We start from the raw sequence: 114,643 nt of genomic DNA, 5'->3' as shown, positions 1-114,643 counted from the left end.
AAGAGCAGGGCGTAACCGATCTGGCCGGCCGCGCCGGTGACGGTGACGTTCACGGGAGTGCGAGTCATGGCGTTCTCCGTAGGACAGCTGGCGGTGGGGCGTCCCGGCCCCGGGCGTTTGATCGATCTCTTGGTATCAAGAGATCCATCCAGCGGTCAGGCTATCGCGCCCGCGGTGCCCGGCACCCCCGGGTCGGTGTGGCCCGGCCCACAGGGCCACCGTCGGAGCAGCCGGGCAGCCGCCCGGGGCGGGCTCACGGGCGGCTGCCCGGGCCGGACACGCGGACATGAAGAGGCGGCCGCCTGTCCGGGAGAGGGGGGACGAAGGCGACCGCCGTTCGGGGATACCGTTGCCGGACTCCCGTGGGGGTACTTCTCGCGTGCCCGCCTCCGCGCGGGCCATGCCTGCCGCGGACGGACTTTCTTCAGCGGACTCCCGGCGCCGCCGCCCGCATGCTCCGACCCGCTCCCCCGCACGCTCCGGCGCCGCTCCCCGCACGCTCCGGCACCGCTGCCCGCGGAGGGCGCCGCCTCCCGTGGGCTGCCGCACCGCTCCCGGCGGGCCCGAGGCGCCGCTCCCCGCGGGTTGCCGCACCGCTCGCCGCGGGCTTCGCCGTCGCCCTTCCGGGGCTCCGCCGTCGCTGTCCCGGCGACCCGTGGGTTACTCCGTGCAGCCCTTCTGGCCGCCGGCCGGCGTCACGCACGCCTTGGCCTCGGCCGCGGACTTCACGGCCACCATCGGGGTGTACGCGACGGTGTCGGCGGCCCCGGTGACCGTGCCCGTCTGCCGGTTCGCCCCGTCGGCGCTCACCTCGACCTCGGCGCCCTGAGTGGCCTGTGTGACACGGGCCCACGCGGCGCCGCAGGTCTCGCTGTAACGGACCTCCACGGCCGCGCCGCCGACCGTGGCGGTCGCTGCGGTGGTCACCAGGTCGCCGCCGCAGCCCATGGTCTCCGGGTCCTTCCCGGTGCACGCGTCGCCGCTGCACTTCACGCCCGGAGGCAGGGCGGCGTCGGTGGTCACGGTGGGGGACGGGGAGGGCTTGGCGCCCTCGTTCCCCTTGCCCCCCTCCTCGTTCATGACGAAGAAGGCTCCCGCGATCACCACCAGCGCGCCGACGACACCCGCGACGAACATGGTCGTCCGCCTGCCACCGCCCCCGGAGGAGTTGCCCCGGGCGCGGGAGCCGCCGCTCGGCGGCGCACCGTGCGGGTCGGCGGGACCGTGGCCGTGGGAAGCGGCCGGGACCGGAGGCGTCGCGGGCCCCTCGGCGTCCCCGTGTCCGGTCCGCGTGCCGAGCCTCGCCGTGCGGTCGCCGGTCGGAGCCGGACCCCGGTACCCGGCGAGCCCCCAGGAGTTGCCGTCGGTCGCGCCGCCGGAGGACGGGACGGAGGGAGCGCCGCCGCGGACGGGGCCGACGGCCGAGTCGGGGCTGTCGGCGGCGGTCGGCTGGGCGGGCACCGAGGGCGGCAGCGTGGGCGACACACCGGCCGGCCCGGCGATGCCGGGCGTGACCGCGCCGCCGCCGTGGCGGCCGGTGCGGCTGCCCCGGCCGCTCCTGCCGCCGGCGCCGGACTTGGCCGCGGGCGTGCCCAGCTCCCCGAGCGCGGCGCGCGCCTGGGAGATGCGGATGGCCTCCATGGTCATGTCATGGCGCATCTCCGAGCGGCTCCAGGCGCGCTCGGCCAGCTCCCACATGGTGGTCAGGTGCATCGGGTTGGTGCCCGTCACCTCGGCCAGGGCGATGATGGCGCCCTTCGGCGCCAGGAGCCGGCCGTTCAGGTACCGCTCCCAGGACGTCTTGCTGTAGCCCGTGGCGTCGGCCACCGACGCGATGCTCAGGTCGTTGCGGTCCACGAGCCGGCGCAGCTGACTCGTGAACTCCTTGATCTGCGGATCGAGTTCCTCCGGCAAGGCCTTCCAACGAGGCATTGCTTCCCCCTCTTCCCCCCGGTGACGTGCTGTTCGTTCCCCCGCTCGGTCCTCGCGCGCGGCGTCCCGCACGGAGTCCCCGTTCTGGCTACCCACAGGGATGCGCCCGGTCAGGATCGCAGTTCCCGGGGTGGGGGCGCACAGGAGCACAGAGGCCGCGAGCATGCACCGTCGCACGCCCAACGGTTCGTGGTCCAGTGTCCCACCGGCGTTCCCGTGCCCGGAACCGAACCCGGTTTTTCACGGCTCGCGTGACGGAGTAGCGGAACGGTCACTTCCGTGCCACAGCGCCCTGACAGGCGTTGAACAGGGCGTTCGCGGTGCAGGAAGGTTGTTCCGGACGGCGGCCCGTCCTCTCACGGGGGTGAGGACGGGCCGCCGTTCCGGTCACCCGGCCGCTAGCTGACGGTGAAGTGGAGGGTGTCCTTGAGGAAGGGGATCTCCAGCACCGGCTTCGGCTGGGCCATCAGCGCCAGCAGGGCGATGGACAGGCCCAGAACGCCGTAGGTGGCGATGTCCGTGAAGCGCGAGCGCACGGCGAGCATGCCGACGTCCGGCACCGTCCAGCGGAGCGCGGCGCCCAGGAGCAGCGCGGCGCCCACGAGGAACGTCCCCCAGCGGAACACGTCCAGCGCGGTCAGCAGAAGCCCCAGGCCGACCAGCAGCACCACGGTGAGCACGGGCCACTGCCGGGCGGGCGCCGGCGCGTCGCCGCCCGCGGCCCGGCCGCCGCCCTCGGGACGCGCGGTGTCGCGGGTGAAGAGCGGGAACCGCCGAGTGGTCCGGCGCGGCCTGCCCGCCGCGTCCGGCGCGCTGACCGGGTCGCGGACGGTCAGCTCGTCTCCGGTGCCGTCGGGCCCGAGGGAGCCGTCGGAGCCGGCCGACTCGTCGGGGGCGGGGGCGGGGGCGGGTGCCCCGCCCGCGTCGGGGTCCTTGGCCGCCTCGGGGGGTTCCCGGTGCTCCGGGTTCTCCGAGCGCTTGGCGCCGATGTCCTCAGCCGGCACTGCGCTCCGCCGCCTCCACCACGTTCACGAGCAGCTGGGCCCGGGTCATGGGGCCGACGCCGCCGGGGTTCGGGGAGATCCAGGCGGCGACCTCGGCCACGCCGGGGTGGACGTCGCCCACGATCTTGCCCTCCGCGTTGCGCGAGACGCCGACGTCGAGCACGGCGGCGCCCGGCTTCACGTCCTCGGGGCGGATCAGGTGCGGGGAACCGGCCGCCGCCACGACGATGTCCGCGCGCTTGAGGTGGGCGGCGAGATCCCGGGTGCCGGTGTGGCACTGGGTCACGGTGGCGTTCTCGCTGCGCCGGGTCAGCAGCAGCGGCATCGGCCGGCCGATGGTGACGCCGCGGCCCACGACCACGACCTCGGCGCCCTTGATCTCCACGCCGTAGCGGCGCAGCAGGGTGAGGATGCCGTTGGGGGTGCAGGGCAGCGGGGCCGGCTCGTTCAGGACGAGACGCCCGAGGTTCATCGGGTGCAGGCCGTCCGCGTCCTTGTCCGGGTCCATCAGTTCCAGGATGCGGTTCTCGTCGATGCCCTTGGGCAGCGGCAGCTGGACGATGTAGCCGGTGCAGGCCGGGTCGTCGTTCAGCTCGCGGACGACCGCCTCGATCTCCTCCTGCGTCGCCGTGGCCGGCAGCTCGCGCTGGATGGACGCGATGCCCACCTGGGCGCAGTCGCGGTGCTTGCCGGCGACGTACTTCTGGCTGCCGGGATCGTCGCCGACCAGGACGGTGCCGAGGCCGGGCGTGACGCCCCTCTCCTTCAGCGCCGCCACGCGGGCGGTCAGTTCGGACTTGATCGCGGCTGCGGTGGCCTTGCCATCGAGAATCTGGGCGGTCATGCCCCCATCCTCGCGGATGACCGGCCCCGGGTTCCAATCCGGCCGCCGCGCGGACGGCGCGGGAGGCGTCCGCGCCGATTCGCTCCCGACCGGCGTTGTTGCACTTGCACAACACCTTGCGGCCGGACTGGACAAGCGAGAGACCGGTCGAGAACGATTGGGGGGCACAGTGCCGCGGGGCCGTACCGGGGGGACGAACCGCTATCACGTACCTCCTCCGAATCGCGCCGCGCGTCGTCCCCGCACGTGACAGCGACGGAGGAAGTCCCGCCATGAGTTTCGGCGATCCGAACAACCCCTACGGTGCGCCGCAGGGCCAGCAGCCGGGCTACGGCAACCAGCCGCCCCAGGGCCAACCCGGTTACGGCTACCCGCAGGGGCAGCAGCCCGGTTACGGCTACCCGTCGGCGCCGCCCGTGCAGCAGCCCTACGGCGGTGGTGCCCCCACCACCATGCCCGGCACCGTCAGCGCCGCCCGCGTCATGCTGTGGGTGATCGTCGGCCTCCAGGTGATCGGCACCGTCCTGTTCGCCTTCTCGGCCGTGGCGGTCGACCAGGCCAAGGACGACCCGGCGTTCGAGGAACTCGCGGACTACCCGACCGGTGCCCTGTGGGGCATCGCGGTGCTCGCGCTGGTCTGGGGCGTCTGGGCGACCTTCCTGGCGGCGAAGTTCAAGTCCGGCGGCAACGGCCTGCGCGTGACCGCCCTGGTGTTCGGCATCCTCACGGCGGTCGTCGCCGTCTACCCGTTCACCGTCTTCGGCATCATCCACCTGGTGCTCGGCATCCTCATCGCCGTCTTCGTCGGCAACTCCAACGGCGCCGCCTGGTTCAAGCGCCCGCGCTACTGACGTACCACGCGACCGACGCACCGCGGGACGCTTTCGCGCCAATCCCGCCCCAGGGCCGTGTCTCACCCGTACGAGGGGGACACGGCCCTGGTGCGTCGCCCTAATCTGACGTGGGTAGCCGTCAGGCACGGGGAGACGCACCTTGTACAGCATCATCGTGGTACCTCCGCCGACCACGGAGGACGCAACCACCCGCACCCAGTTCCGGCTCGCGCCCGGTGAACGCCTGCCGTTCGGGCGCTCGGTGTCCGAGGGCGGCCTGCTGATCGGGCACGACGGGGTGTCCCGCAGAGCCGGCGAGATCGCCGCCCACGGCACCTTCTGGACCCTGAGCAACCTCTCCGCCCACCAGACCTACGTGGTGGAGAACCCGGAGGGCGCCGGCGAGCACATCAAGGTGGCGCCGGGCCGGCTGGACGCGCCCGTGCCCTTCGAGTTCTCCCGGATCGTGCTGCCCGCGGCGGGCGACCTGCTGCCGCTGGAGGTCTGGGCGCCGCGCCACGACTATCTGCGCGCCGGGGACGGCACCGACGGCGAACCGACCGCCCCGGCCTTCTCCGTCGACCGCACCAAGCGCTACTTCGCGGTGCTGGCCGCCCTGTGCGAGCCGCGGCTGCGCGGGGCGCCGCACGCGCCGCTGCCGACGGTCGAGCAGGTCGTCGAGCGGCTGCGGCCGCTCTGGCCCGCCGCGTCGCGCACGTCCGTGCAGTGGAACATCGACTACCTGGCGGTGAAGCTGCGGCTGAAGCCGGGCCCGGAGACGGCGGAGCCGGGTGCCCGGCTCAACGGCAAGAAGGAGTCCCTGGTCTCCATGGCGCTCCGCTTCGATCTGGTGCGGGAGGACGACCTCGTGGTCCTGAGCGCGCCGCCGCGCCGGGTGCCGCGGTGACCGAGGCGTACGCGGTCCCGGTGCCGAAGGGGTACCGGGTCGGCTGCTGGGAGGTGCGGGCACCGATCGCGACGGGCGCCTTCGGCAGCGTGTACGAGGCCCGCCGGGTCGGCGGCGACGGCGGGCTGCCGCGCACGGCGGCCCTGAAGTTCCTGCCCACCGGCACCGGCACGCCCCGCCAGCTGTCCCACCTGCGGGAACTCGTGGAGCGCGAGGTCGAGTTGCACCGCAGGCTGCGGCGGCCCCGGCTGGTGCGGATGTACGAGACCCTGGTCGTCGACGATCCCGCCACCCCCGCTCTCGACGGTGCCACCGTCCTGGTCCTGGAGAAGGCGGCGGGCTCCCTGTCCGCCCGGCTGTCCGCCTCGCCCCGTCCGCCCGGCGGGGCCGCGCTGGTCGCCCAGGTCTGCGAGGGCCTGGCCCAGCTGCACCGTGCCGGGTGGGTGCACGGGGACCTGAAACCGGCCAACGTGCTGCTGATGGAGGACGGTTCGGTCCGGCTCGCCGACTTCAACATGGCCGCCGAGCTGGAGGGCACCCACGCCTACACGCCCGCCTTCTCCACCCCCGACTACACCCCGCCGGAACTGCTCTGGTCGGAGGTCGGCGAGCGCGGCCGGCGCATCCGGCCCTCGGCCGACGTCTGGGCCTTCGGCGTCCTCGCCCATCTGGTGCTCACCGGCTCCTTCCCGCTGCCCGGCGGCACCCCGACCGCCCGCCGCGACGCCGCGCTCGCCTACGCGCGCGGCACCGAGGAGCTGCGCCTGTCGCCCGGGCTGCCCGGGGCGTGGCGGGAGATCGTGGCCGCCTGCCTGACCCGTACGCACGCCGAACGCATCGGCACCGACGCCCTGTTGCGCCGGGTGACGGCGGCCTGCGGCACGGGCGGCGGCAGGTCCGTGCCGCCGCGCCGGGTCCGCCCGCGGCGGGCCGTGCTCGCGGTGGCGGCCGGGGCCGTGGCCGCGGCGGCGCTCGGTTACGGCGTGACCGTCCTCGGCGACGGCGACGGCGGTCCCGCGCCGGGGCTCTCGGGCGCCGGGGCCGGCGCGTCGAACGTGTCCGCCGCCTCCTACGGCGCCGGTGAACTGCGCACCGACAAGGGCGTGCCCGCGGCCTACCGGCTGCTGATCGTCGAGACGGCGCACGATTGCGATCGCAAGGAGGTCAGTCCGCCTCTGATCGCCGCCATGCTCAAGGTGGAGAGCGACTTCGACCCGGACCTCTCCGACCCCGCCAAGGACGAGTACGGCATCGCCCGCTGGACCCCGAAGGTGCTGCGCTGGTGGATGAACGAGGACGGCACCCCCGGTGAAACCGTCCCCGAACCCCCGTTCCCGCCGGCCGAGTCCATCCCGGCGATGGGCCGCTATCTGTGCTGGATCACCCCCCGCCTGGACGCCGGCCTGCCCGGCGACCGCCGGGTGCTGATCGCCGTGGCCTACCGGACGTCGTACGACAAGGTGAACGACGCGGGCGGAGTTCCCCCGAAGTACCGCGACTACGCCGACCGCGTCGCCCACCACCTCAAGGAGTACACGCCACCGGGCCGGAGGTGACCCTGAGAGTTGCGAGGTACCGCCCGGCGGGCGCCGGGGGCACGGTGTGAGCACACCGCCTCGGCGGTACACACCGACGTTCATGGGGGAACACAGTGAACATCATCAAGCCCGCCGCGCTGCTCCTCGCGGCCACCGCCCTGGTCGCCGGCTCCACGGCCGCCGCCACCGCCGGCGACTCCCCGGACGGCACCCGGGTGACCGGCCTCCAGCAGAAGGCCGACCAGGTGCTGGCCGACCGGCACCAGCCCCTGCGCGTGTCGGCCGACGCGGTCGAGTACGAGGGCCTCACCGTCACCGACGCGCCCCGGACCAAGGGCGCCCAGGCCCTGGCCTGCGACTACGGCCACCTGTGCATGCTCGTCAACGGCACCAAGTTCGACTTCTACAAGTGCCAGACGTGGGAGCTGTCGAACTGGACCGGCGACGGCCCGTTCACCAACAACCAGACGCCCGGCACGGTCGCCAAGTTCTACAACCAGGACCGCAGCGTCCGCTGGACGTCCACGGCGTACGAGGCGGGCACGGCCACCTGGGACCCGATCTGGTACCTGCGCCCCTGCTGATCCGCCCCACCGGAGCCGGCAGGACCACGGCCCCCGGTTCCCTCCGCGGAGGGAACCGGGGGCCGCTTGCGCGTCCGCGCACCCCTCAGTGGAAGAAGTGCCGCGTCCCCGTGAAGTACATCGTCACGCCGGCCTTCTTCGCCGCCTCGACGACCAGCTCGTCACGGACCGAGCCGCCGGGCTGGACCACGGCCTTCACCCCGGCCGCGGTGAGGATCTCCAGGCCGTCCGGGAAGGGGAAGAACGCGTCGGAGGCGGCGTAGGCGCCCTGGGCGCGCTCGGCGCCCGCCCGCTCCACCGCGAGCTTCGCGGAGTCGACGCGGTTGACCTGGCCCATGCCGACGCCGACCGAGGCGCCGTCCTTGGCGAGGAGGATCGCGTTGGACTTGACGGCGCGGCACGCCTTCCAGGCGAAGGCCAGCTCGGCCAGCTCCGCCTCGGACAGGGCCTCGCCGGTCGCGAGGGTCCAGGTCGCCGGGTCGTCGCCCTCGGCCTGGAGGCGGTCGGTGACCTGGAGGAGGGCGCCGCCGTCGATCGGCTTGACCTCGACCGGGGCGGCGGGGGCCTCGGGGGCGCGCAGCACGCGGATGTTCTTCTTCTTGGTGAGGGCTTCGAGGGCGCCGTCCTCGTAGTCCGGCGCGACGATGACCTCGGTGAAGATCTCGGCGACCTGCTCGGCCATCTCCTTGGAGACCGGGCGGTTGACCGCGATCACGCCGCCGAACGCGGAGAGCGGGTCGCAGGCGTGCGCCTTGCGGTGCGCCTCGGCGACGTCCGCGCCGACCGCGATGCCGCACGGGTTGGCGTGCTTGATGATCGCGACGCAGGGCTCGTCGTGGTCGTACGCGGCACGGCGGGCGGCGTCCGTGTCCGTGTAGTTGTTGTACGACATCTCCTTGCCGTGCAGCTGCTCGGCCTGGGCGAGGCCGCCGCCCTCGGGCGAGGTGTAGAGCGCGGCGGGCTGGTGCGGGTTCTCGCCGTAGCGCAGGGTGTGGGCGCGCTCGTAGGTGGCGCCGAGGAAGTCGGGGAACGAGGAGTCGTCCACGGGGGCGTACTCGCTAGCGAACCAGGAGGCGACGGCCACGTCGTACGCGGCGGTGTGCTGGAAGGCCTCGGCGGCCAGCCGCTTGCGGGCTGCGAGGTCGAAGCCGCCGTCCTTGACCGCGGAGAGCACGTCGGCGTACCGGGCGGGGCTGGTGACGACCGCGACGGAGGGGTGGTTCTTGGCGGCGGCGCGGACCATGGACGGGCCGCCGATGTCGATCTGCTCGACGCACTCGTCGGGGGTGGCGCCCGAGGCGACGGTCTCCCGGAACGGGTAGAGGTTGACCACGACCAGGTCGAACGGCGCCACGCCCAGCTCGTCGAGCTGCTGCCGGTGGCTGTCCAGGCGCAGGTCGGCGAGGATGCCGGCGTGCACCTTGGGGTGCAGGGTCTTGACCCGGCCGTCCAGGCACTCGGGGAAGCCGGTCAGCTCCTCGACCTTGGTGACGGGGACACCGGCGGCGGAGATGCGGCCGGCCGTGGAGCCGGTGGAGACGAGTTCGACGCCGGCCTCGTGGAGCCCGCGGGCGAGGTCCTCGAGCCCGGTCTTGTCGTAGACGCTGACGAGCGCGCGACGGATGGCCCGCTTGTTGCTCTCGGCGGTGGCGGTCACTGGATAACTACCTTTCGTCCCTCAATGCGATAGCCGTTGCGGGCGAGCCGCCCCACGACATCGACGAGCAGCCTTCGCTCGACTTCCTTGATGCGCTCGTGCAGAGCGCTCTCGTCGTCCTCGTCCCGGACCTCCACCACGCCCTGCGCGATGATCGGCCCGGTGTCGACGCCGTCGTCGACGAAGTGGACGGTGCAGCCGGTGACCCTGGCGCCGTACGCGAGCGCGTCCCGCACACCGTGGGCCCCCGGGAAGCTGGGGAGGAGCGCGGGGTGGGTGTTGACGAACCGCCCGCCGAACCGCGCCAGGAACTCCTTCCCCACGATCTTCATGAACCCGGCCGAGACGACGAGGTCCGGCTCGTGGGCGGCGACCGCCTCGGCGAGCGCCGCGTCCCACGCGTCGCGGGTCCCGTAGTCCTTGACCTTCGTCACGAAGGTCGGCAGCCCGGCGCGCTCGGCGCGCGCGAGCCCTTCGATGCCCTCGCGGTCGGCGCCGACCGCGACGACCTCGGCCCCGTAGGCCTCGACGCCGGTGGCGGCGATCTCGTCCAGGAGCGCCTGCAGGTTGGTGCCGGAACCGGAGACCAGCACGACGAGGCGCTTGGCTCGCTGGGCCACGGGCTTGGCGGCCACGGTGGGGGCCTTTCTCGGGGGAGCGGGGTCTTCACGGCCGTACGTTCTGTACGTTCATCCGTTTGTGCGGTCGTACGAATGCTTCGCGCCCCGGGATACGGGGAAGTCTACGAAGCGGCCGACCGTCAGCAACGATACCGGCACTCCGGACGGCCCCCTCGGGACGGGGGCGTGGCCGGAAGGTAGCGTCTGCGTGGAGCCGGACGGGAACGTGGCCCGCGCGTCACGCGTTCACCGGTCGGGCCCACTTGTTCGCCCGTTCCTTACCGCCAAGATCGCCAAGGGGAAGACGCTCACTTGATGCCGGACCGCAGCCTGCGACTGCTCACGCTCCCCCAGCAGTCGGCGCAGCCAGGGGAGCGCAGCACCGTGTTGCTGCGGGAGCGTCCCTCCTCACCGCCCGACACCCCCTCGGACCGCGGGGACGGGAGCGGACGGGGCGGCGCCGCCGGTTCCTCCGGCGGCTCCGACGGGTCCGGCACCTCCTCGGCCCCCTCCGACCAGGACAATCCGTTCGCGCCGCCGCCGGAGGGCACGCCCGACCGCCCCTGGCAGCCGCGGCACCCGTCGGGCGACGGTGACGGCCGGGGCTCCTCCGGACCTCAGGGCGGCGGCCACTCCCCGTGGGGCGGCCAGTGGAGCGACCGGCAGCCCGGTCGCTCGTCCGGCGGCTTCGGCGAGCGTCCCGGCGGCTCCGGTTCCGGACCCGAGGGTCCGGGCGGCGCTCCGGGTCCGCGCTGGGACCCGACGGACCCGGCCCAGCGACGCGCCCGGTACGCCTTGCTGAGCGGCATGTGGGCCCTGTTCTTCGCCCTCTTCACCTGGCCGTACGTGGCGCTGCTGCTGGGCGCCCTGGCCCTGTACTGGGGCATCAGCTCCCTGGGCGCCAAGCCCCGCGCCGCCGCCTCCGACGCGGACACCCCGGCCCGGCCGGCCGATCCGACCGCCCGTCCGCAGCGGACCGCGGCGATCAGCGGCCTGGTCACGTCGTCGCTGGCCATCCTGCTGGTGGCCGCCTCCTTCGGCGCCCAGCTGGTCTACAGCGACTACTACACCTGCCGCAACGACGCCCTCACCAACGAGGCGAAGCAATCCTGCGACCGTCACCTGCCGGAGCAGCTGCGGGACGTGCTGGGCACGGAGGGCTGAGACCGCCCCCGGCCGGCCGGGGCGCGCTTCGGTGCCGCCCCGGCCTACCCCCCGCTCACGGCGTCCGCGGCGGCTCCGCCGGAGCGTCGACCGGCAGAAGATCGTACGGCGAGTCGACACCGGCGCCACTGCCGCCGACACCACCACCGCCCCCGCCGCCGTCCCCGTCGTACAGCCCGAACGGCACGGGGTCCTCGTCCGCCCGCTCCTCCCCCGCTCCCCCGCTCCGCGCACGCCGCCCCGTGAACGGCAACGGCATCCAACCCCACCGACGTCCGGCCCGGCCTTCGTCCACCGCCCCCGGCGCCTCCGGTGCCTCCGTCCCCGTCGCTGCCCGCGCCTCCGCGGCAGACCCCCGCCCCCGCCACGCCCGCACCACCACCGCGACGGGCACCGCCACCGCCCCGATCCAGCCCAGCACCGCGCCCCCGACCTGCCACCACACCGGCCCGAACCGGGCAAGGGCGGCACTGCCGAGCGGCCCGCCCGCCAGCGCGGCCAGCAGGGCGACGAGCAGCGCGCACAGCACGGCGGCCACGACCGCGGCGCCGACGGTCCGCCGCCACGACCACACACCGGCGCCCTCGCCACCCGCCGGCACTCCCCGCGGGCCCGGCACCCGCTCCCGTCCCGCACCCGCCGTCGCCGCCCGCGCCGTGAACCACCCGACCACGCCTCCCGCCACCAGCGGCACCGCCCCGGACGCCCAGTGCAGCGGCGTACCGGGACCCGGGTCCGGCACCGCCGCCAGCAGCGGGAACGGCGGCAGCAGCGGTGCCGGCGCGGAGGCGAGCGGGTCCACGACGTGCCCGGTACCGAGCACGAAACCCGGGCCGAGGGCGTACGCCGCCGCCCACACCGCCGCGTTCGGCACCAGCGTCAGACACAGCAGCAGTACGGCGAACCGCCCCGCCCATCCCTCGGTCAGCCGCAGGTACGCCTCCTGCGCGGCGGCCGCGTGCCACACGAGCGAGACCGCGAGCAGCAGCGCACCACCTCCGACGAGCACCGCCGCACCGGCGCCCGCCGCGCGCGTGGCGGCGCCCAGGCGCGCGTCCGGCTCCACGATCAGCTCCCGCAGCGTGCGGGGCAGTACGCGCAGCGCCCGGCCCACCGGGCCGCCCGGACGGCCGAACGCCGTCCACACACCCGCGCCCGCCGCGCCCATGGTGACCAGGGGCAGGCACACCGCCGCCCACCCCCAGGAGGGCCGCAGCGCGCCGCCGGCCGAGTACAGCACGACGGGCGTGGCGACGGCCAGGTAGCCGAGCACGACACCCGACCAGGCGTTGCGCGCGGAGACGGGCGGCGGCCCGGCGTCCCGGAGGCCGCCGCCCCCGCCCACACGCACACCGACCCCCGGCTTCGCACCGCCTCCCACGGCCACACCCACCCCGTCCCCGGGGTCCGTGGCGTCCCGGGCCGCGCGGTGCAGCAGCCACACCGGCAGCAGGAGCAGGAGCAGCGGGGTGACGCCCACCGGCGCTGGGGTGCCGGAGAGCGTGTCGGCGCGCACCAGTTCGGCACCGTGCGCCAGCACCCAGAGCGCCGCGGCGACGTGCAGCGCGCCGCCGGGCCCGCTGTCGGGGTAGGGCGAGCTGACCCAAAGCACCGTCACCAGCACGGCGCAGGAGGCCAGTCCGAGCCCCGCCGCGAACGCGCCGCCCAGGAGACCGGCGGCCAGTCCCGGCGAGCGGTCGCGCCACCGGGTGCGCAGCAGGGAGAGCGGGGCAGGGCGGGCGGTCGTCTGCATCACGTCCGCCATGCTCCCAACGACACGCGCTTTCCCGGCGTAACAGGCGAAGCTCCGCTGTGTCGCTCAATATATGTTTATGTACTTTTTCGTACGAAGGGGCACCCTGTGACACGGAGCCCCGCATCCCCGCTCCCTCCCCCCAAGGCACGCCGACGCCTGCGTGAGTCCGCCGCGCTGACGCAGGCTCAGCTCGCGGCCCGGGTGGGTGTCACCCGCGACACGGTCCGTGCGTGGGAGTCCGGCCGCGGCACGCCGCGCGGCCGCAAACGGGAGGCGTACGCGAAGCTGCTGAACACGCTGGCCGAGGAGGCGGCGGCGCGGCGGGCGAGGCCGTCCCTCACGCCGGAACCCGAGACGGCACAGTCTCCGGTGCCCGTCTACGTGGCCGTGGGGCCCGGGACGCCGGGCACCGCCGACCGGGCCCCCGACAGCCTCGTCCTGCCCGCCGAGCCACTGGAGGAACGAGGCCGGCGGGAACAGGACGAGCCCACGGAACAAGAGGCATCGGCAGGAGAGGAACGACCGGAGGGAGCAGAGGGGGCAGAGGGAGCGGAGAGGGCTGAGGGATCGCGGGAACGGGGTGAGCCCGCGGGGCGGGGGGAGTCGGCAGGGCGGGGGGAGACGCCCCGGCGGGACGCGCCGTCGGAGCAGTCGGAGCGGCGGCCGGAGGCGGCGGAGCACCCGGACGCACCCACGCGACCGCACTCCGGACCGTCGGCCGGGGAGGCGGCGTCCGCACCGGGCGCCCTGACCCCCGCTCAGGCCTTCGACGCCCTGTACGAGTTCGGCGCCCCGGCCCTCGTCCGGCAGACCTACCTGCTCACCGGCCGCCGCGAGCTGGCCCGTGAGTCGGTGGAGCGGGCCTACCAGATCGCCTGGGAGAACTGGCCCGAGGTGGCCCGCGACCCGGACCCCGCGGGCTGGGTGCGGGCGGCGGCGTACGAGTACGCGCTCTCGCCCTGGCACCGCTTCCGGCTGCGCCACCGGCACCCCGAACCGCCGCCCGCCGACCCCGGCGACCGGACCCTGCTGAACACCCTGCTCAGACTCCCGCCGCCGCACCGCCGCACCCTCCTGCTGTACGACGGTGTGGGGCTGGACCTGCCCGAGACGGCGGCGGAGACGGAGGCGAGCACCCCCGCGGCGGCGAACCGGCTGATGCGGGCCCGTGAGGCCCTCGCCGACCGGCTGCCCGAACTGGCCGACCCGCAGGTGCTGCACCGGAGGCTGGCCGAGCTGGCCTCCGCGGAACGGCTGCGGGCCGCCCGACCGCCGACGGTGCGCCTGGGCAGCGAACGCAGGGCGCGCCACCTGACCCGGGCGGCGATCGCCTTCACGGTCGCCCTCATCGGGACGACGGCCCTGACCCTGCGCACCGCGCCGACGCACTACGAACCGCCCGTCTCCCCGGGCGAGACGGTGCGCGGGGTGCCGCCCAGGGTGGCGCCGGGATCGCTGTCGGACGAGCAGTTGGAGCTGCGGCAGAAGCTGCGGGACCAGATGCAGGACGGCCCGGAGCGGCTGACTCCGCTGGCCGAGTGAGACCGGTTTCGGCCCGGACGGTGCCGTCGTACGGGCGGGCCAGGACCGGACGACGCCACCGCCGTAAGCCACCGCCGTAAGCCGAGTGGGCCCGCTCCCTGACGGGAGCGGGCCCACTCGGTGTGGTGCTGTGCGCCGTGCGCTCGGCGCGTGTGCGGGCGCTCAGCCGGCCAGGATCTCCCGGGCCAGCTTCGCCGTCTCGGTCGGCGTCTTGCCGACCTTGACGCCGGCGGCCTCCAGGGCCTCCTTCTTCGCCTGGGCGGTGCCGGACGAACCGGAGACGATGGCGCCGGCGTGGCCCATGGTCTTGCCCTCGGGCGCGGTGAAGCCCGCGACGTAGCCGACGACCGGCTTGGTCACGTTGGCCTTGATGAAGTCGGCCGCGCGCTCCTCGGCGTCGCCGCCGATCTCGCCGATCATGACGATCAGGTCGGTCTCGGGGTCGGCCTCGAACGCGGCGAGCGCGTCGATGTGCGTGGTGCCGATGATCGGGTCGCCACCGATGCCGACGGCGGTCGAGAAGCCGATGTCGCGCAGCTCGTACATCATCTGGTACGTCAGCGTGCCGGACTTCGAGACCAGGCCGATGCGGCCCGGCTTGGTGATGTCGCCCGGGATGATGCCGACGTTGGACTGGCCCGGGGTGATGATGCCGGGGCAGTTCGGGCCGATGATGCGGGTCTTGTTGCCCTTCTTGCCCGCGTAGGCCCAGAAGGCGGCCGAGTCGTGCACGGCGATGCCCTCGGTGATCACGACGGCCAGCGGGATCTCGGCGTCGATGGCCTCGACGACGGCGTCCTTGGTGAACTTCTCCGGCACGAAGATGACGGAGACGTTGGCGCCGGTCTTCTCGATGGCCTCCTTGACGGTGCCGAAGACCGGTACCTCGGTGCCGTCGAAGTCCACGGACTGACCCGCCTTGCGCGGGTTCACGCCGCCCACGACGTTGGTGCCGTCGCCGAGCATGAGCTTGGTGTGCTTCATGCCGGTGGCGCCGGTCATGCCCTGGACGATGACCTTGCTGTCCTTGTTGAGCCAGATAGCCATGGTGTGTTGGTGTCCTCGTCCTGAGTGCTTACTTGGCGGCGTGGGCCAGCTCGGCGGCCTTGTCGGCCGCGCCGTCCATGGTGTCGACGCGCTGGACCAGCGGGTGGTTGGCGTCGGTGAGGATCTTGCGGCCCAGCTCGGCGTTGTTGCCGTCGAGGCGGACGACGAGCGGCTTCTCGACCTTCTCGCCGCGGTCCTCGAGGAGCTTCAGCGCCTGGACGATGCCGTTGGCGACCTCGTCGCAGGCGGTGATGCCGCCGAACACGTTGACGAACACGGAGCGGACGTCCGGGTCGCCGAGGATGATCTCCAGGCCGTTCGCCATGACCTGGGCGGAGGCACCGCCACCGATGTCCAGGAAGTTGGCGGGCTTGACGTTGCCGTGCTTCTCACCGGCGTACGCGACGACGTCGAGGGTGCTCATGACGAGACCCGCGCCGTTGCCGATGATGCCGACCTCGCCGTCGAGCTTGACGTAGTTGAGGTTCTTCTCCTTGGCGGCGGCCTCGAGCGGGTTGGCCGCGGCCTTGTCGTGGAGAGCCTCGAAGTCGGGGTGACGGAACTCGGCGTTGTCGTCCAGCGACACCTTGCCGTCGAGGGCGATGACGTCGCCGGAGGCGACCTTGGCCAGCGGGTTGACCTCGACCAGGAGGGCGTCCTCCTTGATGAAGGTGTCCCACAGCTTGACCAGGATGTCGGCGACCTTGTCGGCGACCTCGGCCGGGAACTTCGCGGCCTCGACGATCTCGCGCGCCTTCTCGGGCGTCACACCGTCGATCGCGTCGATCGGGGTCTTGGCGACGGCCTCCGGACGGGTGGCCGCCACCTCCTCGATCTCCACGCCGCCCTCGACGGAGGCGATGGAGAGGAAGGTGCGGTTGGCACGGTCGAGGAGGAAGGAGACGTAGTACTCCTCGACGATCTCGGGGGCGGTCTCGGCGATCATCACCTTGTGGACCGTGTGGCCCTTGATGTCCATCCCGAGGATGTCCGTCGCGCGGGCGACGGCCTCGTCCGCCGAGGCGGCCAGCTTCACGCCACCGGCCTTGCCGCGGCCACCGACCTTCACCTGGGCCTTGACGACGGACTTGCCGCCCAGACGCTCGGTGATCTCGCGCGCCGCCTCAGGCGTGTCGATGACTTCACCGGCCAGCACCGGTACATCGTGCTTGGCGAAGAGGTCCCTCGCCTGGTACTCGAACAGGTCCACGCGCTTCCGTCCCTATCAGTGATCTCGCGGTTCGTTGGATGCGTGGGCGTGCCGCGAAGGGCAACGTGACGTCCGCCGTGAGTCACAAGGGAGGCGCACACGGTGTCCGAGCGCGCGGCATGTCCGTCTCGCAGGTTATCGCCGCTTGCGGGGGGTCTCTAAATCGTGAGTCACACCTGAGCGGTGATGCCTGTCACATGATGCCGCGCTCACTGGCACGCGGTGCCGGGTGTGAGGGGGCACGGAGACGACGGCGGGGCTCCGGTGAGCGTCCCGCGAGCACCCGGTCGGCGAGGGAGGGCCCCACCGGGCTGGGGTTGACCCGGTGGGGCCCGTGGAACGCCCCGGAGGCCCGCACGGAGGCGGGCGTCCGGGGTGCGGGCGGCCGGTCCCCACCCCAATGGGGACCGGCCGGCCCGGTCCGCGGAGTGGCGGCCGGACGGGGACCGACGGCTTTCGGCCCGGCCGTCCGGGGCCGCGCGCTCCGCGAAGCCCGTGGTTCGCAACCGGTACCCGGCCCGGGTCCGTGGCTCGAGGACCCGGGCCGGGTGCCGGTGTCAGACGCCGTAGGGGTTGCCCAGCGCGCCGTAGGCGCCGTCCTGGACGTCCAGGACGTCCTGGGCGTAGGAGGGGGTGACGGAGCGGGCGAGGTGCTCCGCGCCGGTGACCGCGTTGTCCGCCGCCCGGGTCTCCTGGACGGTGCCGGTCAGGTCCCGCGCGAAGGGGGCGGTCTGCCCCGTGACGCCGTGCGCGAAGGGGGCCGCCTCGGCGGCGACGCCGTACGCCAGCGTCGTCGTGCTGTCGCCGACGCCGCCGGCGACCGGCCGCACCGTGTCGGTCACGGCCTCGACGACCGGCCGCACGGCTCCGTCGACGCCCTCGGCGAACGCCCCGACGTGTCCGGTCACGCCCTGCGCGAGCGGCGGCACGGTCCCGACGACCCCGTCCGCGAAGGGACGCACGTCGCCCACGACGCCGTCGGCCAGCGCGCCCGCGTCCCGGACGGCCTGTCCGGCGACGGGCACGGCGCCGTCCACGGCGGTGTTCGCGACCGGCGGCAGAACGGCGTCCCGAGTGTCGCCGGTGGCCTCACCGGCGAGCCCGGCGGCGTACGGCCGGGCGTCCGCGACGGCTGCCTCCACGATCGGCACGGCTCCGGACACGGCCTGCCCGGCGACGGGCGGGGTGACCGCGTCGGTCGTCTCCCGCACGGACTCCTGTGCGGACTCCTGTACGGCGGTCCCGGTCCGGTCGAGGTCCGGGGCGAAGGCGGAGAGGGGGCCGAAGAGGTAGTCGATGTCGCCGGTGGTCGCCTCCGTCACGGGGGCCGCGTCCGGGACCGGGGCGGTGTCGAGGGCCGGGACGACGTCGGTGTCGGAGGCGGAGGCGGGGTCCGTGACCGAGGCCGCGACGGAGGCCGGGGCCACGTCCGTCGCGAGGCCGGCGTCGGCGACCGTGGCGGTGACGGCGGTGGTGGCAGCGGTGTCGGCCACGGTGACGGCGGGGGCGGCGGCCGTGTCGGTCACGACGTCGGGGACGGACACCGGGGCGGCGGGCAGTTCGTCGGCACTGGCCACGGCGGAGCCCAGTGCCCAGGCGCCGGTGACGCCGGCGGTGATGACCAGGGAACGGCGGATGTTCTTGTTCATGGGTACGTCAGGTCCTTCGATGAGCTTGAAGCTGGGGACATTTCCGGTTTCCGGGCGCCTGGCCGGTGTCGCGCCACCGCGGTCGCCGCTGCGGGCGGACCGTGCACCGGTGACGCGGAACGGCGGCCGGCGCGGTCCGTCCGGAGACTCGTCCGCTACGTCGTCGGAGGACGTGGACGTGGACGTGGAGTGTCCCGGACGGCGGGCAGACCTCTCCGCCCCCGCACGGCGGGTCTGCGGCGGAGGGAGGAACGGCCCTAGGCGGGAGAGACGGGAATGTCCCGGTACCGGTCCCGCGTCCCCGCCGCCTCGGCGCGCGCGAGGGCGCCGGGGACGAGTCGGAACGCGATCCGGTGATGCGGGGTGACCGCGTGTGCGTCACCGTGCCGCGGGGTGCCGTGATCGGCGCCGGCTCCGGTGCCCAGCGAGCCGTCCGGGTCACCGGTGGGTGCCTGGCGGGCGGGGTCCGGGGTGGCCGCGGCGGGCGCGGGCGCGGTGCGGTCGACGGCTACGTGTGTCGTCGACCGTGTGCCGGACGCGCCGGGCAGCGGACCGTAGGCGACGGTCGCCGGGCCCGTGGCCGCCCGGGTGCGGTCTGCTTCGGGGGTGGCTCCGGAGGGTGCGGCGCCCGGTGCGGTTTCGGGCGCGGCGGGCAGGGCCGGGTGCGTGCTCGGCGGCGGGGTCTGCGGGAGCGTGCCGGTGGGCACCAGCCGGCCGGGCAGCCCGGTCAGGTCGGAGGGGGACGTCAGCCCGGAGGGGACCGGCAGGCCGGACGGGGCCGTCAGGCCGGGCGAACGGGGCAGGCCGGGCGAACAGGGCAGGGCGGGCGGGTCGGTCAGCGCTTCGAGCGGCGGAACCTCCGCCCGCGCGACCGCCCCGAGCCCGTCCGTCACCTTCTCCACCACGTCGGCGACCGGACGCACGACCCGGGTCTCCACGGGCCGTACGACACCCTCGGCCAGGCCCTCGGCCACGGGACGCAGCCCAAGTCCGGACCCGCCCGCCTCGGCCTCTCGAACGGCCGGGGAGTCCTGACCGCCACGGTCGCCTTCCGGCCCCTGAGGGGAGGCCGACGGTTTCCGGACTGCTGTGGCTGAGGCCGCCGGTTCCTCACGTGAGTGCTCCGGGGCGACGGCGACGACCTGCCCGGTGACGTCCCTCGGAGACGGAACGCCCTCGGCGGCCTGTGCCCGCTCTCCGCAGAGCACCCCCAGCACGAACACTCCGCTCATCAGCAGCATCACGTGCAGCGCACGCCGCCCCGCCGCCGTGCGCACGACGCGCCAGGCGGTCTCGGGCACAACTGCTGACCAGGTCAAGGGGGAGCGATTCCTCCGTGCGGCGGGACGGTTCGCGCGCGACGTCCGGCACACCGGGCCACGCCGGCATCGAACAGCGCATCGAACGGCACATCGATACGACGCGCGATCCTCGCACGGACCTCCGTGGGTCACGCAAGCCTGTCTCCGCCGACGACCAGTCATGTCGGTTTTGACGGAAGGAATCGGACCGCCCGGGTCGACATGTCGTCATCCGGCCTCGGGTATCGGCAGCGCCCGCTTCTCGATCGCCGCCGCCATCACCTCCGGGAACAGCTCGGGCGTGCAGGCGAAGGCCGGCGCGCCCAGCTCGGCGAGTGCCGCCGCGTGCTCACGGTCGTACGCCGGCGCCCCCTCGTCCGACAGGGCCAGCAGCGTCACGAACCGCACCCCGGCCGCCTGCATCGCGGCGACCCGCTTGAGCATCTCGTTCCGTATGCCGCCCTCGTACAGGTCGCTGATCAGCACCACCACCGTCTCCGTGGGCCGGGTGATCTGCGACTGGCAGTACGCCAGCGCGCGGTTGATGTCCGTGCCGCCGCCGAGGCGCGTGCCGAACAGCACGTCGACGGGGTCGTCGAGCCGGTCGGTGAGGTCGGCCACCGCCGTGTCGAAGACGACGAGCCGGGTGCTGATCGACCGCAGGGACGCGAGCACCGCCGCGAACACGGAGGCGTAGACGACGGACGCCGCCATCGAGCCCGACTGGTCGACGCAGAGGACGACGTCCTTCTTCACCCCACGCGACGCGCGGCCGTGGCCGATCAGCCGCTCCGGCACGACCGTCCGGTACTCGGGGAGGTAGTGCTTGAGGTTGGCCGCGATGGTGCGGTCCCAGTCGATGTCGTGGTGGCGGGGCCGGCTGACCCGGGCACCGCGGTCGAGGGCTCCGGTGAGGGTGGCCCGGGTGCGGTCGGCGAGCCGCCGCTCCAGGTCCTCGACCACCTTGCGCACGACGGCGCGCGCGGTCTCCCTGGTCCGGTCCGGCATCGCGTGGTGGAGGGAGAGGAGCGTGCCGACGAGGTGCACGTCCGCCTCCACGGCCTCGAGCATCTCCGGCTCCAGCAGGAGTGTGGCCAGGCCCAGCCGGTCGATCGCGTCCCGCTGCATGACCTGGACGACGGACGAGGGGAAGTAGGTCCGGATGTCACCGAGCCAGCGGGCCACGGCCGGCGCGGAGGCTCCCAGTCCCCCGGCCCGCTCCCGTCCCGTCCGCGGTGCCGCCCCCTTGCCGTAGAGCGCGGTCAGTGCCCCGTCCATCGCGGCGTCGGGTCCGGAGAGGGCGCAGCCGGTGCCGTCGGCCTGGTCGCCGCCGAGCACCAGTCGCCACCGCCGCAGCCGCTCCTGCGCCGCCTCGGCGTCCACGGGCTTCGTCGTCATGCGTCCACTCCCACCGGGTCGTCGGCTTCCGCACGCGCGGGCAGGCCGAGGAGCAGCCCGATCACCGGCAGCACCGCGTCGGCCCGCCCGGCGTCGAGATCGGTCGCGAATCCGGGTGTGCGGGGCCCGGCGGCCGCACGCTCCCGCCCTTCGGGCCCACGCCTGATCAACTCGCCGATGCCGCGGCGGGCTCCCGGCTCGTACGCCGAGAACGTGCGCCGCAACAGCGGCAGTACGTCCGTGAACGCCTCCGCCGGTACCCCGGTCAGCCAGGCGTCGACCAGGGCGAGCAGCCGTTCGTCGTGCAGGAGCAGCAGGCCGCCGCCCGGACCACCGCCGAGGAAGCCCTCGATCCAGGCCGCGGCGTCCGCCGGCCGTGTCCCCGGGGACAGCACCAGCCCCATCAGTCGCGCCGCCTCGTCCGGCGCGAGCGCGCCGTCGTCCAGCAGCAGCCGAACGGCACGCCCCCGGATCACCCCGGGCACCGTGTCCCGCCCGCACAGCACCCGCAGCACGCCCCGCCAACGGCCGCGCAGGTCGCTCCGGCCGGCACCGAGACGGTGACCGGAAGCGTCGCCGAGCAGCCCCACCGCGCCGTGTACGGCGTCCACGTGCCGCCGCATCTCCTCGGCCGCGTCGGCGTCCAGGGCGGCGCAGGCCGGGGGGAGGCCGACGAAGACGCGTTCGGCGAGGCCCGCGGCGACCCCGGCCAGCGCGTCGGCGCCCGTGCCGCGCACATCGCCGTAGCGCAGCGCGCGGACGAGGGCGGGAAGGGCCTGGGCGAGGTGGCCGACGTCCGTGTCGAGCGCCGCGCGGTCGGCGAGTATCCGCGTCACCGGGTGGAGCGCGTCCGGCAACTCGGCCAGCAGGCAGCGCTCGGCGAGCGCGGTGACCTCGGCGAGGGTCCGGGCGGCGACGGCGTCCGCCTCCGCCTTGGCGGTCGCGGCGGCGAGCACCGTCGTGCCCCACACCCCGGCTTCGGCGACCCGCACCGACAGCTCCGGCTCCCACCGCAGCCGCCACGTCTCGCGGAACGTCCCCGTGCTGCCCCGTGAGACGGCGGGCTCCCCCCAGCCGATCCCGAGCAACCGCAAGCGGTGCAGCAGTCTGCTCCGGCCCGCGTCGGTCTCCTTGCGCAGGTCCAGCTCCAGCTCCCGCTCCGCCGCCTCCGGCTTCAGCCGCAACCGCCGCTGCGCCCTGGTGAGGTCCCGCTGCAACGGCACCGCGGGCGCCCCGGCGGGCACCCGGCCCAGTACGTCGCCCACGACCAGCCGGTCGCGCACCAGGGCCAGGGGGACGTCGGAGCCCTCGCACATCACCGCCCGTACGGCCTCCGTCGTCTCGCTCAGCCCCGGCAGCGGACGGCCGCGCAGCGCCGCGAGGGTCTCCGCCAGCCGCACCGCCTCGATGACGTGCGCCGAGGAGACGAGCCGGCCCTCCGCCCGCAGCAGCTCGGCCACCCTGGTCAGCCACCGCTCCACGGGCCGGTCCGGCGCGCTGAACAAGTGTCCGTACCACCCCGGTGACTCGATACCCGCTCCGTACCCGCCGGCCCGGGACAGCCTGCGGTGGGTCCAGGGCACCCAGGTCATGTCCACCTTGATCCGGGGCAGCCCCTTCACGAGCGCCCGGTCGGCGCTGACGGCGGCCCTGCGGCGGAGCGCCGGCACGTGCCAGGCCCCGCAGACCACGGCGACCCGGTCGCACTCGCGCTCCGCCTCCCGCACCCGGAGCCGCATGTACGCCTCCCGTACGAGGTCCCGGTCGCGCCCGCCGGGCTCCTCGGTCTCCCGCAGCGCCGCCATGGCCTCCTCGAGTGCCGCGAACGGTGCGAGCACGTCCCCCGCCCCCTCGGTGGTGACTCCCCGGTGCTCGACGACGTCCTCCCACCACAGCTCCGGATCGTCGTGGCCGGCCGCCCCGGCGAGCACGGCGAGCGGGTCGTCCCGGACGGCGGCCGAGGCACCGCCGGGCTCGTCCCCCCGGTCCCCCCGGTCCCCCCGGTCCCCCCGGGCTTCCTCCCCCGTGTCCCGCTCGCCCGAGGCCGATTCCCCCGGACCACCCGAGCCCGAATCCCCCGATCCGCCCGGCTCCGTGCGCCCGTCCGGTCCACCCCCTGCCTGCCACGCCAGGGTGTGCGTGGCGGGCAGGTCGATGAAGCGGGCCGGCACGCCGTGCTCCAGGGCCCAGCGGAGCGCCACCCACTCCGGGGAGAACTCGGCCAGCGGCCAGAAGGCCGAGCGGCCGGGTTCGTCCACGGCGTGGGCGAGGAGCGCGACGGGCGGCCGCATGTCCGCGTCCGCGGCCAGTGCGACGAGGGCGTCGGCCTCGGGCGGCCCCTCGATCAGCACGATGCCCGGCCGGACCGCCTCCAGCGCCGCACGGACCGCCCGAGCCGATCCCGGGCCGTGGTGCCGCACCCCCAGCAGAAGGGGCCCGCCGCCGGTCGCCGCCGTCCCGCCGGCCCCCTGGCCTCCGGGTGCGCCCGGTCGTCCGCTCCCGAGGGTGTCAGTACCCGCCACGCCGTCCCCCTCGCCTCCGGGCCCAGGACGAGTCCTCGTCGTCCGTGGGGCCGCCCGGCGCCGCGACGACCGTCCACGTCCCCTCCCACGTCCGCGTGCGGGTCATGCGCTCACCTCCCGGCACGCCCGGTAGAAGTCCGTCCAGCCGTCGCGTTCACGGACGACCGTCTCCAGGTACTCCTGCCAGACGACGCGGTCGGCGGCCGGATCACGGAGGACCGCGCCGAGGACGCCCGCGGCGACGTCGCCGGGCCGCAGCACCCCGTCCCCGAAGTGGGCGGCCAGTGCCAGGCCGTTGGTGACGACGGAGATGGCCTCGGCGGTGGACAGCGTGCCGCTGGGCGACTTCACCTTCGTGCGCCCGTCGCTCGTCAGTCCGTCGCGCAACTCCCGGAAGACGGTGACGACTCGGCGGATCTCGTCGATGCCGCCCGGCGCCGCCGGCAGGTCGAGGGAGCGGCCGATCTGGTCGACACGGCGCGAGACGATCTCGACCTCGGCCTCCGTGGTCTCGGGCAGCGGCAGCACCACCGTGTTGAAACGCCGGCGCAGGGCGCTGGAGAGGTCGTTGACCCCGCGGTCGCGGTCGTTGGCGGTGGCGATCAGGTTGAACCCCCGGACCGCCTGCACCTCCTGGCCCAACTCCGGTATCGGCAGGGTCTTTTCCGACAGGATCGTGATCAGCGCGTCCTGCACGTCGGCGGGCATACGGGTCAGCTCCTCCACCCGGGCCGTCGTCCCGTCCGCCATGGCCCGCATGACGGGGCTGGGCACCAGGGCGTCGCGGCTGGGGCCGTGGGCCAGGAGCCGCGCGTAGTTCCAGCCGTAGCGGACGGCCTCCTCGGGGGTGCCCGCCGTGCCCTGCACCAGCAGGGTCGAGTCGCCGCTGACGGCCGCGGCCAGGTGCTCGGACATCCAGGTCTTCGCGGTGCCGGGCACGCCGAGCAGGAGCAGGGCACGGTCGGTGGCGAGCGTGCTGACGGCCACCTCGACGATGCGGCGCGGGCCCACGTACTTGGGAGAGATCTCCGTCCCGTCGGGCAGGGTGCCACCGAGCAGATAGGTGGCGACCGCCCACGGCGACAGCTTCCAGCGGGGCGGACGCGGTCGGTCGTCCTGCGCGGCCAGCGCGGCCAGCTCGGCCGCGAACGCCTCCTCGGCGTGCGGCCGCAAGGCGTCCGCGCCGGACACCGGGCGCGACGCGCCCCCGTCCCGGCTCGGGTCGACGGTCGTCGTCGCCACGGACACAGGCATGGCTGATTCCCCCTCCAGCTCGGCCGGTTCGATCTGCCGTCCACGGTGCACCACGCCACTGACAATCGCTCTGACCTGCGGAAATGAACGACCGGACTCGATTGTCAGTGGTGGGATCTACCTTCGATGGCATGACTCAGCAGGGGGTGCGCTGGACCGCGGACCAGGTGCTGGCACTGGCACCTGACGCGGCCTCACGCGAAGCGGCCGGCAGGCTCGCCACAGCCGGTCCGTGGTCGGAGGTGGGGAGCACCGACGGGGGGACGGTGTGGGGAGTGTGCCGAGGCGGTGGCGGTGGCGGCGGACCGTACCGGACGGTCGTCGACGTCGCGGACGCGTCCGGGCCCGCGTGCACGTGTGGTTGCCCCAGCCTCAGGTGTCCGTGCAAGCACGCGCTCGGACTGTTGCTGCTGTGGGCGGGCGGAGACGGCGCGGTCCCGGAGGGCGAACCGCCGGCCTGGGCGGAGCGGTGGGTCACCCGACGACGGGAGGACGCGGAGGCGGAGACGGCGGCCGGGGCGGACACCTCTGAGACGGAGGCGGCCGGGACGGAGGCGGTTGAGACGGAGACCGCTGAGACGGGGGCGGCCGGGGCGGAGGCGGCGACCGGGACGGCGGGGGACCCGTCCGGCTCCGTCCCGCGCACCCGTGATCCGGTGGCCGCCCGGCGCCGCGCGGAGCGGCGGGCCGAGCGGATCACCGCGGGCGCGACGGAGCTGGAGCAACGGCTGGCCGACCTGCTGCGCGGCGGCCTGGCCGAGGTGGAGCAGACGGGATACGCGTGGTGGGAGGAGACGGCGGCCCGGATGGTCGACGCCCAGGCCCCGGGCCTCGCCTCGCGTGTACGGGAACTGGGTTCCACAGCGTCCTCGGGACCCGACTGGCCGGTCCGGCTGCTGGAGGAGTGCGCACTGCTCCACCTGCTCGACCAGGGCTGGCTGCGGCGCGACCGGCTGCCGGAGGACCTGGCGGCGACGGTCCGCACCCGCGTCGGCCTGCCGGCGACGGCGGACGGTCCGGCGGTCCGGGACCAATGGCTGATCCTCGCCCAGTACGACAGCGTGGACGCCCGGCTGACGACCCGTCGCGTCTGGCTGTACGGCACGGAGACGGGCCGCACCGCGCTGCTCCTCTCCTACGGCGCCGCGGGCCGGGCCCCGGAGCTGACGCTGCCCGTCGGACTGAGTCTGGACGCGGAGCTGTCGACGTATCCGGGGGGCGGCCGGCGGCGAGCGGCACTGGGCAAACGGTTCGCGCCGCCCGCGCCCGTGGAGATACGGCCGAAGGGCGTCACGCCATCCCAGGCGCTCGCCCGTTACGGCAGGGCCCTGCGTGACGATCCCTGGCTGGAGTCCGTGCCGGTGACGCTGGAACAGGTCGTCCCGGTGCCGGACGGCGACTCCTGGCAACTGGCGGACGCGTCCGGGGAAACGGCGCTGCCGCTCACCCCGGCCTTCGGCAACCGAGCGGGCCTGTGGCGCCTCGTCGCCCTGTCCGGCGGAGTGCCCGTCCAGGTCTTCGGCGAGTGCGGCCACCGGGGGTTCACGCCCCTGACCGCCTGGTCGGCCGGACCGGGACAGGCCGTGTCCCTGACCTGACCCCACGCGACGGAACCGGAGGGAAACCGCATGACCAGGACACCCGCCACCGAGCCGATCACCGTGCCGCCCGAGTCGGGACTCTGGGACGACCTCGTCACCTCCGCGCTGCTCGGGACGGACCGGCGTACTCCCCCGGTGGGCGCGCACGGAAGGCACGCACCGGCGGCGCTGCTGGACGCCGCGGCCGCCGAGACCGTCCGCAGACGCGCCGGGCTCCGCCCGGCTCCCGCCGCCCGGCTCCCGGAACCGGCTCCGGAGGACCCCCGCCCGCCCCTGCCCACCGCGGCCGCCCACCGGCTCACGACCCTGCTCACCGACCGGCCCGGCACGGCGGGCGGGCGTCGGGGCACCGCGCCCGACCTGATGGAGCTGCTGCCCCAGTGGCTGGCCGCGGCCAACGCCCATGGGTACGCGGCGCCGCCCCAGATGGTCCCGGCCCTGCTGGACGCGGCACGGGGACGTACGGACCTGCGTCCGGCGGCGCTGGCCTTCGCCGGTCCGCGCGCCCTGTGGCTGGCCCGTCTCAACCCGGACTGGCGGTTCGCCCTGCGCGCGACGCCGGGCGGCGGGAGCGCGGCGCCCGGCCCGGACGAGACGGAGCGGGTGCGGCGGCTGTGGGACGAGGGCCTGTTCGCCGAGCGGGTGGCGCTGCTGACGTCGCTGCGCGCCCGGGACCCGGGGGCAGCCCGCGCGCTGCTGACCTCGACGTGGGCGACGGAGCGGGCCGAGGACCGGCTGATGTTCCTCGACTCGTTGCGGACGGGACTGGAGCCGGCGGACGAGCCCTTCCTCGAACAGGCGTTGACCGACCGCAGCCGCAACGTACGGGCGACCGCCGCGGAGTTGCTGTCGGCTCTGCCGGAATCGGCGCTCGCCGCACGGATGGCGGCGCGTGCGGCGACCTGCGTGTCCCTCGACCGCGCGTCGGACCCACCGGTGATCACCGTGGAGGCACCGCACGAGTGCGACGCGGCCATGGAGCGGGACGGCGTCGCGCCCCACCCGCCCTCCGGACGTGGTGAACGCGCATGGTGGCTGGGCCAGTTGGTGGAAGCCGCTCCGCTCGGCACCTGGCCGGCCCGGCTCGGCGGCCGGACACCCGAGGAGATCGTCGCCCTGCCCGTGGCGGACGACTGGCACGCGGACCTGCAAGCGGCGTGGTGCCGGGCCGCCGTGCGGCAACGGGACGCCGCGTGGGCGAGGGCGCTGCTGGGACCGCCCACGGCGCCCGAGGCCGGCGGGCCGGGGGCGGTCTCCCTGGCCGAACGGGCCAAACTCCTCGGCACGCTGCGCGCCGTCGAACGGGCCGAGTGGGTGGCCGGGTTCATCGCGACGCACGGCCTGTCGGAGGCCTTCCAGCTGCTCGGGATGTGCGCCGTGCCGTGGGCCCCGCCGCTCGGGCGTGCGGTGGTCGACGCGCTCAACATCGCCCGGGACGCCGGGAGCTACCCATGGAGCTTCAGCGGGGTCATGGGGCTGGCCGAGCGCTGCCTAGACCCCTCGGAGGCGGGACGCCTGGACGGCCTGCTGGCGATACCGGACGAACCGGAGGACGCGTCACCGGGGGCCGGCGGTTACTGGGCGGAGGCGTTCCAACGGCTCGTGACGACCCTGCGGCTGCGTGCGGCGATGACCGAGGAGCTGGAAGCGGTGTAGCGGACGGTCACGATGCGGTCGCCGTGCGGACCCAGCGGGCTCGCGCTCGGGCCGGTACGCGGACCGGACCGGACCGCGGCACTCCACTGCCGCGGCGCCGCATCGCTCCACCGGCCCGTCGCACCGCGCACCTCAGCGCGCCGTCGTCCCCCGGGCCCGTCGCTGCCCGCTCCGTGGGGCGGTCGGCTACGCCCCCGCCGGCTCGCGCACGTTCGCCCGCACCCAGTCCACGATCGACGCCGTCGTCGCGCCCGGGGTGAAGATCTCCGCGACGCCCTTCTCCTTCAGCGGGGCGATGTCCGCCTCGGGGATGATGCCGCCGCCGAAGACCAGGATGTCCGCCGCGTCCCGCTCCTTGAGCAGTTCGATCACGGCGGCGAAGAGCGTGTTGTGGGCACCGGAGAGGATGGACAGCCCGATCGCGTCGGCGTCCTCCTGGATCGCGGTGTCCACGATCTGCTCCGGTGTCTGATGGAGCCCGGTGTAGATGACCTCCATACCGGCGTCGCGCAGCGCCCGCGCGATCACCTTGGCCCCGCGATCGTGGCCGTCGAGCCCCGGCTTGGCCACCACCACGCGGATCGGACCGGCTGCCACACCCATCACTGCCTCCATGAAGCGACTACATCCATCCGTACCGACAAGTACCGCACATGTCACCGGCGCGGACACCCCGCACCACGTCGTCCGGGGAAGTGAACGAACGTTATCGCCAGCATCCCGCAACCGGCAGTTTCGCGGTGGATACAGAGGGGGAAATCACACGGTGGGACACGTCCGCCACGCACCGTTCCCGGGGCGCGGCGGCCACACGCGTACGGAGAGCCGCAGCGGGGCAGGGCCGGGACGGCAGCAGGACCTCGTCGTCGTATCACCGACACCACAGGACTCACCGAGCACGGCAAGCACAGCAAGCCTGTGTGTCACTTTCGGCGCATCCATTCAGGCATACCTCGCAAACATCACCGATCACTGGTGTCGCGCCTCTCCAATGAGGGCACACGGGGGACAGAGGCGTTCCCGCGCGTGCCGACAGGAGGTCGGCCCATGAAGGTCACCACGGCAGCACTGCCCCTTCTCCCGGTCTGTCAGCGTCTCCTGCCCGCCCTGCCGGCACTGCCGGGACTCTCCGGCCTCCCCGGTGTGCCGGGGCTGCCGGGGCTGTCGGGGCTGTCGGGGCTGGCGGCCCTCCCTGGCCGGCTGACCGGTCTCTCCATGAACCTCCTGAAGGCCAGCGCCCTCGAGGTCGCGATCCTCGCCGGGCACCTTCTGCTGTATCCGTCGGGGATCGTGCAGGAGCGCCGCTCCGCCTGCGCCCTCCCGTCCCCGGCGCCGCCCGACGCCGGGACCTCGCCCCCCGCGCCCCGGCTCCCCACGAGCGCCAAGCCCCCCGTCGTCCTGCTGCACGGTTTCATCGACAACCGTTCGGTCTTCCTGCTCCTGCGCCGCAGCCTGGCCCAGCACGGCAGGCAGCAGGTCGAGTCACTGAACTACTCCCCTCTGACCTGCGACATCCGCACCGCGGCCGAGTTGCTCGGCCGGCACATCGAGGAGATCTGTGAGCGGACGGGCAGCGACCGGGTCGACGTCGTCGGGCACAGCCTCGGCGGACTGATCGGGCGGTACTACGTGCAGCGCCTCGGCGGGGACCTGCGCGTCCGGACGCTGGTGACCCTGGGCACCCCGCACGCCGGGACCCGCGTGGTCCCGCTGGCCAACGCGCACCCCATCGTGCGCCAGATGCGCCCCGGCTCGGCGGTCATCGAGGAGCTGACCCGGCCGTCACCCGGTTGCCGTACCCGGTTCGTCAGCTTCTGGAGCGACCTGGACCGCGTGATGGACCCGCTCGAGACGGCCTGTCTGGACCACCCGGACCTGACCGTGCGGAACGTCCGGGTGAGCGGCATCGGGCACCTGGCCCTGCCCGTGCACCCCGCGGTGGCCACCGGCATCCGCGAGGCCCTGGACACCGTGGAACCGGAGGCGGACACCGGGACGGGCGGACGGGCCGGCGGCCTCACGGTCGCCTGAGCCCTCAGCGCCCCGGCCCCCCGAGCGCCCCGCTCCCCCGAACGCCCCGACCGCCCCCTGGGCAGCGAAACCCCGCCGCCACGACCCGGTCATATTCGAACAGCCGTCGAACTCAAAGCCAAACTCGCGTCCGCCGTCCCCCAAAACACGGCCGATTGCCCGTTTCCTGCGCGCGCGAAACCTGACGAAGATTGTCGTGCCCGTATACCGCCGGGTACAGTCGCCGCACTGCTCTGGCAGCCCCTGTTGTCGAGGCGAAAGAGAAGTTGGTGAACGACCGTCACCCGTCGGGGACCATGACCACCCCGGCCTCGGCTTCCGACGCCGACCCGGCGCCCTACGCGTCGTACGGCACAGGGGAGGCCCAGTACGGCGACCTCACCACGTACGGCGGCTACGACTCCACTGGTTTTTCCACCGGAGTCACCGCCACGGCGAGTTTCGACGCGGATCCGCTCTTCGGCAGTCTCCCGGGCCAGAACACCGGCGCCTACGACACCAGCGGCTCCTACGACGCCACCCAGTGGTCCACCGGCAGCGTGCCCACCGTCGGCCACGGTGCCTACGCGGCCCAGCACCACACGGCCCACGACGGCGCGGCGTACGACACCGGCGACTACGACACGACCGCCTGGGCGGCCGAGTACCAGCCGCTCCCCTCCGTGCCGCCGCAGGCGGCGAGCGTCGAGGCCGACGGGCAGTGGGACACGGGCGCCTGGGCACAGCCGGACCAGTCCGGCAACCCCGCCGACCGGACCCAACAGTGGGACTGGGGCACGCAGACCTTCGAGACCGGCACCTTCGAGGCCGGCACCTTCGAGACGGGCGCCTACGAAACCGGCTCGTTCACGACCGGCACCTTCCACGCCGGCACCTTCGACACCGGCGCCTACGACGCCACCCAGTGGAACTCGGCCGGTACGGACGCCTCCGCCGAGGCGTCCGAGACGCCGGACACCCCCGCGGCCGACACCCCGCCCACCGGCGAGAACCCCGGCCCGGACGCCGGCTCACGCGACGACGGGCTGGCCGCCACCGGCGAACTCCCCACCGTCACGGCCCTCCTGGAGGACCAGGAGGAGGTCGTCACCCCGGCCGCACGCGTCCCGGGCGCACGCGCCGCCTCCCGCGGCGGCTCCCGTTCCCGACGGCGCCAGCCCGCCAAGCGCTCGGCGCTGATGACCATCGCGGTGCCGTCGGCCTGCGTGATGAGCGTCGCGGGTGTCGCGGCGGCCACCGTCGGCGGTCTGACCGGCGACGACGGCGCGGAGACCACGGCGTCAGCGGCGGACGCGGGCGCGGGGCAGGCCGCCCCGGTCAAGCCGTCGACCGCCAACAACACGCTGGACACCCAGCTCACCTCTCTCGCCGCCGGCGCCGACGACTTCGCCGACCGGGCCAGCCGGACCCAGGAGCGCATCGACCTCAAGGCCCAGCAGGCCCTGGAGAAGAGGCGGGCGGCGGAGGAGGCGGCCCGCAAGGAGCGGCTGCGCCCCAAGTTCGCGCTCCCGGTCGCCCAGCACGGCCTCAGCGCCTACTACGGCCAGGCCGGCATCAACTGGATGTCCGTGCACAGCGGCATCGACTTCCCCGTGTCCTACGGCACCACGGTGATGGCCGCGACCGACGGCACGGTCCGCACGCAGTACAACACCGCCTACGGCAACATGATGATCGTGACCGCGAAGGACGGCACCGAGACGTGGTACTGCCACCTCTCCAGCTATCAGGTGCCCTCAGGTACGACGGTCAAGGCCGGCGACGCCATCGCGTTCTCCGGCAACTCGGGCAACTCCACCGGACCGCACCTGCACTTCGAGGTGCGCCCCTCGGGCGGCTCGGCCATCGACCCGCTCTCCTGGCTGCGCAGCCACGGCCTGAACCCGGCATAGCGGAGTAACGTCTCAGCACTCCGTTCCGGACGCTGCCCGGTCCGAACCCGGGACCGCACCGTGCCCGGACCGAACCCGGGACCGCACCGTGCCCGGACCGCACCGAGCCCGGGGCCAAACTGAACCCGGGGCCGAACCGTGCCCCGGGCCCTACCGTCCCCGTCGCGCCGTCAGAGCTTCTCCACCGGCGCGTACCGCAGCAGCAGCCGCTTCGGCTTGGTGTCGCCGAAGTCGATCGTCGCTTCCGCGTTGGCCCCGGTGCCCTTGACCCCGACCACCGTGCCGAGCCCGAACTGGTCGTGCGTGACGCGGTCGCCCACCGCCAGCGACACCGTCGGCTGGTCGGCCGCGGACCGGCGGGTGGCGAAGCCCGACGCGCCCGACGCCGACGAGCGGGAACGCGACGACGACAGCGAGGCGGCCACCGCCGAGACCGGTGCGGAGGAGGCGGGCCCGTTGGCCCCGGTGCGCTTCCACTCCAGGTGGGGCGCGGGGATCTCCTCCAGGAAGCGGGAGGGCGGGTTGTACGACGGCTGACCCCAGGCGCTGCGCAGCGTGGACCGGGTCAGGTACAGCCGCTCACGGGCGCGGGTGATGCCGACGTAGGCCAGGCGCCGCTCCTCCTCCAGCTCCTTGGTCTGGCCGAGGGCCCGCATGTGCGGGAAGACGCCGTCCTCCATGCCGGTGAGGAAGACGACCGGGAACTCCAGGCCCTTGGCGGTGTGCAGGGTCATCAGGGTGACGACGCCGTCGCCGTCCTCCTCGTCCGGGATCTGGTCGGAGTCGGCGACCAGGGCGACCTTCTCCAGGAAGTCGGCCAGGGTCCCGGACTCCTCGCCCTCCGCCTGCTCCTGCTCGAACTCCAGGGCGACGGCAGCGAGTTCCTGGAGGTTCTCGATGCGGGTCTCGTCCTGCGGGTCGGTGGAGGACTGCAGCTCCGCGAGGTACCCGGTGCGTTCGAGGATCGCCTCCAGCACGGTGGCCGGTCCGGCGCCGGACTCGACGACGGTGCGCAGGTCCTCCATGAGCGTGTTGAACCGCTTGACCGCGTTGGCGGAGCGCGCGGCCATGCCGTACGCCTCGTCGACGCGCCTGAGCGCCTGCGGGAAGCTGATCTTCTCGCGCTGGGCGAGGGCGTCGATCATCGCCTCGGCGCGGTCGCCGATGCCGCGCTTGGGGACGTTGAGGATGCGGCGCAGCGGCACCGAGTCCTCCGGGTTGGCCAGCACCCGCAGGTAGGCCAGGACGTCCCGGACCTCCTTGCGCTCGTAGAAGCGGACCCCGCCGACGACCTTGTAGGGCAGGCCGACGCGGATGAAGACCTCTTCGAAGACACGGGACTGCGCGTTGGTGCGGTAGAAGACGGCGACGTCGCCGGCCTTCGCCTCGCCCGCGTCCGTGAGGCGGTCTATCTCGTCGGCGACGAACTGGGCCTCGTCGTGCTCGGTGTCGGCGACGTACCCGGTGATCCGCGCGCCGCTGCCCTGGTTGGTCCAGAGGTTCTTGGGGCGACGGGACTCGTTGCGCTCGATGACCGCGTTGGCGGCGCTGAGGATCGTCTGGGTGGAGCGGTAGTTCTGCTCCAGCAGGATCGTGGTCGCGTCCGGGTAGTCCTCCTCGAACTGGAGGATGTTGCGGATGGTGGCGCCGCGGAAGGCGTAGATCGACTGGTCGGCGTCGCCCACCACGCACAGCTCGGCGGGCGGCACCTCGGCCTCGGGCGGCACGTCGACGGGGTGCTCCGACGCCCCGCCGACCAGCTCGCGCACCAGGGCGTACTGGGCGTGGTTGGTGTCCTGGTACTCGTCGACCAGGACGTGCCGGAAGCGGCGGCGGTAGTGCTCGGCGACGTCCGGGAAGGCGCGGAGCAGGTTGACCGTCGTCATGATCAGGTCGTCGAAGTCGAGGGCGTTGGCCTCGCGCAGCCGCGACTGGTAGAGCGCGTACGCCTGGGCGAGGGTCTTCTCGAAGCCGTCGGCGGCCTGGGCGGCGAAGTCCTCCTCGTCGATCAGCTCGTTCTTCAGGTTGCTGATCTTGGCGCTGAAGGACTTGGGCGGGAAGCGCTTGGGGTCCAGGTCGAGGTCGCGGCAGACCAGGGCCATCAGGCGCTTGGAGTCGGCGGCGTCGTAGATCGAGAAGGAGGAGGTGAAGCCGAGCCGCTTCGACTCGCGGCGCAGGATGCGGACGCAGGCGCTGTGGAAGGTCATCACCCACATCGCGTTGGCCCGCGGGCCGACGAGTTGCTCGACGCGCTCCTTCATCTCGCCCGCGGCCTTGTTGGTGAAGGTGATCGCCAGGATCTGGCCGGGGTGGACGCCGCGCTCGGCCAGCAGATGGGCGATGCGGTGGGTGAGCACCCGGGTCTTGCCGGAACCGGCACCGGCCACGATGAGCAGCGGGGAGCCGGAGTGGACGACGGCGGCGCGCTGGTTCTCGTTCAGCCCCTCCAGGAGCGCGGCCGGGTCCAGGGCGGGGCGCGGGGCGCCGTCCCGGTAGTACGCGTCCCGGTCCGGGGGCACGTCGAACTTCCCGCCGAACAGATCGTGCGGGACCGGCTCCGGTCCGTGCTCGTCCTCGGGCGGCGGCGGGGGTTCCTCCTCGTGACCACGGGGGGTCTGGAGGCTCGCCAGGAAGCTGTCGTCAAAGAGGCTGCTCATCGCTCTCCGAGTCTAGGGCGCCGCACCGACAACCGGTCCCCGCCCCGGAAATCGGCCGCGATCACTCCCCCGGGCCCCGCCTCGGACACACGCCGCGACGGTCCGGCACACCAGAGTGACCCTCCCACCGAAGGTCACGAAAATGTATCGGGCATATCACCCACCAACCTTCACAGCCGCCACACGAGTTGGCTACGGTGCGGGCAGGCCGCACGACCCCTTCCGGCGAACCTCGCCGGCCGCGCGGCCTCCGCCGAGTCCGGCGTGCCCGCACGGCACCCGGAGCCGGGGACCCAACCGAGAACCTTGGGGTGAATCGGCACACACCGCCCTCCACGGGGCGGTCGAGCCGTAGGGCAACCCTTCCAGACCCACTCCGCCCGAACCCTCCCCCAGGGCCCGAAAGACCTGGGGGGACCCCCACCGCCAACCCGGTAGGCGGATCTTCGGAAGGAGTCGCCTCCTTGGCGTCGCACCGCAAGCCGCGCCCCACGGGCACGCGCGTCGCAGGCATACGGACCCCCGCCCTCGCCACCGCGGCCCTCACCTCCGTGGCCCTGCTGTCCCAGACGGCCGACGCCACGCCGTCGGACGACGGCAGGCCGAGCCTCGAAGAGGTCGAGAAGAAGGTCGACGACCTCTACCGGCAGGCGGGCTCGGCGACCGAGAAGTACAACGCGGCCAAGGAGAAGACCGCCAAGCAGCGCAAGCGCGTCGACCGCCTCCTCGACGACGTCGCCCAGCGCACCCAGAAGCTCAACGAGGCGCGCGAGGAGCTGGGGTCCTTCGCCTCCGCCCAGTACCGCACGGGGGCCGCGATCCCGGAGACCGCGACCTTCCTGCTCGCGGACTCGCCGCAGGACTACTTCGACCAGAACCAGCTGATGAGCCGGCTCACCGGCCGCCAGAAGGACGCGGTCGACGACTACGTGACCCAGCAGTCCGAGACGATGAAGAAGCGCCGGGAGGCCACCGAGAGCCTCGAGACGCTCACCGAGTCGCAGAAGGACCTGAAGACCGCCAAGGCCACCGTCCAGAAGAAGCTCGCCACCGCCCGCGAGCTGCTCTCGGAGCTGACCGCCGAGGAGAAGGCGCGGCTGGCGGCGATCGAGAAGAAGAAGCAGCAGGAGGCCGCCCGCAAGGCCGCCGAGCTGGCGAAGCAGCAGGAGGCCGCGGAGCGCGAACGGCAGGAGCGGGAGCGGGAGGAGGCCGCCCGGCAGGAGAGCGGCGCCGGGTCGGGGACCGGCACGGACACCGGCACCGGCACGACCGAGCCCTCCGCGCCGGACGCCTCGTACGGCACCAAGGCGGAGAAGGCACTGGCCTTCGCCCGCGCCCAGATCGGCAAGCCGTACGTCTGGGGCGCCACCGGCCCCGGCTCCTACGACTGCTCGGGCCTGACCCAGGCCGCCTGGAAGGCCGCGGACGTGTCCCTGCCGCGCACCACCTACGACCAGGTGAACGCCGGCACGACCGTCTCCGTCTCCCAGGCGCAACCCGGTGACCTGGTCTTCTTCTACGACGACCTCAGCCACGTCGGCCTCTACATCGGCAACGGCATGATGATCCACGCCCCGAAGCCGGGCGCGTACGTCCGTGAGGAGTCGATCTACTACGACGGCGAGGGGTCGATCCACAGCGTGGTGCGCCCGGCCTGACCCGCAAGGCTCTCTAGCATCGGCTGCATGTCATCCGGCGCCTCCCCCACCTCGCCCGCCTCGCCCGCCTCACCCACCTCCCCTTACCCCCTGCGCGCCTGGTGGGCGCAGCGCCCGCCGGCGGCCGGGGCCGCGGTGATGGCGACCGGCATCCTGTCGGTCGGCCTGCATCTCACCGGCCACGAGGTCCTGTCCCGGATCGCCCTGGTCCTGGCCTGCGCCGCCTGGCTGACCCTGGCGGCGAACTTCGTCTATCTGCTGCTGGTCGAGCGCGCGCAGTGGGTGACGCGGGCGGGAACGCCGGGCGCGCTCACCGCCGTGGCCGCCACGACGGTGCTCGGCACCCGCTTCTCGCTGCTCGGCTGGACGACCCTGGCGGCGGCGCTGCTGGCGCTGGCGGCCGTGCTGTGGCCGGGGCTGCTCTTCCTGGTCGTGCAGCACTGGGGGCGCCGGATGCCCGGGGCGGTCTTCCTGGGGTGCGTGGCGACGGAGGGGCTCGCCGTGCTCGGTGCCACGCTTGCGGCGGCCACCTCGACGCCCTGGCTGGCGCACGCGTCCCTGATCCCGTTCTGGTCGGGCATCGTGCTCTACCTGATCGCGCTGTTCCGCTTCGATCTCCGGCAGGTGGCCCGGGGCTCCGGCGACCACTGGGTGGCGGGCGGCGCGCTCGCCATCTCGGCCCTGGCCGGGGCCAAGCTGCTCGCCGCGGCCGGGACGGGCATGTACCTGTGGAACGCGGACGACCAGGCCGTGCTGCACGACGTGACCGTCTTCCTGCTCGTGCTGGACCTGGCCTGGTACGCCGTCCTGCTGGCCGCCGAGATCGCGTGGCCGCGGCTCCGCTACGACGTGCGCCGCTGGTCGACGGTCTTCCCGCTCGGCATGACGGCGGCGGCGACGCTGTCCGTCGCCGCCGCCGTGGAGGTGCCGTGGCTGGACGCGCCCGGTCAGGCCCTGTTGTGGGTGGCGGTGGTCGCGTGGCTGGCGGTCGCGGCGGGGGCGGTCGTCCAGGCGCGGGCCGGGCTGCGGTCGGCGGGCTCGGGCTCGGGCTCGGGAGCCGTCAGGTCCACAGCACGGCGATGAAGACGTTGGCCACGGTCAGCAGGCCCACCAGGCCGAACAGCGGCTTCTCCACCTTCTCGTCGTCGCGCTTCACGTAGACCAGGCCGAGGATCACGATCAGCAGGGCGAGCTTCACGCCGATCTTGATGTTGTCGACGGACTGGTCGTCGGCCTGGTTGAGACCGACCAGGACGACGCCGGTGACCAGCATCGTCAGCGCGCCGTGCAGCATCGCGGGGACGAAACGGGCCGTGCCCTGGCCCATGGCCTTCATCTGGGTCAGGAAGCCTCCCAGGAGCGAGGCGATGCCGATGATGTGCAGACCGACGAAAACGTGGATGAGTACGTCCATGAGGCCGGAGCCTAATCAGGGGTCCGGGCCCCCTGGGACACCGGCCCGGTCCGTCCACGGTCCGCCCGGCCGTGCCCCGGCGTGAGTCCGCGTCCCGTCAGGGGTCCCATAACACCTCCCCGCTCCCTTCCGTCCCTGTTCCGGCGCTTCGGTCATCACCCAGCGTGAAGACGGCGGCCGCAGGACGGGAGTCCGGTCACGTACGGTCACTCGTCGGCCCGGTACCGACAGTTCCGCACAAGCCGTCACCGGCTCGTTACCTTCGCGCCTAGCGTCCTCCCCCAGGCAGGCCCAGCCGTGCCGGACCGAACCGAGTCGCAGGGAAGGACGTGGATCGCAGGTGGGAGCGCACCGCAGACCGCGACAGCGCAGGACGGGCGGCGGGGCGGCCCGTGGGGTGGTCACCGTCACCCTCGCGGGCGCCGCCACCGCGACCGGCCTGGGCGGCACCGGCCACGCCGACCCGGCGCCGACACCGGCCCAGGTCGAGGTCACGGTGGACAAGCTCTACCGTGAGGCCGAGGTCGCCACCGAGAAGTACAACGGCGCGAAGGAGAAGGCGCGGGCCGCCGAGCGGCGTCTGGAGGACCTGCGGGACGAGGCGGCCCGCAAGGAGGACCGGCTGAACTCGGCACGCGAGGCCCTGGGTTCGGTCGCCGCGGCGCAGTACCGGAGCGGGGGCCTCGACCCGGCGCTGCGGCTCGCGCTCTCCTCCGACCCCGACCGCTATCTCGAGGGCGCCGCCCTGGTCGAGCGGGCGGGCAGCCGGCAGCAGGCCGCCGTGGGCCGCTTCCGCAAGGAACTGCGGGAGGTGGAGCAGCTGCGCGGCGCCGCACGCGTCGAGGTCGCGTCGCTGACGTCCCGCCGGGCGGAGCTGAAACGTCACCGCAAGACGATCACCGACAAGCTGGAGGCGGCCCGCCGCCTGCTGTCCCGGCTGACCCGGGAGGAGCGCGCCCGCCTCGCCGAGGACACCGGCGGCGGCACCGCAGACCGTGCCTCCCGCTCCTCCTCCGGCCCCCGCGACGGCCTCCCCGCCACGGGCCGGGCACCCGATTCCCGCGCGGCGGCGGCCATCGCCTACGCCCGCCAGAAACTCGGCAGCCCCTACGTGTGGGGCGCGACCGGGCCCGACGCCTTCGACTGCTCGGGCCTCACCCAGGCCGCCTACCGCGCCGCGGGCGTCTCCCTGCCCCGCACGACCTACGCCCAGATCGACGCCGGCCGCCGCGTCGCCCGTTCCGAACTGCTCCCCGGCGACCTGGTCTTCTTCTACTCCGGCATCAGCCACGTCGGCCTCTACATCGGCGACGGCAAGATGATCCACGCCCCCAACCCCTCGGCCCCGGTGCGCGTGGCGCCCGTGGACCAGATGCCCTTCGCGGGCGCCACGCGGGTGGTGTGACGCCGGAACGGCGGTCAGACCAGCCGCCGGGCCGTCGCCCACCGCGTCAGCTCGTGCCGGTTGGAGAGCTGGAGCTTGCGCAGCACCGCCGAGACATGGGACTCGACCGTCTTCACCGAGATGTACAGCTGCTTGGCGATCTCCTTGTACGCGTAGCCGCGGGCGATCAGGCGCAGCACCTCGCGCTCGCGCTGGGTGAGGCGGTCGAGGTCCTCGTCGACCGGCGGGGCGTCGGTGGAGGCGAAGGCGTCGAGGACGAACCCGGCCAGGCGCGGCGAGAAGACCGCGTCGCCCTCCTGGACGCGGAAGACCGAATCGACCAGATCCGTACCGGTGATCGTCTTGGTCACATAGCCCCGGGCACCGCCCCGGATCACGCCGATCACGTCCTCCGCCGCGTCCGAGACGGAGAGGGCGAGGAAGCGGACGGGCCGCTCGGCGTCGCTCATCAGCGGGGCGCAGCGACGGAGGACCTCCACGCCGCCGCCTCCGGGGAGGTGGACGTCGAGGAGCACCACCTCGGGCCGGGTCGCGGTGATGACCGTGACGGCCTGGTCGACGTCGGCGGCCTCGCCGACGACCTCGACCCCGGTCACCGCGGTCTGGCCGATCTCGGCCTGGACGCCGGTGCGGAACATGCGGTGGTCGTCGACGAGCACCACGCGCACACGGCGCTCCCCCGCGCCCGCCGGCGGTGCGGGCTCCGCCACCTCTCCCGCTCCCGCCGTTCCGTTCGCCTCGGTCGGGTCGCTCATGACGTTTTCTCCGCCCTCTCCATCTCCAGCTCGACCTCCGTGCCGCCGCCCGGCACCGCGCGCAGCCGCGCCGTGCCGCCGTTGCGCTCCATGCGGCCGATGATCGATTCTCTGACGCCCATGCGGTCGGCGGGTATCGAGTCGAGGTCGAAGCCGGGGCCGCGGTCCCTGACGGACACGAAGACCGTCTTGCCCTCGACTTCGGCGTAGACCTGTACGGCGCCGCCCTCGCCACCGTACTTGGCGGCGTTCACCATGGCCTCGCGTCCGGCCTGCATCTGTGCCCCGATCCGCTCGTCGAGCGGGCAGTCGCCGACGACCACCACCTCGATGGGGACGCCGTGCTTGTCCTCCACCTCGGCCGCGTTGCGCCTGACGGCCTCGGCGAGGGTGGTGGGCTCGTCGTCCTCGTCCTTGCCGTTGCCCTCCGGCTTGTACAGCCAGGCACGCAGGTCGCGCTCCTGGGCGCGGGCCAGGCGGCGCACCTCCCCCGCGTTCTCCGCGTTGCGCTGGATCAGGGTCAGGGTGTGCAGCACCGAGTCGTGGACGTGGGCGGCGACCTCGGCCCGCTCCTGGGCGCGGATGCGCATCAGCCGCTCCTCGGACAGGTCCTGGGTCATGCGGACCAGATAGGGGCCGGCCAGGAGCGTGATGCCGACGAGGACGGCGAGCGCCGCCTGGAGCAGCGAACCGAGGTGGGCCGCGGAGCCCTGCAGGACGAAGATGCCGGTGACGCCGGCCGTGACCAGCAGGACGCCCGCCACCGAGCGCAGCAGGGTGACCGTCCGCCGGTGGCGTCCCACCTCGGCCCAGCGGGCCCGGCGGGCGTTGTCCGCCTGGCGCCAGACGAGGGCGACGCCGGCGGCGACGAGGACGGTCGGCCACAGGTACGCCCTGGCCCCGCCGCCGAGGTCGACGTTGCCCACGAAGACCAGGGCCACGACGACCATGAGGAGCAGGGCGACGATCTGGCCCTTGTCCGGCTTGCGGGCGACGAGTCTGCGGCGGCCGTCCGGTGAGGTCTCCGAGGTGACGAGGGACGGCGGCTTCTGGGCGTCGACGCCGCCGACGCCCAGCGGCACGAAGAACCAGAAGGCCGCGTACAGCAGCGCGCCGAGCCCGTCGGCCATGAACAGGCCGACGAAGGCGAACCGCACCCAGATGACGGGCAGCCCGAGATGCCCGGCGAGCCCCCGCGCCACCCCGCCCAGCCAGCGACCGTCGCTGCTGCGGTAGAGCTTGCGCGGCGGCCGCGGTTCGACGAGGGGCGCTGCTGCGGCTTCCGGCATGACACCGATGGTCACACGGTCGTGGGAGCCGCAGCATCAGGGTCGGCCCCTAGAGTCCCCTGATCTTCGGGCGGGGCGCCCGTCGCACGCTCCCCCGGCTCGGCTCAGGGCCGATATCAGGGTCCGACCAGGGTCGAACCGACTGCCGCCACGGCGCCGCGCCCGTCACCATGGACCCATGACAGATCACGAGCACGCCGCGACGGGTCCGGGACCCGGCCCCGGCCCGCGCCCCGAGCGGGGCACCGGGCCGCAAGGTGCCGCGCCCGCCGCGGATGCCACGGGTACCGCCGGCGGCCCGGGCTTCGCCACGGGCGTCATGTCCGGCCCGGGGGCCGCCGCGGACGGTGACGACCCGGGGCCGCCCCACAGGTTCCGGCGCGACCGCCGGTACAAGACCTTCGGTGGCGTCTGCGCCGGTCTCGGGCGGCAGTGCGACATGGACCCGGTGATCTTCCGGATCACTCTCGCGGTGCTCTCCGCGACGGGCGGCATCGGCCTCATTTTCTACGGGTTCGCCTGGCTCTTCGTCCCGTACGACGACGAGGAGGAGAACGAGCTGCGCAAGCTGCTGACCGGCCGCGTCGACGGCCAGGCGCTGGCGGCCGTGCTGTTCGCCCTGGTCGGCTGCGGTGTCTTCCTGACGATGCTCAACAACGGCGGGGTGCTGACCTTCGCCGTGGTGCTGTCCCTCGTCCTCGCCGGCGCCGGGTACTGGTCCCGGCACCGGCGGACGCCCGCCCCCGACCCCCTCGCCGCTCAGGCCGTCGCCGACGCGCCTCCCGAGGCCCAGGCCCCGCCGATCATGTTCACCTGGCCCTCCTGGTGGCGCGGGCCCCTGGACAAGGACGGCAGACACGTCGGCGGCACGGGATATCTGTGGGGCCCGCTCGACTCCGAGGACCGGGACATCGCGGCCGCCGTCAACATCGGCCGCGGTGTCCCCGGCGACCGCGCCCCCGGCGCCGACCGGCGTCCCGCGGCCCCGCGCCCGCGCGGCCCCCGCGGCATCGGCGGCTGGGTCTTCCTGCTCGCCGTGCTCGCGGGGTTCCTCGGCACCCGCCTCACCTGGGACGCGCACCCGCTCGGTACCAGCCTGCAGACGGGCCTGGCCTGCGCGCTCGCCGTCTTCGGCGTCGGCATCGCGGTCAGCGCCTTCCTGGGGCGCACCGGCGCCGGCTCCGTCTTCCTCGCGATCGTCACGGCCGCCCTGCTGGCCGGCTCGGCCGCCCTGCCCAAGGACGTCGGTACCGACTGGGTCCGGACGACCTGGGAGCCCAGGACCGCGGCCGGCGTGCTGGAGCAGTACGAGATCGGAGCCGGCAGCGGCACCCTGGACCTGTCCCGGCTGGACCTGGCCGAGGGACAGACCGTGACCACCAGGGCGGACGTGGGGATGGGCCGGATACGCGTCGTGGTGCCACCGGAGGTCACCGTGCGGCTGAGCGTCGAAGTGGGCGTGGGCGACATCCAGCTGCCCGGCGACGACCAGAAGGACGTGGACGTGGCACCGGGCAAGCACAAGGAGGTCACCCTGGCCCCCACCGCCGGCGGCGGCGAGGACGGCGGCACACTCGACCTCGACCTCCAGGTCGGCGTCGGACAGGCGGAGGTGAGCCGTGCTGCGTCATAGGTTCCAGCCCGGACGGCTGATCGCCGGCCTCTTCCTGGCCGCGACGGGTGCCGTCTACGCGGGTGACGCGGGCGGCCTCTGGGAGACTCCGTGGTTCGTCGCCGTCCCCCTCGTCGTGGGCGGTCTGTGCACCGCGGGGGCGGTCGGCGTCCTGGCCCGGTCCGTGCACCGGCGCCGTGGGACCGCGCGGGCGCACCCGGACGAGCCGCGGGCCGACCTGCCCGGCTGACGGCCACCGTCCCGGCGCGGCACCGTCCCGGCAAGCTGCGGCACCGTCCCGGCAAGCTGTCGAAACCGACAGGAAGAAACCGGCGGAGGGAGGATTGAGCGGAGCCTTCGCGTCGTACGTATGGACGGTGAGGGGGTCTCGGCACGTGCGGGCGAGAGGCGGCTGGCAGTGATGACTCACGGCATGCGGACGGATGCGTACACCTCACGTCCGGGGGACGGCGGAGGCCGGCGGGAGCAGGCCGCCCGCTACGCCCTCCTGCCGCTGCGGATCTTCCTCGGCGTCACCTTCGTCTACGCCGGCCTCGACAAGCTCACCGACAGCGCCTTCATGAAGGACTCGGGCGCCGGCTCCGTCGGCGACATGATGCGGGCGGTCCGCGACTCCTCCGCCGTCCCCGCCCTGGTGGACCTGGCGCTGAAGAGCCCTTCCGGGTTCGGGTACGCCATCGCCCTGGGTGAGCTGGCCGTCGGCATCGGCACGCTGATCGGACTGCTGACGCGACTGGCCGCGCTCGGCGGCGCCCTGATCTCGCTCAGCCTCTGGCTGACCGTCAGCTGGGCCGCCGACCCGTACTACTACGGGAACGACCTCGCCTACCTCATGGCCTGGATCCCCCTCGTCCTGGCCGGCGCCCCGCTGCTGTCCGTGGACGCCGTCCTGCGCTCCCGACGGCACCGGGGGACGGGCGACGGCTACCGCTAGGCCCGCCCGGCGCCCCACTCCGGCGTCCGCGCCGGTCAGTCCGTCACGTCGATCGCGTACCGGTTGGTCTCCACGCCCGCGCTCGTGACCACCTGGACGTCCACCCGGCCCGGCTCCACGTCCGCCGGGACGGGGACGGTGAGCACGTCGTCCGTGGGGTTGCTGAAGCCGCCGGTGACCGGGACCAGGGGCACGTGGACGTTGACCGCGCCGATGCGGACGACCATCCGGGACAGGCGGTCCGCGCGCTGGGCGCCCGGCGGTACGAAGCCGGCGCCGCGGATCTCGATGTCGTCGCCGGTGCGGATCGGCGCGTCCAGGTCGCCCGCCTCACGGGCACGGACCACGGAGAGGATCACCGGCCGCCCGCCCTCCGCGTACTTGCCGGCCACATAGGTCGCCGCCGACACCAGCACCACGACCGCCAGCCCCCACGGCAGGTCGGGCAGCTGGTCCGGGCGCCGGGCCAGTCGCACCGCGGCGAAGACCAGGGCGACGGCGCTGATCACGACGTACTGGATGTCGGCGAAGGTGCCGCGCCCGGCGTCGTCCGTCAGGAGGTCACCGGCGCGCGGCCGGTCCGCCCGCACCTTCTGGAGCCGTTGACCCAGCACCCGCACTCCGACGACCCGCCGCACCAGGACCGCGATGCCGCACACCACGGCGAGCACCGTCACCGCACCGGCCCCGCGGGCGAGTCCGAGCCCGGAGACCAGGTCGTCCCGCCGGTCGGGGCCCGAAGCCAGCGCCAGCTGTCCGGCCAGGACGAGCACCGCGTAGGCCACGAAGAGCACCCAGGCCGCGGCCACCGCCCGGGACGTCGACAGGCGGTTGTCCTCGCCGATCACCGGGGCCAGCGCACCGCCGCGCGCCCGGTGGAACCACGACGCCGCCGTCAGCGCGCCGGCCACCACCAGCGCCGCCGCGAGCCCCGCGGTGCGCGCCGCCGTCCAGCCGCCGCCGACGGCGGTGAGCGCCTGGGCGAGGAGCAGCAGCACGACCGCGGCCCACACCGCGACGGCCGTACGGCGGCCGAGGCCGGCGAGCCACGCCTCGCCCTCGGCACGGCCGCGTTCGGCGACGGCCCGCGCCGACTGGGCCAGCTCCTCCGAGACCCACTGCCGGGAGGCGGAGGCCGAGTGGGCCACCGCGGCCGGCAGCCCTTCCCCGGCCGCGAACGCGTCCCGCCGCGACAGGAACGCCGCCACCGCCCTGCGGTGCCCCTCCCGGGCGCCGTGCGGGCAGTCCCCGCAGGTGCAGCCGCCCGCGTGCGCCGTCTCGCGGGCGCCCGCTCCCGAGCCGCCCGTGTGTCTCGCCTCCTGCACCGCCACGCCCGACGCCCGCCTTCCCCGACCCCTGCGACACCCCGCGTGCACCGCGGTGGAACCCAGCAACGACACCCGCACCACGTCCGCACGACACCGTCCGGGCGGCCACCGCGCCGACCGCGGCACGCGCCCTAAGTCCCGTGGGACGAAAGCGAATTGTGCCGTACCCGCGCCCCTGCGCGCCCGCTGCCCCCGCCCGCACTGCCCGGCGCGGGTGACACGCGCCCCCGCCGTGTTGACCCGGCCGGGCGAACCGGTGCCGAGCCGCGCGCGATACCGGACACAGGGTGTCGCCTTTCGCGTCCACACTCGCCCTATGACCGACAGCACCGCGCCGACCACCCCGACGCCCGGACCTCCGGCTCCCTGGTCCCGCTTCGCCGACGCCGAGCCGGCGCTCGCCGCCACCGTCGAGGCGCGCTTCGGCGCGTACACCCACCATGTCCTCGCCACCCTCCGCAGGGACGGCTCGCCGCGCACCACCGGTCTGGAGGTGCGCTTCCTGGACGGCGAGCTGTGGCTCGGCATGATGCCGGGCTCGGTGAAGGCGCTCGATCTGCGCCGCGACCCGCGCTTCGCGCTCCAGGCGAACCCGGGGGAGGGGACCGGGATGGGCGGCGGGGACGTACGCATCGGCGGTCGGGCGATCGAGGTCGAGGACGCCGCGACGCGGGCCCGGTACGTGAAAGAGGTGGAACCGCCGGAGCCGTTCCACCTCTTCCGAACCGAGCTGACGGAGGTCGTGCGGACCTCCGTGGAGGACGACGCGTATCTCGTCGTCCAGGTCTGGCAGCCCGGGAAACCCCTGCGCACCGTCAAGCGCGCCTAGGGGGTCGCGCGGTCACTCCCACTCGATGGTGCCCGGCGGCTTGGAGGTCACGTCGAGGACGACGCGGTTGACGTCCTTGACCTCGTTGGTGATGCGGGTCGAGATCCTGGAGAGCACGTCGTACGGCAGTCGCGACCAGTCGGCGGTCATGGCGTCCTCGGAGGAGACCGGCCGCAGCACGATCGGGTGGCCGTAGGTGCGGCCGTCGCCCTGGACGCCGACGGAGCGGACGTCCGCGAGCAGCACCACGGGGCACTGCCAGATGTCGCGGTCGAGGCCGGCCGCGGTCAGCTCCTCGCGGGCGATGGCGTCGGCCTCGCGGAGCAGGTCGAGCCGCTCCTTGGTGACCTCGCCGACGATGCGGATGCCGAGACCCGGGCCCGGGAAGGGCTGGCGCTGGACGATCTCGTCCGGCAGGCCCAGCTCCTGGCCGACCATCCGGACCTCGTCCTTGAACAGCTTGCGCAGCGGCTCGATGAGCTTGAACTCGAGGTCCTCGGGGAGCCCGCCGACGTTGTGGTGGGACTTGATGTTGGCGGTGCCGGTGCCGCCGCCGGACTCGACGACGTCCGGGTAGAGGGTGCCCTGGACGAGGAACTCCACGGCCGGGCCCTCATCGGCGATGATCTCGGCCTGGGCCTGCTCGAAGACCCGGATGAACTCCCGGCCGATGATCTTCCGCTTCTCCTCGGGGTCGGAGACCCCGGCCAGCGCCTTCAGGAACCGCTCCTCGGCGTCCACGACCTTCAGCTGCACGCCGGTCGCGGCGACGAAGTCCTTCTCGACCTGCTCGGTCTCGCCCTTGCGCATCAGGCCGTGGTCGACGTAGACGCAGGTCAGCTGGGAGCCGATGGCCTTCTGCACGAGGGCGGCGGCGACGGCGGAGTCCACACCGCCGGACAGGCCGCAGATGGCGCGCTTGTCGCCGACCTGCTCGCGGATGGCCTCGACCTGCTCCTCGATGACGTTGCCCGTGGTCCAGGACGGGGTGAGGCCCGCGCCCCGGTACAGGAAGTGCTCCAGCACCTGCTGCCCGTGCGTGGAGTGCATCACCTCGGGGTGGTACTGGACGCCGTAGAGCTTCTTCTCGTCGTTCTCGAAGGCGGCGACCGGGACGACGTCGGTGGAGCCGGTGACGGCGAAGCCCTCGGGGGCGGCCGAGCAGGCGTCGCCGTGCGACATCCACACGGCCTGCTCGGCGGGGGTGCCCTCGAAGAGGGTGGAGGAGGTCTTGGAGACGTGCAGCTCCGTACGGCCGTACTCACGGGCGCCGGAGTTGTCGACCGTGCCGCCGAGGGTCTGCGCCATCAGCTGGAAGCCGTAGCACATGCCGAAGACCGGGACGCCGGCCTCGAACAGGGAGCGGTCGAGGGTCGGCGCGCCCGGCTCGTACACGGACGAGGGGCCGCCGGAGAGGATGATGGCCGCCGGGTTCTTGGCGAGCATCTCGTCGACCGGCATGGAACTCGGGACGATCTCGCTGTAGACCCGCGCCTCGCGGACACGGCGGGCGATGAGCTGGGCGTACTGCGCGCCGAAGTCGACGACCAGGACGGTGTCGGGGGCGGCGGCAGCGGGAGTCGCTGATGACACGGGGTGCCTTCCGGCGGTCGGGCGGGGGTCTTGTGTACCCGATTCTACCGAGGCGGGCAGGTGACCCGTCCCGGCCGTGGCTCCGGGCAGGGCCCGCTCCCCGGGTCTCACCATGCGAACCGGCTTGGACACGGACCGTCCGCGGGGCATACTGGGCCCATGCTCTCGCACCAGGCGTTCGTCTTTACCTATGGCAACCGGCCCACCGGCTGCCATGGTCGTGCTGCTTGAGCAACTGACAAGCGACTTCCCAGGCGCCCCGGGCCGACAAGGCCCGGGGCGCCTGCCGTTTCCGGGTCCTGCCGCCCCGGGGCACCGCCACCCATCCCGGCGAGGAGACCCCGACATGACCGTCACCACCGCAGACAGCACCCGGACCACCGCGGCCGACACCGGCGCCCGCACCGCCGAGGCCGCCGACGTGATCACCGGCGCCCGGGAGCGCATCGACGCGCTCGACGACCGGATCATCGGGCTGATCCAGGAACGGATGGCCGTCTCCGCCGTCATCCAGGAGGCACGGATCACCTCCGGCGGCCGGCGGGTGAACCTCTCCCGCGAGATGGAGGTCCTCGGCCACTACAGCGAGGCGCTGGGCAAGCCGGGCACGACGCTGGCGATGACGCTGCTGGAGCTGTGCCGGGGGCGGGTCTGACCGCTCCGGCCGGGCGTCGTATCTGAGTTCGGGCCCCTTCTCACCCGTACGGCGCGTGACGCCGCGCGGGACGCTTCGTTGGTCCCGGTGTCCGTGCCAGCCAGGGGCGGGCCCGAAAGAACCACGCGTGGCTCGCTGGGGCGATGAGACGTACGGATCGTGCCGTACGTCGTGGGACCTCGCCCCAGGAAGTGACCGGACGGCAGGGGACAGCAGCCCGGTCACCCAAGAGAACGGCCGGCTCCGGGGACGCCCGGGGTCGGCCGACGGGAACGCCCGGTCCCGGGCCCCCCTCACAACCGCAAGCTCGACCTTCCGCGGCGCGACCCCCGGCGCCGCTCGGAGGCGTCGGCGCCGCCCCGACCCCGGCGCCGTCGCCGGCCCCGAGGGCCCCGCGGCACCTGCGCCGCGGGGCCCTTCACGCGTGTGACACAGACCACATAAGGTTTCTGTGAAATCAGGGGCAACCATTCACAGGCTTCGCTGATCAAACAGGCCGAACCGATCGAGCAGATCGGCCGAAGGGTCCACCGCGCCCACACGCGGAGGCCTCCTCAGAGCCCCGTACCGCCGAAGCGCGGTACGCCTGACTTCACGAGGTCTTCATGAAGCTTCGCCGCGCCATCGTGACCATGGCTGCGACGTCCGTCATCGCCCCGCTGGCACTGCTGTCGGCACCGGCCGCCTTCGCGACCGAGAGCCCTGCGCCGGCGGCGTCCGAGACGACCGGGACGGACACCACCGCCCCGGACGACCAGACGTCTCCCACCGACGAGGAGACGACGCCCTCGGACGGCCAGAGCACGCCGTCCGACGCCGAGAGCACTCCCACCGACGAGGAGAGCACCCCCACCGACACCCCGTCGTCCCCGACCGACGGCGAGAGCACCCCGGGCTCGGAGACGACCAGCCCCGCGCCCTCGCCGTCGACGTCGGCGCCCACCGACGAGCCGACCGAGCCGGAGACCCCCGAGGTCCCGGCCTGCGAGGAGATCGACGCCGACTACGCGGGCGCCAAGGTGTCCGCGGACATCAAGGGCCTGCCCGGCAAGATCGTCGCCGGTGACGGCTACCACCCGTTCGAGCTCGTCGTCACCAACGAGTCGAAGACCGACGTCAAGGAGGTCGCCTTCTACGCCGAGGTGGAGAACTACGAGTTCGAGGACGAGTCGAAGTTCCTCAGCTCGTACGTCGACCTCGAGTTCAAGAACCCGGAGACCGGGAAGTGGGACCGCGTCGGCAACGACGAGTGGGCCGGCGACTACTTCTACTTCATGGAGAAGCTGAAGGCCAAGGCGACCCAGACCGTCGACATGCGCCTCAGCGTCGACGCCAAGGCCCCGACCGGTGACGCCTACTCCTTCGCCTTCGGCGCCTACCTGGACAACGTCGACGGCCAGGAGTGCATCGCCGCGGGCTGGAGCCAGTACGACTTCCAGATCCTGGCGTCCGGCTCCGGCAACCCCGACCCGGGCACCGCCAAGCCCAGCGACAAGGGTGACGACAAGGACGGCAAGATCTCGGTGAAGAAGCCGCAGGGCGACGTCTCGAAGCTGCCCTCCGGCAGCCTCGCCGAGACCGGCTCCAGCTCGGCGCTGCCGACCATCGGCCTCGTCGGCGGCCTGGCGGTCGTCGTCGGTGGCGGCGCGATGTTCGTCGTCCGGCGCCGCAAGGCCGGTGTCCAGGCGTAACGGCTGACCGGCACGGCGTGCCGCACCACGGGGAGGACCTGCGCTCGGAGGGGGGCGCAGGTCCTTCTTGTGCGTGGTGGGGAAGGCCGCCGCCGCGGGGCCTTCCCCCGGGCCGCTACTTCTTGGGCGGCACCGCCGGCATCCCGAGGAACGGCAGCCGCAGCGCGCCGAACGCCTCCGCGGGGACCGCCGGGGACTTGGGCTCGACGGGTGCCAGGCGCCGGTACTCGGTGCCCTGCGCCGGGCGCGGGTCCTCCTCGCCCTTGTTGGGCCAGTACGACATCGCGCGCTCGGCCTGCGCCGTGATGGTCAGGGACGGGTTGACGCCCAGGTTCGCGGAGACCGCGGCGCCGTCGACGACGGAGATGCCGGGGTGGCCGTAGAGCCGGTGGTACGGGTCTATGACGCCGCTCTCGCGGGAGGCGCCGATGGGACAGCCGCCCAGGAAGTGGGCGGTGAGCGGGGTGCCCATCAGTTCCCCGACGTTGGAACCGGCGAAGCCGTTGATCTCGGCGGCGAGCGCGGAGGCGCCCTCGGTGGCGGCCTTGATCTGCTTGGGGTTGGGCGAGCCGTGGCCCTGGCGGGCGGTGAGCAGGCCCTTGCCGACGCCCGTCGGCTTGAGGTGGGTGGTCAGGGAGTTGTCCAGGGACTGCATCACCAGGCCGATGATGGTCCGCTCCGACCACTTGCGGTTGGAGAGCGAACGCAGCACCAGCAGGGGGTGCCTGGCCGCGTGACCCAGGAAGCCCAGGACGCGGGTGGTGCCCGAGGCGGTGGGGCCGGCGTAGGGGACCTGGAGGATGGACAGGCCGCCCATCGAGTTGGAGCCCTTGCCGTAACGGACCGGCTCGATGTGGGTGTTGGGGTCCGGGTGGATCGACGAGGTGATGGCGACACCGCGCGTGAAGTCGGCGCGCGGCTCACCGGTGACCTTGCGGTAGCGCCGGTCGTCGGTCTGGGCGCCGACCAGGGCCTCGGAGTTGGTGCGGGTCAGCTCGCCGAGCCGGTCGGAGAGGTGCGGCAGCTGGCCGTTGGCCTTCATGCGGTGCAGCAGGGTCTGGGTGCCGTAGGTGCCGGCGGCGATGACGACGCGGCGGGCGGTGAAGGTGCGGCCGGCGCCCTTCTTCTTCCGGTCGGTGGGGAGGGTGGCCACCGCGAAGCCGCCCCGGGAGTCCTCGGTGACCGACACGACGGAGGTCATCGGGTGCACGACCGCGCCGGCCTTCTCGGCGAGGTAGAGATAGTTCTCGTTGAGGGTGTTCTTCGCGCCGCGCCGGCAGCCGGTCATGCACTCGCCGCACTCGTTGCAGGCCGTGCGGTCGGGGCCCGCGCCGCCGAAGTACGGGTCGGGTATGCGCTCACCCGGCTCGGCCTTCGCCGTGCCGTCGGCGTCCTGGCCGTCGCCGAAGAAGACGCCGACGGGGGCCATGTGGAAGGTGTCGCCGACCCCCATCCGCTGGGCGGCGGCCTTCAGGTGCACGTCGGACGGGGTCATGGTCGGGTTGAGGCGGACGCCCAGCATGCGCTTGGCCTGGTCGTAGTAGGGCGCCAGCTCGTCCTGCCAGTCGGTGATGTCCCGCCACTGGGGGTCCTCGAAGAAGGGCTTGGGCGGTACGTAGAGGGTGTTGGCGTAGTTGAGGGAGCCGCCGCCGACGCCCGCGCCTGCCAGGACCATGACATTCCCGAGCAGATGGATGCGCTGGATTCCGAACATGCCGAGCTTCGGTGCCCACAGGTAGTTCTTCAGGTCCCAGGAGTTCTTGGGCAGGGACTCGCGGGTGAAGCGGCGGCCGGCCTCCAGGACGCCGACCCGGTAGCCCTTCTCGGTGAGGCGGAGGGCGGAGACCGAGCCTCCGAACCCCGAACCCACGACGACGACGTCGTAGTCGTACCCGTTCTCGTCCCGGGTCTGGACGGACTTCTCCTGCGACACGTGCTCTCCTCGTTGAGAACGGGTACGGGTGACGGCTGCGGCCGGCGGCCGCTCGGGGCTGCCTAGCGGAGCCGGAACGCCTTCATCAGGCGCAGGCTCCGGCTCATGAACGCCGCGTACTTCTCGTCGTCCATGCCGAGCGACGGCGCCATCGGCAGCAGCCGCTGGTGGGCGACGGTCTGGGCCTCGGTGTACTTGAGGATGCCCTCGGAGCCGTGCCGGCGGCCGAGGCCGGAGTCCTTCATGCCGCCCATCGGCGACTGGACGCTGCCGTAGGCGGGCGCGTAGCCCTCGTTGATGTTGACGGTGCCGGTGCGCAGCCGGGCGGCGACCTCGCGGCCGCGCCGGGCGTCCTTCGTCCAGACCGAGGAGTTCAGGCCGTACGGAGTGGAGTTGGCCTGCTCGACCGCCTCGTCCTCGGTCTTGAAGCGGTAGACGGAGACGACCGGACCGAAGGTCTCCTCGGCGCAGACGGTCATGGGCTCCGTGACACCGTCGAGGATGGTGGGCTCGTAGAAGTACGGGCCGATGTCCGGGCGGGCGACCCCGCCGGCGATCAGCTTCGCGCCCCGCTCGACGGCGTCGGCGACATGCGCCTTGACCGTCTCCAACTGCCGCTCCCCCACCAGCGAACCCATGTCGGCGCCGTAGGCCAGGGAGGTACCGAGCCGCATCGCCTTGGTGCGGGCGGCGAAGCGCTCCAGGAAGGCGTCGGCGACCGACTCGTGGACGTAGAGCCGCTCGATGGAGATGCAGAGCTGGCCGGCCGAGGAGAAGCAGGCGCGTACGGCACCCGCCGCGGCCTTCTCGATGTCGGCGTCCTCCAGCACCAGCATGGCGTTCTTGCCGCCGAGTTCGAGGGAGACGCCGACCAGGCGGGCGGCGGCGCCCTGGGCGACCTCGCGGCCGGTGCGGGTCGAGCCGGTGAAGGAGACGTAGTCCGCGTGCTTGACGACCTCGGGGCCGACGACCGGGCCCTCGCCGAGGACGACCTGGAAGACCTCGGCGGGCAGGCCGGCCTCGATGAGCAGGTCACGGGCCCACAGGGCGGTCAGGCAGGTCTCGGTGTCGGGCTTCATGACCACCGCGTTGCCCGCGACGAAGGCGGGGAGCGCGTCGCCGACGGACAGCTCCAGCGGGTAGTTCCACGGGGCGATCTGGCCGACGACGCCGCGCGGGTGGCGCAGCTCGGTGACCTTGGTGAGGGTCGGTACGGCGCCGGTGTGCCGCTTGGCGCGCAGGTAGGCGGGGGCCTTGCGGCCGTAGTGCCGGGCGGCCACCGCGACGGCCTGGACCTCCTCGTGGGCGTGCAGGCGGGCCTTGCCGGTCTCCAGCTGGATGAGGTCGAGCACCTCGGCCTGGCGTTCCAGGACCAGGTCGTGGAAGCGGAGCAGGACGGCGGCGCGCTGCCGAACCGGGGTGCGCGCCCAGACCGCCTGGGCGGCGCGGGCCCGGTCGAAGGCGCCGGCCACGTCCTCGGGCGTCGACTCGGGCAGGTCGGCCAGCTTCTCGCCGGTGAACGGCGTGTGGTTGGCGGTGCGGCCGGACCCGGCCACGCCCTTGGTGAGCTGGGCGACCAGCTCGGGTGTGACCACGTCCGCAGCGGTGCGGGCGCCCGCAGGGCTGGGGGCGAGGGGGTTCGTGCCGGTGATTTCCGGGGCCTGCGCATCCGTCATGAGCCGCAGGGTATGACGCCGCGCGGGCTTTGTGTACCCGTCGGTAATCGGGATTCACCGAGTGCTCACATGACGCCAGTGATCGCTGGCAACAAACCCGCTGATCAGGGCCTTACGTGGAAGGGCCGCACCTGATCACCTGATCACCCCTTTTCGCGGCGGAGCGGTACCGAGGTCGCCGGCCACCGCCGCCAGCCCCCGCGCGACCTCCTCGGCGATCTCGTCGGCGTCCGGCCGGCGGCCGGTGCCCGGCCGCCGCGCGGGGTCCTGGTCCAGCAGCCGCTCGATCAGCGGGCCGAGCGGGCCGGCCGCCGACCGGTCCACGACGGCGGCGTCCAGCAGGACGCCCAGGGACCACAGGTCGGCGGCGGGCCCGGGGCCGGGCAGGGGCTCCGCGCCCGGTTCCGGGCTCCGTCCGTCGGCCGGCGCGCGCCGGCGCGGCGGTCTCGCGTCGCGGCTCCCGGGGACGTGGGCCGTGCCGAAGCCGGTGAGCACGACGCGCCCGTGCGGGCCGAGCAGGACGCTGTCGGGGCGCAGCCCGCGGTGCACGATGCCGACCGCGTGCGCGGCACGCAGCGCGCCCAGGACCGCGAGTCCGATGCGGGCGGCCTCGGGCGCCGCGACCGGTCCGCGCCGCATCACCTCGCGCAGGGACTCGCCGCCGACCCATTCCATGACGATCCAGGGCAGTCCGTCGTCGGCCCCGGCCTCCTCCACGACCACGTCCTGGATGCGGACGGCGGCCGGGTGGTCGACGTGGGCGGCGGCACGGGCCTCCCGGCACAGCCGGTGGGCGGCCCTGCGGAAGGCGTCCTCGCCGGGCTCGCCGGGCGGTCTCGGCCGCTTGACGGCGACCTCGCGGCCGGCGGCCTCGTCGACCGCCCGCCAGACGCGGCCCGATCCGCCGGTGGCGACGCGCTCGACGAGGCGGTACCGCTGCCCGACCAGCCGGTCCTGATCTCCCATCAGGCTTTCCCGACCTCCCAGTTGGCGATCACCGTCCGGGCGATCTCGCGTCCCTCGTCGGCGAAGTAGCCCTTGCGGGGGTAGTCGATCCACAGCCGGTACAGGTCGCCGTTGGCGGCCCGGTAGTAGACGATGTGGAACTCGCGCTCACGCGGCTTCTGCGTGTCCGTGGTCGTGTACGCGATGACGTTCTCGGCGGCCTTCTCGCCCCGGTACTCGGTCTCCTTCGGCTCGCCCACGGGCGCCGGCTTGTCGGCGAAGCCCCAGGAGTACTCCCCGTCCTTGAGCGTGTCCCAGTCCGCCCAGGCACCGGCGATCGCGGTGCCCGGCATGTCCCCGTCCTCGTCCTCGGCCTTGATGTCGCGGTCGACGTGGACGGTCACGGCACCGCTCGGGTCGGCGAACGTCTCGTTGGTGCCGTCCCAGTCGGCGGGGTGCTCCTTCTCCTTCACGAACGAGGCCGGCAGGCCGACGCTCACGCCCGCCTTCGCGCTCAGCTCGTGGGTCTTCCACCCCTCGGGCAGCGGCCCCGCGAAGGGGTCCGCGATCACCAGGTACGCCGCCGCGGCCGCCGCGACGACCGCCGCGCCCAGGGTGATCCACGCGTTGCGGCCCAGCCGCACGGACCACGTGGACGGGGCACCGGACGACCCGGCCGGCCCGTCCGCGACGCCGGCCGGGACCAGCCGGGTGGGCTCCGGCGCGGGCGGCTCGGCGGCGGCGGCCAGCAGGGCACGCGTCCGCGCGGCGTCCGGGCGGCGCGCCGGGTCCTTCTCCAGCAGGCCCGTGATGACCTTGGCCAGCGGTCCCTGCGCGGAGGCGGGCGGCGCGGGCGCGGCGTTGAGCACGGACTGGAGCGTGGCGGGCGTGTTGCTGCGGCGGAACGGCGAGACGCCCTCCGTCGCCGCGTAGAGCACCACGCCCAGCGACCACAGGTCGCTCGCCGGGCCGGGTCGCCGGCCCAGCACCCGCTCCGGGGCGATGTACTCGGGCGAGCCGACGAAGCCGCCGGTGTCGGTCAGGTTGGTCTCGCCCTCGATCTGGGCGATGCCGAAGTCGGTGAGCACGACCCGGTCGTGCCGTCCGAGCAGCACGTTGTCCGGTTTCACGTCCCGGTGCAGGATGCCGGCCGCGTGCGCGGCCTCCAGGGCGCCGAGCACCTCCAGGCCGATGCGGGCCGCCTCGCGCGCGCCCAGCGTGCCCTCCTGCAAGGCGTCGCCCAGCGAGCGCCCGCGGACCAGTTCCATCACGATCCAGGGCTGGTCGTCGACCACCGCCACGTCGTACACGTCGACCACGGCGGGGTGGTCGAGCCGGGCCGCGGCGCGGGCCTCGCGGCGCATCCGCTCGAACGCGTTGGCCCGTTCACGTTCGGGAAGGTGGTCGGGTACGCGGGGCTCCTTGACGGCCACCTCGCGGTCCACGGTCTCGTCGTGCGCCCGCCACACCGTGCCCATGCCGCCGTGCCCGAGCTTGGCGATCAGCCGGTAGCGTCCGGCGATGAGACGCCCGGCGCCCGGGTCCTGCGCCTCCCGTCCGCGGGACGGCGGCGAGGACTGCGGCTGCTCCTGCGTCGGTGCCGGTGGCGCCGCCCGGTCCACCTGTGCCGCCTGCGGCGGTACGACCTGGGTGGGCGTCGCGTAGGGATTTCCGGCCAGGGGCGCGGCGGCGGGCGGGTTCGGCGGTTGCAGGCTGAAACTCGTGGTCTCGTCCGACCCGTTGTGCGATCCCCCGTTGCTGCTCATGGGTTCATGCATATCGCGCGGGGCGCGTCCGCATCCACCACCGGTGCCCGGCAGTCACAGACCCGTGACGCTCCGCCGCCGCTTATCTCCCGTTTGCGGGTGTTGGCGCGGCTCCGGAGGAGGAGGGCGGGGACACGGACGACGGCGCGGTCGGTGACGCCGGCTCGGTCGCGGTCGCCGTCGCCGTCGCGGTCGCGGTCCCCGTCGCCGTCGCCGTCGCGGTCCCCGTCGCCGTCGCCGTCGCCGTCGCCGTCGCGGTCCCCGTCGCCGTCGCCGTCGCGGTCGCCGACCTCGGCGGCGTACCGCCGCCGTCCCCGCCGTCCTCGTCGGAGAGCAGCGCCGCCGCCGTGACGCCCGCGCCCGCCGCAGCGGCGATCAGCAGCACCGCGGCGAGCACGGCCCGGGCCGCGCGCCGGGGTTCGGCCGCTCCGGGCGGCGCGGGCGCCCGGCCCGTGGCGAGGAAGGCGCGCAGCATCCGCTCGGCCTCCGCCGCGTCCAGGCGCCGCCGCGGGTCGCGTTCCAGCAGTCCCTGGACGACCGGGAGGAGCGGCCCGGCCTCGGCCGGCGGGCGGATCTCCTCGGTGACCACGGCGTGCAGCACGCCGCCCAGCGAGTCCCGGTGGAAGGGGGAGGTCCCGGTGAGCACCGCGCACAGCAGCACACCCACCGACCACAGATCGGACTCCGGTCCGGTCCCGGCGCCCGACATCCGCTCCGGGGCGGTGTACTCGGGGGAGCCGACGAAGGAGCCGGTCTCGGTGAGGGTGGTGGCACCGGCGACCTGGGCGACGCCGAAGTCGGTGAGCACGACCCGGCCGTCGTCGGACACCAGGACGTTGGACGGTTTCACGTCCCGGTGCAGGATGCCGGCCGCGTGCGCGGTGCGCAGGGCGTCGAGCAGGGCGATGCCGATACGGGCGGCCTCGGCGGCGTCGAGCGGGCCTCCGCCGAGCACCCGGTCGGCGAGCGAACCGCCGTCGACCAGTTCCATGACCATGTACGCCCGTTCGTCGTCCTCGACGACGTCGTGCACGACGATGACGTGCGGATGGCTGAGCTGGGCGACGGCCCGCGCCTCGCGCAGGGTGCGCTCCCGGCGCCGCCGGGCCTCGGCCGCGGAGAGCGACTCGTCCAGCGGGAGCGCCTTCACGGCCACCTCGCGGCCGAGCAGTTGGTCGGTGGCCCGCCACACGATGCCCATGCCGCCGCGGCCGAGCCGCTCGTGGAGCCGGTAACGGCCCGCGATGACACGCCCGCCCGCCCCCTCGGTCACCATGCGTTCCATCATGCCCCAACGGACGCAGCGGCTCCGGGGTGCCGTGACCCGGGTGGCCGACAACCGACGGGCGTCCGAACGCCGTTGCGACGGCTTTCGGCCACCGCCGCGTCCGTCACCCGGCGCGGGTCAGGCGGTCTTCTCCTGCCAGCTCTGCAGCACCGTGCGGAACCGCTCCCGGGTGGTCTCCCAGTCGCCGGCGGGCCCCGACATGTTGAGGGCGTACTCGACGCCGTCGTGGGACATGTACGTCTGCGACACGGCGCGGCGCGGTCCGGGGAATTCGGTGTCCTTCGCCAGCGCGGTCCAGGTGTACTCCCAGCGGGCGCTGTCGCGGTCGCGGTAGTCGGCGCGCTCCAGGACGACGCGCCGGTAGTCGACCAGCCGCTGGAGCTGCACCTCCAGGTCCAGCTGGTGGGCGTACGGGTCGTTGTAGTCGGGCGCGGTGTCGACGGATATGCGCAGGAGGTGTTCGCCGCCGTCGGGCGTGTAGTCGACCTGTCTCAGGTCGCCGCCGGCGTCGCCGAATTCCGTGCGCTGCCAGTCCTCGGGCAGGGACAGGCCGAAACCCAGCGGGTCGTCGTGTCGGACCCAGCCGTCCGGAACGGAGCCGCCGGTCCCCTCGCCGGCCGTCCCGGAGGCGGAGGCGGAGGGTGAGCGGCTGACGTCCGGGCCGGCCGACGTGTCCTCACCGTTCCGCTGCTGCAGCATCACGGCGGTGCCCGCGCCGATCAGCGCGGCGACGGCGACGACCAGGGCGAAGGTGCGCAGGCGGCGACGGGGCCGGTGCGCGGCGGCGCCCGCCGGCGGGTGTCCCGACGCGGGGCCGCCCGGCGCGGCGGGCGGCCCGGCGTACCCCGTCGGCGCCGGTGCGACCGCCGTCGGGCCGGTGGTCGTCCGGTAGGGCGTCGCGGTGGTCCCGCCCGCCGGCCCGGCGGTCCCCGGCATGGCCGTGGCGGCCTGCGCCGAGGGGCCCGAGTGCCGCGTCGGCACGTACGCCTGTGCCTCCCTGGGCCGACGGCCCTCCGCCGCCTCGGCGAGCATCTGCTCGGCCTCGGTGGGGTCGGGACGCGCGGCCGGGTCCTTGCGCAGCAGGGCGTCGATGACGGGTCCGAGCGCACCGGCGTGCCGGGGCTCGGTCGCCTCCTCCTCGACGACCGCCTGCATGGTGGTCAGCGGTGAGGTGCGGCGGAACGGCGACCTGCCCTCCACCGCCGTGTACAGGGTCGCGCCCAGCGCCCACAGGTCGGAGGCGGGGCCGGGGTCGTGGCCGCGGACGCGTTCGGGGGCCAGGTAGTCGACGGAGCCGACGACCTCGCCGGTCCGTGTGATGGTGGAGTCGCCCTCGATCTGGGCGATCCCGAAGTCGGTGAGCAGGACGCGTCCGTCGTCGGCGAGCAGCACGTTGCCGGGCTTGACGTCGCGGTGCAGGACCCCGGCGGTGTGCGCGGCGCGCAGGGCCCGCAGCACCCACAGCCCTATGCGGGCCGCCTCACGGGGATCGACCCGCTCCTCCTCCTTGACCGCGTCGGCCAGGGAGCGCCCCTCGACCAGCTCCATCACGATCCAGGGCCGGCCGTCGTGTTCCAGCACGTCGTGCACGGTGACGACGGCCGAGTGGTTGATCCGCGCCGCCGCGCGTGCCTCGCCCCGGGTGCGCGCCAGCAGTATCGCCTGGTCGCTCTCGGAGACGTAGAGCGCGGCGGTCAGCTCCTTGATGGCGACGACCCGGTGCAGCACCTCGTCGTGGGCGCGCCACACCCGGCCCATGCCACCGCTGCCGATGGCCTCGCCCAGCCGGTAACGGCCCGCGACGAGCCGGCCCTGCATCTGATTCACGTTGCCCCGCAATGTTCTGGTCAAAGGTCAGACTAGGGACCGGGCACCGCGCGGGGAACGGCTGGGGTGGCATGGAGACAGCTCTGTGACGGTTGTCGCTTCCCGGGACGTCGCTCAACCCCCGCCGGAGGGGCGGGCGCTGAGCGGTCAGCCGGTGTACTGGTAGGTGGACGCGGCCTGTTCGAAGAGCCGGGTCACCTCGTCCCGCTCCGCCGCCGGGCCGCGGACCTGGACCACGTGGTAGCGCCCGTCGATCAGTGTCGCGAGGTTGCGCACGTACAGCTCGCCGTCGGCCCCGGTCCAGGTGAACTGGCCCTCGGCCATGGTCCGTCCGCCGACCTCGATGGACTTCAGGCCGCTGGAGGTGGCCCAGCTGGAGGCCCGGTACGACGCCAGCTCGGGCTCGGTGTCGCGCTGGTAGACCATCGGGTCGTCACCGAACTCGGCCGCACGGTCCCGGCCCGGCACGACGATCAGCTCCAAGTCGCCCTTGCTGTAGACGACCTGCCCGCTGCCGTTGCGGGGCGCGCGGTCCCAGCCCTCGGCGACGGCGACGCGGAACCCCTCGTCGTCCTTGCGCAGGGTGAAGCCGTCGGCGACGGCGGGGTCGTTGCTCTGCGTCTCGGTGGAGCCGGCCGCCGTCTCCGAGGGGCCGGGGTCATCCGTCGGGGCCGTCCGCTCCGGACGGGGGTCGCCGCCGCCGTCCGGGGACCGCTCGGGCGGCGCCTGGCTCGCCTCGCCCGCGGCACCGGTGCGGTCGCCGGCGCCGGTGTCGCCGCTGTCGCTCCTCGGCATGAAGAACATGGCGTACGCGATCGCCGCGGCCAGGGCCAGCAGTATCAGCAGGAGCAGATTGCGGCCGAGGCTGCGGGGTGAACGGGCCGTCTCCCGCCGGTCCCGCTTGTGCCGTCCGTGGTGGGCGGGCAGTGCGGCGCGCCGCCTGCGCACCAGCTCGCCCCGGCGGCGCACGATGGGCAGCCGGCCGGTCTCGGCGGGCGGGGCGGAGACGACGTGCAGGCCGGCCTCCGGCTCCGGCGCCGACCTGACGAGGGAGCGCAGCCAGCCGCTGAGTTCCTCGAAGTCGATGCGCTCGGTGGGGTCCTGACGCAGCAGCGACTCCACGACCGGCCGCAGCGGCCCGCACTCCTCGGCGAACGCCGGTGGCTCCGCGCACACGATCTGCACCAGCTCGGCGGTGGACTCCTCCGGGTAGGGCGCGTGGCCCTGTACGGCGCGGAAGAGCAGGGCGCCCAGGGCCCACAGGTCGGTGGCGGGGCCGATGGGCGCGGCCAGCTGCCAGTTCTCGTGCACCGGTCCGGCCTGTTCCGGCGCCCAGCGTTCGGTCACCGGGCCGACCACGGCCATCCGCGTCTGCCGCGCCCGTTCGGCGGCGAGCGCGGTCGCCGGGCCGCGCGGTGCGGGGCTGCCGGCGGCCGGGGCGTCCCAGTGGCCGGTGGCCGCGGGCGGTGTCTCCCGGCGGGGGGCGGGGGGCAGGGAACGGTCCGCCGCCGGGGCCGGTGCGGCCTGGGCGCCGGCGGGGCGGGGGCCGGTGGGGCGGGGGTCGGCGCCGTGCCAGGAGGCCGTGCGCACACCGTAGGGGTCGGCGATCTGCCCCGGTGGCGCGGCGGACGGCGCGCCCGGCCCGTCCGCTCCGGCGGGCCGGGGGACGGCGGGGGGCGGTGCGTCACCGGCGTACGGCGAGCGCCGGTCGGCTTCGGCGCCGGGAGCGGCTTCCGGGCCGGTGCCCGCGCCGAGGGCGTGGGGGGAGCGGCCGGGGCCGTCGTCGGGCGCCTGGCGGGAGCCCGGCAGCGCCGTGCGCCCGTGCTGTGCCTCCTGGACGCGGGCCGCGGCCCGGGCACCGGCCCGGTAGGCGGCGATGGCGCCGGCGCGCGCGGCGCGGACGTCACCGGCGGTCTCCGGCGGCGCGGGGGTGAGCCCGGGAGGGCCGCCGGGCCCCTGCGGGAGGGGGAGCCCGCCCACGTCCCGGGCCTCGATCGCGGCCCGTCGGGCGGCCTCGGGATCGGTGGTGCCGGGACCGATGAGCCCGGGCCGCGCGCTCTCCGCTGCGGAGTCCGCGCCGCCCACGCCCCGGCCGAAGGTCCCGTCAGGAGCGACCGCTGCGGTCTGGTCCTCCCCGCCCTCCGGGGCCGGCACCGGGTCGTAGCCGCACAGCGCCTCCTCCGCCGCCCCGACCGCGAGGCCGGTCAGCATCACCCGTCCGTCGTCGCAGACCAGCACCGTGCGCGCGGTGATGTTGCGGTGCACCCAGCCGTAGGAGTGCAGGACCCGCAGCGCCAGCAGGATGTCGGAGGCCACCTCGGCCGCCCGGTACGGAGTCAGCGGCTGCTCGGCGAGCAGGGCGGCCAGGGGCCTGGCGGCCACCAGTTCGCTGACGATCCACAGCGAACCGCCCTCGGCGAACACGTCGAAGACCTGGTCGAGGCGCGGATGGTCGGGCACGGCGGCCGCGGCCTGCGCCGCCTCCACGGCACGGCGCACCACCGGGTCGGCGGGCCTGCGGGGACCCCCGCGGGCCGCCGCCGAACGGCCGCCGGGGGGACGGAAGCCGCCGTCACGGGCCGTGAAGCCGTCGGGCAGGCCGTCCGCGTCGAGCACCTCGGCCTCGACGACCTCCGGCAACGGAACCTGCCTGACCAGGACTTCCTGACCGCTGTAGGTGTCGAAGGCCCGGGTCTCGGTGAGTTCGTACTCGTCGGACGGCGGCAGCGGCAGGCGGTAGCGGTCGGCGAGCACCCGTCCCGCATAGTCGTCCACGTCGCCACCCCCGGCAGCCCGTCGGTCAATTCCGTTCGCCCGGCGGGCCGTTCCGGCTGCGTACGGTCCGCAAGCACTCACGATACGTGCCGGAGGCAACCCACAAAGAGGGGATGCCAGATATCGGACCGCTCAAACCCGGCCCGCCCGGTTCAGGACTTGGGCTCGAAGGTCCGCGTCAGCGTCTGCCAGGTGTCCCGGCGCAGGTCGCTGCCCCAGTCCTCGGCCTTGGCGGTGTACATCAGCGCGTAGCCCTGGTGGTCGTCGACGACGAACCCCCGGTCCACGGTGCGGTACTTCGTGCCGCCGTCGCTGTAGGTGAACTCCCAGTCGGCCGCGTTCCAGCCCCGGTAGCCCACCTTCTCTATGCGGATCTTCTCGTACTGGGAGCGGACCATGTACCGCTCCTGGTTCTTCCAGTCGGCGACCGGGTCGTCCTTGGGCGTGGACGTCCAGGCGACGAGCAGCTTCTGCCCGTCCGGGCCGGTGAAGCGGTCCCCCGCCGAGGTCTTGGCCTGGTACTTCCAGCCCTCGGGCAGCCCGATGGAGTAGCCCTGCCCGCCCCGGTGGGTGCTCGCCGCGCCCTCGTCGCCGCCCTTCCCGGCGTCGCCCTGCCCGGCACCGTCCGACCCGGTGTCGCCGGACGCGCTCGCGTCCGAGCCCGGTGCGCCGGCCGACGCCCCGTCCGTGGCCTCGCCGGAGGCGGAGCCGTCGGTGCGGGCCCCGCCCTCGTCGTCCTGCTTGGTGTCCCCACTCGCGGTGGCGGAGGCGACGGCCTTGTCGCCGCTGCCGCCCCCGGCGCCGTTCTCGTCGTCACCGCCGAGGGTGAGGGCGAGTACGGTGCCGAGCACGGCCAGCGCCACGATCACCGCGATGACGACCAGCGTCCGGCGCGGCACCACGTCGGTGAGCGGTGCCCGGGGCGCGGGACGGGGCGGCAGGTCCGGCGGCGGCACGACGGGCCAGCCGGAGCTGCGGGTGCCCGCGGGGGTGTGCGCCGCGCCGGCGGCGGACCCCGCCCCCGGGCGCGCTGCGTGGGCCGCGCCCGGCCCACCGGCCGGCGCCGAGGTGGTGGCGCCCGTCCCGGCGGACCGCGACGCGGCGGCCGGACCGGCGGCGCCCGACGCGGCCCGGCCGGTGCCGCCCTGCTTGGTCCGGGACGCGGCCGCGGCACCGGCCGCGCCCGCCCCGACGGCGGCCTTGCGCACGGAACGCAGCGCTCCGCGCAGCCGCTCCCCGGCCTCCTCGCCGCGCCTGCCCCCGGCGCCCTGCGCGCCCCGGCGGGACCCCTCGTCCGGCTGGGCGGGCAGCGGCACCACCTTGGTGGCGTCGGCCGGCTCGTCCGCCGGGTCCGGGGCGTGGATGACCTTGTTGAGCAGCGCGCGGGCGCCCGCGTCGTCGAGCCGCTGGGCGGGGTCCTTGTTGAGCAGGCCGTAGATGACGTCCCGCAGCGGACCGGCGTTCTTCGGCTCCTCCAGGCTCTCCGTCATCACCGCGGTGAGCGTGGCGATGGCGGAGCCCTTGTCGTAGGGCGGGGTGCCCTCGACCGCCGCGTACAGCAGCCCGCCGAGCGACCACAGGTCGGCGGCCGGGCCGGGCTTGTGGCCGCGGGCGCGCTCCGGGGAGATGTAGGAGGGGGCGCCGACGAGCATGCCGGTGGAGGTGATCGACGGATCGCCCTCGACCTGGGCGATGCCGAAGTCGGTGAGCACGACGCGGCCGTCTTCCGCGATCAGCACGTTGGACGGCTTCACGTCGCGGTGCAGGATGCCCTCGCGGTGCGCCGAGCGCAGCACGTCGAGGATGGCGAGCCCCACCTCGGCGGCGCGCTTCGGCTCCAGCAGGCCGTCCTCACGGATGGCCTCGGCGAGCGACTTGCCCTCGACGAGTTCCATCACGATCCACGGGCGGTCGTCCTCCTCGACGACGTCGTAGACCGTGACGGCGCTGTTGTTGCGGATGCGCGCGATCGCCTTGGCCTCGCGCAGCGTGCGCGTGATCAGGCGCCGCTTCTCCTCCTCGTCGATGTTCCCCGGGAACCGCAGCTCCTTGACGGCGACCGTGCGTCCGAGGGTCTCGTCCTCCGCGCGCCACACCGTCCCCATGCCGCCGCGGCCGAGCACGTCTCCCAGCCGGTACCGCCCGGCGAGGAGACGTGCGCTCTTGTCCGTACGGGATGTCCCCGCCCGCTCCGCCTCCGACATGCGTCCCCTCATGCAACCCGCCCTGACAGAGCCTTCATTGTCCCTCACCCGACAAGTGCTCGACGCCCAGGGTGCCTCTCGGGGCGGCGCGGCTCGGGGGCGGGCGGCCGTGGGGCGGCGGGGCGGGCTGACCTCCTGTCACACCCGCCTCCGCGGCCTCTACCTCGGCACGATGTCGGGGGCGCCCAGCCGGGCCGCGTCGGCCGTCAGGTCGTCGGGCTGGCGCTGCGACTCCCGCTCGGCCTCGACCCGCTTCTCGTAGTGCTGGACCTCCCGTTCGATCTGGTCCTTGTCCCAGCCGAGCACCGGCGCCATCAGCTCGGCGGCCTCGCGCGCGCTGCGGGTGCCCCGGTCGAAGGTCTCGATGGAGATGCGGGTGCGCCGGGTCAGTACGTCGTCCAGGTGGCGGGCGCCCTCGTGCGAGGCGGCGTAGACGATCTCGGCGCGCAGGTAGTCGTCGGCCGCGTCCAGGGGTTCGCCGAGGGAGGGGTCGTCGGCGATCAGCTCCAGCACCTCCTGGGCCATGGCGCCGTACCGGTTCAGCAGGTGCTCCACGCGTACGACGTGCAGGCCGGTGCGCGCGGCGACCCGCGCCCGCGCGTTCCACAGCGCCCGGTAGCCCTCGGCGCCGAGCAGCGGGGTGTCCTCGGTGACGCAGTCGGCGACCCGCAGGTCGAGGCCGTGCACCGCCTCGTCCACGGCGTCCTTGGCCATCACCCGGTACGTCGTGTACTTGCCGCCCGCGACGACCACCAGGCCGGGCACCGGGTGCGCGACGGTGTGCTCGCGCGAGAGCTTGCTGGTGGCGTCGGACTCGCCGGCCAGCAGCGGGCGCAGCCCGGCGTAGACGCCCTCGACGTCGTCGCGCGTGAGCGGTACGTGGAGCACGGAGTTGACGTGCTCCAGGAGGTAGTCGATGTCCGCGCTGGAGGCGGCGGGGTGGGCCTTGTCCAGGTCCCAGTCGGTGTCGGTGGTGCCGATGATCCAGTGCCGGCCCCAGGGGATGACGAACAGCACGGACTTCTCGGTGCGCAGGATCAGTCCGGTGGTGGAGTGGATGCGGTCCTTGGGGACGACGAGGTGGATGCCCTTGGAGGCCCGGACGTGGAACTGGCCGCGTTCGCCCACCATGGACTGGGTGTCGTCGGTCCACACACCGGTCGCGTTCACGACCTGTTTGGCGCGGATCTCGTACTCGCCGCCCGCCTCGACGTCCTGCACGCGCGCTCCGACCACGCGCTCGCCCTCCCGCAGGAAGGAGGTGACCCGGGCGCGGTTGGCGACCTGGGCGCCGTACGAGGCCGCCGTGCGCACCAGCGTCGTCACGAACCGGGCGTCGTCCATCTGGGCGTCGTAGTACTGGAGCGCGCCGACCAGCGCGTCCTTCTTCAAGGCGGGGGCCACGCGCAGGGCGTGACGGCGGCTCAGGTGGCGGTGCATCGGCAGGCCGCGGCCGTGCCCGCGGGCCATCGACATCGCGTCGTAGAGGGCGACGCCCGAGCCGGCGTAGAGCCGCTCCCATCCCTTGTGCTGCAAGGGGTACAGGAAGGGCACGGGCTTCACGAGGTGCGGTGCGAGCCGCTCCAGCAGCAGCCCGCGCTCCTTCAGCGCCTCCCGGACCAGGGCGAAGTCGAGCATCTCCAGATAGCGCAGGCCGCCGTGGATCAGCTTGCTGGACCGGCTGGACGTGCCCGAGGCCCAGTCCCGCGCCTCGACCAGGCCGGTGGACAGGCCGCGCGTCACCGCGTCGAGGGCGGTGCCCGCGCCGACCACGCCGGCGCCCACCACCAGAACGTCCAGCTCGCGCTCGGCCATGGCCGCGAGCGACTCGGCGCGCTGCGCCGGCCCCAGGGTCGCTGTCCTCACTGCTGCCTCCCGCTGTCGGTCGCGTCGGCCGCGTCCGTCGGGTCCGCAGACCCGGCGGGCGAAGCCCGGTTCCTGGTACCCACCATGCCCAGATTCTGTCCGGCTCGCCCGACATCGGCCGTCGCGCGGGCCCAGCCTGTGGACAACCTCCCCGCGGGTCCCCGTCGACACTCACCGAAACCAGGCCGACCAATCCCGCAAATCGGTCATATTTACTCCTAGTCTGACGTTGTGCTCGCCCATCCTGTCCACCGGGCTTGCGCACCTGTCCCGCTTCGGCTACTGGGAAGGACGGCCCACGCCATGCCCGCAGATCTCGCCGTCATCGGACTCGGCCCGTACGGCCTGCCCCTGGCCCAGGCCGCCGTCGCCGCAGGCATCCCCACCCTCGGCTACCGCACCGGGCCCGAGGCCGACCCGCTCACGCCCGCCGAGGTGCGGCGGATGCTCGCGACGGGCTTCCGCACCCCCACCGGCCCGGCCGAGCTGGGCCGGGTCCGCACCGCCGTCATCTGCGCGCCCACCCCGCCCTCCCCGGACGGCGGCCTGGACCTCACCCAGGTGGAGGCCGCCGCCCGCACCCTCGCCGCCCACATGCGCCCGCACACCACGGTCATCCTGGAGTCGCCGGTGCGGCCGGGGACGACGGAGGACTTCCTGCGCCCGCTGCTGGAGCAGGGCTCCGGACTGCGCGCCGGCCGCGACTTCCACCTCGCCTACTCCCCCAGCCGCGTCGACCCCGGCAACCGCGACCACACCCCGGCCAACACGCCCAAGGTCATCGGCGGCCTCACCCCCGCCTGCACCGAGTCGGCCGCCACCTTCTACGGCCGCCTCACCGACAAGGTGGTCCGGGCCCGCGGCCCCCGCGAGGCGGAGACGGTCCAGCTCCTGGAGACCAACTTCCGGCACGTCAACATCGCCCTCGTCAACGAGATGGCCGTGCTCTGCAACGACCTCGGCGTCGACCTGTGGGACGTGCTGCGCTGCGCGGAGACCAAGCCCTTCGGCTTCCAGGCGTTCCGCCCCGGCCCCGGCGTCGGCGGCCACTCCGTCCCCCAGGACCTGACCGGCCGGGCCCCGCACAGCCTGCGCATGGTGGAGCTGGCCCAGCAGGTCAACGCGCAGATGCCCCGGTACGTCGTCCAGCGCGCCGCCGCCCTCCTCAACGAGCACGGCAAGTCGGCGCGCGCCGCCCGGATCCTCCTCCTCGGCGTCACCTACAAGGCCGACCTCGCCGACCAGCAGGCCGCCCCGGCCGAGGAGATCGCGACCCGCCTGATGTCGATGGGCGCCGCCGTCAGCTACCACGACCCGCACATCCCGTCCTGGAACGTCGCCGGCCGGCCCGTCCCCCGCGCCGACTCCCTCTACGAGGCCGCCGCCGACGCCGACCTCACGATCCTCCTCCAGCAGCACCGGACGTACGACCTCCAGGGCCTGTCGGTCAAGGCCCAGCTGCTCCTGGACACGCGGGGAGCGACGCCGACGGGGGCGGCGCACCGGCTCTGACCGGCGCCCGGACACGCCGAGGACCGAGGGCCCGGGACACGCCGAGGGGCCCGGACACACGCGAAGGGGCCCGGAGCGATGCGCTCCGGGCCCCTCGGTACTGCCTACGGGTGATTACCGGCGGTGCTGCGAGTCCGCGACCGTCACCTCGACGCGCTGGAACTCCTTCAGCTCGCTGTAGCCGGTCGTGGCCATCGCGCGGCGCAGGGCGCCGAAGAAGTTCATCGAGCCGTCGGGGGTGTGGGACGGGCCGGTGAGGATCTCCTCGATGGTGCCGACCGTGCCGAGGTCGACCTTCTTGCCGCGGGGCAGCTCCTCGTTGACGGCCTCCATGCCCCAGTGGTTGCCCTTGCCGGGCGCGTCCGTGGCGCGGGCCAGCGGGGAGCCCATCATGACCGAGTCGGCGCCGCAGGCGATGGCCTTGGGCAGGTCGCCGGACCAGCCCACGCCGCCGTCGGCGATGACGTGCACGTACCGGCCGCCGGACTCGTCCATGTAGTCGCGGCGGGCGGCGGCCACGTCGGCGACCGCCGTCGCCATGGGGACCTGGATGCCCAGCACATTGCGCGTGGTGTGCGCGGCGCCGCCGCCGAAGCCGACGAGGACGCCCGCCGCGCCGGTGCGCATCAGGTGCAGGGCGGCGGTGTAGGTGGCGCAGCCGCCGACGATCACCGGGACGTCCAGCTCGTAGATGAACTGCTTCAGGTTCAGCGGCTCGTGCGAGCCGGAGACGTGCTCCGCCGAGACCGTGGTGCCGCGGATGACGAAGATGTCCACGCCCGCGTCCACGACGGCCTTGGAGAACTGGGCGGTGCGCTGCGGGGAGAGCGCGGCGGCGGTGACCACGCCCGAGTCGCGCACCTCCTTGATGCGCTGCCCGATCAGCTCCTCCTTGATGGGAGCCGCGTAGATCTCCTGGAGGCGGCGGGTCGCGGTGTCCGCGTCGAGCCCGACGATCTCGTCGAGCAGCGGCTGCGGGTCCTCGTGCCGGGTCCAGAGCCCTTCCAGGTTCAGGACGCCCAGGCCGCCCAGCTCGCCGATGCGGATGGCGGTGGCCGGGGAGACGACCGAGTCCATGGGAGCGGCCAGGAACGGCAGCTCGAAGCGGTAGGCGTCGATCTGCCAGGCGATCGAGACCTCCTTCGGGTCCCGCGTACGGCGGCTGGGGACGACGGCGATGTCGTCGAAGGCGTACGCCCGGCGGCCGCGCTTGCCGCGCCCGATCTCGATCTCAGTCACGTCTGTGGCCTTTCCCTGATGCGTTGCAGCGCCTTCCAGTATCCCCGACGGGCACGGCGGGGCACCGCAGAGGGCGGCCCCGGATGGTCCGGGACCGCCCTCGGAAGGCGTGGTGACTACTTGCGGCTGTAGTTCGGCGCCTCGACCGTCATCTGGATGTCGTGCGGGTGGCTCTCCTTGAGGCCGGCGGAGGTGATCCGCACGAACCGGCCGTTCTCCTGGAGCTGGGGCACGGTACGGCCGCCGACGTAGAACATCGACTGGCGCAGGCCGCCGACCAGCTGGTGGACGACCGAGGAGAGCGGGCCGCGGTAGGGCACCTGGCCCTCGATGCCCTCGGGGACCAGCTGCTCGTCGGAGGCGACGCCCTCCTGGAAGTAGCGGTCCTTGGAGAACGACTTGCGGTCGCCGCGGGTCTGCATGGCGCCCAGCGAGCCCATGCCGCGGTACGACTTGAACTGCTTGCCGTTGATGAACATCAGCTCGCCCGGCGACTCCTCGCAGCCCGCGAGCAGCGAGCCCAGCATCACCGTGTCGGCGCCGGCGACCAGGGCCTTGGCGATGTCGCCGGAGTACTGGAGGCCGCCGTCGCCGATGACCGGGATGCCGGCCTCCTTGGCGGCGAGCGACGCCTCGTAGATCGCGGTGACCTGCGGGACGCCGATGCCGGCGACGACGCGGGTGGTGCAGATGGAGCCGGGGCCGACGCCGACCTTGATGCCGTCCACGCCGGCGTCGATGAGGGCCTGGGCGCCGTCGCGGGTGGCGATGTTGCCGCCGATGACGTCGACGCCGGAGGAGTTGGACTTGATCTTGGCGACCATGTCGCCGACCAGCCGGGAGTGGCCGTGCGCGGTGTCGACGACGATGAAGTCGACGCCCGCCTCGATCAGCGCCTGGGCGCGCTCGAAGGCGTCACCGGCGACCCCGACCGCGGCGCCGACCAGCAGCCGGCCCTCGCCGTCCTTGGCGGCGTTGGGGTACTTCTCGGCCTTGACGAAGTCCTTGACCGTGATCAGGCCCTTGAGGACGCCGTCGTCGTCGACCAGCGGCAGCTTCTCGATCTTGTGGCGGCGCAGCAGCTCGATGGCGTCCGCCCCGGAGATGCCGACCTTGCCGGTGACCAGCGGCATCGGCGTCATGACCTCGCGCACCTGCCGGGAGCGGTCGGTCTCGAAGGCCATGTCGCGGTTGGTGACGATGCCGAGCAGCTTCTTGTTGCCGTCGGTGACCGGAACGCCGCTGATGCGGAACTTGGCGCACAGCGCGTCGGCCTCGCCGAGGGTGGCGTCCGGGTGGATGGTGATGGGGTCGGCCACCATGCCCGACTCGGAGCGCTTGACCAGGTCGACCTGGTTGGCCTGGTCCTCGATGGACAGGTTGCGGTGGAGGACGCCGACGCCGCCCTGGCGGGCCATCGCGATCGCCATGCGCGACTCGGTGACCTTGTCCATGGCGGCGGACAGCAGCGGGATGTTCACCCGCACGTTCTTGGAGACGTACGAGGCGGTGTCGATCTCGTCGGGTGCCATGTCCGACGGGCCCGGCAGCAGCAGCACGTCGTCGTAGGTCAGCCCGAGCGTCGCGAATTTCTCGGGCACTCCGTCGACGTTGGCAGTCATGACACCTTCCCCAAATGGCCTTGATCGGTGCGGATGTCCATGCTAACGGGAACTGGGGGTGGCTCATTCCACGATCAAGGACCCGTTCGCCCTTCGTAGCTTCGTACGATCCCCGGTGCCGGCCCGGGACAGCGCCCGCCCGCCCCGGCGGCTACTGCTCGGCCAGCGCCCGCAGCCGGCTCAGGGCCCGGTGCTGGGCGACCCGGACGGCTCCGGGTGACATTCCCAACATCTGCCCCGTCTCCTCGGCCGTGAGCCCCACCGCGATGCGGAGCAGGAGCAGCTCGCGCTGGTTCTCCGGCAGGTTGGCCAGCAGTTTCTTGGCCCAGGCGGCGTCGCTGTTGAGCAGCGCGCGCTCCTCCGGGCCGAGGGAGTCGTCGGGGCGCTCGGGCATCTCGTCGGACGGGACGGCCGTCGAGCCGGGGTGCCGCATCGCGGCGCGCTGGAGGTCGGCGACCTTGTGGGCGGCGATGGCGAAGACGAACGCCTCGAAGGGGCGGCCGGTGTCCTTGTAGCGGGGCAGCGCGAGCAGCACCGCGACGCAGACCTCCTGGGCGAGGTCCTCGACGAAGTGCCTCGCGTCGCCGGGCAGGCGGGACAGCCGCGTGCGGCAGTAGCGCAGCGCCAGGGGGTGGACATGGGCGAGCAGGTCGTGCGTGGCCTGCTCGTCCCCGTCGACGGCGCGGTGTACGAGCCCGCCGACCGTCCCTTGGTCAGGGGCCGCCTCGTCGTCACGCATCGGTCCATGGTGCCTTGCGGCCGCCCGATCCGTGGCTCCGTGCCCGTTGTTGTGCACCGAAGCGTTATGAGCAGGTGCGCCGGAACTCATCCCCTGCGCCCTCCCCTTCCGCTCGACCGACTCGTCCCCGAGGAACTCCACACCTCAAGGATGCGTCATCCGCGCCGAAACGAGCAGCGGGCATCCGGCGGGTCGGCTTGTCACCCCCGCCCACCTCGCGATAAGCGGGGATCACCGCGTCCCCGGCGGGTCCTTCCGGACTCCCTCGCACGGGGTGTCCTAGCGGACCAGGCCCCACCGGAAGCCGAGCGCCACCGCGTGTGCCCGGTCCGAGGCGCCGAGCTTCTTGAAGAGCCGCCGGGCGTGGGTCTTGACGGTGTCCTCGGAGAGGAACAGCTCGCGGCCGATCTCCGCGTTGGAGCGGCCGTGGCTCATGCCCTCCAGCACCTGGATCTCCCGCGCGGTGAGGGTGGGCGCGGCGCCCATCTCGGCCGAGCGCAGCCGGCGCGGGGCGAGCCGCCAGGTCGGGTCGGCGAGGGCCTGGGTGACCGTGGCGCGCAGCTCGGCGCGCGAGGCGTCCTTGTGCAGGTAGCCGCGGGCACCGGCGGCGACCGCGAGGGCCACGCCGTCCAGGTCCTCGGCGACGGTGAGCATGATGATGCGCGCGCCGGGGTCGGCGGACAGCAGCCGCCGGACGGTCTCGACGCCGCCCAGACCGGGCATGCGCACGTCCATCAGGATGAGGTCCGAGCGGTCGGCACCCCAGCGGCGGAGGACTTCCTCGCCGTTGGCGGCCGTCGTCACGCGCTCGACGCCGGGCACGGTCGCGACCGCGCGGCGGAGCGCCTCTCGGGCAAGCGGGGAGTCGTCGCAGACGAGGACGGAAGTCATGGCCGTCCTCCGCAGCTGATGCGCGTCACGTTGAGCCTCCAGGCTGGTACGAAATCGTCACCTGTGCGGTCGACCGTCCCGGACGCCCGCCCGAGCACTTGTTCCTTCAACCGCCTCCGCACTCTCAACGACGGTCACTCGAAAGAGTTACGGGGCTGTGTGTCGTCTTCGGCACTCTACGTGAGGGGACGGCCACGCAGCAGACATGCGCCCCGGACCCGCCCCGTTTCATCACATCGCATGCCCCATTCAGCCGCTTTTCTTCCGCTTCGCTGGTGTCTGCGGCTAGATTCGCAATGAGTCATATTTTCATCTCCTTAGATCGTAGTTGTACGGTCGTGGACGCTGAATCCCCGGCATCTACCCATATCGGCTACAAGGGGTCACGCAATGGCAGATTTCTCCCGCCTTCCAGGACCGAACGCGGACCTGTGGGACTGGCAGCTCCTGGCTGCGTGCCGCGGGGTGGACAGCTCGCTCTTCTTCCATCCGGAGGGCGAGCGCGGTGCGGCGCGGAGTGCCCGCGAGAACTCGGCCAAGGAGGTCTGCATGAGGTGCCCGGTCCGCGCGGAGTGCGCGGCGCACGCCCTGGCGGTACGCGAGCCGTACGGCGTGTGGGGCGGACTGACGGAGGACGAGCGCGAGGAGCTCATGGGACGGGCCCGCAACCGCCTGGTGGCGGCGACGGCATCGGCGTCGGCCGGCGGGGAGGCGGCCGCACCTCACTGAAGGAACGTTTCTCTAGGGCACGGGCGCGGAGGTGCGCCCCGCCCTCAACGCGACGCCGGCTGGCGCGCCCCCGCCCGGGCCAGCTCGTCGAGCGTCGCCCTCACGGCCGGCACCTGCGCCAGGTCGGGCAGGGTGAGCGCGACGATCTCGCGCCGCACCGCCGGCTCCAGGGCCACCGTGCGCACGCCCCGGGGCCGTACGGACTCGACGGCGAGCTGGGGCAGCACGGCCACGCCCAGGCCGGCCCCGACCAGGCCGACGACCGCCGGGTAGTCGTCGGTGGCGAAGTCGATACGGGGGGTGAAGCCGGCGCCCTCGCACACCTCGACCAGCTGGCCGCGACAGCGCGGGCAGCCCGCGATCCAGGACTCCCGGGCCAGCTCCCCGATGGCCACGGCCCCCTGGGTGCGGGCGAGCCGGTGCTCCTCCGGCACCAGCGCCACCAGCCGGTCGGTCAGCAGCGGCCGTACGACCAGGTCGTCCCACTCCTCCGCGCCGGCCGCCCCCTCGTAGCGGAAGGCCAGCGCCACGTCGCAGTCGCCCTCGCGCAGCAGCTCGACGGACTTGGGCGGCTCGGCCTCCTCCAGGGAGACCCGGGTGCCGGGGTGCGCGGCGCGCAGGGCGGCCAGTGCCGTCGGTACGAGGGTGGAGCTGCCGCTGGGGAAGGAGACCAGGCGGACCCGTCCGGCACGCAGCCCGGCGATGGCGGCGACCTCCTCCTCGGCTGCGGTCAGCCCCGCGATGATCCCGGCGGCGTGCCGCACCAGTGCCTCGCCGGCCTGGGTGAGCCGCATCTCGCGGCCGGTGCGCACGAGCAGGGGGGTGCCGACGGACGACTCCAGGGCCTTCATCTGCTGGCTGACGGCGGGCTGGGTGCAGCCCAGCTCGCGCCCGGCGGCGGAGAAGGAACCGGTCGATGCCACGGCGCGCAGCACGCGGAGATGACGAGCCTCGATCACACAACCGAGGATAAGCGACCCTTTGACCGGACGCCGAATATTGCGTCGACGCTTTGACGGCCTGCGTCCTACCGTTCGGGCATGAAGCTTCTCTCTGTCAATCTGGGCCGCGCCGCGGCGGTGCCGTACACGGACCACCCCGAGGGGGTCACCGGCATCGACAAGCGGCCGGTCGAAGGGGCCGTTCGGGTGACCGCTCCCGGGTCGAAGGGCACCGGGGCGAGCGGGCTGGCCGGGGACGTGGTGTGCGACACCCGCCATCACGGCGGCACCGACCAGGCGGTCTACGCGGTGGCGCGCGAGGACCTGGACGACTGGGAGCGCGAGCTGGGCCGCCCGCTGCCGAACGGCTCCTTCGGCGAGAATCTCACCACGGCGGGCGTGGACGTCTCCGGCGCCCTGATCGGCGAGCGCTGGCGCATCGGCCCCGGTCTGGTCCTGGAGGTCACCTCCGGCCGCATCCCCTGCCGTACCTTCCAGGGCCATCTGGGTGAGAAGCGGTGGGTGAAGCGGTTCACGGAGAAGGCGGCGCCGGGCGCGTACCTGCGGGTCGTCGAGCCCGGGGAGATACGGGCGGGTGACCCGGTCGAGATCGTCCACCGGCCCGGACACGGGGTGACCGTGGCCCTGCAGTTCCGGGCGGTGACCACCGAGCGGGAGCTGCTGCCCCGGCTGCTCGCGGCGGCCGACGCCCTGCATCCGGAGGCCCTGGCGACGGCCCGGAAGTACGTGGCCCGGCAGCCTTCCTGACCCCGGCTCACCGGGCCTTCCTTCACCGGCCCTTCACGATCGGCGATCACCAGGTGAGCGAAGCGGACGTGCTGGGTCCGGGCCCATAACCTTGCGCCATGACAACGGCATTGATTACGGGATCGACGGCGGGCATCGGCGCGGCGTTCGCGCGGCGGCTGGCGGCCGACGGGCACGACCTGGTGCTGGTGGCCCGGGACACCAAGCGACTGCGCGAACAGGCGACCGAGCTGCACGACCGGCACGGCATCGAGGCGGAGGTGCTGACGGCCGACCTGGCGACGGACGCCGGCATCGACGCGGTGGCCGCCCGGCTGGGCGAACGGAGGAACCCCGTCGACCTGCTGGTCAACAACGCCGGCTTCGGCAACAAGGGCCGCTTCCTCGAGGTCTCCATGGGCGACGAGCTGACCATGCTCAAGGTGCACTGCGAGGCGGTGCTGCGGCTCACCTCGGCGGCGACGGAGACGATGCGGGAGCGGGGCCGCGGCGGCGTCGTCAACGTGGCCTCGGTCGCCGCCTTCGTGCCGCGCGGCACCTACGGCGCCTCCAAGGCGTGGGTCGTGCAGTTCACGCAGGGCGTGGCGAAGGACCTGGCGGGCAGCGGCGTACGCCTGATGGCCCTGTGCCCCGGCTTCGTGCGCACGGAGTTCCACGCGCGGGCCGGCATGGGCACGGACAACATCCCCGGCTGGATGTGGCTCGACGCGGACAAGGTCGTCGCGGCGGCCCTCGCCGACCTCTCCCGAGGCAAGACCCTCTCCATCCCCGACCCCCGCTACAAGACCCTGATGGGCGCGGCGAAGCTGGTCCCCCGTGGCCTGCTGGGCGGCCTCACCTCACGAACGGGGCGCAAGTACGGTCCGCAGTAGGGGGTGCAAGGCTCAGGAGCCCTCCGGCCGGACGCACACGGCGCGCCACCGGTACCCGTCCTGTTCGGCCCGCTCGGCGGTGAACGTGACGGACCGGCCCGGGATCAGCTCACGGAAGCCGTCGGCCTCGACGACCGAGAAGTGCGCCCACACCCTCTCCTCGAGCGCCTCGGCCGCGAGCACGCCCCATCCCTCTTCGCGGTGCCACTCCAGCACGCGTCCGGTGAGTACGTCGTCGGGCGTGGTTCCGGACATCTCCTCGTCCTCTCCTCTCGCGCCGGTCGAATCGCGTCGGTCGAGCCGCGCCGGGCGACAAGCCGGGCGGGCGGACCGGGCCCCGATGTCCCGCCGAACGCACGGTGCCCGGCGCCCCCGCGGGGGCGCCGGGCACCGTCGGCTCGGCTCAGCTCAGCTCAGCGCTCAGTGGGCGTGGCCGTGGCCGTGGCCCGCGGCGGCCGGCTCTTCCTCTTCCTTCTTCTCGACGACCAGGGTCTCGGTCGTCAGGAGGAGGGAGGCGATGGAGGCCGCGTTCTCCAGGGCGGAGCGGGTGACCTTCACCGGGTCGATGACGCCGGCCTTGACCAGGTCGCCGTACTCGCCGGTGGCGGCGTTGAAGCCCTGGCCCTTGTCGAGCTCGGCGACCTTGGAGGTGATGACGTAGCCCTCCAGGCCGGCGTTCTCGGCGATCCAGCGCAGCGGCTCGACGGCGGCGCGGCGGACGACCGCGACACCGGTGGCCTCGTCGCCGGTCTTGCCGAGGTTGCCCTCGAGGACCTTGACGGCGTGGACCAGCGCGGAGCCACCACCGGAGACGATGCCCTCCTCGACCGCGGCGCGGGTCGCGGAGATGGCGTCCTCCAGACGGTGCTTGCGCTCCTTCAGCTCCACCTCGGTGGCGGCGCCGACCTTGATCACGCACACGCCGCCGGCCAGCTTGGCGAGGCGCTCCTGGAGCTTCTCGCGGTCCCAGTCGGAGTCGGTGGACTCGATCTCGGCCTTGATCTGGGCGACGCGGCCCTCGACCTCGTCGCGCTTGCCGGCACCGTCGACGATCGTGGTGTCGTCCTTGGTGACGGTGATGCGGCGGGCGGTGCCGAGCACCTCGAGGCCGACCTGGTCGAGCTTGAGGCCGACCTCCTCGGAGATGACGGTGGCGCCGGTGAGGACGGCCATGTCCTGGAGCATCGCCTTGCGGCGGTCGCCGAAGCCGGGGGCCTTCACCGCGACGGCGTTGAAGGTGCCGCGGATCTTGTTGACGACCAGGGTCGACAGGGCCTCGCCCTCGACGTCCTCGGCGATGATCAGCAGCGGCTTGGAGGAGTTGGTCTGGATGACCTTCTCCAGCAGCGGCAGCAGGTCGGCGATGGAGGAGATCTTGCCCTGGTTGATGAGGATGTACGGGTCCTCGAGGACGGCCTCCATGCGCTCCTGGTCCGTCACGAAGTACGGCGACAGGTAGCCCTTGTCGAAGGCCATGCCCTCGGTGAAGTCCAGCTCCAGACCGAAGGTGTTGGACTCCTCGACGGTGATGACACCGTCCTTGCCGACCTTGTCCATCGCCTCGGCGATCAGCTCGCCGACCTGCTGGTCCTGGGCGGACAGCGCGGCCACGGCGGCGATGTCGGACTTCTCGTCGATCGGGCGGGCGGTGGCGAGGAGGTCCTCGGACACGGCGGCGACGGCCGCGTCGATGCCCTTCTTCAGCAGCGCCGGGGAGGCACCGGCGGCGACGTTCTTCAGACCCTCGCGGACCAGCGCCTGGGCCAGGACGGTGGCGGTGGTGGTGCCGTCACCCGCGATGTCGTTGGTCTTGGTCGCCACCTCCTTCACCAGCTGGGCGCCGAGGTTCTCGTACGGGTCCTCGATCTCGACCTCGCGGGCGATCGTGACACCGTCGTTGGTGATGGTCGGGGCGCCGAACTTCTTGTCGATGACGACGTTGCGGCCCTTCGGACCGATCGTCACCTTCACCGTGTCGGCAAGCTTGTTGACGCCGCGCTCGAGGGCGCGACGGGCGTCCTCGTCGAACTTCAGGATCTTCGCCATGGGAGCGTGAGCCCTCTTCCGGAAATCTTGGGGTTATACGGCAACTGCGCCCCCGACGCCCGGCTTTTTAAGGTCGCGGGAGCCAGGGGCGCAGCTGGAAAGCAAGGTGCTTCGATGAAGTGAAGTGCTACAGGGAAGCGCTGCTTCTACTTCTCGACGATCGCGAGCACGTCGCGGGCCGAGAGGACGAGGTACTCCTCGCCGTTGTACTTCACCTCGGTGCCGCCGTACTTGCTGTAGAGCACGACGTCGCCGACGCTGACGTCGAGCGGAAGACGGTTGCCGTCCTCGAAGCGGCCCGGGCCCACGGCCAGGACGACGCCCTCCTGGGGCTTCTCCTTGGCGGTGTCCGGAATGACCAGGCCCGAAGCCGTGGTCTGCTCGGCGTCGAGCGGCTGGACCACGATGCGGTCCTCGAGCGGCTTGATGGCAACCTTGGAGCTGGCGGTCGTCACGATCCGACCTCCCCCTTCGGAGATCTCACGGGGTTAACTGTCTGAGGTGGCGACCAGGTCGATCCGTCGTCGCGGGTGCCGGACCTGCCCGTCGCTGTGTTGGCACTCTCCTAGGGGGAGTGCCAGACCCGAGACTATGACCGCGATTAGCACTCGGTCAAGCGGAGTGCCAATGCCGACGGCGCGTCGGCGAGGTTTCGGCTGAACGCCGGTCCGCGGAGGCGCCCCGCGCCGGCTCCGGGAGTCACAGGTAGTCCCCCAGCCGCCCCACCCTCAGCCCCTGCTCCTCGATCGTCTCCAGCAGGGTCTCGGTGCGGGCGCTCAGACCGGTGCCCGTGGGGTGGTCGGGATCGACGGCGACGATGTCACCGGGGCGCAGCCGGTGGTCGCCGCGGGTGTAGGTGAGGTCGCCGTCGTCCCCCAGGGCCGCCCGCCACAGGACGACGGCCGTGATGCCGCAGTCGGCGGCGGCGCGCAGGGTGGCGGTGTCGTACGTGCCGTAGGGCGGGCGGAGCAGATGGGCCCGGACGCCGAAGCGGGACTTGAGTTTGGTCTGCTGGCCGCAGATCTCGGCGCGCTGGCCCGCGTAGGGCAGGCCCCGCAGCGAGCGGTGGTCGAGTGTGTGGTTCTGGATGCTCGCGCCGACCGCGCGCAGCCGGGCGAAGTGCCCGTAGGCCGGTCCGGCGACCGTGTCGGTGAGGAAGAGGGTGGCCGGGATGCGGTGTTCGCGGACGAGGTCGGCGAAGTGCGGGTCGCGTTCGGCGCTGTCGTCGAAGGTGAGGAAGACGACCGGGTCGGTGGTGCGGACGTGGTCCACGACGGGCGGCAGACGCTGCCCCCGCTCGCCGCCCCGGGCGGGCTCCGCGCCCGCGTGGGGCCGCGCGGGGCCCTCGGAGCGGGCGGCGCAGCCGGTGAGCAGCGGGACGGCCAGGACGGCGAAGGCGGCCAGGGCGGCCAGGGCGGCCCCGGCCGGCCGCAGCCGCCCGCGCCTCACAGGTAGTCCTCCAGCCGGGCCACGGCGTATCCCTCGGCGGTGACCTTGTCGAGGAACGCGCGGACCATGTCGCGCATGGTGCCGCCCCAGTCGCCCTCGCCCCGGAAGTGGGTGAGGACGATGTCGCCGGGGTGGATCTCCCGGTCCCACTCGCGGTAGTCCCAGTGGTCGGCGAAGACCTCCTCGTTCCAGATGGGCGCGTACTCGATGCCGCACGCCGCGGCGGCGCGCAGGGTGTCGCGGTTGTAGTTGCCGTAGGGCGGGCGGAAGAGGGTCGGGCGCTTGCCGTAGCGCTTCTCGATCACGTCCTGCATGCCGCAGATCTCGCGCTTCTGCTCGGCGTAGGACAGGCCGGGCAGGTAGGGGTGGTTCAGGGTGTGGTTGTTGAGGGTGACGCCGCGGTCCTGCATCTCCTTGAAGTAGCCGTAGTCCTCCTTGACCAGGTAGTCGCTGAGGAAGGCGGTGTACGGGACCTTCAGCTCGCTCATCATCCGCAGGAACGCCGGGTCCTTCTCGGCGCCGTCGTCGATGGTGAGGAAGACGATCTTCTCCTTGGTGGGGATCGAGGTGAAGACCGGCGGGAGGTGCTCCTGGCCGTCCACCTCGAAGCCCTTGCGGGCCTTGATCTCCGGCTTCTTCGCGGGCGGCGGCGGAGCGGCCAGCGGGACCTTCTTCAGCTTCCAGCGCTTGGCGGCGGCGACCCGGGCCGCGTGCGCCGCGCCCAGCTTGGAGGCGTAGGCGTCCAGGGCGCGGGCCGGGGGCGCCTGAAGGGGCTGCTGACCGGAGGCGCCGCGCACGTCGGAGGCGTCCTGCGCACAGCCGGAGGCGAGGGCGGCGGCGGCGAGGACGGCGGCACCGACGCGCATCCGGAGCCTCGGGGAGGCGGGGCGGAATGCCCCAAGAGCCCAACTTTTATCGTTTTGTACGACTGCTCGCATGGTGCGGGATCCTCGCAGTCCCCGGCCGTCGAACCCGGCCCGACACCGCGCCGGAGGCACACCATCCACCGACTGGCCCACAATGTTCCGGTGAACGACCTCGACGCCCTCCTCGCCCTGCTCACCCCCGAGGGCCGCGCCCTCCTCGACGAGGTGCGCGACACCGACCCGGCGAGCGAACTGGCGGTCGCGACCCGGCTGCGGCGCACGCATCCCCCGGCGCTGGTGTCGGCGGCGCTCGGGCAGGCGCGGCTGCGGCAGCGGGCGGTGGCGAAGTTCGGGGCCGAGGACGCCGGGCGGATGTTCTTCACGCCCTACGGGGTCGAGCAGTCGACGCGGGCGAGCGTGGCGGCGTACCGGGCCGAGTGCCTCCAGGCGCTCGGAGTACGGTCCGTCGCCGATCTGTGCTGCGGGATCGGCGGCGACGCGATCGCCTTCGCCCGCGCCGGTATCCGGGTGCTGGCCGTGGACCGCGATCCGGCGACCTGCGCGGCGGCCCGCGCCAACGCCGACGCGCTCGGACTCGCCGACCTGATCGAGGTGCGCGAGGCCGATGTGACGGAGGTGGACACGGCCGGGTACGACGCGGTGTTCGTCGACCCCGCCCGGCGCTCCTCCAAGCGTGGCCGGATCTTCGATCCGGAGGCCTACTCCCCTCCCCTGTCCTGGGCCGTCTCCGCCGCGCTCGGGGCGCCCCGGGGGCTGCTGAAGATCGCGCCCGGCATTCCGCACGAGGCGATCCCGGCGCAGGCGACCGCCGAGTGGGTCTCGGACGGCGGGGACGTCAAGGAGGCCGTGCTGTGGTTCGGCCCGGACGTGACCCCGGGGGCCCGGCGGGCGACGCTGCTGCCCGCCGGGGCGGGGATCTACGCGACGCCCGGGACCATGCTCCCGGACCCCGAGGTCCGGGAGGTCGGGAGGTACCTGTACGAGCCGGACGGCGCCGTCATCCGCGCCCACTTGGTGGCCGAGGTCGCCGAGGACCTGGACGGCGGACTGATCGACCCGACCATCGCCTACGTCACCGCCGACGAGGCGCATCGCACGCCGTACGCCACCGCCTACGAGATCACCGACCGGATGCCCTTCAACGTCAAGAAGCTGAAGGCGCTGCTGCGGGAGCGCGGGGTCGGCACGCTGACGGTGAAGAAGCGGGGGTCGGCGGTCGAGCCGGAGGAGCTGCGGAAGAAGGTCAAGCCGCAGGGGCCGAACGCGGCGACCGTGTTCCTGACCCGGGTCGCGGGGGCGCCGACGATGCTGATCGGGCACCCCGTCCGCTGAGCGCGCGGCCGGCTCCGGCCACCCGTGCGGGGGTCCCGGGGCACGTCCTTCGAGGCCCGCCGGTCCCTCAGCGCCGCAGCGACTCCCACAGCTCGGCCGCGTCCGGCTCCAGGGCCACCACCCGGTTGCGGTCCCAGGGGGCCGGTACGACGGGCATGGTGAGGGTGCGTACGTCGTCCGCGGACAGCCCGCCCAGGCTGCGGCCGAGGCTCATCAGCTCGCTCAGCGAGTCCAGCCCGGTGTCGGTGGTGAGGCTGCCGGTGGCCGCGTCGGCGACCTGGTAGAGACGGGTGGGGTCGGTCAGCAGATCGGTGGCGGAGATCTGTTCGAGCAGCGCCTTCACCAGCTGGTGCTGGAGCTCTATCCGGGCGAGGTCGCTGCCGCCCTCCAGTCCGTACCGGGTGCGGGCGAGCCCCAGGGCCTCGGTGCCGTCCAGGTGGTGGGTGCCGGCCTCCAGGCGCAGGTGGCTCTTGTCGTCGTCGATGTCCACGTCCGTGGTGACCGTGACCCCGCCGAGCGCGTCGACCAGATCGGCGAAGCCGGAGAAGTCGACCTCGATGTAGTGGTCCATGCGGACGCCGGTGACCGACTCGACGGTCTTGACCGCGCACACCGGCCCGCCCAGCGCGTAGGCGGTGTTGAACATCGCGCCGCTCGCCTCCGGGGTGGAGCCGCCGGAGGGCAGCGGGCAGGACGGGCGGTCGACGAGCGTGTCCCGGGGGATGCTGACCACGGTGGCGGCGGTCCGGTCGGCGTCGAGGTGGACGACCATCGCGGTGTCGGAGCGTGCCCCCTCGCTGTCGCCGCCGCCGAGTTCCCGGTTCTCCTCGCCGCCGCGCGAGTCGGAGCCGAGGAGCAGGATGTTCAGGGCGCCGGTGGGCACCGGGGACGCGGAGGGCGAGGCGGAGGGGACGGTGACCGGCTTGGCGGGCCGGTCGTCCCCGAGCGCGCCCTCGATGTCGACGCTGCTGATGTTGCCGTTGAGGTGCCAGTACGCCCAGCCCGCCGCGGCGGCCCCGAGGAGCAGGGCTCCCACCAGGGCGAGACCGGCGGCCCGCAGCCCTCTCGCGCGTCCGCCCGGCCCCCGCCGCGCGTTCCGTCCCGCCATGCGTCCGCCCCCGCTCGTGGCCGCCCCGCCGTGCGTCCCCACCCACCTGCCCCGCAGTCAGGAACATACGTCTGAATTGTTGAATTCAGCATCATGCCGGGCAGCATTCTGCGGAAATTCTCAGAGAGCGGCCGGGCCGGTCAGTGCGTCGGGGGCGCTGCCGTGCTGCTGCGCACCTCCAGGCTGGTCGCCAGCTCCACCCGGGTCGCCGCCGCGGAACCGTCGTCGCGCCCGAGGTCGAGCACGAGCCGGGCCGCCGCCTCGGCCATCTCCATCAGCGGCTGCCGCACGGTCGTCAGCGGCGGCCCCACCCAGCGGGCCACCGGCAGGTCGTCGAACCCGACCACGCTCAGGTCCTGCGGGATGCGCAGCCCCAGCTCGCGCGCGGCCTCGTAGAGACCGAGCGCCTGGAGGTCGTTGCCGGCGAAGACGGCGGTCGGCCGGTCGGGGCGGCGCAGCAGCTCCAGGCCCTGCCGGTAGCCGGCCTCGTGGTGGAAGTCGCCGGTCACGATCAGGCCGGGGTCGACCGGCAGCCCGGCGGTCTCCAGGGCCGCCCGGTAGCCGTCGACGCGGGCCCGGCTGCACATCATGCGGGTGGGCCCGCTGATCGCGCCGATGCGGGTGTGGCCGAGGTCGACCAGATGCCGGGTGGCGGCGAGGCCGCCCTGCCAGTTGGTGGCGCCGATGGACGGCACGTCGGCGCCGGGGTCGCCGGCCGGGTCCATCACCACGAAGGGGATGGAGCGGCTGGTGAGCAGCGCCCGCTGGGACTCGTCGAGGCCGGAGAGCACCAGGATCACGCCGTGCGGACGGCGGGCGGCGACCTGGTCGGCCCAGGTCCGGCCGGGGGTGAGGCGTCCGGCGCTCTCGGAGAGCACGACGCTGAGCCCCGCGTCCCGCGCCACGTTCTCCACGCCCCGGATGACCTCCATCGCCCAGGCGCTCTCCAGTTCGTGGAAGACCAGGTCGATCAGGGGCGAGCGGGTCGCCTCGGCCCGCCTGCGCCGGTAGCCGTGGACGCGCAGCAGCTCCTCGACGCGGGACCGGGTGGCGGGGGCCACGTCGGCGCGGCCGTTGAGGACCTTCGAAACAGTCGGCGCCGACACACCGGCCTCACGCGCGATCTCGGCGAGGGTCGCGGTCTGCGGGGACCGCTTGTGCGTCCGGGTTTCAGCGGGCTGCGGGGATGTCATGGCGGCGATCGTAACCCTGCGGCTCTTCCTGACGAAGCCTTCGGCGCCCTACGGACTCCGGAGCATTCGGTATCTCATCCGAAACATTCGGCCTTCCTCGCCTTCCCCGGCCGGTCCCGGTCAGTCCTCGCGCGTCACCAGGTCGGCCAGCCGGAGGAGCGCCTGCGTGGTGGCCGGCCGCAGTCGGTGCAGCTCCCAGCCGGGGGACTGCAGGGCCGCGTCGAAGGGCACGTGCACCACCTGCTCGGGCTCGACGCGCAGCCGCCGCGCGAACGTGTCCGGCAGGCTCCGGCCCGAGGGCCCGTCCAGCTCGGTGGCGACGACCAGGGCCCGCCGTGCCAGGTCCTCCCGGCCGCCGCCCCGGACGAGGGTGAGCATGCGGACGGCCGCGTCCAGGAACCAGTCCGCGGTGCCGCAGCACAGGATCAGCCGGTCGGTGTGGTCCAGGACGACGTCGGCCGACCGGTCGAGCCGCAGCGGGGACCAGTCGGTGAGGACGAAGGGGTAGTACGGCGCGGTCTGCGCGAGCACGTGCACGTACTCCTGCTGGTGGGCCGGGTTGGGGCTGAAGTGGCCGCGGCGGTGGGCGACGACCTCCAGGCCGGACGGCAGCCGGGTGGTGCGGGCCCGGATCTCCTCGTAGGCCGGTGTGGACGACAGGACGCCCAGGTCCCGCACGACGGCCGGGTTGCGGTCGGTGAGGAAGGCGTCCAGGGATCCTTCGGACGCGGAGCCGTCGAGGGCCAGGACCGGTTCGCCGCGCACGGCGGCCAGGACGGAGCCGAGCAGCATCGTGGTGGTGGCGCGACCGCTGTAGTGGTAGGCGCCGACCAGGGTGAGGCGCCTGCTGTGCGGCAACGGCGCCCTCAGCCGCTCCAGCCGCTCCTGGGCCTCCCTGCGACCGGTGCCGAAGCGCGGCAGCCGCAGGGCGGGGCGGGGCGCCCGGGGGTCCGCGGCGGGCGGGGTCAGCGGCACGCGCGCGGCCCGCCCGGCCCGCGCGCCGTGGGCCGCGGCCTCGCCGAGCTGGAGGCGGGTGCGGGCCACGTACCGGGCCAGGACCTCGGCGACCTCGGCGGCGGCCGGGCGCACGGACGGCTCCGGGTCCACGCAGCGCATCACGAGCCGCCGCAGCTGCTCCCAGGTGTCGCCCTGCCACAGGTGCATGCCCTCGGGCAGCCCCGGCAGGTCCCAGCCGGCCTTGCTGCTGATGACCTGGAGCAGCTCGCCCAGGGCCCGCACGTTGTCCTCGCGGGTGGGCGCCGCGCCCGCGCCCAGGTACGTGCCGTCGACGGCGCAGTCCGACAGGTCGCCCAGGACGACGGTGCGGCGCAGCACGTAGACGCTCTCGGCGTCCACCGTGGCGGGCACCAGGCCGTTGACGTGGCACAGGGCGACCGCGTTGGCGAGGTAGCAGGAGACCACCAGCCCTTGCAGGATGTCGAAGGGGGCGGTGCCGTCGGTGAGGGCGCGGGTGAAGATCTCCGCGAGCCGGGGCGGCTGGGCGTCGGGGGCGTGGGCGTCCGCGACCGGGGTCATGGCGAGCCAGGGCGGCGAGTCCTGGAGCCCCGTGCCGAGCAGCACCGGCGCGTACTGCCCCTGGAGGCGGGCCAGCGCCTCGGCCTCGACCGTGAGGAGCTGGGCGTTGACCGCGGGCAGGTCCGGACGCGGCACCCGCAGCACGGCCTCCCGGCCCCCGGCGTCGACGCCCCGGTAGACGACCGTGCGCCGCCCGCGCCGGCGTCCGCGCAGCTCGTACCCGCCGATGCGGCGCGGGTCGTCCCCGGTGAGCGGCTCCCAGTCGTCGGTGCCGGTGCCGGGTCCCGGCCGGCCGGGGCCGGGGCCGTCCCCTCGGCGGGTGCCGCCGAGCGACACCCCGAACCGGGCGAGCAGCCGGCGTTCGACGCGCGTGAACGGCTGCTGGGTGCCGGGCAGGACGTCGGAGCCGTCCGGGTGCAGCAGCCAGGCCGGGAAGTCCGGGGAGTTCCCGGCGAGTTCCTCCAGGCGGCGTCCGATGCGGCGGCCGGTGCGCAGCAGTTCGGCCTGCGGGACGGCGTCCAGCAGCACCGCCTTGGACGCGTCGGAGAAGTCGAAGACCCGGTGCTTGGCGGGCAGCGGTCCCGGGACGGGCGCGGGGTGCGGCCTGACCAGGCCGCCGAGGAACACCTCGGCCAGGTGGGAGGTGGTGGCCGGCCAGGGCACCGCCGTCTGCACCAGCCGCATCACGGGCACCGACAGCGGGGCGACCGCCGCGAGGTGGGCGGCCAGCCGGTACGCCTCCGGGGTGGCCGCGTCCCGGAAGTGCTGGGCGCTGCTCAGGTCCCGCGCGGGGGCGAGGGCCGCCTCCCGGTCGGGGCGGACCAGCAGCGGGAGTTCGACGGTGGTGCCCGGGGAGGCGAGCAGGCGGGCCCAGACGCCGAGGGAGTCGGCTGTGGGTTCGAGGACGGGGACCGGGATGCCGTCGAACCGGCTCAGCTCGGGCGGCAGCACCGGGTCGGCGATCTTCCACGAGGTGTTGGCGCCGCCGACCCGCCGGGTGGTGGCCTGCCAGCGCTCGGCGGAGACGCCGGATGCCTCCCACATGTCCGGGGGCAGGGTGTGCAGGACGGCGACGGGACCGCGGGCCGCCCGCTCGGCCAGCATGGTGTGCATCGCCCCGGACCGCCAGGCCGGTCCCATGCCGTCGCTCACGACGAGCAGCAGGGAGCGTCCGGACGGGTCGTTGACGGTGCTCAGGGGCAGTTCGGTGCTGCCGGGTCCGAACGGCCGGGCGCGCAGGCGCGGTCGGCCCGCCCCGCGGGTGTCGAGGCCGAGGACCCGGGTGAGGGAGAAGGCCCCCAGCCGTTCCAGCAGCGCGCGCAGTTCGGTGCCGAGGCGGTGCCACAGCAGCATCGACAGGCCGTCGTCGACGAGCAGCACGAGGTTGAGCCAGCGTTCCCGCACCGGCCGTACCACCACGTCGGGCAGGTTCGTCTCGGCGAGTTCGGCGGCCGTGCGGTCCTCGTCGATCTCGGTGCGGTGCCGGCTGTCGTGGCGGCGGCGCAACGGCCGCAGGGAACGCCCCAGTTCCAGCTCGTTGCCGAGCGCCTTCTCCTCCGGCACCCGCACCGGCAGGGCCCGCCGGTTCTCCCGGCCGGCGGACGACGGCCGCGGCCGCGGTCCGGGGGTGTCCCCGGCGGCCGCGTGCAGGGTGGTGGGGCTGGTCAGGTCGGGCAGCTCGGGGTCGCCGGGCTCGGGCGGGGGCTGCCGCGGCGCGGGCCGGTCCTCCGTCTCCGGGGCGTCGGGCGGCGCGGGCTGCTGGGGGCGTGCGGGTGCCTGCCGGTGGAGGGGCGACTCGGGGCCGACGGGCAGCCGCCGGGCCAGCCAGAGCACGTCGAGGACCTGGTCGGCGTCCAGATCCACGCGGCAGGCACCGAGAAGCCGCAGCGTCTCGGCGAGCCGCTCTCCCCCGGCCGGCACGGTCACATCGTCCCGGTGAGCTGGTGCAGAACGGCGTCCAGCAGCCCCTCGGCGTCCAGGTCGACGCCGTCGGCGCGCAGGAACACCGCGTTGAGCAGCTGGTCGGTGGCGAGTTCACCGAGGGCGCGGCGGCGCAGGAACGCCTCGATCAGGTCGTCCGCCTCGGCCATCGCCTCCTCGCCGAGGTGCGCGGCGACGATGGTGCGCAGCCGCTCCTCGTCGGGCAGCGGCAGGTCGAGCCGCAGGCAGCGGCGCAGGAACGCCGGCGGGAAGTCGCGCTCGCCGTTGCTGGTGATGACGACCACCGGGAACTCGGCGCACTGCACCAGCCCCTGGTGCACCCGGACGGTGCCCCGGTGGTCGTGGGTCTGCACGTCGACGTCGGCCAGGTCCTCCGGCAGCCGGGTCAGTTCCGGGATGTCGAAGAAGCCCTCCTCGAAGACGGTGAGCAGGTCGTTGGGCAGGTCGACGTCGCCCTTGTCCATCTCGTCGATGAGCAGGCAGCGCGGGTGGGCCGAGGGCACCAGCGCGGTGCCGAGGGGCCCGAGCCGGATGAAGGTGCCGATGGACGGTTCGCTCTCGCCGCGGTCCCGGCTGAGGGTGGTCTCGCGCAGACGGCCGATCGCGTCGTACTGGTAGAGGGCGTCCTTGACGGTGGACCGGCTGTTGACGGGCCAGCGCAGCAGCTCGCCCAGGCTCAGCTCGTGGGCGACGGCCCGGGCCAGCGAGGACTTGCCGGTGCCGGCCGGCCCGGTGACCAGCAGCGGGCGGCGCAGGTGGAGTGCCGCGTTGACGACGTCGGCGTGCTGCGGGGCGATCACGTAGGGCAGTTCCGGCCGGGTCGAGCGGGCCGGTACGAAGCGGCGCCAGGGAGGTGCCGAGGGCAGGGCGACGGCCCGGGGGACGCCGTCGCCGCGGAACAGGCGCCACTCGGCGTCGGCTGCGGATGTCATGCGCTCTCCTGGGGTTCGGTCAGGTGCAGGCGGGGCACGGTGCGGTCGGCGTCGGCCCAGGCGAGTACCGGGCGGCCGGGGTAGTCGGGCGGGCTGGCCTTGGCGTGGGCGCGGTAGTCGCGTACTCCGTCGGGCATCTCCCGGGTGGCGACCTCCGCCATGTACCGGACGGCGTGCGCGGCGCCGTCCCGGCCGCGGTCCCACACCACCACCGGTATGCCCAGGGCGAGGCAGGTCTGCACGATGCCGTCGCGCGGACCGGGCGGTACGTCCACACAGACGCGCACGGTGTCGAGTTGGTTGACCAGCCGGGAGTAGATGGTCTCCCGGTCCATCGCCTCGGAGACCACGAAGGTCTTGCCCGAGTCGAGCCGGTTCCAGCGGCTGCGCCAGTGGGACGTGAAGCGGCCGTGTCTGCGCAGCAGTTCGGGGCAGTGCACCACCAGCGGGAACTCCACGCCGAGGACTCCGGGCACCAGCTCCTCCGGGTCCCGTGCCGTCCACTCGTCCACGGGCAGGTTGAGGCCGGAGCGGTCGACCAGCACCTCGACCAGGGGCGGCCGTTCGTCCCCGGCGGGCGGGGTGAGGGAGTCCAGCACGCGCAGCACCTCGCGTGCCGCCTCGGCCGCGGAGTACGAGCGCACGCTGTCGGTGGAGACCTGGCGCGGTCCGGCGCCCTCGTCGCACCAGATCCGCAGCCGGTGACGGCCCTGCCCGGCGCGGGTCACCTGGACCAGTACGCGGACGCGGGCCATGCGGGCGCGTACCGAGCGCACCCACTGGTGGGCGTCGGAGCGGCGTTCGCCGAGCGCGGCGCGGGCGATGCCGAGCCGGGCGGCCACGCCGTCCGCCCACAGCCGCAGCTCGGCCCGTCTGGCGCCGGGGCACAGGGCGCCGACGTACTCCATCACCCGCAGCAGCGCGGGGACCCTGCGTTCCCCGCTGCCGGCGCGGCCGTCGCCGGGCAGTGTCTCCAGGTGGCCGAGGAGGGCCTCCGCGGTGTCGCCGCCGGGCAGCGCCACCAGGTGCGGCAGGGCGGCGCGGACCGCCTCGGGGAACCGTGCGAGGACGTCCGGTTCCATCGCGCGCAGGTGCCCCCGCAGGGCGGTGTGCTCCTGCGGCGACAGCAGCCGGGGCGTGCGGGAGAGGCCGCCCGCGGCCAGGACGCGGTCGGCGTCCCGCGGGGCGTCGCGGCGCAGGTTCCCGGACAGCGCGGCCAGGGCCCGCGGGTGGGTGAGGAGGAACGCGGCGAACTCCTCGGGCGTGGGCGGGGTGACGTCGCTGCCGGGCGTGACCCCGCAGGCCCGGGCGAGGCGTTTGGCGCCCGTCACCCGGCCGCTGGCCGAGGGGAAGGCGTCCTCGATCGCCTCCGTCAGCAGCAGGAAGGCGGGGTCCTCCGGGTCGGGCAGGGTGGCCGCCGCGTCGTCCAGGACGCCCAGCGGGCCCAGTTCGGCCTCGACGCGCTGCCAGGGCACGCCCCAGCTGCGCCGTGCCAGGTGCTGGGGGCTGTACGCCAGCGGAGCGCCGGTGGCCGCGTTCCGGGGCGGCATGAAGTGGGCGACGACCAGTCCGACCACGGCCTGCTCCCCGGGGCACCACAGCGGACCGCCGCTGTAGCCGGGGCCCACGGCCATGCCGGTGGCGGCGCCGTCCAGGTAGGCGCGGAAGCCGTCCGGGCCGTGCACCGTCAGGCGGGCGAAGGTGGCCGCCTCACCCGTGCCGTGCCACGCCTGCACCTCCTGGCCGGCCGTCATGGCGGCCGGCCGGGGCCCGGCGGGCAGTCCGCCGGGCGGGCCGTCCACGCGCAGCACCGCGAGGTCGCCGAGCCACTCGTCGTCACCCGGCTTCACCGGTCCGCCGCCACGGGCGCGCGGGGCGATCCAGTGGGCCACGCGGGCGTAGTACCCGCCGGACGTGGCCGCGTCGTCCCGGACCTCGACGACGATCTCCTCCGGGCCGGGCGTCCGGGGCTCCAACAGCGGCCTGTCCAGGGCCGCGTTGACCACGTGGGCGCAGGTCAGCACGGTGTCGGCGCCGAGCACGAAGCCCGCCCCGACGGCCTTGCCGTCACCTCCCCGTACGGTCACCACGTACCGGGAGGGATCGCCGGCACCGCCGTCCGCGACGTGGAACCAGCCCACGTGTCACTCCCCCGTCGACGCCGTGCCGGGTTCGGGGGCGGGTCTCCAGGTGGCGGTGACGGTGAGATGGGCCTGGCCGGTGCCGCCCACGACACCGAGCTTGAGGTCCTGGCCGACCTGGACGCCGAAGGTGACGCTCAGTTCGGCGGGCGGATCGGGCACGGCGGTGGCCGCGTCGTGGACCTCCTGGATCAGCGGCCCCAGCGGGCTGAGCGCGCCGCGCAGGGCCCCGGCCGCGAAGCGGGCGACGGACCCCGTGCCCCGGGCCACGGGCACCGCGCGGCCCATGCCCTCCGGCAGGTCGTCGTCGGTCGGGACCGGGACCGGGCCGTCGGCGGGCCCCAGCAGGAACCGGACCGGGGTGCCGTCGTCGAGTTCGAGGTCAGGTGTAGTGGACACGCCCATATTGTCGTCGTCGGGCGCCGCTTCGTCCGCGATCTCGGCGAACTCGGTTACCGGATCGATGCCCGGCACACCGGATCAGTCACCGGCCGACTCGAACCGCCACCGGTGCACCGCCCGCGTGACCAGCTCCGCGTCCGGTTCGGGCAGTTCGGGCAGTTCGGCGTCGTAGGCGGCGTCCCACCAGGTGATGACGAGCACCCGGTCCTGGGGGGCGCGCAGGGTCTCCCGGCGGACCGGGGCGCCGGCGAGCGGCTGCGCCCGCACCCAGGCGAGCAGGTCCTCGCCCCGGCCGGGCACCGCCCGCGCCTCCCACATCAGCGCGACCGTCACGAGTACAGGTTCTCCTTGCTGACCTCGTGGACGTGGTCGTGATCGTGCGTGTGCCCGTGGCCCGGCACGTGCGGGTCGGTCACCGGCAGCGACGAGTCCGCCGACAGGTCCCAGTCGGAGGCGGCCCGGTTCCGGGCGACCATCTCGGCGCCGAGCGCGGCCACCATCGCGCCGTTGTCCGTGCACAGCTTGGGGCGCGGCACGCGCAGCCGGATGCCGGCCGCCTCGCAGCGCTCCTGGGCGAGCGCCCGCAGCCGGGAGTTGGCGGCCACGCCGCCGCCGATCATCAGGTGGTCGACGCCCTGGTCCTTGCAGGCCCGCACGGCCTTGCGGGTGAGCACGTCCACGACGGCCTCCTGGAAGGACGCCGACACGTCGCGCACCGGCACCTCCTCACCCGCCGCCCGCTTGGCCTCGATCCAGCGGGCCACGGCCGTCTTCAGCCCGGAGAAGGAGAAGTCGTAGGCCGGGTCGCGCGGTCCGGTGAGGCCGCGCGGGAAGGCGATCGCGTTCGGGTCGCCCTCGCGGGCGTACCGGTCGATGACCGGACCGCCGGGGAAGCCCAGGTTCAGCACCCGGGCGATCTTGTCGAAGGCCTCGCCGGCCGCGTCGTCGATGGTGGCGCCCATCGGGCGGACGTCGGAGGTGATGTCCGAGGAGAGCAGCAGGGAGGAGTGGCCGCCGGAGACCAGCAGGGCCATCGTCGGTTCGGGCAGCGGCCCGTGCTCCAGCTGGTCGACGCAGATGTGCGAGGCGAGGTGGTTGACGCCGTAGAGGGGCTTGCCGAGGGCGTAGGCGTACGCCTTGGCCGCCGAGACGCCGACCAGCAGGGCGCCCGCGAGGCCGGGGCCGGCGGTGACCGCGATGCCGTCGAGGTCGCGGGCGCTCACCCCCGCTTCCTTCAGGGCGCGGTCGATGGTGGGGACCATCGCCTCCAGGTGGGCGCGGCTGGCCACCTCGGGGACGACGCCGCCGAAGCGGGCGTGCTCGTCGACGCTGGAGGCGACGGCGTCGGCCAGCAGCGTGGTGCCCCGGACGACACCGACACCGGTCTCGTCGCAGGAGGTCTCGATCCCCAGGACCAGAGGTTCGTCAGGCATGGTTGTCGGTTCCTCGTTCGGTTCCCGGTACGGAGGCGGAAGGGTCGGTCAGGCGCATCACCAGGGCGTCCACGTTCCCGGGCTGGTAGTAGCCGCGTCTGAAGCCGATGGGCTCGAAGCCGAAGCGCTCGTAGAGGCGCTGGGCGCGGGTGTTGTCGACCCGGCACTCCAGCAGCACCTCGGTGCACTCGAAGGCGGTGGCCGCGCGCAGCAGCTCGGTCAGCAGCCGGGCGCCGAGCCCGGTGCCCCAGTGGTCGCGGGCGACGGCGATGGTCTGCACGTCGGCCTGCTCGCCGGAGGTGACCAGGCCCGCGTAGCCGACGACCTGTCCGTCCGTCTCGGCGACCACGTACCGCCGGGTCGCGCCGGGGCCGCGGGCGTGGGCCAGCTCGGACCAGAACATCCCCCGCGACCAGGCGTCCTCCGGGAACAGCTCCCGTTCCATCCGCAGGACGGGGTCGATGTCCCACCAGCGCATCTCGCGCAGCACGGCGGTCGCGGGCCCGGCAGTGGCTGACTCGGTCACTTGGGGGTGACCACCTTGTAGTTCTTGGGGACCTGGGCGTCGGGCCGGCGCAGGTACAGCGGCCGGGGCGCGGGCAGCTCCTCGCCCGCCGCCAGCTTCTCGGCGGCCAGGCACGCGAGGGCGGCGGCGGACACGTGCTCGGGCTCGTGGGTCTTCGGGAAGGTGTCCGGGTAGAGCAGCGCGCCCGCGCCGACGGCCGGGAGCCCGGCGACCCGCTCGGCGATGTCGGCGGGGCGGTCGACCGCCGGGTCGGTGAGGCGGGTGCGGGAGTCGGCGTACCGGGCCCAGTAGACCTCCTTGCGGCGGGCGTCGGTCGCCACCACGAAGGGGCCCTCCAGGTCGGCGGCGTAGGCCAGGCCGTCCAGCGTGCACACGCCGTGCACGGGCACGCCGAGCGCGAGCCCGAAGGTGTCCGCGGTCATCAGGCCGACGCGCAGCCCGGTGTACGGGCCGGGGCCGATGCCGGCGACGACACCGGTGACGGCGTCGAGGCGCAGTCCGGCCTCGGCGAGCACGCGGTCGACGGCGGGCAGCAGCAGCTCACCGTGGCGGCGTGCGTCCACCTGGCTCGACGAGGCGATGACGTCCGTGCCGTCGTGCAGGGCGACGGTCACGGCGGGCGTGGCGGTATCCAGAGCGAGCAAGAGCACGCAAACAGCCTACGGCGCCACGCGGCCGGTGTCGGACGGCCGGGGGCGGTCGAGGGGCGGCCGGGGGGCGTCGCCCGGCCGGGTCCGGGCTCGCGCACCGCCGGACCGGGACCGGCGGACCGCGCCCCGTGTCGCGCACCGTGTTCGATCGCTCACGTACTGCTACCTTCGCGGGTGACGGACGCACGACGTACGACGACGAGGTGGTCGCCAGTGGCAAGCAGCAGCGCCGGGTTCGTCGCCGGGCTCACCGCGGCGGCGCTCGCGACGATCGGCTTCCTCGCCCACCAGGCGTCGGTCGCCGCCCCGCACGACCCGGGCCGCGCCCGGGTGAGCAGCCCGCCCGCCCCCGGCGCCTCGAAGGCGCCCCGCGACCGCGGGCACCCGGAGGCCCTGCCGGCGGGTACCGGAAGGGGTGAACGGGTGGTGTACTCGGTGGACGACGACCGGGTGTGGCTGGTCGGCGCGGACGGTCGGGTCCAGCGCACCTTCGAGGTCACCCCCAGCACGGTCGACCCGGCTCCGGGCACCTACGCGGTCACGTCCCGGTCCAACCGGGTCACCGGCTCGGACGGCATCCCGGTCGAGCACGTCGTGCGTTTCGCCAGCGTGGACGGCGTGGTCATCGGCTTCAGCGCGGCCGTGGACGGCTCGATGCCCGAGCCCGACCCGGACGAGCGCACCGGCGGCATCCGGGAGACCCGCGCGGACGGCGACGCGATGTGGCGGTTCGCGACGATCGGGCAGCGGGTCGTCGTCATCCGCTGACCCCGCACGGAGGCGACCGCCGGGGCCGGACGACTTCGCGGCACCTCTCGGGCAACGCGGCGCCATGGGCGCATGACCGGCCCCGCGGCACCGCCGGGCCAGGCGACCTCGCGGCACCGCAGGGTCAAGCAACCTCGCGGCACCACGGAGGACAGGCGCCTCGCGGCACCACGGAGGACAGGCGCCTCGCGGCACCACGGAGGTCAGGCGCCTCGCGGCACCGCGGGGATCAGGCCGCCTCGCGGTGCCTCGGCGCGGGCGCCCGGCGGGACTCCGGCTCGGGTGCGCGCGGCGGCGTCGAGACCGCCCGCGCGGCGGCGCAGGACGCGAGCAGGTCGTACATGGACACGGCGGTGGGCTCGGACTGCGGCTCGGTCTCCGGCACGGACGCCTCCTGAGGGTCGGGGGCGGGCGTAGTTAGGCATGCCTAACTACGAGCTGGATACCATGTGACCACGCGCACGACCCGGAACGCAATATCTTGCCGACGCCTTGTCGGAACATCCCGCCGCCGGGGCGGCCGGCCGGGCTCAGCCGGCCAGCACGCTCAGGTCGGCCGAGGCCCAGCGCTCGCCGACACCGGTGAGCGTCACGTGCCGCACCTCGTCGGTGGTGTCTCCCACGGCCCGGTCGATCCGGAGCCGGAGCCGGTCGTCGGTCAGCTCCTCGACCTTGCCCTCGCCCCACTCCACCACGACGACCGAGTCGGGCAGCGAGACGTCGAGGTCGAGGTCCTCCATCTCGTCGAGGCCGCCGGAGAGCCGGTAGGCGTCGACGTGGACGAGGGGCGGGCCGTCGCCGAGCGAGGGGTGCACCCGGGCGATCACGAAGGTCGGGGAGGTGACGGCGCCGCGCACCCCCATGCCCTCGCCGAGCCCGCGGGTCAGCGTCGTCTTGCCCGCGCCCAGCTCCCCGCTGAGCATCAGCAGGTCACCGGCGCGCAGCACCTTGGCGAGCCTGCGGCCCAGCTCGCGCATCTGCTCCGGTGAGGTGACGGTGATCTCGACGGCGCCGGGTGCGGACCCGGACGACCCGGAGGGGTCAGCCGGGCCCTGCTGTGCTGCTGGTGCTTCCATAGCCATCCACCGTAGCCGCTGCCGGGACCGCCCCGGCCCGGGCGAGCAGGTCGGCGAGCCGGTCGGTCACCAGTTCCGGATGCTCCAGCATCACCAGGTGCCCCGCGTCGGGGACCAGCACCAGCTCCGCGTCGGGCAGCAGGTCGGCGATCGCCTCGCTGTGCTCGCTCGGCGTGACCAGGTCCCGCACCCCGGCCAGCACGAGCACGGGCAGGCCGGCGAAGTGGGCGAGGGCCTCGGTCTTGTCGTGGTCGTTGAAGGCCGGGTAGTACTCGGCGACCACGTCGATCGGCGTCGACTCGATCATCCGCTCGGCGAAGCGGGCCACGGCCGGGTCGACGTCCCGGGACGCGAAGGAGTACCGCTTGATGATCCCGGCGAACAGGTCCGCCGTCGCCCGCCGCCCCTTCTCCACCAGCTCGGCCCGCTGCCCCAGCGCCTTCAGCACGCCCGGGAGCACCCGCCGCACCGCGTTGACACCGGCCACCGGCAGCCCGAAGTTCACCTCGCCGAGCCGTCCGGAGGAGGTGCCGACGAGGGCCACCGCGACCACCCGCTCGCGGACCAGCTCGGGGTACGCGTCGGCCAGGGCCATCACGGTCATGCCGCCCATGGAGTGCCCGGCCAGCACGATCGGGCCCTCGGGGACGGCCGCGTCGATCACGGCCTTCAGGTCGCGGCCCAGCTCGTCGATGGTGACCGGCCGGTCCTCCCGCGTCTGCGCCACGCCCCGCCCGGACCGGCCGTGGCTGCGCTGGTCCCAGTACACGGTGCGTACGACGCCCCTCAGGGCCGCCCGCTGGAAGTGCCAGGAGTCCTGGTTGAGGCAGTAGCCGTGGCTGAAGACGACGGTGACGGGAGCGGGCGCCTTGCGTCCGAACAGCCGCCGCCGGCGCCGGGTGAGCGCGGACTCCGCCTCCGGGTCGACGTCGTCGACCTCGTAGTACAGCTCGGTGCCGTCGTCGGCGTACGCCCTGCCGGGGGTGCCGCGCAGTCCGCCGTACGGCCCCGCCGAGTCGAGGGCGAGCCGGGCCTTCTGGCGCATGCCCCGGCCCACGGTCAGCCGCTCTATCGCCACACCGGCCGCGGCACCCGCCGCGACCACGCCTATCGCGACGCCGGCGATGCCGGTCGCCCGGCGCCAGCCGCCCGCGGCGGCCTCGGTGGCGGCCTCCGTGGCGGAGGCGACGGCCGACGCGACGGCCTCCGCGTTGCTCTCGCTCACGTACACCGCTCCTCTTCGCCGGGTCCGCCGGGCTGCCGTGCGGATACCCGCTCGTCGTCGATTCACTGGGCGCGCGTGCCGGGCGCGCGTCGAGCCGTGTGCCGGCCGAGCCACCCGGTCACCCGCTCACTCGTTCACATAGACGCGCGGGACGCGTGGTCCGATCCGGGTGACGATCTCGTACGCGATGGTGCCCGCCGCCCGCGCCCAGTCCTCGGCGGTGGGCTCCCCCCGGTCACCGGGGCCGAACAGCACGGCCTCGGCGCCCGGCTCGGGCCGCTCCCCGCCCAGGTCGACGACGAACTGGTCCATGGCGATCCGCCCCGCGACGGTGCGCCACTTGCCGCCCGCCAGGACGGGGCCCGCGGAGGAGGCGTGGCGCGGGATGCCGTCCGCGTAGCCGAGGGGGACGAGGCCGAGGGTGGTGTCGCCGGGGGTGGTGTAGTGGTGCCCGTAGCTGACGCCGTGGCCGCCGGGGACCCGCTTGACCAGGGCCAGCGAGGCGGACAGCGTCATCACCGGGCGCAGCCCGAAGTCGGCGGGGGTGCCGATCTCGGGGCTGGGCGAGACGCCGTACATCGCGATGCCGGGGCGTACCAGGTCGAAGTGGGTCTCGGGGAGGGTGAGCGTGGCCGGCGAGTTGGCGATGTGCCGCACCTCGGGGCGTACGCCCTGCTGTTCGGCGTACGCCGTCATCTCCCGGAAGCGGGTGAGCTGCGCGGCGATGGAGGGGTGCCCGGGCTCGTCGGCGCAGGCGAAGTGCGACCACAGGCCGGTGACGCGGAGCAGACCCTCGCGTTCGGCGCGCAGGGCCTCGCGGACCAGTTCCGCCCAGTCCTCGCCCGGCTGGCAGCCGTTGCGGCCGAGCCCCGTGTCGGCCTTGAGCTGCACCCGCGCGGGGAGCGCCGCGCCGCGGGCAGCCGCGACGAGTTCCTCCAGGGCCCACATCCCGCTGACGGACACGTCGAGGCCGGCCTCGACGGCCTCGCGCCAGGGACCGCCCGGCGTCCACAGCCAGCACATGATCCGTACGTCGTCCGGCAGCTCCGGGTCCGCGCGCAGGGCGAGGGCCTCCTGCGGGGTGGCGGTGCCGAGCCAGGTCGCGCCCGCCTCGACGGCCGCGCGGGCGCACGGGATCGCGCCGTGGCCGTAGGCGTCGGCCTTGACCACGGCCATGAGAGCCGCCCCGGGTGCCCGTTCGCGCAGGGCGCGGACGTTGGCCCGCAGGGCGGCCAGGTCGATCTCGGCCCGGGCCCGCGTCACCGCGTCCCGCCGAGCAGCAGTCTCACTCATCGTGCCCCCAGTCTCTCAGAGCGCCCGGTCCCGCCTCCGTCGCGGACCGCGGGCCGGCCCCCAGTCGTTAGGGTGCCCGGCATGAGCATCATCGGGGTCGGGATCGACGTGGCCGAGATCGAGCGGTTCAGCGCGTCGCTGGAACGCACGCCGGCCTTGGCGCGGCGGCTCTTCCTGGACAGCGAGCTGCTGCTGCCCGGCGGGGAGCGCCGGGGCGTCGCCTCGCTCGCCGCCCGGTTCGCGGCGAAGGAGGCGCTGGCCAAGGCGCTGGGCGCGCCGGGCGGGCTGCACTGGACGGACGCGGAGGTGTACGTCGAGGACAGCGGACAGCCCCGTCTGCGGGTGACCGGGACGGTGGCGGCGCGGGCGGCGGAGCTGGGGGTGGTGTCGTGGCACGTGTCGCTCAGCCACGACGCGGGGGTGGCGTCGGCGGTGGTGATCGCGGAGGGGTAGCCGCGCGCGAGGGCGGGCCGGGTCAGCTCCCGGTGGGCTGGACGCGGACGTGCATGCGCTCGCCCTGCGCTCCGTACAGGGCGAGCCATTCGACGGGCTGGTCCCCCGCGTTGGCGATGCCGTGCGGGACGCGGGTGTCGAACTCCGCCGTCTCACCGGCCGACAGGACGAGGTCGTGGTCGCCGAGGGCGAGGAGCAGGCGTCCGGAGAGGACGTAGATCCACTCGTGGCCCTCGTGGGAGCCCTGTTCGGGCCGCGGGGTCCACTCGGTGCGGGCCTCGGGGGGCGCGGGCAGGATCTGCTTGTAGGCGTGCAGCCCGTCGTTGGGGTTGCGGGTGAGGGGGAGCCAGGTCTGGCCGTGCCGGGTGAACGGGCGCGGGTGGACGCGGGGGTCGCCGGTGCGGGAGCCGACCAGTTCGTCCAGGGGCAGGCGGTGCGCCCTGGCCAGGGGCAGCAGGTGCCGCAGCCCCGGCTCGCGCTGCCCCGACTCCAGCCGGGACAGGGTGGACACGGAGATGCCGGTGGCGGCGCCGAGCTGGGCCAGGGTGAGGCCGCGGGCCTGCCGGATGGCACGCAGACGGCCTCCCAGCGAGGTCATCACCCGTGCCGTCTCGTCGTCTGCCATGGGACCACTGTCCCCCATCGCGCAGGCTGGGGCCGTGCGTGTTCCCGGCGCAGGGGGAAGACTCGACGCCATGCGGACTGCGTACAGCGTGGAGACGGTCAGGAACGCCGAACGGGAGCTGATGGCACGGCTCCCCGAGGGGGCGTTGATGCAGCGGGCGGCGGCCGGACTCGCCGCCGCCTGTGCCCAGGTGCTCGGCCGGGTGGCCGGCCGGGTCTACGGCGGCCGGGTGGTGCTGCTGGTCGGCAGCGGGGACAACGGCGGCGACGCCCTGTACGCCGGTGCCCGGCTGGCCCGGCGGGGCGCCGGGGTGACGGCCGTGCCGCTCTCCCCGGATCGGGTCCACGGCGCAGGGCTCGCGGCGCTGCGCCGGGCGGGCGGCCGCGTCGCCGGGAGCGACGGTGCCCGGGAGCTGATCGAGCGGGCGGATCTGGTCGTCGACGGCATCGTCGGGATCGGCGGGAAGGGCGGGCTGCGCGAGGAGGCGGTGCCGCTGGCGCAGGCGGCGGCGCGGTCGCGGGCCTCCGTCGTCGCGGTCGACCTGCCGAGCGGGGTCGACGCGGACACCGGGCAGGTGCACGGGGCGGCCGTACGGGCGGACCTGACGGTGACGTTCGGGGCGCACAAGCCGGGGCTGCTGATCGATCCGGCGCGGGAGTACGCGGGGTCGGTGCGGCTGGTGGACATCGGGCTGCCGCTGCCGGACGAGGCGGCCGAGCTGGAGGCGTTGCAGCACGCGGACGTGGCGCGGCTGCTGCCGGTGCCGGGGGTGGAGAGCGACAAGTACCGGCGGGGGGTCGTGGGCATCGCCGCCGGGTCGGCGCGCTATCCGGGCGCGGCGGTGCTCGCCGTCGCCGGGGCGCTGCGGGGCGGGGCGGGGGCGGTGCGGTACGTCGGTCCGGCCGGGGACGCGGTGATCGCGCGGTACCCCGAGACGCTGGTGTCGGACCGGGGGCCCGGGCGCGCCGGGCGGGTGCAGGCGTGGGTCGTCGGGCCGGGGGCCGGTGACGACGCCGGGACCGTGGCCGAGGTGCTGGCGGCCGAGGTGCCGGTGCTGATCGACGCGGACGGGCTGCGGCTGGCGGACGCCGCGGCGGTGCGGGCGCGCACGGCGCCGACGCTGATGACGCCGCACGCCGGGGAGGCGGCGGCGCTGCTCGGGGTGGGCCGCGAGGAGGTCGAGGGGGCGCGGCTGGCCTCGGCGCGGGAGCTGGCGGGGCGGTACGGGGCGACGGTGCTGCTGAAGGGCTCCACGACGGTGGTGGCCGGGGCGGAGGGCGGGCCGGTGCGGGTCAACTCGACGGGGACGTCGTGGCTCGCGACGGCGGGCAGCGGGGACGTGCTGTCCGGGCTCGCCGGGTCGTTGCTGGCGGCGGGGCTGTCGGCGCGGGACGCGGGGAGCGCGGGGGCGTATCTGCACGGGCTGGCGGGGCGGTTCGCGGCACAGGGGGCGCCGGTGGGGGCGCACGAGGTCGCGGAGGCGGTGGGGCGGGCCTGGCGGGACGTGCGGGCGGTCGAACGCGGGGTGTGAGCCGGGGGCTCCGCGGGGAAAGGCGCCGAGCGGGGGCCACGGCGGCGAGAGCGCGTCGTTACTGTTCCCCCATGACGTCCGACTCCGCCTCGGCCCCCCTCGGCCTCGACGCGCTGCCCAGAGCCGAGTTCGCCTTCCCCGGCCCCCTGCGCGACCGGCTGGTCGCCGCGATCCTCGACGGGTCGAAGACCTCCACGACCGGCCTCGTCGTCGAGTACGAGCGGGACGGGGAGCCGTTGCCCGAGGTGGGGCAGCGGTCGGTGGTCGTCGACTCGGACGACCGGCCGGTCGCCGTCGTCGAGGTGACCGAGGTCCGCGTCGTCCCGCTGGCCCGGGTGGACCTCGCCCACGCGGTGGACGAGGGCGAGGGGTACACCGGCGTGGCCGCGTGGCGGGCCGGGCACGAGCGGTTCTGGCACAGCGCGGAGATGCGCGCCGCCCTGGGCGACCCCGGGTTCGAGGTGGACGACGAGACGCAGGCGGTGCTGGAGCGCTTCCGTCTCGTCGCCGACCTGCGTCACGCCGACCGGTAGGCCCTGTCTAGGTCACTCCACCGTCACCGACTTCGCGAGGTTGCGCGGCTGGTCCACCTCGTTGCCGCGGGCCGTCGCCAGCTCGCAGGCGAAGACCTGGAGCGGGACCGTGGCCACCAGGGGCTGGAGCAGGGTCGGGGTGGCCGGGATGCGGACGAGGTGGTCGGCGTACGGGACGACCGCCTCGTCGCCCTCCTCGGCGATGACGATGGTGCGGGCGCCCCGGGCCCGGATCTCCTGGATGTTGGACACGATCTTGTCGTGGAGGACCGAGCGTCCGCGCGGGGACGGGACGACCACGACGACCGGCACGTCCTCCTCGATCAGCGCGATCGGCCCGTGCTTCAGCTCACCGGCCGCGAAGCCCTCGGCGTGCATGTACGCCAGTTCCTTGAGCTTCAGGGCGCCTTCGAGGGCGACCGGGTGGCCGACGTGCCGGCCCAGGAAGAGCACCGTGTTCTTGTGGGCGAGGGAGCGCGCCAGTTCCCGTACGGGCTCCATGGTCTCCAGGACCCGCTCGACGGCGCCGGAGATCCGGGACAGGTCGCGGACGACGTCGCGGATCTCGTCGCCGTACTTCGTGCCCCGCACCTGTCCGAGGTAGAGGGCGACGAGGTAGCAGGCGACCAGCTGGGTGAGGAAGGCCTTGGTGGAGGCGACGGCGACCTCGGGACCGGCGTGGGTGTAGAGGACGGCGTCGGACTCGCGGGGGATGGTCGAGCCGTTGGTGTTGCAGATGGCCAGCACCTTGGCGCCCTGCTCGCGGGCGTGGCGCAGGGCCATGAGGGTGTCCATGGTCTCGCCGGACTGGGAGATCGCGACGACCAGCGTCTGCTGGTCCAGGATCGGGTCCCGGTAGCGGAACTCGCTGGCCAGCTCCACCTCGCAGGGGACGCGCGTCCAGTGCTCGATGGCGTACTTGGCGATCAGCCCGGCGTGGTAGGCCGTGCCGCAGGCCACGATGACGACCTTGCCGACCTCGCGCAGCACCCCGGCGGGGATGCGCACCTCGTCCAGGCTGAGCGTGCCGGAGCCGTCGATGCGGCCCAGCAGGGTGTCGGCGACCGCCTTGGGCTGTTCGGCGATCTCCTTGAGCATGAAGTAGTCGTAGCCGCCCTTCTCGGCGGCCGAGGCGTCCCAGTCGACGTGGTAGGTGCGGACGTCGGCCGGGGTGCCGTCGAAGCCGGTGACCGTGACGCCGTCCCGGCGCAGCTCCACCACCTGGTCCTGGCCCAGCTCGATGGCTTCGCGGGTGTGCGCGATGAAGGCCGCCACGTCCGAGGCGAGGAAGGACTCGCTCTCCCCGACGCCCACCACGAGCGGCGAGTTGCGGCGGGCGCCCACGACCACGTCCGGCTGGTCCGCGTGTACCGCGACCAGGGTGAACGCGCCCTCCAGACGCCGGCACACCAGCCGCATCGCCTCGGCGAGGTCGGCGCAGGCGGAGAACTCCTCGGCGAGCAGATGGGCGACGACCTCGGTGTCGGTCTCGGAGGCGAGCGTGTGGCCGCGCTCCTCCAGTTCGGCCCGCAGCGGCGCGAAGTTCTCGATGATGCCGTTGTGGACCACGGCCACCCGGCCCGCGTTGTCCAGGTGGGGGTGGGCGTTGGCGTCGGTCGGCGCGCCGTGCGTGGCCCAGCGGGTGTGGCCGATGCAGGTCACGGCGCTCGGCAGTGGCCGCTCGGCCAGCTCCTTGTCCAGGTTGACGAGTTTCCCGGCGCGCTTGGCGGTGGCGAGGCCGCCGTCCGCGAGCACGGCGACGCCCGCCGAGTCGTATCCCCGGTACTCGAGCCGCTTGAGTCCGGCCATCACGACGTCGAGCGCCGACTGAGACCCCACGTATCCCACGATTCCGCACATGACCGGCAGCCTACGATCAGATTCGGTCGCGAACCGGCCTTCCCGTGCCCGAAATCGGAAATTCCCACCGGGGTACGAACGCCCCGGTGGGAATCAAGAAGCGGTGCCGCCGCCCGGCTCAGCCGAGCTTGGCCAGCTGGGCGTCGCTGATCTCCGTGGGGAACGCGAAGTCCTTGCCGGTGCCCGCGGCGGCGAGGTTGAGGACCGTGAAGGAGGCGACGGTGGCACCCTTGCGGGTGACGACCACCTTGACCGGGAACTCGTCGCCGTCCTCGCCGACCATCGTCATCGTCATGGCCACGGCCTCGTCGGCGCCGCCGGGGGCCTTGTCCTCGGCCACCTTCGCTATCTCGGCCGGCTCGCCGGCCGCGGTGAAGGAGAAGCCGCCGGCGCACTCGCCGAGCGCCGTCCGCACCTCCTCGACGGCCTTCTCCGCGCCGCCGTCGTCGTAGGAGGCCAGCGTGATCAGGGCCTTGTCCAGGTCGAACGCGGCCCCGATCGCCTCCTCGGTGGTCTGGTCGCCGGACGGCTTCTTCGGGCCCTCGGTCCAGGACCGCTTCACCGTCGCGACCGGCTCGCCCAGCGGCACGCCGACCTCGGCGAGCGTCAGCGGCTCGCACGTCCCGCCGTCGGCCTTCACCTTGTCCTTGGCGACGTCGTCGGCCGCGGACACCCCGGTGACCTTGCCGTTCTCGACGTCCGCCTGCGCCAGGGCCGCCTTCTCCAGCTCGTCGGCGGTCAGCGCCTCGGCCGCCGGGGCCGCCGACGCGGCCTTGTCGCCCTTGCCCTTGCCGTCACCGGCCGCCTCGCCGCCCCCGTCGTCGGACGAGCCACAGGCGGTGGCGAGCAGGGCCAGGGCGGCGGCACAGGCCGCGAGGGCGGTACGACGGACAGCGGTCAGTCTCACGTAGGGGGCTCTTTCTTCCAGGTCGCGCAGGATCCGCGCATGCTTGCGCGCACTGTACGCACAGCGTGTTCACAGATGATCATCGGATGAGCCACCCGGTACCCGACCGTGACGCCCGCGTGATCTCGGGGCCGGGCGTGACACACCCCACCTGCCGCCCCGTTCGAACAGCGTTAACAATGGACTGTGATCTCTCCGGTCCCCTCGATGCCCCGGAGCGCCCACCGGCAGCGGCCGGAGGCGACTCCCTACGTCGACCTCACCCGTCCCGAGTGGAGCGCGCTGCGCGACAAGACGCCGTTGCCGCTGACCGCCGAGGAGGTCGAGAAGCTGCGCGGCCTCGGCGACGTCATCGACCTCGACGAGGTGCGGGACATCTACCTCCCGCTGTCCCGGCTCCTCAACCTCTACGTCGGCGCCACCGACGGCCTGCGCGGCGCGCTCAACACCTTCCTCGGTGAGCAGGGCTCCCAGTCCGGCACCCCCTTCGTCATAGGGGTCGCCGGCTCGGTCGCCGTCGGCAAGTCCACCGTCGCCCGCCTGCTCCAGGCGCTGCTCTCCCGCTGGCCCGAGCACCCGCGCGTGGAGCTGGTCACCACCGACGGCTTCCTGCTGCCCACCAGGGAGCTGGAGGCCAGGGGCCTGATGTCGCGGAAAGGTTTCCCCGAGTCCTACGACCGCCGGGCCCTGACCCGCTTCGTCGCCGACATCAAGGCGGGCAAGGCCGAGGTGACCGCGCCCGTCTACTCCCACCTCATCTACGACATCGTCCCGGACGAGAAGCTGGTCGTCCGCCGCCCGGACATCCTGATCGTCGAGGGCCTCAACGTCCTCCAGCCCGCGCTGCCCGGCAAGGACGGCCGCACCAGGGTCGGCCTGGCCGACTACTTCGACTTCAGCGTGTACGTCGACGCCCGCACCGAGGACATCGAGCGCTGGTACCTCAGCCGCTTCCGCAAGCTGCGCGAGACCGCCTTCCAGAACCCGTCCTCGTACTTCCGCAAGTACACCCAGGTGTCGGAGGAGGAGGCGCTCGACTACGCCCGCACCACCTGGCGCACCATCAACAAGCCGAACCTGGTGGAGAACGTGGCCCCCACCCGGGGCCGGGCCACCCTCATCGTGCGCAAGGGCCCCGACCACAAGGTGCAACGCCTGAGCCTGCGCAAACTCTGACGCCGGGCGCCCGTGCCGACGCGGCTACGCTGCCGCCATGCTGCATCTGCGCCTGATCACCCCGGCCGACCGCACCGACGAGGTGGTCCGCCTGATCGACCGGACGGTGGGGACCACCCATCTGGTCGTCCTGCCCGGCTGCGCACGCGACCCCGAGGGCGACGTCGTCATGTGCGACGTGGCCCGCGAGGCCGGCGACGAACTGATCAACCGGCTGCGGGCGTTGGGCATCGACAGCTCCGGAGCCATCACGGCCGAGAACATCGACCTGTCGTTGTCCGAGCACGCCGCCCGGGCGGAGAAGGACGCGCCGGGCGAGCCCGCCGACGCGGTGCTGTGGGAGCAGTTGGAGGAGGCGACGCACGAGGAGTCGACGCTCTCCATCACCTACGTCGCCTTCATCACGCTCGCCACCATGATCGCGGCCTGCGGTGTGGTGCTCGACAACGCGATCCTGATCGTGGGCGCGATGGCGGTCGGCCCGGAGTTCGGCCCGCTGGCCGGCGTCTGCACGGCGATCGTCCAGCGGACCCCGCGGCTGGCGCTGCGCTCGCTGATCGCCCTGCTGGTCGGGTTCGCGGTGGCGATGGCGGTCACGGTGGCGTTCAGCTGGATGATGGACGCCTTCGGCCTCTTCAGCGAGAGCAAGCTGGAGGCGGACCGCCCCAACACCGGTTTCGTCTACGCCCCGGACTGGTTCTCGTTCGTGGTGGCCCTCCTCGCCGGAGTGGCGGGGACGCTGTCGCTGACCTCCGCCAAGTCGGGTGCCCTGGTGGGCGTCGCCATCTCCGTCACCACGGTCCCGGCCGCCGCGAACGCGGCCGTGGCGCTGAGCTTCGGCGACACCGGCCAGACGGTGGGCTCCAGCGAACAGCTCCTGCTGAACCTGGGCGGCATCATCCTGGCCGGCACCCTGACCCTGCTGGCCCAGAAGGCCCTGTGGTCGACCCAGCGACGCCGGATGACCAAGCCCACGTAGGGGCGCGGGGGTTCCCGGGAAACTACCCCAGCGCCGACTTCACCGAATCGGCCAGCCGCCCCGCGACGGCCCGGGCCTGCTCGATGTCGGCCGCCTCGACCATCACCCGCACCAGGGGCTCCGTCCCCGACGGACGCAGCAGCACCCGCCCGGTGCTCCCCAGCTCGCGCTCGGCCTCGGAGACCGCCGTGGCCAGCTCGGCGGAGCTGGTCACCCGGGACTTGTCCACGTCCGGCACGTTGATCAGCACCTGCGGCAGCCGCTCCATGACGGACGCGAGGTCCTGGAGCGTACGCCCGGTCTGCGCGACCCGCGCCGCCAGCATCAGGCCGGTCAGCGTACCGTCGCCGGTGGTGGCGTGGTCGAGGATGATGACGTGGCCGGACTGCTCGCCGCCGAGGGCGTAGCCGTGCTCCTTCATCTCCTCCAGGACGTACCGGTCGCCGACGCCGGTCTGCACGAACTGGATGCCCTCGCGCTCCATGGCCAGCTTGAAGCCCAGGTTGGACATGACGGTCGCCACGACGGTGTCGGAACGCAGCGCGTCCCGCTCCCGCATCGCCAGCGCCAGCACGGCGAGGATCTGGTCGCCGTCCACCTCCGCGCCGGTGTGGTCCACGGCCAGGCAGCGGTCGGCGTCGCCGTCGTGGGCGATGCCCAGGTCGGCGCCGTGCTCGACGACGGCGGCCTTGAGCAGGTCGAGGTGGGTGGAGCCGCAGCCGTCGTTGATGTTGAGGCCGTCCGGCACCGCACCGATGGTGACGACCTCGGCCCCGGCCCGCGCGAACGCCTCGGGCGAGACCCGGTGGGCCGCGCCGTGCGCCTCGTCGAGGACGATCTTCAGTCCGTCGAGGCGGTTGGGCAGGACGCCCACGAGATGGGCGACGTACTGGTCGAGCCCCTGGTCGTAGTCGCGGACGCGGCCGACGCCGGCGCCGGTCGGACGGTCCCAGGGGGCGCCGGTGCGGTGCTCGGCGTAGACGGACTCGATGCGGTCCTCCAGCTCGTCGGCGAGCTTGTGGCCGCCGCGGGCGAAGAACTTGATGCCGTTGTCGGGCATGGCGTTGTGGCTGGCGGAGAGCATCACGCCGAGGTCCGCGCCGAGCGCGCCGGTGAGGTGGGCGACCGCGGGCGTCGGCAGCACACCGACGCGCAGCACGTCCACGCCGGCGCTGGCCAGGCCCGCCACCACGGCGGCCTCCAGGAACTCCCCGGAGGCGCGCGGGTCCCGGCCGACCACCGCGGTCGGCCGGTGCCCGGCGAAGGTGCCCGCCTCGGCCAGCACGTGCGCCGCGGCGACGGAGAGACCGAGCGCCAGCTCGGCCGTCAGATCCGCGTTGGCGACGCCGCGCACGCCGTCCGTGCCGAAGAGTCGTCCCACTTGTCCTCCTGAGGAAACGTCACGGACGGGAGCGCTGCCGATGCGGCCCGCGCAGCCGACTCCCGTCGTCCCGGACGCGCACCGCCCGGTCATCCGATCACATGAGCCTTAGAACGTCTTGTGCCGTTATACGCCCAACGGCGGGGATAAACGAACGCCCCGGCAGCACAGTGGCGTGCCGCCGGGGCGTTCGGAGTACAGGCAGACGCGGTTTAGCGCTTGCTGTACTGCGGAGCCTTGCGGGCCTTCTTGAGACCGGCCTTCTTGCGCTCGACCGCACGGTCGTCGCGCTTGAGGAAGCCGGCCTTCTTCAGCGGGCCGCGGTTGTTGTCGACGTCGGCCTCGTTCAGGGCGCGGGCGACACCGAGACGGAGCGCACCGGCCTGGCCGGAGACACCGCCACCGGCGATGCGGGCGATGACGTCGTAACGGCCTTCCAGCTCGAGCACCTTGAAGGGCTCGTTGACCTCCTGCTGGTGCACCTTGTTCGGGAAGTAGTCCTCGAGGGTGCGGCCGTTGATCTTCCACTTGCCGGTGCCCGGGACGATCCGGACACGGGCGATGGCGTTCTTGCGGCGGCCCAGGCCGGCGGCCGGCTGGGGCTCGCCGAAGGCGGAGGCCATGGACTCCGAGGTGTACTCGCCCTCGACGGGGACCTCGGACTCGGTGGTGTAGCTGTCGATGTCGATCTCTTCGAGCGGCTGCTCGGCAGTGGTCTCGGCCACGATGCTCCTCAGATTCTCTTCAGTCTTAGGGGGTGGCCGGACTTACTGCGCGACCTGGGTGATCTCGAACGGCTGCGGCTGCTGCGCGCCGTGCGGGTGCTGGTCACCCTTGTAGACCTTCAGCTTCGAGAGCATCTGACGGCCCAGGGAGTTCTTCGGGAGCATGCCCTTGACGGCCTTCTCGATGGCCTTCTCCGGGTTCTTGTCCAGCAGCTCGTCGTAGCGGACGGAGCGCAGACCACCGGGGTAGCCGGAGTGGCGGTACGCCATCTTCTGGGTCCGCTTGTTGCCGGAGAGGTGCACCTTGTCGGCGTTGATGATGATGACGAAGTCACCAGCGTCGACGTGCGGCGCGTAGATCGGCTTGTGCTTGCCGCGCAGGAGGGTGGCGGCGGTGGTGGCCAGACGACCCAGGACGACGTCCTGAGCGTCGATGACGTGCCACTGGCGCGTCACATCGCCGGGCTTGGGGCTGTACGTACGCACGGTTCGTAGCCTTCGCTTCTTCAGTGAATGGTCCTGACAAGGTCACCGAAGACGATCACGACAGCCCTGACCGCACAGCGGTGACGCAAACCGCGTGCTGGTCGCTGGTCATCGGTCCCGGTGGACCGGTGTAAGGGCCCCTCACGTGAGAATGAGCAAGCCAATACACATACGACTGTGCAGAGTACCCGGGGTGGCGCAGCCTGGTCAAAACGGAGCCCCGCGGACCGGCACGGGCTCCGCCCCGGACCCGGCGCGCGACCGGTCGCCGTCCGCGTCGTCCCCGTCGTCCCCGTCGTGCACCGTACGCCCGTCCGCCACGCCGCCCGCCGACTGCCGGGCGACCGTCACCGCCAGCACACACAGGGTGAACGCGTCCCGGAAGGCCCGCCGCTTCTCCGACTCCAGCCAGGGCCAGGTCAGCCCCGGCACCTGCGGCACCAGCGAGATCCAGAACCAGGCCACGCGGGCCGCCGACCCGGCGTACGGCAGTCCGGCGAGCAGCAGCGGCAGGACGACCAGCAGATAGTGGTCGTAGGAGGGGCGGGAGACGAGGAACGCGGCGAGCATCAGGCCCGCGCCGGTCTCCGCGAGCCGCAGCGGCCCGGGGTCGGCGCGCCGCCAGCGGACGTACGCGCACAGCACCCCGGCCCCGGCCGCCGCCACCGCCAGCGCCTGGGCCGCCGCCTCCGGCACCCCGAGCCGGGGCAGCACGGCCGCCGGGGACGCCTCGTAGAGCCGGACGAAGCCGTCGTCGCCGTGCAGGAGGAAGGGCAGGGTGCGGGTGAAGAAGCCGGCCGGGTCGGGCATCAGCAGCGCCGCCCCGCCGGAGGCGAGCGCGGGCAGGGCCACGGCGGTCGCCAGCGCCCGCCACCGCCCGGCGAACAGGAAGAGCAGGACGACGGGCGCGAGCAGCGGCTTGAGCGCCACGGCCGCGCCGACCACCGCCCCGGCCGCCGTCCACCGCCCCCGGCTCGCCAGCAGCAGGGCCAGCGGCAGGGCCACCGCCGCCGTCACCGTCCAGTTGCCGAGGCGCACCAGGTGCCCGAAGGGCGCGAAGCCCGCCACCAGCCCGGTCAGCCCGAGCACAGCCAGCCGGCTGCCGAGCGGCACCCGGTGCAGCCGCAGCGCACAGGCCCAGCCCACCGCCAGCAGGGCCGTCACCGCGCACGGCACCAGCCACCGCAGCACCGCCGCCGGCAGCATCGCCTGGGGGACGGCCGCCAGGACCGCGCTCGGGAGATAGAGGAAGTGCGGATCGTCGTACGGGGAGCCGCCGGCCAGCCAGGTCCGGGCGGCCCGCACCACGATCGCGTTGTCCATCCCCCCGTCCGAGGTCACCCGCGCCGCGTGCCCCGCGCACGCCGCCAGGACCGCCAGGAGCACCGCCCACGGCGCCCGGCCCACCGGTCGCACCAACCACCCGGAGATGTCGCTTTTGCCCGTCCGCATGGACGGAACGCTAGGTCCTGCGGGGCCTCCACGGCCGCACCAGCGCGCCGCGCGGCACGTCTAAGATGCCGCCCATGAGCTTTGGGCAGGGGGGACCTCAGTCGCAGTGGGATCCCTGGAAACCGCAATCGCAGCAGCCGTCCCAGCAGCCCTGGAACAGCGGCCCGGCCGACAACACCCCTGACTGGGCCGCCCTCGCCGAGGCGTCCGAGGCCCGCGCCAAGCGCCGCCGGCTGCTCTTCGTCGGCGGCGGCGCCCTGGCCACCGTCGCGATCGCCGGCGCCGTCGCCGTGGCCGTGGTCTCCGCCAACGGCTCCGGGCAGGCGTCGGACGGGCCCTCCTCGCAGCTCCCCGCCACGGCGGACATACCCAGCGCGTCGGCCACGGCCCCCTCGTTCGCGCCGACCAGCGCACCGCCGCCGCTGGACCCCAAGGACTTCGTCTCCAGCGCCGAGAAGGACAAGGCCCCGCTCAGCCCGGACCTGCTCTTCCCCGGCACCCAGCTCACCATGAGCGGCACCGTCTACAAGAAGGGCCCGACGGCCGACACCCGCACCTGCGGTTCCGCCGCCCAGAAGACGCTGCCGAAGGTCCTCACCGACAACGGCTGCACCCGCATGATGCGGGTCACCTACACCCGGGGCGACGTGGCGGTGACGGTCGGCGTGGCCGTCTTCGACACCGAGGCGCAGGCCGCCGGGGCCAAGCGGCAGGCCGACAAGAAGAGCATCATCCGCTCCCTGTCCGGCGGCGGCGTGAAGTCCTTCTGCACCGGCGCCGTCTGCCGCTCCACGACCAACTCCTACGGCCGCTACGCCTACTTCACGGTCGCCGGCCACACCGACGGCAAGGACGTCACGGAGAAGGCCACCGAGGTGTTCAAGGCCGGCGACGACCTGGCCGAGTTCGCCTTCCGCCAGATCCGCCAGCGCGGCGAGGCCCAGGCATCGGCGGCGGCCGAGGGCTAGACCCCGCCCGGGCCGCCGCGCCTCAGCAGCAGCCGGCGCCCGGCAGCGTGCGCCTGTTGCGCGCCTCCTTGTTCCGGGCCGCCAGCAGGTCGTCGGCCGGGTAGCCGACCTCCTCCAGGGTCAGCCCGTGCGGCCGTACGACGTGCACGGCCGAGTCCCGTACGCCGGCCGCGAGCACCTCGGCGGGCCAGTCGGGCGTGCGGTGGCCGTCGCCGACGAACAGCAGGGCGCCGATCAGGGAGCGCACCATGTTGTGGCAGAAGGCGTCGGCCCGCACGGTGGCGGTGATGATCCCGTCGTCGCCCCGGACCAGGCTCAGCTCCTGGAGCGTCCGGATGGTGGTGGCGCCCTCCCGCTTCTTGCAGTAGGCGGCGAAGTCGTGCTCCCCCAGCAGCCCGCGGGCGGCCTCGTTCATGGCGTCCACGTCGAGCGGCCAGTCGTGCCACAGGACGTGGCCGCGCAGCAGCGGGTCGACACCGCCGGGGTTGTCGGTGACCCGGTAGGCGTAGCGCCGCCAGACGGCCGAGAACCGCGCGTTGAAGCCGCTCGGCGCCTCCCTGAGCGCCCAGACCCGTACGTCCCTGGGCAGCCGCCCCGCGAGCCGCTTGAGCAGCTTCACATGGTGCTCCGCCCACACCTCGCGGGGGAGATCGACGTGCGCGACCTGCCCCCGGGCGTGCACGCCCGCGTCGGTCCGCCCCGCCACGGTCAGCTCGTACGTCTCCCCGGACCGCGTCACCGTCCGCAGCGCGTCCTCGATCTCCCCCTGTACGGTCCGCCGCCCCCCGGCCTGCTTGGCCCACCCGGAGAACTCACTCCCGTCGTACGAGAGATCCAGCCGCACCCGCACGAACCCGGCCTCAACTTCGTCACTCACCCAGAGATCCTCTCAACCACACGAAAGCGGGCCCGCCCCTGAAAAGGAACGGACCCGCAGACGCCCCAAAGGGGCGCGGGGAACTGCGCGACCAGCCACGACGAAAGCCGCAGCCGCACTCACACAGCCCCCGCAGAACGCTTACGCGTCCTTCGACTCCTCGGCCGCGGCCTCGTCGTCGGCCTTGGCCGTGTCGACCTTGGTCTCCTCGGCAGCCGGAGCGGCCTCGGCGTCCTTGGCGGCACGCTTGGTGGCGGCCTCGGCCTCGCCGGTCGCCTCCTGCGCCACGGTCAGCGCCTCCACCAGCTCGATGACGGCCATGGGCGCGTTGTCGCCACGGCGGTTACCGATCTTGGTGATCCGGGTGTAGCCACCGGGACGGTTCTCGTAGCGCGGGCCGATCTCGGTGAAGAGCGTGTGGACGATGCTCTTGTCCGTGATCACCTGGAGCACCTGACGGCGGTTGTGAAGGTCGCCCTTCTTCGCCTTGGTGACCAGACGCTCGGCGTACGGACGCAGCTTGCGCGCCTTCGCCTCGGTGGTGGTGATCCGGCCGTGCTCGAAGAGGCTCTTCGCGAGGTTCGCGAGGAGCAGCTTCTCGTGCGCGGCGCTGCCGCCCAGACGGGCACCCTTGGTGGGCTTCGGCATGGTGATTCTCCTAGGTGTCTGCCCCGGCCGTATCAGGTACCGGAGTCAGTATCCGAGCAGGCGGTCGCCTGTCGGAGATCCGGGGCGCCTTTCGACGCCCCGGAGGGTCCGCGCCCCGAAGGGCGCGGGGAACTGCGCGACCGGCCACGACGGACCGGCAGCCGAATCAGTACTGCTCGGTCTCCACGAAACCGGCGTCAGCGTCGTCATCGGCGCCGAAGGCGTCCGCGGCGGCAGTCGGGTCGAATCCGGGCGGGCTGTCCTTGAGCGCCAGGCCCATACCGGCCAGCTTCGCCTTGACCTCGTCGATCGACTTCGCACCGAAGTTGCGGATGTCGAGCAGGTCGGCCTCGGAGCGGGCGACCAGCTCACCCACGGAGTGGATGCCCTCGCGCTTGAGGCAGTTGTACGACCGAACGGTGAGCTCCAGCTCCTCGATCGGCAGCGCCAGGTCGGCGGCGAGCGCGGCGTCCGTCGGGGACGGACCCATGTCGATGCCCTCGGCGTCGATGTTCAGCTCGCGGGCGAGACCGAACAGCTCGACCAGGGTCTTACCGGCGGAGGCCATGGCGTCACGCGGACGCATCGCCTGCTTGGTCTCGACGTCGACGATCAGCTTGTCGAAGTCGGTGCGCTGCTCGACACGCGTGGCCTCGACCTTGTACGTGACCTTGAGAACCGGCGAGTAGATCGAGTCGACCGGGATGCGCCCGATCTCCTGACCGACCTGCTTGTTCTGCACGGCGGAGACGTAGCCGCGACCGCGCTCGACGGTCAGCTCCATCTCCAGCTTGCCCTTGCCGTTGAGCGTGGCGAGGACGAGGTCGGGGTTGTGCACCTCGACACCGGCCGGCGGCGCGATGTCGGCGGCGGTGACCAGACCCGGGCCCTGCTTGCGCAGGTACATCACGACCGGCTCGTCGTGCTCCGAGGAGACGACCAGCTGCTTGATGTTGAGGATCAGGTCGGTGACGTCCTCCTTGACGCCCGGCACGGTGGTGAACTCGTGCAGGACACCGTCGATGCGGATGCTGGTGACAGCAGCGCCGGGGATCGACGAGAGGAGGGTGCGGCGGAGGGAGTTGCCGAGGGTGTAGCCGAAGCCCGGCTCCAGCGGCTCGATGACGAACCGGGAGCGGAACTCGTCGACGACCTCTTCGGTCAACGAGGGACGCTGAGCGATCAGCATGTGGTGATCCTTCAGTCAGGGGCGCCCGCTATTTGACGCCCGACTAGTACTGCAAGGGTACGGGCGATACGGCCCGAAAGAGCCGTACCGCCCGGAAAACCCTGGTGAAGCGATGCCTGGACGGACCGCGAGGGTCAGACGCGGCGGCGCTTCGGCGGACGGCAGCCGTTGTGCGGGGTGGGCGTGACGTCCTGGATGGAGCCGACCTCGAGGCCGGTCGCCTGCAGGGAGCGGATGGCGGTCTCACGACCGGAACCCGGGCCCTTGACGAAGACGTCGACCTTGCGCATGCCGTGCTCCTGGGCGCGGCGGGCGGCCGACTCGGCGGCCATCTGCGCGGCGAACGGCGTGGACTTCCGGGAGCCCTTGAAGCCGACGTGGCCGGCGGAGGCCCAGGAGATCACGTTGCCGGTCGGGTCCGTGATGGACACGATCGTGTTGTTGAACGTGCTCTTGATGTGCGCGTGGCCGTGAGCGACGTTCTTCTTTTCCTTGCGGCGCACCTTCTTGGCAGCGCCCTGACGACCCTTGGGGGGCATCTATAACTCCTACGGGAGGTGGTCGGTCCTACAGCGAAGACCGCTGGACGGCGAGTCCGCTGCGGACTACTTCTTGCCCGGCTTCTTCTTGCCGGCGATGGCGCGACGCGGGCCCTTGCGGGTGCGAGCGTTCGTGCTGGTGCGCTGACCGCGGACGGGCAGACCGCGACGGTGACGGAGACCCTGGTAGGTACCGATCTCGACCTTGCGGCGGATGTCGGCCTGGATCTCGCGACGGAGGTCACCCTCGGTCTTGATGTTGTTGTCGACGTACTCGCGGATCGCGACGAGCTGCTCCTCGGAGAGGTCGCGAACACGGGTGTTCGGGTCCACGCCGGTGGCAGCGAGCGTCTGCTGCGAGAGGGTCCGGCCGATGCCGAACACGTAGGTGAGGGCGATCTCCACGCGCTTTTCGCGCGGGATGTCAACACCGGAAACGCGTGCCATTCAATGGCTCCAGTTGGTTGATCGGAGGTCTTCCACAGGACCGGCTCCCGGCCGCCGTATGAGGTACGGAACGGGTCCCCGGCCTCCGAACCGGGGGTGTCGGACGTCTGGCGTCCGGGTCCTGCGTATGAACATATTCAGCTCGCGTCGCGCGAAGTCATGCGAATCGCGGAGGGAACGGTCAGGCGTCAGCCCTGGCGCTGCTTGTGGCGCGGGTTGTCGCAGATGACCATGACCCGACCGTGACGGCGGATCACCCTGCACTTGTCGCAGATCTTCTTGACGCTCGGCTTGACCTTCATGGGATGTGAGGTTCTCCGGGTCAGTTGCCGGCGGTCCCGCGCACGGGGTGCGCAGGACGTGGGCAAGATCTACTTGTACCGGTAGACGATCCGGCCACGCGTCAGGTCGTACGGAGACAGCTCCACCACGACCCGGTCGTCAGGGAGGATGCGGATGTAGTGCATGCGCATCTTGCCGCTGATGTGTGCCAGGACCTGGTGGCCGTTCTGGAGCTCGACCTTGAACATGGCGTTCGGAAGAGACTCGACGA

At 73.6% G+C, this 114,643-nt stretch carries 99 protein-coding genes (2 of these 99 cut by a window edge); 31 read left to right on the top strand and 68 right to left on the bottom strand.

All coding sequences use genetic code 11. The features are described 5' to 3' along the window. The 4 genes from ACFZP7_RS21580 to ACFZP7_RS21565 form a co-directional block, all read right to left on the bottom strand. On the bottom strand, positions 1-68 hold the start of the coding sequence (locus tag ACFZP7_RS21580; protein WP_030976189.1) for a malate dehydrogenase. 922 nt of this gene lie to the left of the window's left edge; only the first 68 of its 990 coding nucleotides appear in the window; its start codon is at positions 66-68; its stop codon lies beyond the left edge, outside the window. A 592-nt stretch (positions 69-660) separates the two neighbouring features. Next, the gene (locus tag ACFZP7_RS21575) at positions 661-1,932 is read right to left on the bottom strand and encodes an XRE family transcriptional regulator (RefSeq protein WP_031018255.1); all 1,272 of its coding nucleotides are present in this window, start codon (positions 1,930-1,932) and stop codon (positions 661-663) included. 398 nt (positions 1,933-2,330) lie between these two features. After that, on the bottom strand, positions 2,331-2,936 hold the full coding sequence (locus ACFZP7_RS21570) for a DUF3017 domain-containing protein (protein ID WP_385635284.1): 606 nt from the start codon (positions 2,934-2,936) through the stop codon (positions 2,331-2,333). Next, positions 2,926-3,780 carry a bifunctional methylenetetrahydrofolate dehydrogenase/methenyltetrahydrofolate cyclohydrolase gene (locus tag ACFZP7_RS21565; RefSeq protein ID WP_019330016.1) on the bottom strand — a complete coding sequence of 285 codons (855 nt, stop codon included), beginning with the start codon at positions 3,778-3,780 and terminating at the stop codon, positions 2,926-2,928. Before ACFZP7_RS21565 ends, ACFZP7_RS21570 begins: the two co-directional genes overlap by 11 nt. A 272-nt stretch (positions 3,781-4,052) precedes the next feature. Here ACFZP7_RS21565 and ACFZP7_RS21560 point away from each other — a divergent pair, with 272 nt between their 5' ends. The 4 genes from ACFZP7_RS21560 (at position 4,053) to ACFZP7_RS21545 (ending at position 7,642) form a co-directional block, all read left to right on the top strand. Further along, positions 4,053-4,631, top strand: coding sequence for a membrane protein (locus ACFZP7_RS21560; RefSeq protein WP_019330015.1), 579 nt, complete (start codon positions 4,053-4,055; stop codon positions 4,629-4,631). A gap of 142 nt (positions 4,632-4,773) precedes the next feature. Continuing rightward, the gene (locus ACFZP7_RS21555; RefSeq protein ID WP_019330014.1) at positions 4,774-5,520 is read left to right on the top strand and encodes a hypothetical protein; all 747 of its coding nucleotides are present in this window, start codon (positions 4,774-4,776) and stop codon (positions 5,518-5,520) included. Beyond that, entirely contained in the window at positions 5,517-7,076 is a 1,560-nt protein-coding gene (locus tag ACFZP7_RS21550; RefSeq protein WP_385635282.1) for a protein kinase domain-containing protein, read from the top strand. The genes ACFZP7_RS21555 and ACFZP7_RS21550 overlap by 4 nt, the downstream gene beginning before the upstream one ends. Before the next feature lie 95 nt (positions 7,077-7,171). Continuing rightward, a complete protein-coding gene (locus ACFZP7_RS21545) occupies positions 7,172-7,642 on the top strand; it encodes a hypothetical protein (protein ID WP_019330012.1) in 471 nt (156 codons plus the stop codon). An 85-nt stretch (positions 7,643-7,727) separates the two neighbouring features. Here the strand turns inward: ACFZP7_RS21545 and purH are convergent, their stop codons facing one another. Beyond that, positions 7,728-9,299 carry a bifunctional phosphoribosylaminoimidazolecarboxamide formyltransferase/IMP cyclohydrolase gene (gene purH / locus ACFZP7_RS21540; protein WP_019330011.1) on the bottom strand — a complete coding sequence of 524 codons (1,572 nt, stop codon included), beginning with the start codon at positions 9,297-9,299 and terminating at the stop codon, positions 7,728-7,730. Then, positions 9,296-9,934 carry a phosphoribosylglycinamide formyltransferase gene (gene purN, locus ACFZP7_RS21535; RefSeq protein WP_019330010.1) on the bottom strand — a complete coding sequence of 213 codons (639 nt, stop codon included), beginning with the start codon at positions 9,932-9,934 and terminating at the stop codon, positions 9,296-9,298. The genes purH and purN overlap by 4 nt, the downstream gene beginning before the upstream one ends. A 300-nt stretch (positions 9,935-10,234) precedes the next feature. On the opposite strand from purN, the gene ACFZP7_RS21530 reads away from it, so the two are divergent. After that, positions 10,235-11,083 carry a hypothetical protein gene (locus tag ACFZP7_RS21530; protein ID WP_385635280.1) on the top strand — a complete coding sequence of 283 codons (849 nt, stop codon included), beginning with the start codon at positions 10,235-10,237 and terminating at the stop codon, positions 11,081-11,083. A 55-nt stretch (positions 11,084-11,138) separates the two neighbouring features. Here ACFZP7_RS21530 and ACFZP7_RS21525 read toward each other — a convergent pair whose 3' ends face one another. Next, entirely contained in the window at positions 11,139-12,848 is a 1,710-nt protein-coding gene (locus ACFZP7_RS21525) for a DUF6350 family protein (RefSeq protein ID WP_385635278.1), read from the bottom strand. A gap of 96 nt (positions 12,849-12,944) precedes the next feature. Between ACFZP7_RS21525 and ACFZP7_RS21520 the strand changes: the two genes are divergently transcribed. Continuing rightward, complete coding sequence (locus ACFZP7_RS21520; protein WP_385635277.1) at positions 12,945-14,381, top strand: helix-turn-helix domain-containing protein; 1,437 nt, start codon at positions 12,945-12,947, stop codon at positions 14,379-14,381. 162 nt (positions 14,382-14,543) lie between these two features. Here the strand turns inward: ACFZP7_RS21520 and sucD are convergent, their stop codons facing one another. From sucD to ACFZP7_RS21485, 7 genes are all read right to left on the bottom strand, one after another. Next, positions 14,544-15,428 carry a succinate--CoA ligase subunit alpha gene (gene sucD, locus ACFZP7_RS21515; protein WP_019330006.1) on the bottom strand — a complete coding sequence of 295 codons (885 nt, stop codon included), beginning with the start codon at positions 15,426-15,428 and terminating at the stop codon, positions 14,544-14,546. A gap of 28 nt (positions 15,429-15,456) precedes the next feature. Then, complete coding sequence (sucC, locus tag ACFZP7_RS21510; protein ID WP_019330005.1) at positions 15,457-16,638, bottom strand: ADP-forming succinate--CoA ligase subunit beta; 1,182 nt, start codon at positions 16,636-16,638, stop codon at positions 15,457-15,459. A 557-nt stretch (positions 16,639-17,195) separates the two neighbouring features. Then, a complete protein-coding gene (locus ACFZP7_RS21505) occupies positions 17,196-18,287 on the bottom strand; it encodes a hypothetical protein (RefSeq protein WP_385635275.1) in 1,092 nt (363 codons plus the stop codon). 257 nt (positions 18,288-18,544) lie between these two features. After that, entirely contained in the window at positions 18,545-19,606 is a 1,062-nt protein-coding gene (locus ACFZP7_RS21500) for a hypothetical protein (protein ID WP_385635273.1), read from the bottom strand. 210 nt (positions 19,607-19,816) lie between these two features. Then, positions 19,817-20,986 (bottom strand): VWA domain-containing protein, encoded by a 1,170-nt coding sequence (locus ACFZP7_RS21495; protein ID WP_385630675.1) that lies wholly within the window; start codon positions 20,984-20,986, stop codon positions 19,817-19,819. Then, positions 20,983-23,508: a DUF5682 family protein gene (locus ACFZP7_RS21490; RefSeq protein ID WP_385635271.1), complete on the bottom strand. Its 2,526-nt coding sequence runs from the start codon at positions 23,506-23,508 to the stop codon at positions 20,983-20,985. Before ACFZP7_RS21490 ends, ACFZP7_RS21495 begins: the two co-directional genes overlap by 4 nt. A 102-nt stretch (positions 23,509-23,610) precedes the next feature. Continuing rightward, positions 23,611-24,762 (bottom strand): AAA family ATPase, encoded by a 1,152-nt coding sequence (locus ACFZP7_RS21485; protein WP_385635269.1) that lies wholly within the window; start codon positions 24,760-24,762, stop codon positions 23,611-23,613. Between the two features lie 131 nt (positions 24,763-24,893). Here ACFZP7_RS21485 and ACFZP7_RS21480 point away from each other — a divergent pair, with 131 nt between their 5' ends. Continuing rightward, positions 24,894-26,360, top strand: coding sequence for a hypothetical protein (locus ACFZP7_RS21480; RefSeq protein ID WP_385635267.1), 1,467 nt, complete (start codon positions 24,894-24,896; stop codon positions 26,358-26,360). A gap of 30 nt (positions 26,361-26,390) precedes the next feature. Beyond that, positions 26,391-28,019 (top strand): DUF5691 domain-containing protein, encoded by a 1,629-nt coding sequence (locus tag ACFZP7_RS21475; protein ID WP_385635265.1) that lies wholly within the window; start codon positions 26,391-26,393, stop codon positions 28,017-28,019. A 186-nt stretch (positions 28,020-28,205) separates the two neighbouring features. Here ACFZP7_RS21475 and ACFZP7_RS21470 read toward each other — a convergent pair whose 3' ends face one another. Beyond that, on the bottom strand, positions 28,206-28,622 hold the full coding sequence (locus ACFZP7_RS21470) for a cobalamin B12-binding domain-containing protein (RefSeq protein ID WP_019329998.1): 417 nt from the start codon (positions 28,620-28,622) through the stop codon (positions 28,206-28,208). A 444-nt stretch (positions 28,623-29,066) separates the two neighbouring features. Here ACFZP7_RS21470 and ACFZP7_RS21465 point away from each other — a divergent pair, with 444 nt between their 5' ends. Continuing rightward, positions 29,067-30,050: an esterase/lipase family protein gene (locus ACFZP7_RS21465; RefSeq protein ID WP_385635263.1), complete on the top strand. Its 984-nt coding sequence runs from the start codon at positions 29,067-29,069 to the stop codon at positions 30,048-30,050. Positions 30,051-30,319: 269 nt separating this feature from the next. After that, complete coding sequence (locus ACFZP7_RS21460) at positions 30,320-31,942, top strand: peptidoglycan DD-metalloendopeptidase family protein (protein ID WP_385635261.1); 1,623 nt, start codon at positions 30,320-30,322, stop codon at positions 31,940-31,942. Positions 31,943-32,112: 170 nt separating this feature from the next. On the opposite strand, the gene pcrA is transcribed toward ACFZP7_RS21460, so the two are convergent. Further along, positions 32,113-34,599, bottom strand: a complete 2,487-nt coding sequence (gene pcrA, locus ACFZP7_RS21455) for a DNA helicase PcrA (protein WP_019329558.1) — start codon at positions 34,597-34,599, stop codon at positions 32,113-32,115. Between the two features lie 464 nt (positions 34,600-35,063). On the opposite strand from pcrA, the gene ACFZP7_RS21450 reads away from it, so the two are divergent. Both ACFZP7_RS21450 and ACFZP7_RS21445 read left to right on the top strand, forming a co-directional pair. Continuing rightward, positions 35,064-36,257: an NlpC/P60 family protein gene (locus ACFZP7_RS21450; RefSeq protein ID WP_385635259.1), complete on the top strand. Its 1,194-nt coding sequence runs from the start codon at positions 35,064-35,066 to the stop codon at positions 36,255-36,257. A gap of 27 nt (positions 36,258-36,284) precedes the next feature. Beyond that, a complete protein-coding gene (locus tag ACFZP7_RS21445) occupies positions 36,285-37,340 on the top strand; it encodes a tellurite resistance/C4-dicarboxylate transporter family protein (RefSeq protein WP_385635257.1) in 1,056 nt (351 codons plus the stop codon). On the opposite strand, the gene ACFZP7_RS21440 is transcribed toward ACFZP7_RS21445, so the two are convergent. Beyond that, complete coding sequence (locus ACFZP7_RS21440; protein ID WP_019329561.1) at positions 37,318-37,671, bottom strand: hypothetical protein; 354 nt, start codon at positions 37,669-37,671, stop codon at positions 37,318-37,320. The genes ACFZP7_RS21445 and ACFZP7_RS21440 overlap by 23 nt on opposite strands. Positions 37,672-38,011: 340 nt before the next feature. Between ACFZP7_RS21440 and ACFZP7_RS21435 the strand changes: the two genes are divergently transcribed. Then, complete coding sequence (locus tag ACFZP7_RS21435; RefSeq protein WP_385635255.1) at positions 38,012-39,076, top strand: NlpC/P60 family protein; 1,065 nt, start codon at positions 38,012-38,014, stop codon at positions 39,074-39,076. A gap of 14 nt (positions 39,077-39,090) precedes the next feature. Here the strand turns inward: ACFZP7_RS21435 and ACFZP7_RS21430 are convergent, their stop codons facing one another. After that, a complete protein-coding gene (locus ACFZP7_RS21430) occupies positions 39,091-39,831 on the bottom strand; it encodes a response regulator transcription factor (RefSeq protein WP_019329563.1) in 741 nt (246 codons plus the stop codon). Further along, positions 39,828-41,120, bottom strand: coding sequence for an ATP-binding protein (locus tag ACFZP7_RS21425; RefSeq protein WP_029394249.1), 1,293 nt, complete (start codon positions 41,118-41,120; stop codon positions 39,828-39,830). Before ACFZP7_RS21425 ends, ACFZP7_RS21430 begins: the two co-directional genes overlap by 4 nt. Before the next feature lie 178 nt (positions 41,121-41,298). Between ACFZP7_RS21425 and ACFZP7_RS21420 the strand changes: the two genes are divergently transcribed. The 3 genes from ACFZP7_RS21420 (at position 41,299) to ACFZP7_RS21410 (ending at position 43,687) form a co-directional block, all read left to right on the top strand. Continuing rightward, the gene (locus ACFZP7_RS21420) at positions 41,299-42,753 is read left to right on the top strand and encodes a PspC domain-containing protein (RefSeq protein WP_385635253.1); all 1,455 of its coding nucleotides are present in this window, start codon (positions 41,299-41,301) and stop codon (positions 42,751-42,753) included. Next, positions 42,740-42,982, top strand: a complete 243-nt coding sequence (locus ACFZP7_RS21415) for a hypothetical protein (RefSeq protein ID WP_030976143.1) — start codon at positions 42,740-42,742, stop codon at positions 42,980-42,982. Before ACFZP7_RS21420 ends, ACFZP7_RS21415 begins: the two co-directional genes overlap by 14 nt. Before the next feature lie 171 nt (positions 42,983-43,153). Next, positions 43,154-43,687, top strand: coding sequence for a DoxX family protein (locus ACFZP7_RS21410; protein WP_199807743.1), 534 nt, complete (start codon positions 43,154-43,156; stop codon positions 43,685-43,687). Between the two features lie 35 nt (positions 43,688-43,722). On the opposite strand, the gene ACFZP7_RS21405 is transcribed toward ACFZP7_RS21410, so the two are convergent. Then, positions 43,723-45,018: a hypothetical protein gene (locus ACFZP7_RS21405; protein WP_062130226.1), complete on the bottom strand. Its 1,296-nt coding sequence runs from the start codon at positions 45,016-45,018 to the stop codon at positions 43,723-43,725. Positions 45,019-45,331: 313 nt separating this feature from the next. Here ACFZP7_RS21405 and ACFZP7_RS21400 point away from each other — a divergent pair, with 313 nt between their 5' ends. Continuing rightward, positions 45,332-45,844, top strand: coding sequence for a pyridoxamine 5'-phosphate oxidase family protein (locus ACFZP7_RS21400; RefSeq protein WP_385635250.1), 513 nt, complete (start codon positions 45,332-45,334; stop codon positions 45,842-45,844). A 12-nt stretch (positions 45,845-45,856) separates the two neighbouring features. Here the strand turns inward: ACFZP7_RS21400 and guaA are convergent, their stop codons facing one another. Beyond that, the gene (guaA, locus tag ACFZP7_RS21395; RefSeq protein ID WP_019329570.1) at positions 45,857-47,437 is read right to left on the bottom strand and encodes a glutamine-hydrolyzing GMP synthase; all 1,581 of its coding nucleotides are present in this window, start codon (positions 47,435-47,437) and stop codon (positions 45,857-45,859) included. A 346-nt stretch (positions 47,438-47,783) separates the two neighbouring features. Between guaA and ACFZP7_RS21390 the strand changes: the two genes are divergently transcribed. Beyond that, entirely contained in the window at positions 47,784-48,092 is a 309-nt protein-coding gene (locus ACFZP7_RS21390) for a chorismate mutase (RefSeq protein WP_030976135.1), read from the top strand. Positions 48,093-48,724: 632 nt separating this feature from the next. Continuing rightward, positions 48,725-49,783 carry an LAETG motif-containing sortase-dependent surface protein gene (locus ACFZP7_RS21385; protein WP_223780426.1) on the top strand — a complete coding sequence of 353 codons (1,059 nt, stop codon included), beginning with the start codon at positions 48,725-48,727 and terminating at the stop codon, positions 49,781-49,783. A 115-nt stretch (positions 49,784-49,898) separates the two neighbouring features. Here ACFZP7_RS21385 and ACFZP7_RS21380 read toward each other — a convergent pair whose 3' ends face one another. The 9 genes from ACFZP7_RS21380 to ACFZP7_RS21340 all read right to left on the bottom strand — a co-directional run bounded on the left by ACFZP7_RS21380 (position 49,899) and on the right by ACFZP7_RS21340 (position 66,063). Beyond that, positions 49,899-51,716, bottom strand: coding sequence for a GMC family oxidoreductase (locus tag ACFZP7_RS21380; RefSeq protein WP_127437751.1), 1,818 nt, complete (start codon positions 51,714-51,716; stop codon positions 49,899-49,901). Between the two features lie 62 nt (positions 51,717-51,778). Beyond that, entirely contained in the window at positions 51,779-53,392 is a 1,614-nt protein-coding gene (locus ACFZP7_RS21375) for a succinic semialdehyde dehydrogenase (RefSeq protein ID WP_062130233.1), read from the bottom strand. Positions 53,393-53,527: 135 nt separating this feature from the next. Further along, positions 53,528-54,358 carry a serine/threonine-protein kinase gene (locus ACFZP7_RS21370; RefSeq protein ID WP_385635247.1) on the bottom strand — a complete coding sequence of 277 codons (831 nt, stop codon included), beginning with the start codon at positions 54,356-54,358 and terminating at the stop codon, positions 53,528-53,530. After that, complete coding sequence (locus ACFZP7_RS21365; RefSeq protein ID WP_385635245.1) at positions 54,358-56,103, bottom strand: serine/threonine-protein kinase; 1,746 nt, start codon at positions 56,101-56,103, stop codon at positions 54,358-54,360. Before ACFZP7_RS21365 ends, ACFZP7_RS21370 begins: the two co-directional genes overlap by 1 nt. 82 nt (positions 56,104-56,185) lie before the next feature. After that, positions 56,186-57,388, bottom strand: a complete 1,203-nt coding sequence (locus ACFZP7_RS21360) for a serine/threonine-protein kinase (RefSeq protein ID WP_385638497.1) — start codon at positions 57,386-57,388, stop codon at positions 56,186-56,188. Between the two features lie 120 nt (positions 57,389-57,508). Beyond that, positions 57,509-59,209: a protein kinase domain-containing protein gene (locus ACFZP7_RS21355; protein WP_385638495.1), complete on the bottom strand. Its 1,701-nt coding sequence runs from the start codon at positions 59,207-59,209 to the stop codon at positions 57,509-57,511. A 156-nt stretch (positions 59,210-59,365) separates the two neighbouring features. Further along, entirely contained in the window at positions 59,366-61,993 is a 2,628-nt protein-coding gene (locus ACFZP7_RS21350; RefSeq protein ID WP_385635243.1) for a protein kinase, read from the bottom strand. Between the two features lie 152 nt (positions 61,994-62,145). Then, positions 62,146-64,197, bottom strand: coding sequence for a protein kinase domain-containing protein (locus tag ACFZP7_RS21345; RefSeq protein WP_385635241.1), 2,052 nt, complete (start codon positions 64,195-64,197; stop codon positions 62,146-62,148). 159 nt (positions 64,198-64,356) lie between these two features. Further along, positions 64,357-66,063, bottom strand: coding sequence for a glycerol-3-phosphate dehydrogenase/oxidase (locus tag ACFZP7_RS21340; RefSeq protein WP_385635239.1), 1,707 nt, complete (start codon positions 66,061-66,063; stop codon positions 64,357-64,359). Positions 66,064-66,366: 303 nt separating this feature from the next. Between ACFZP7_RS21340 and ACFZP7_RS21335 the strand changes: the two genes are divergently transcribed. Continuing rightward, positions 66,367-67,575: a nucleotide sugar dehydrogenase gene (locus ACFZP7_RS21335; RefSeq protein WP_030970335.1), complete on the top strand. Its 1,209-nt coding sequence runs from the start codon at positions 66,367-66,369 to the stop codon at positions 67,573-67,575. A gap of 114 nt (positions 67,576-67,689) precedes the next feature. On the opposite strand, the gene ACFZP7_RS21330 is transcribed toward ACFZP7_RS21335, so the two are convergent. From ACFZP7_RS21330 to ACFZP7_RS21315, 4 genes are all read right to left on the bottom strand, one after another. Beyond that, positions 67,690-68,814, bottom strand: a complete 1,125-nt coding sequence (locus ACFZP7_RS21330) for a GuaB3 family IMP dehydrogenase-related protein (protein WP_031018174.1) — start codon at positions 68,812-68,814, stop codon at positions 67,690-67,692. Positions 68,815-68,930: 116 nt separating this feature from the next. Continuing rightward, on the bottom strand, positions 68,931-70,436 hold the full coding sequence (gene guaB, locus ACFZP7_RS21325) for an IMP dehydrogenase (protein ID WP_019329586.1): 1,506 nt from the start codon (positions 70,434-70,436) through the stop codon (positions 68,931-68,933). Between the two features lie 151 nt (positions 70,437-70,587). Next, on the bottom strand, positions 70,588-71,175 hold the full coding sequence (locus ACFZP7_RS21320; protein ID WP_019329587.1) for a sigma-70 family RNA polymerase sigma factor: 588 nt from the start codon (positions 71,173-71,175) through the stop codon (positions 70,588-70,590). A 279-nt stretch (positions 71,176-71,454) separates the two neighbouring features. Next, the gene (locus tag ACFZP7_RS21315; protein ID WP_003948568.1) at positions 71,455-72,066 is read right to left on the bottom strand and encodes a response regulator transcription factor; all 612 of its coding nucleotides are present in this window, start codon (positions 72,064-72,066) and stop codon (positions 71,455-71,457) included. A 390-nt stretch (positions 72,067-72,456) separates the two neighbouring features. Between ACFZP7_RS21315 and ACFZP7_RS21310 the strand changes: the two genes are divergently transcribed. Next, positions 72,457-72,795, top strand: coding sequence for a WhiB family transcriptional regulator (locus ACFZP7_RS21310; protein ID WP_029394253.1), 339 nt, complete (start codon positions 72,457-72,459; stop codon positions 72,793-72,795). Positions 72,796-72,839: 44 nt separating this feature from the next. Here ACFZP7_RS21310 and ACFZP7_RS21305 read toward each other — a convergent pair whose 3' ends face one another. Further along, on the bottom strand, positions 72,840-73,754 hold the full coding sequence (locus ACFZP7_RS21305; RefSeq protein WP_029394254.1) for a LysR family transcriptional regulator: 915 nt from the start codon (positions 73,752-73,754) through the stop codon (positions 72,840-72,842). An 81-nt stretch (positions 73,755-73,835) separates the two neighbouring features. On the opposite strand from ACFZP7_RS21305, the gene ACFZP7_RS21300 reads away from it, so the two are divergent. After that, positions 73,836-74,504, top strand: a complete 669-nt coding sequence (locus ACFZP7_RS21300; protein ID WP_385635237.1) for an MOSC domain-containing protein — start codon at positions 73,836-73,838, stop codon at positions 74,502-74,504. A 98-nt stretch (positions 74,505-74,602) separates the two neighbouring features. Beyond that, the gene (locus tag ACFZP7_RS21295; RefSeq protein ID WP_029394256.1) at positions 74,603-75,376 is read left to right on the top strand and encodes an SDR family oxidoreductase; all 774 of its coding nucleotides are present in this window, start codon (positions 74,603-74,605) and stop codon (positions 75,374-75,376) included. 12 nt (positions 75,377-75,388) lie between these two features. On the opposite strand, the gene ACFZP7_RS21290 is transcribed toward ACFZP7_RS21295, so the two are convergent. The 5 genes from ACFZP7_RS21290 to ACFZP7_RS21270 form a co-directional block, all read right to left on the bottom strand. Further along, entirely contained in the window at positions 75,389-75,631 is a 243-nt protein-coding gene (locus tag ACFZP7_RS21290) for a cold-shock protein (protein ID WP_019329592.1), read from the bottom strand. A 165-nt stretch (positions 75,632-75,796) separates the two neighbouring features. Beyond that, positions 75,797-77,422: a chaperonin GroEL gene (groL, locus tag ACFZP7_RS21285; protein ID WP_385635235.1), complete on the bottom strand. Its 1,626-nt coding sequence runs from the start codon at positions 77,420-77,422 to the stop codon at positions 75,797-75,799. 146 nt (positions 77,423-77,568) lie between these two features. Beyond that, on the bottom strand, positions 77,569-77,877 hold the full coding sequence (groES, locus tag ACFZP7_RS21280) for a co-chaperone GroES (RefSeq protein WP_019329594.1): 309 nt from the start codon (positions 77,875-77,877) through the stop codon (positions 77,569-77,571). Positions 77,878-78,121: 244 nt separating this feature from the next. Further along, entirely contained in the window at positions 78,122-78,871 is a 750-nt protein-coding gene (locus tag ACFZP7_RS21275; RefSeq protein ID WP_385635233.1) for a polysaccharide deacetylase family protein, read from the bottom strand. Continuing rightward, on the bottom strand, positions 78,868-79,737 hold the full coding sequence (locus tag ACFZP7_RS21270; RefSeq protein ID WP_030970318.1) for a polysaccharide deacetylase family protein: 870 nt from the start codon (positions 79,735-79,737) through the stop codon (positions 78,868-78,870). The genes ACFZP7_RS21275 and ACFZP7_RS21270 overlap by 4 nt, the downstream gene beginning before the upstream one ends. A gap of 162 nt (positions 79,738-79,899) precedes the next feature. On the opposite strand from ACFZP7_RS21270, the gene ACFZP7_RS21265 reads away from it, so the two are divergent. Then, positions 79,900-81,090, top strand: coding sequence for a class I SAM-dependent methyltransferase (locus tag ACFZP7_RS21265; RefSeq protein ID WP_046248318.1), 1,191 nt, complete (start codon positions 79,900-79,902; stop codon positions 81,088-81,090). Positions 81,091-81,157: 67 nt separating this feature from the next. Here the strand turns inward: ACFZP7_RS21265 and ACFZP7_RS21260 are convergent, their stop codons facing one another. The 10 genes from ACFZP7_RS21260 to tsaB all read right to left on the bottom strand — a co-directional run bounded on the left by ACFZP7_RS21260 (position 81,158) and on the right by tsaB (position 92,952). Then, the gene (locus ACFZP7_RS21260; protein ID WP_062130256.1) at positions 81,158-82,198 is read right to left on the bottom strand and encodes an LCP family protein; all 1,041 of its coding nucleotides are present in this window, start codon (positions 82,196-82,198) and stop codon (positions 81,158-81,160) included. A 140-nt stretch (positions 82,199-82,338) separates the two neighbouring features. Then, entirely contained in the window at positions 82,339-83,391 is a 1,053-nt protein-coding gene (locus ACFZP7_RS21255; protein WP_385635229.1) for a LacI family DNA-binding transcriptional regulator, read from the bottom strand. A 120-nt stretch (positions 83,392-83,511) separates the two neighbouring features. Then, positions 83,512-86,847, bottom strand: a complete 3,336-nt coding sequence (locus tag ACFZP7_RS21250; protein WP_385635227.1) for an SAV_2336 N-terminal domain-related protein — start codon at positions 86,845-86,847, stop codon at positions 83,512-83,514. Positions 86,848-86,849: 2 nt separating this feature from the next. Continuing rightward, positions 86,850-87,800 carry a MoxR family ATPase gene (locus tag ACFZP7_RS21245; RefSeq protein WP_031018153.1) on the bottom strand — a complete coding sequence of 317 codons (951 nt, stop codon included), beginning with the start codon at positions 87,798-87,800 and terminating at the stop codon, positions 86,850-86,852. Then, entirely contained in the window at positions 87,797-89,941 is a 2,145-nt protein-coding gene (locus ACFZP7_RS21240; protein WP_385635225.1) for a trypsin-like peptidase domain-containing protein, read from the bottom strand. Before ACFZP7_RS21240 ends, ACFZP7_RS21245 begins: the two co-directional genes overlap by 4 nt. 3 nt (positions 89,942-89,944) lie before the next feature. Continuing rightward, complete coding sequence (locus tag ACFZP7_RS21235; RefSeq protein ID WP_037899934.1) at positions 89,945-90,340, bottom strand: CU044_2847 family protein; 396 nt, start codon at positions 90,338-90,340, stop codon at positions 89,945-89,947. Positions 90,341-90,421: 81 nt separating this feature from the next. Continuing rightward, positions 90,422-90,676: a hypothetical protein gene (locus tag ACFZP7_RS21230; RefSeq protein ID WP_031018148.1), complete on the bottom strand. Its 255-nt coding sequence runs from the start codon at positions 90,674-90,676 to the stop codon at positions 90,422-90,424. Further along, entirely contained in the window at positions 90,673-91,776 is a 1,104-nt protein-coding gene (tsaD, locus tag ACFZP7_RS21225; RefSeq protein ID WP_019329601.1) for a tRNA (adenosine(37)-N6)-threonylcarbamoyltransferase complex transferase subunit TsaD, read from the bottom strand. Before tsaD ends, ACFZP7_RS21230 begins: the two co-directional genes overlap by 4 nt. Continuing rightward, complete coding sequence (rimI, locus tag ACFZP7_RS21220) at positions 91,769-92,254, bottom strand: ribosomal protein S18-alanine N-acetyltransferase (RefSeq protein ID WP_046248326.1); 486 nt, start codon at positions 92,252-92,254, stop codon at positions 91,769-91,771. Before rimI ends, tsaD begins: the two co-directional genes overlap by 8 nt. A 44-nt stretch (positions 92,255-92,298) precedes the next feature. After that, positions 92,299-92,952, bottom strand: coding sequence for a tRNA (adenosine(37)-N6)-threonylcarbamoyltransferase complex dimerization subunit type 1 TsaB (gene tsaB / locus ACFZP7_RS21215; protein ID WP_282547956.1), 654 nt, complete (start codon positions 92,950-92,952; stop codon positions 92,299-92,301). A 213-nt stretch (positions 92,953-93,165) separates the two neighbouring features. On the opposite strand from tsaB, the gene ACFZP7_RS21210 reads away from it, so the two are divergent. Continuing rightward, positions 93,166-93,720, top strand: coding sequence for a hypothetical protein (locus ACFZP7_RS21210; protein WP_019329604.1), 555 nt, complete (start codon positions 93,166-93,168; stop codon positions 93,718-93,720). A 229-nt stretch (positions 93,721-93,949) separates the two neighbouring features. Here ACFZP7_RS21210 and ACFZP7_RS21205 read toward each other — a convergent pair whose 3' ends face one another. From ACFZP7_RS21205 to alr, 4 genes are all read right to left on the bottom strand, one after another. Then, complete coding sequence (locus ACFZP7_RS21205; RefSeq protein WP_019329605.1) at positions 93,950-94,105, bottom strand: hypothetical protein; 156 nt, start codon at positions 94,103-94,105, stop codon at positions 93,950-93,952. Positions 94,106-94,250: 145 nt separating this feature from the next. Beyond that, entirely contained in the window at positions 94,251-94,796 is a 546-nt protein-coding gene (gene tsaE / locus ACFZP7_RS21200; protein WP_086875988.1) for a tRNA (adenosine(37)-N6)-threonylcarbamoyltransferase complex ATPase subunit type 1 TsaE, read from the bottom strand. After that, complete coding sequence (locus ACFZP7_RS21195; protein WP_167545956.1) at positions 94,762-96,021, bottom strand: alpha/beta fold hydrolase; 1,260 nt, start codon at positions 96,019-96,021, stop codon at positions 94,762-94,764. Before ACFZP7_RS21195 ends, tsaE begins: the two co-directional genes overlap by 35 nt. Before the next feature lie 126 nt (positions 96,022-96,147). After that, positions 96,148-97,314 (bottom strand): alanine racemase, encoded by a 1,167-nt coding sequence (gene alr, locus ACFZP7_RS21190; protein ID WP_366112149.1) that lies wholly within the window; start codon positions 97,312-97,314, stop codon positions 96,148-96,150. An 81-nt stretch (positions 97,315-97,395) separates the two neighbouring features. On the opposite strand from alr, the gene ACFZP7_RS21185 reads away from it, so the two are divergent. Further along, positions 97,396-97,767, top strand: a complete 372-nt coding sequence (locus tag ACFZP7_RS21185) for a holo-ACP synthase (RefSeq protein ID WP_385635222.1) — start codon at positions 97,396-97,398, stop codon at positions 97,765-97,767. A 22-nt stretch (positions 97,768-97,789) separates the two neighbouring features. Here the strand turns inward: ACFZP7_RS21185 and ACFZP7_RS21180 are convergent, their stop codons facing one another. Continuing rightward, a complete protein-coding gene (locus tag ACFZP7_RS21180) occupies positions 97,790-98,392 on the bottom strand; it encodes a helix-turn-helix domain-containing protein (protein ID WP_127445586.1) in 603 nt (200 codons plus the stop codon). 70 nt (positions 98,393-98,462) lie between these two features. Here ACFZP7_RS21180 and ACFZP7_RS21175 point away from each other — a divergent pair, with 70 nt between their 5' ends. Together ACFZP7_RS21175 and ACFZP7_RS21170 are read left to right on the top strand one after the other, a co-directional pair. After that, complete coding sequence (locus ACFZP7_RS21175; protein ID WP_019329610.1) at positions 98,463-99,923, top strand: bifunctional ADP-dependent NAD(P)H-hydrate dehydratase/NAD(P)H-hydrate epimerase; 1,461 nt, start codon at positions 98,463-98,465, stop codon at positions 99,921-99,923. A 71-nt stretch (positions 99,924-99,994) separates the two neighbouring features. Continuing rightward, positions 99,995-100,456, top strand: a complete 462-nt coding sequence (locus ACFZP7_RS21170; RefSeq protein WP_385635220.1) for an ASCH domain-containing protein — start codon at positions 99,995-99,997, stop codon at positions 100,454-100,456. Between the two features lie 12 nt (positions 100,457-100,468). Here ACFZP7_RS21170 and glmS read toward each other — a convergent pair whose 3' ends face one another. Both glmS and ACFZP7_RS21160 read right to left on the bottom strand, forming a co-directional pair. Beyond that, positions 100,469-102,316: a glutamine--fructose-6-phosphate transaminase (isomerizing) gene (gene glmS, locus ACFZP7_RS21165; protein ID WP_385635218.1), complete on the bottom strand. Its 1,848-nt coding sequence runs from the start codon at positions 102,314-102,316 to the stop codon at positions 100,469-100,471. Positions 102,317-102,434: 118 nt separating this feature from the next. Beyond that, positions 102,435-103,223 carry a hypothetical protein gene (locus ACFZP7_RS21160; RefSeq protein WP_385635216.1) on the bottom strand — a complete coding sequence of 263 codons (789 nt, stop codon included), beginning with the start codon at positions 103,221-103,223 and terminating at the stop codon, positions 102,435-102,437. 207 nt (positions 103,224-103,430) lie between these two features. Here ACFZP7_RS21160 and coaA point away from each other — a divergent pair, with 207 nt between their 5' ends. Both coaA and ACFZP7_RS21150 read left to right on the top strand, forming a co-directional pair. Beyond that, positions 103,431-104,399, top strand: a complete 969-nt coding sequence (coaA, locus tag ACFZP7_RS21155) for a type I pantothenate kinase (protein WP_019329614.1) — start codon at positions 103,431-103,433, stop codon at positions 104,397-104,399. A gap of 37 nt (positions 104,400-104,436) precedes the next feature. Beyond that, positions 104,437-105,378: a DUF389 domain-containing protein gene (locus tag ACFZP7_RS21150; RefSeq protein WP_031018128.1), complete on the top strand. Its 942-nt coding sequence runs from the start codon at positions 104,437-104,439 to the stop codon at positions 105,376-105,378. 22 nt (positions 105,379-105,400) lie between these two features. Here the strand turns inward: ACFZP7_RS21150 and glmM are convergent, their stop codons facing one another. The 4 genes from glmM to ACFZP7_RS21130 form a co-directional block, all read right to left on the bottom strand. Further along, a complete protein-coding gene (gene glmM, locus ACFZP7_RS21145; protein ID WP_019329616.1) occupies positions 105,401-106,759 on the bottom strand; it encodes a phosphoglucosamine mutase in 1,359 nt (452 codons plus the stop codon). A gap of 212 nt (positions 106,760-106,971) precedes the next feature. Further along, positions 106,972-107,484, bottom strand: coding sequence for a 30S ribosomal protein S9 (gene rpsI / locus ACFZP7_RS21140; protein WP_019329617.1), 513 nt, complete (start codon positions 107,482-107,484; stop codon positions 106,972-106,974). 42 nt (positions 107,485-107,526) lie between these two features. After that, entirely contained in the window at positions 107,527-107,970 is a 444-nt protein-coding gene (rplM, locus tag ACFZP7_RS21135; protein ID WP_019329618.1) for a 50S ribosomal protein L13, read from the bottom strand. Positions 107,971-108,177: 207 nt separating this feature from the next. Beyond that, positions 108,178-109,422, bottom strand: coding sequence for a glycosyltransferase family 87 protein (locus ACFZP7_RS21130; RefSeq protein ID WP_385635214.1), 1,245 nt, complete (start codon positions 109,420-109,422; stop codon positions 108,178-108,180). A gap of 74 nt (positions 109,423-109,496) precedes the next feature. Between ACFZP7_RS21130 and ACFZP7_RS21125 the strand changes: the two genes are divergently transcribed. Continuing rightward, entirely contained in the window at positions 109,497-110,390 is an 894-nt protein-coding gene (locus ACFZP7_RS21125) for a hypothetical protein (RefSeq protein WP_019329620.1), read from the top strand. Positions 110,391-110,412: 22 nt separating this feature from the next. Here ACFZP7_RS21125 and truA read toward each other — a convergent pair whose 3' ends face one another. The 7 genes from truA to infA all read right to left on the bottom strand — a co-directional run. After that, positions 110,413-111,267, bottom strand: a complete 855-nt coding sequence (truA, locus tag ACFZP7_RS21120) for a tRNA pseudouridine(38-40) synthase TruA (protein ID WP_125536278.1) — start codon at positions 111,265-111,267, stop codon at positions 110,413-110,415. A 141-nt stretch (positions 111,268-111,408) separates the two neighbouring features. After that, positions 111,409-111,915 (bottom strand): 50S ribosomal protein L17, encoded by a 507-nt coding sequence (rplQ, locus tag ACFZP7_RS21115; protein WP_019329622.1) that lies wholly within the window; start codon positions 111,913-111,915, stop codon positions 111,409-111,411. A gap of 166 nt (positions 111,916-112,081) precedes the next feature. Next, positions 112,082-113,104, bottom strand: a complete 1,023-nt coding sequence (locus tag ACFZP7_RS21110) for a DNA-directed RNA polymerase subunit alpha (RefSeq protein ID WP_003966937.1) — start codon at positions 113,102-113,104, stop codon at positions 112,082-112,084. Between the two features lie 134 nt (positions 113,105-113,238). Continuing rightward, positions 113,239-113,643: a 30S ribosomal protein S11 gene (rpsK, locus tag ACFZP7_RS21105; protein WP_003948617.1), complete on the bottom strand. Its 405-nt coding sequence runs from the start codon at positions 113,641-113,643 to the stop codon at positions 113,239-113,241. Between the two features lie 66 nt (positions 113,644-113,709). Next, the gene (rpsM, locus tag ACFZP7_RS21100) at positions 113,710-114,090 is read right to left on the bottom strand and encodes a 30S ribosomal protein S13 (protein WP_004984507.1); all 381 of its coding nucleotides are present in this window, start codon (positions 114,088-114,090) and stop codon (positions 113,710-113,712) included. A gap of 188 nt (positions 114,091-114,278) precedes the next feature. Then, positions 114,279-114,392, bottom strand: coding sequence for a 50S ribosomal protein L36 (gene rpmJ / locus ACFZP7_RS21095; RefSeq protein WP_003974245.1), 114 nt, complete (start codon positions 114,390-114,392; stop codon positions 114,279-114,281). A gap of 69 nt (positions 114,393-114,461) precedes the next feature. Beyond that, positions 114,462-114,643, bottom strand: partial view of a translation initiation factor IF-1 gene (gene infA / locus ACFZP7_RS21090; RefSeq protein WP_003948620.1) — the 3' portion only. 40 nt of this gene lie beyond the right edge of the window; 182 of the gene's 222 nt are visible here — the last part of the coding sequence; its start codon lies off the right edge, out of view — the gene reads right to left on this strand; the stop codon is at positions 114,462-114,464.

Origin of the sequence: Streptomyces sp. SudanB5_2050, assembly GCF_964272335.1 — a bacterium.
Lineage (GTDB): Bacteria > Actinomycetota > Actinomycetes > Streptomycetales > Streptomycetaceae > Streptomyces > Streptomyces rochei.
The sequence above is the reverse complement of the archived record's forward strand: the minus strand, read 5'-3'. Positions and strand labels throughout refer to the sequence as shown.

Bases quoted from the DNA above. Each gene is read 5' to 3' on its own strand.
- ACFZP7_RS21575 (WP_031018255.1), bottom strand. From the start codon at position 1,932: ATGCCTCGTTGGAAGGCCTTGCCGGAGGAACTCGATCCGCAGATCAAG.
- ACFZP7_RS21565 (WP_019330016.1), bottom strand. From the start codon at position 3,780: ATGACCGCCCAGATTCTCGATGGCAAGGCCACCGCAGCCGCGATCAAG.
- ACFZP7_RS21560 (WP_019330015.1), top strand. From the start codon at position 4,053: ATGAGTTTCGGCGATCCGAACAACCCCTACGGTGCGCCGCAGGGCCAG.
- ACFZP7_RS21530 (WP_385635280.1), top strand. From the start codon at position 10,235: ATGCCGGACCGCAGCCTGCGACTGCTCACGCTCCCCCAGCAGTCGGCG.
- ACFZP7_RS21525 (WP_385635278.1), bottom strand. From the start codon at position 12,848: ATGGCGGACGTGATGCAGACGACCGCCCGCCCTGCCCCGCTCTCCCTG.
- sucD (WP_019330006.1), bottom strand. From the start codon at position 15,428: ATGGCTATCTGGCTCAACAAGGACAGCAAGGTCATCGTCCAGGGCATG.
- ACFZP7_RS21505 (WP_385635275.1), bottom strand. From the start codon at position 18,287: ATGAACAAGAACATCCGCCGTTCCCTGGTCATCACCGCCGGCGTCACC.
- ACFZP7_RS21495 (WP_385630675.1), bottom strand. From the start codon at position 20,986: ATGACGACGAAGCCCGTGGACGCCGAGGCGGCGCAGGAGCGGCTGCGG.
- ACFZP7_RS21485 (WP_385635269.1), bottom strand. From the start codon at position 24,762: ATGCCTGTGTCCGTGGCGACGACGACCGTCGACCCGAGCCGGGACGGG.
- ACFZP7_RS21480 (WP_385635267.1), top strand. From the start codon at position 24,894: ATGACTCAGCAGGGGGTGCGCTGGACCGCGGACCAGGTGCTGGCACTG.
- ACFZP7_RS21475 (WP_385635265.1), top strand. From the start codon at position 26,391: ATGACCAGGACACCCGCCACCGAGCCGATCACCGTGCCGCCCGAGTCG.
- ACFZP7_RS21470 (WP_019329998.1), bottom strand. From the start codon at position 28,622: ATGGGTGTGGCAGCCGGTCCGATCCGCGTGGTGGTGGCCAAGCCGGGG.
- ACFZP7_RS21465 (WP_385635263.1), top strand. From the start codon at position 29,067: ATGAAGGTCACCACGGCAGCACTGCCCCTTCTCCCGGTCTGTCAGCGT.
- pcrA (WP_019329558.1), bottom strand. From the start codon at position 34,599: ATGAGCAGCCTCTTTGACGACAGCTTCCTGGCGAGCCTCCAGACCCCC.
- ACFZP7_RS21445 (WP_385635257.1), top strand. From the start codon at position 36,285: ATGTCATCCGGCGCCTCCCCCACCTCGCCCGCCTCGCCCGCCTCACCC.
- ACFZP7_RS21440 (WP_019329561.1), bottom strand. From the start codon at position 37,671: ATGGACGTACTCATCCACGTTTTCGTCGGTCTGCACATCATCGGCATC.
- ACFZP7_RS21430 (WP_019329563.1), bottom strand. From the start codon at position 39,831: ATGAGCGACCCGACCGAGGCGAACGGAACGGCGGGAGCGGGAGAGGTG.
- ACFZP7_RS21425 (WP_029394249.1), bottom strand. From the start codon at position 41,120: ATGCCGGAAGCCGCAGCAGCGCCCCTCGTCGAACCGCGGCCGCCGCGC.
- ACFZP7_RS21420 (WP_385635253.1), top strand. From the start codon at position 41,299: ATGACAGATCACGAGCACGCCGCGACGGGTCCGGGACCCGGCCCCGGC.
- ACFZP7_RS21410 (WP_199807743.1), top strand. From the start codon at position 43,154: ATGACTCACGGCATGCGGACGGATGCGTACACCTCACGTCCGGGGGAC.
- ACFZP7_RS21400 (WP_385635250.1), top strand. From the start codon at position 45,332: ATGACCGACAGCACCGCGCCGACCACCCCGACGCCCGGACCTCCGGCT.
- ACFZP7_RS21390 (WP_030976135.1), top strand. From the start codon at position 47,784: ATGACCGTCACCACCGCAGACAGCACCCGGACCACCGCGGCCGACACC.
- ACFZP7_RS21385 (WP_223780426.1), top strand. From the start codon at position 48,725: ATGGCTGCGACGTCCGTCATCGCCCCGCTGGCACTGCTGTCGGCACCG.
- ACFZP7_RS21375 (WP_062130233.1), bottom strand. From the start codon at position 53,392: ATGACGGATGCGCAGGCCCCGGAAATCACCGGCACGAACCCCCTCGCC.
- ACFZP7_RS21370 (WP_385635247.1), bottom strand. From the start codon at position 54,358: ATGGGAGATCAGGACCGGCTGGTCGGGCAGCGGTACCGCCTCGTCGAG.
- ACFZP7_RS21365 (WP_385635245.1), bottom strand. From the start codon at position 56,103: ATGAGCAGCAACGGGGGATCGCACAACGGGTCGGACGAGACCACGAGT.
- ACFZP7_RS21360 (WP_385638497.1), bottom strand. From the start codon at position 57,388: ATGGAACGCATGGTGACCGAGGGGGCGGGCGGGCGTGTCATCGCGGGC.
- ACFZP7_RS21355 (WP_385638495.1), bottom strand. From the start codon at position 59,209: ATGCAGGGCCGGCTCGTCGCGGGCCGTTACCGGCTGGGCGAGGCCATC.
- ACFZP7_RS21345 (WP_385635241.1), bottom strand. From the start codon at position 64,197: ATGTCGGAGGCGGAGCGGGCGGGGACATCCCGTACGGACAAGAGCGCA.
- ACFZP7_RS21335 (WP_030970335.1), top strand. From the start codon at position 66,367: ATGCCCGCAGATCTCGCCGTCATCGGACTCGGCCCGTACGGCCTGCCC.
- guaB (WP_019329586.1), bottom strand. From the start codon at position 70,436: ATGACTGCCAACGTCGACGGAGTGCCCGAGAAATTCGCGACGCTCGGG.
- ACFZP7_RS21320 (WP_019329587.1), bottom strand. From the start codon at position 71,175: ATGCGTGACGACGAGGCGGCCCCTGACCAAGGGACGGTCGGCGGGCTC.
- ACFZP7_RS21315 (WP_003948568.1), bottom strand. From the start codon at position 72,066: ATGACTTCCGTCCTCGTCTGCGACGACTCCCCGCTTGCCCGAGAGGCG.
- ACFZP7_RS21310 (WP_029394253.1), top strand. From the start codon at position 72,457: ATGGCAGATTTCTCCCGCCTTCCAGGACCGAACGCGGACCTGTGGGAC.
- ACFZP7_RS21300 (WP_385635237.1), top strand. From the start codon at position 73,836: ATGAAGCTTCTCTCTGTCAATCTGGGCCGCGCCGCGGCGGTGCCGTAC.
- ACFZP7_RS21295 (WP_029394256.1), top strand. From the start codon at position 74,603: ATGACAACGGCATTGATTACGGGATCGACGGCGGGCATCGGCGCGGCG.
- ACFZP7_RS21290 (WP_019329592.1), bottom strand. From the start codon at position 75,631: ATGTCCGGAACCACGCCCGACGACGTACTCACCGGACGCGTGCTGGAG.
- groL (WP_385635235.1), bottom strand. From the start codon at position 77,422: ATGGCGAAGATCCTGAAGTTCGACGAGGACGCCCGTCGCGCCCTCGAG.
- ACFZP7_RS21270 (WP_030970318.1), bottom strand. From the start codon at position 79,737: ATGCGCGTCGGTGCCGCCGTCCTCGCCGCCGCCGCCCTCGCCTCCGGC.
- ACFZP7_RS21260 (WP_062130256.1), bottom strand. From the start codon at position 82,198: ATGGCGGGACGGAACGCGCGGCGGGGGCCGGGCGGACGCGCGAGAGGG.
- ACFZP7_RS21255 (WP_385635229.1), bottom strand. From the start codon at position 83,391: ATGACATCCCCGCAGCCCGCTGAAACCCGGACGCACAAGCGGTCCCCG.
- ACFZP7_RS21245 (WP_031018153.1), bottom strand. From the start codon at position 87,800: ATGACATCCGCAGCCGACGCCGAGTGGCGCCTGTTCCGCGGCGACGGC.
- tsaD (WP_019329601.1), bottom strand. From the start codon at position 91,776: ATGCCTGACGAACCTCTGGTCCTGGGGATCGAGACCTCCTGCGACGAG.
- rimI (WP_046248326.1), bottom strand. From the start codon at position 92,254: ATGCGCTGGTGGGACATCGACCCCGTCCTGCGGATGGAACGGGAGCTG.
- tsaE (WP_086875988.1), bottom strand. From the start codon at position 94,796: ATGGAAGCACCAGCAGCACAGCAGGGCCCGGCTGACCCCTCCGGGTCG.
- alr (WP_366112149.1), bottom strand. From the start codon at position 97,314: ATGAGTGAGACTGCTGCTCGGCGGGACGCGGTGACGCGGGCCCGGGCC.
- ACFZP7_RS21185 (WP_385635222.1), top strand. From the start codon at position 97,396: ATGAGCATCATCGGGGTCGGGATCGACGTGGCCGAGATCGAGCGGTTC.
- ACFZP7_RS21180 (WP_127445586.1), bottom strand. From the start codon at position 98,392: ATGGCAGACGACGAGACGGCACGGGTGATGACCTCGCTGGGAGGCCGT.
- ACFZP7_RS21175 (WP_019329610.1), top strand. From the start codon at position 98,463: ATGCGGACTGCGTACAGCGTGGAGACGGTCAGGAACGCCGAACGGGAG.
- ACFZP7_RS21170 (WP_385635220.1), top strand. From the start codon at position 99,995: ATGACGTCCGACTCCGCCTCGGCCCCCCTCGGCCTCGACGCGCTGCCC.
- glmS (WP_385635218.1), bottom strand. From the start codon at position 102,316: ATGTGCGGAATCGTGGGATACGTGGGGTCTCAGTCGGCGCTCGACGTC.
- coaA (WP_019329614.1), top strand. From the start codon at position 103,431: ATGCCCCGGAGCGCCCACCGGCAGCGGCCGGAGGCGACTCCCTACGTC.
- ACFZP7_RS21150 (WP_031018128.1), top strand. From the start codon at position 104,437: ATGCTGCATCTGCGCCTGATCACCCCGGCCGACCGCACCGACGAGGTG.
- ACFZP7_RS21130 (WP_385635214.1), bottom strand. From the start codon at position 109,422: ATGCGGACGGGCAAAAGCGACATCTCCGGGTGGTTGGTGCGACCGGTG.
- ACFZP7_RS21125 (WP_019329620.1), top strand. From the start codon at position 109,497: ATGAGCTTTGGGCAGGGGGGACCTCAGTCGCAGTGGGATCCCTGGAAA.
- rplQ (WP_019329622.1), bottom strand. From the start codon at position 111,915: ATGCCGAAGCCCACCAAGGGTGCCCGTCTGGGCGGCAGCGCCGCGCAC.
- ACFZP7_RS21110 (WP_003966937.1), bottom strand. From the start codon at position 113,104: ATGCTGATCGCTCAGCGTCCCTCGTTGACCGAAGAGGTCGTCGACGAG.
- rpsK (WP_003948617.1), bottom strand. From the start codon at position 113,643: ATGCCCCCCAAGGGTCGTCAGGGCGCTGCCAAGAAGGTGCGCCGCAAG.
- rpsM (WP_004984507.1), bottom strand. From the start codon at position 114,090: ATGGCACGCGTTTCCGGTGTTGACATCCCGCGCGAAAAGCGCGTGGAG.
- rpmJ (WP_003974245.1), bottom strand. From the start codon at position 114,392: ATGAAGGTCAAGCCGAGCGTCAAGAAGATCTGCGACAAGTGCAGGGTG.